We start from the raw sequence: 115343 nt of genomic DNA on the forward strand, positions 1-115343 counted from the left end.
CCCTGTAACGAGGATCCTGAAAGGGTGAACGCTCATCATCCTTTTCCAGTGGCAACGGCGGCACATCGTAGCTGCGACGCCATACCAGTACCTGTTCATCTCCATACTTGGCAGCTGTCTCAGCTTTGTTGAGTCCCTGCAACATGCCATAATGTTTTTCGTTCAGGCGCCATGTCTTCTCAACCGGGATCCAGTCGAGATCCATTTCGTCGAGCACCACGTTAAGTGTTTTTACAGCTCTCTTGAGGTAAGAGGTATATGCTTTTTCAAAACTGAAGCCCTCTTTTTTAAGGTATTGTCCTGCCTTATGAGCTTCTTCGATACCTTTCTCTGTGAGATCTACATCGGTCCAACCGGTGAAACGGTTCTCCTTGTTCCAGGCACTTTCGCCATGGCGAATCAAGACTACTTTCTTCATATCTGCTTTTTTATGTGTGAAAAATTTGTTGATCGTTTTGGTGTACAAAACTACACAATTTCGTGTTCTTTTTTAGCCTTTATGCTGAAAAAAGAACGTCATCAGGCCGGTAACTGTTCATTTCTTTCTTCTCCCCGTTCCAACATCCGCAGGTGTCGCAACTGAATCACCAGCAGGTAGAGTGACAGCAGCGCTGCCAGGGTGTCGGAGACCGGGATGGCGATCCAAAGTCCATTGAGTCCCCAGATACGGGGCAATAGAATGATGCCCGGCACCAAAAAGATGAGTTGACGACTCAGACTCTGGATGATCGATTTGGCTGCAAAGCCGATGCTCTGGAAGAAGTTGGAGCTGACAATTTGAAAGCCCACCAGCGGCAAGGCCAGCATTGCGATACGCAATCCTGTACTACTGATTTCAAGTAGTTCTTTGTCGGTGGTGAAGGCGGAAGCCAGCAATTGAGGAAAGAATTGACCCAACAGGAAGCCGACGGTGGTGAAAAGTGTCGCCATCCTGAGGGCATAGAAGAGTGTCTCCCGCACCCTCCGATAGTTACCTGCACCATAATTGTAACCGATGATCGGCTGTGTGCCCTGGTTGAGCCCCAGCACCACCATCAGGATGAGCATCAGGATGGAGTTGATGATGCCGTAAGCGCCAACGGCCAGGTCTCCGCCATGGCGTAGAAGGGAGGTGTTCATCAGAAGGGCGACCCCTGATGCAGCAACCTGCATGCTGAAGGGAGAGAGACCAATGGAAAGGATTGAAAGGATGATTGCCTTGTTGAGGCGTATGTTCCTCCACCTGAGGCGGATCACACTGCTGCGGCGGGTGAAGTGATGCATCACGAAGAGCATCCCGATAAACATGGAGATTACAGTTGCCCATGCTACCCCCTTGATACCCAGCTTGAAGATGAACAGGAAGAGTGGGCTCAGAATAAGGTTGAGCACCGCGCCAATCAACATGGTCACCATCGCTTTGGTGGGGTAGCCCGATGAACGCATCATAGCGTTGAAGTTGTAGCAGAGGCTGACGAAGACGTTGCCCAGAAGGACGATTTCCAGGTACTCCCGTGCGTAAGGGTAGGTGAGCTCACTGGCACCGAAGGCCATCAGGATTGGTTCCAGTAAGAGGTAAAAAAGAGTGATGAACACAGCGTTCAGGATCACCGTCAACAGCAGTGAGTTGCCCAGGATCTGCTCCGCCGTTTGATGGTCTCTCTTGCCCAGGCTAATGGAGATGCGGGCCGCTGCTCCCGAGCCCACCAACATTCCCAATGAGGAGACAAGTGCCATCACCGGGAAGGTGATGGCCAGCCCCGAGATGGCGATTGCTCCCTCCACCTGTCCGATGAAGATCCGGTCGACCACGTTGTAGAGTGCGGTGACCACGGTCCCTACGATGCCTGGTAAGGCATAGTCCCAGATCAGTTTGCTAATTTTCTTGGTGCGGAAAGCAAGTTCCTTTTCTGTATACAAAATAAAAAAATCTAATAACCTATTTTGTTGTCATAATATCCAACACCAGTCTGTCGGTCTCCTGCATGCCCTGATTGCCTATCAGTGCCAGGTTGCGGATGGTCTGGTCGATATCCTCATCGATGATTCCCTCCAGGGCCGTCACCCCTTCATCTTCCATGGCCATCACGGCCGAGAGGGTAGCAGTGGATACGCCACTGGCAATCTTCAGGGCACAGCTCGGCTTGGCACCATCGCAGATCATTCCGGTGATGTTGGCGATCATGTTCTTGGCGGCATATATGATCTGGGTGTAGCTGCCTCCCATCAGCCAGGTGATGCCACAGGCTGATCCCGTGGAGGCGACCACACAACCGCAGAGGGCGGAGAGTTTGCCCAGGTGCTGTTTGATATAGATGATCAGCAGGCTGCTGAGTGTCAAAGCACGGATAAGTGACTCTTCGGAGCACCCCTCCTCTTCCGCAAAGGTCATGACCGGAACAGTTGCTGCGATACCCTGGTTGCCGCTTCCTGAGTTACTCATCACCGGCATCATTGCACCATCCATCCGGACATCACAGGCTCCCGCTGTGGCAATCACCATGCGGCTGTGCAGGTTATCGCCGAAGATAGCCCGACCTTTTCTCTGCATCAGGCTCCCTGCAACGTTGTGCCCGTACGCTCCTGTCATTGCCTCTTCCCCAACCAGCCTGTTCATCCGGGCACCCTCCAGGATAAAGGAGAGTTCTTCCAGGGGCGATTCGATGGCGTATTCATAGATGGTCCGGAAAGTGAGCGTGGGTGTTGAGTCTACTTGACCATCATCCATCACCTCTTCCTTTACCTCCAACAGAGCATTTCCGTTCAGCCCGATGTGCGTGAAACGGGTGTGGGCCCCGCGGATGATGGCCCGTGAGGTTTGATCACCCGAGCTGCATCGCACCTCGATATAGAGCTTCTCCTCTGTTTCCCGGTAGTGGTGAATGGCAATACGATTCTCCCGGATAAACTGCTTTCCCAGTTCCACATCCTCGGCAGTGATCCCTTTCAACAATTCTAGTCCATCTTCTTTCCTTCCTTTTAATGCTCCCAATGCAATTGCGATGGGAAGACCGGTCATCCCGGTGCCGGGAATCCCTACCCCCATGGCGTTCTTGATTACGTTGGCACTCAGATAGGCATCGATCCGCTCCGCTTTTTGTTGCAGTACACCGCATGCTCCGGCGGTGCAGAGTGCAACGGAGATAGGTTCGGTACAGCCGATGGCAGGCACAATCTCTTGTTGCATTAGCTTCCGGATGGCTGTTCTCTTTTCTGATGTGAGCATAAACAGAATGGGGTAATTTTGAAACGATGCAAAAGTAGTCATAATTCTTCACAATCTCAATTTGAGAGAAGTATGCTTTTTCAAAAAAACGTTTGCATTTTTCGACAATTGGTTCTACCTTTGGGTGTTAATCCTTTGGGCGATGAACAGTCAGGAGCAGTTATTGCACTACGTGTGGAAATACCGGTTGTATCCCCGGGAGGCATTGGTGACCACTGATGGCTGCCGGGTTGAAGTGATTGATCCGGGAGAACAGAACCCTCATGCCGGTCCTGATTTTTTCAATGCGAAAGTAAGAATCGGAGCGGTGATGTGGGCCGGAAACGTGGAGATACATGATTCATCTGCAGATTGGTACTTGCACGGTCATCACCTCGATCCGGTTTACAATTCGGTGGTCCTGCATCTTTCAGGTCGTGTGAACAGGGAGGTGGTGAACCAAAAAGGTGAGAGTGTTCCTCAAACTCTCCTGCCTCTCACCGAGAAGGTGCGTAAAAACGCTGATTACCTGTTGCACAGTGATCATCCTCTTCCCTGTCGTGATTTCATTGCCGGAATGGATCAGCGATTGGTCCGCTCTTGGTTGGATGATCTCTCTCTGGAGCGGCTGGAACGCAAATGTGATGAGATATACAATCATCTAAAGCGTTTTAACCACTCGTGGGATGAGGTCTTTTATGTGATTCTCACCCGTAATTTCGGATTTGGTCTCAACAGTCCCCCGTTTGAGTCGCTGGCTCTATCTCTGCCGTTGAATTATATCCTGCGGCACAATGATGACCTGCAGATGGTGGAAGCACTGCTGTTCGGTCAGGCAGGTCTCCTGGAGGATCCCGAGGTAAAGGATTCTTACTACCGGCGGCTGCAGTCCGATTATCGTTTTCTCAGTAACAAGTACGGGCTACGATGCCTGGATGGCTTTCTGTTCCGTAAGATGAGAATTCGTCCCTACTCCTTCCCCCATGTGCGTATTGCCCAGCTGGCCTCTCTTCTGCAGCATGCAGGTCGTCTCTTCTCAACCGTTTTAGAGACGGAGAACCCGGTTCGATTGACTGAACTTTTTCGTTATGAACCATCTGAATATTGGTCCACACATTACACCTTCGGAAAGGAGTCACCCAAAACAACCAAATCACTCGGAGCTGCATCACTTGAGGTCTTACTCATCAATACCGTTGCTCCTATCCTTTTTGCCTATGGCAAACGAACTGATCGAGAGCAGTTTTGCGACAGAGGATTTCAGTTGCTTCACTTTTTGAAACCGGAAAGAAATGCAATTGTAGAAACTTTCCGTGAATTAGGAGTCCAACCTGCCAATGCTTCCGACAGTCAAGCACTCATCCAGCTCCGAAAAGAGTATTGTGACCGAAAAAAGTGCCTCTATTGTCGGATTGGTCATACCCTTCTCACATCTCACGAGACCGACCATTAAAACTCATTTTTACGATTTTTCTGAATTCATATGGAATAAAACGGGTAAATGATTGTATTTTTGTCCGATAATTGCCAAACTCATACGAACGCGGTACAATGTTGAATAAAATTTTCTCATTTCTCTCGTTTCTTTTCCTGACGCTGACAACAGCCGTCATATTATTTTCATGCGCCAACATTGCTGCACCCACGGGGGGGGCTTATGATGTCGATCCGCCGGTGGTTCAAGGGGCAACACCCGGGTTCAATGAGCTTAACAGCACCCCCGGAAAGATCGAAATTGAGTTTGACGAGAACATCAAAATCAAGACACCTAACGAGAAGGTGATCATTACACCTCCACAGCAGAACATGCCGGTGATACGTTCCATCGGTAGAAAAGCAGTGGTGGAGCTAAAAGATGAACTGCTGCCCAATACCACCTATACCATCGATTTCACCGATGCCATTGTGGACAACAACGAGGAGAACCCCCTGGAGAACTTTGTTTATTCTTTCTCTACCGGTGATCGGCTCGACACATTGTCAATTTCCGGAAAAGTACTCTCAGCAAACGATCTGGAACCGGTTACCGGCATGTATGTCGGCATCCATTCCAACTTCGACGATACCGTCTTCACCCGCGTACCCTTCGAACGAATCTCCCGTACCGATTCTCGTGGTCGGTTTGTTGTCCGGGGAATGGCACCGGGTGAATACAAGGTTTTTGCACTTGGTGACCTGAACAGGGACTATAAATATGACAATCCTCAGGAAGCAATCGCCTTCCTCGATTCAATCATTGTACCCTCTACTATGCCGGCAGTACGACAGGATACCATCTTTTTGGACAGCCTCACAGTCGACACAATCAAAACGGTTCATTATACCCGGTTTCTTCCTGATGACTTGCTGCTTCGTTCTTTTCAGACTGACTTCCAGCGAAAATATATGCAACAGCACGAACGGCCTGAAGCACACCGACTATTGTTGCAGTTTGCAGCTCCGACGCCGATGCCCTCCCTCACGTTGATGCGTCCGGAACCAGCCAAAGAGGATTGGTATATCCTTGAAAGGAATATCGGAAACGACTCATTGCTCTTGTGGATAACCGATTCTGTTGTTTTCCGGGAGGATTCAATCATGATGAAAGTCGATTATCTCCGTACCGACTCTCTCGATCAGGACTATATTGACACCGATACGCTCACTTTTACGGTTCGCGGTGCAGCACGTAGGCGCGCTGAAGCAGAAGAAAAAGCTTTGCAAGAAGAGAAGGAGAAAGAGGAGGAAGATGATGTTGCAGCAGACACGGTAATCACTTTCCTTGAGATGAAAACCAATGTGCAGAATACTTTTGAGCTGTTTAACCCTGTTAGGATTGAGTTTGGTGAGCCTGTGATAGCGTTCGATTCTTCCTATGTGCATCTGCTTCATCAGCAAGACACACTCTTTTATCCCGTGCCTTTTCGTTTTGAGCGGGATACAATCAATCCCCGCAAGTTCATTCTTCGTCCCTCCTGGATACCGGGAGGGAAATACAAACTGGCTGTCGATTCAGCAGCTATTATCAGTCATTACGGTCATTGGAACAACAAACTTGAACAGGCATTCACCGTGAAGGATTTGGATCAGTATGGCAACCTGGAGATGGTGATCACCGGTTTGCCTGACAGTAGCAGTTCCTTTGTGGAGTTGCTCGATAAGAGTGATAAACCTTTTCGGAAAAGTTTTGTCAAAGAGAACAGCGCCCGTTTTCAGGATCTCCCACCCGGTGAAATTTTTGCACGGCTGGTAATCGATGAGGATGGTGACGGTTTATGGACCACCGGTAACTATGAAGTGCTCCGCCAACCGGAACAGGTTTTCTACTATCCCGGAAAGCTTGTGATCAGAGCTTTCGCAGATCATCTCGAGGACTGGAACATTGAACGGGTTCCGGTAATTAGTCAAAAACCGTTAGAGATCACAAAGAACAAACCAGAGGAGAAAAAAAGGAGAGATCCCAACCTTGAAAGAGAAAGAGGGCAGCAGCAACAACAGCGGAGTTCGCCATTCTCAGGAACAGGGGGTAGTAGTAGCAGGCAGAGTGGTATGCGGCAACTGTAAATCCGCTACAAAGCAGAACAATTCAAAACCAGTTGATACAATGAACAAGAAATCCCATTACAAATTAATATTACTTCTTATCTCCTTTCTCTTTGTCTTCACGGCAACGCACGGTCAGTGCAGGGTGCCAAACAACGCATTTGCCAGTGGGGAGAAGATTGCTTACGACCTCTATTTCAACTACGGCATCATCAATGCCCGTGCAGGAAAGGGATCACTCTCTGTCACTGAGGCCAATTACCGTGGGGTCAACGCCTATAAGACGGTGATGACACTCAACACTTCGGGATTGGCAGGCAATATCTACTCCGTGAACGATACCCTTACCTCCTTCGTCGACAAGGATCTGAGACCCTTACTTTTTACAAAGGAGGCTGCGGAAGGCAAGGATTACTCGGTGGAGCGTCAGGCATTCAGCTATCAGAATAATCAGATTACAATTCGCGCCGTAAGAACCTGGAACGGAGAAGAGCGGTTCGATGAAACAGTAACTACAGATCGATGTACCTACGATTACCTATCGGTGCTCTCTTATGTGCGCAACATCGACTACACCGGCATGAATCCCGGGGACAGTCACTTTATTCAGTTTATCTCAGGGAGACGACCGGTACAGATGTATGTCAATTACCTGGGCACATCATCGGTCAAAGCAAACAACGGCAAACGTTATGAAGTGATTAATATCTCTATGACAATACAGGATGATGCTTTCACCAACCAGAAAGAGGCATTGAACGCTTCCATCACCAACGATGAGAACCGCATACCGATTGTGATAGATACCCACCTCAAGATGGGGATGGTGCGGGCAGTACTCAAAGATGTGTCAGGTCAAAGGCACTGACTCCCGGAACTGGGTCTGAACCGTTTGGGGTGGCAATTAAAGAAAAAAATCAGCAAATATGGTGCTCACTTATCCATAAATAGCCGAAAAGAACCTATCTTTGTGATTTAACAATGATTAGAGAAGGTATGGATGATCAGAATCATATTGCAAAAATACCGGAGCCGGCACTCAGAAGGTTACCCTGGTACCTTTCATATGTGAAGTTACTTAAGAATCAAGGAGAGACGATCGTATCCTCAACCCAGATCGCCAGGAAAATAGATGTCTCACCCTCACAGATTGCCAAGGATCTCTCCTATGTGGATATTCGAGGAAAGACAAGGGTCGGTTATGAGATAGACGATCTGATTCATGTCCTGGAAACCTTCCTGGGTTTCACCAAAACACACAAGGCGGTAGTGTTTGGCGTGGGTAGCCTCGGTGCTGCATTGCTCTCCGACTCAGGGCTGGAACAGTTTGGTCTGAAGATCATCGCCGGATTCGATGTGAAAGAGTCTGTGGTGAACAAAAAGATACACGCTATCCCGGTATATCACTCTGATCAGTTCATCGAAAAGAATAGTGTCATCTCAGCTGAGATCGGTATCCTGACCGTACCACCGGGTATTGCTCAGGAGGTGTCAAACTACATGATCAGTGGCGGCATAAAGGGGATATGGAACTTCACACCTTTCCGCATCCGTGTACCTGACGGTGTTGTATTGCAGAATACTTCACTCTATGCCCATCTGGCGGTCATGTTTAACCGTTTGTTGTAATGAAAATTTTCGCAGTAGGACTTAACTATGCTTCGCACAATAAAGAGATGAAGCGTACGTTTGAAAGCAGTGAACCGGTGTTGTTCATGAAACCCGATACGGCTTTGTTAAAAGATGGAAAGCCCTTTTTCCTGCCTGATTTCTCAGAAGATGTTCAGTATGAGACTGAGCTGGTAGTCAGGGTGAGCCGACTGGGTAAGAACATCGCAGAGCGCTTTGCTCATCGTTATTATGACCAGGTTACCGTGGGCATCGACTTCACTGCACGTGACCTGCAGAAAAAACAGAAAGAGCTGGGACTACCCTGGGAGATAGCCAAGGGATTTGATCACTCTGCGGCTGTTGGTACTTTTATCCCCATTGAGTCGGTGACGGCCTTACAGGATCTTAATTTCCGGCTCGACATCAATGGCGAGACCGTGCAGTCGGGCAACAGCCGTGAGATGATTTATCCGGTAGACCGGATCATTGCATTTATCAGCCGCTTATTTACCCTGAAAATCGGTGACCTGATATTTACAGGTACGCCTGCAGGTGTTGGCCCTGTGAAGATCAATGATCATCTGCAGGGATATGTTGAAGATAGAAAACTGCTGGACTTCCGGGTGAAATGAGCATCCCTGCAGCATCATACTGAACGCACATGAGAAGATTACTTCAGGCCATCATTGCCACTTTGTTGTTCTTTACCGCTATCCATGTATCCGCACAGGATTACAATCCCATACCGGTAGCCATGCCCTCACTACTCTTTGCTCCTGACGCCAGGGCTGCCGCAATGGGTGACGTTGGTGTTGCGACCATGCCCGACCTCTACTCACAGTATTGGAACGCAGCAAAGTATCCCTATATTACCGGTACCGCAGGGGTGTCGTTCTCCTACACACCATGGCTGAACAGCCTGGTGAATGACATTCATCTTCTCTATGCTTCAGGTTATTGGAAACCACGCAGTGAGGCGGCTGACGCTGTGAGTGCTTCACTCCGGTATTTCACATTGGGTAGCGTCGAGGTGGGAGACATGAGTGGTGAGTTCTGGCAAACTGTATCACCCCACGAGCTGGCTCTCGATGTCGCTTATTCACGGAAGCTTACCGAGACATTTTCCGGGTCCGTGACATTGCGTTATTTGCGGGCTGATTACTCTACAGGCAGTGATGAAACAACTCCAGGGAATGCTTTCGCCGCTGATATCGGGGGTTACAACGAGGCTTATGTCTACCTTGGCAGATCTGAGATGCTCCTCGGTCTTGGCTTTTCATTGTCTAACATCGGAACCAAGATTTCTTATGACGGGGGTAACAGTAACATGTTTCTTCCTGCCAACATGAGGGTTGGTGCATCACTGGGCATTCCCCTGAGCGAACAGCATACCCTCTCTTTCAGCACTGACCTGAACAAACTGCTGGTGCCTACGCCACTGTTGCAGGAAGATGGTGAAACATCGGAGGAGGCACAAGCACGAGTGGATCGCTACAACAGCATCTCATCCGTTGCAGGCATCTTCCGTTCGTTTGCAGATGCACCCGGCGGAATTGGGGAGGAGCTGAAAGAGGTGAGCTGGTCATTGGGGATGGAATACACCTACCTGAATCAGTTCTCATTGCGCAGCGGTTATTACAATGAAAATCCCTACAAGGGTAACCGGCGTTACATATCTTTTGGTGCAGGTTTCAGGACAGAATCATTTCAAGTGGATGCAGCCTACCTGTTATCTACAGCACAATCCAATCCACTCGATCAGACACTGCGTATCTCACTGGGATTTGACCTGGAGGGAATCAGGAATTTAATGCGATAATAATGAACATCAGAATAGGATTCGGATACGACATGCATCGCCTCAAAGAGGGGAGGCCACTCTGGATGGGTGGTATCTTGCTCGAACACAGCATGGGGCTGGATGGTCATTCCGATGCGGATGTGCTGATACATGCCATCTGTGATGCATTGCTCGGTGCTGCCAACCTGCGTGATATTGGCTATCATTTCCCTGACACCTCTGCGGCGTTTAAAGATGCAGACAGCAAGAACTTGTTGAAAGAGACCATCACGCTTCTTCAAAAAGAGGGTTACAGTGTAGGGAATATCGATGCTACTGTATGTGCGGAGCAGCCCAAGCTAAACCCTCACATCCCTGCCATGCAAATCATACTGTCAGAGTTGATGGGCATAGCTCCCAACGCCGTATCAATCAAAGCAACCACCTCCGAAAAAATGGGCTTTGTGGGCCGTGAGGAGGGGATCACTGCTTATGCCGTGGCACTGATTGAAAAAAAATAGGTTCTCATGGCACCTTTCAGCTGGTTAAAGCGTTTCAGGCAATCGCGCGGGTATGGTGTTCACTCTCCCTTTGCGTTCGAACTGATTCAAAAGGTGCTCTCATCCCGCACACATTATTATGCTTTTGATGAAATTGCAGATCATCTCTCCGCCAATCACCCGTATGTTCCCCTCAACAAAACCCCACATCATCTCTCTTTCCGGCTGGTAGACCATTTCAATGCGATGAAGATCCTTGAGATTAATTCGGGTCGCGGTGTGAATACCCTCTATCTGATCTCCCCCGATAGCCGCATCCATTGCACATGTGTGGAAACAAGAAGTGAGATGGTTGCAGAAGCAATTGAGCTTACCGCAATAAAGGGGAGCCAACGCACCATTTTGTCAGAATTGCCCCGGGAAGAGCGGTTCGATGCTATTTTTCTCCATCTGGATGTGGAGTCTCCTCCAACACTCGATTCACTGATTCAGCTCAGCCATGAAGAGACTTTCTGGGTAATTGATCCGGTCAATGCCACACGGAGCAAACAATATTGGCGCAATATCGTTAATGATGAACGCATCGGAATCACATTCGATATGAAAGATTTCGGGATCACATTCTTACGGCAAACTAACAGCAAGTTGCGTTATCTTATATAGTTTCCGGTACGAAGATCAAGGTTTACGGTTTGCTGCGTTTCGGCCGGGACATTTCTATTTCGAAAATATGGTGCTTACAACTGACAATTGAAAAAAGAATGAAAAAAAGTATTATCTATACAAAGACAGGTGACAAGGGTACCACTGCTCTGGTGGGTGGGACGAGAGTTCCCAAGACACATCTGCGACTGGAGGCTTACGGTACAGTCGATGAACTGAACAGCCATGTGGGATGGCTCAACTGCCTGATCACAGACAGTGAGGATCATGAATTCCTGCGATACCTGCAGCACAAACTGTTCACTTTGGGCTCCTATCTTGCCACTGAAACTGAAAACAAGGCACCGCATGCCGCAAGCATCATTGCTCAAAAGGATATCACCCGCATCGAGGAGCAGATCGACATCACCGACAGCCAGCTTCCGCGTCTGAATCGCTTTGTACTGCCCGGCGGAAATGAACCGGCATCCAGAGCACATATCTGCCGTACCGTGGCCCGCAGGGCGGAACGATTGGTCTACCATGTGGCTGAATCATATCCCGTGGCAGAAGAGGTATTAATCTTCCTGAACCGTCTCTCCGACTACTTTTTCGTGTTGGCCCGTAAGGAGGGGAGCAAAACTGCAGAAGAAATATATTGGGAACAGGGAGATATTTAAAAACTTTTCATACATTTGCGGAAATTTTGAAACAAACAACTAAAGAAAGGATTTTTCAATGTATTGGACACTAGAACTGGCTTCCAAATTGGAAGATGCTCCTTGGCCCGCCACAAAGGATGAGTTGATAGATTATGCCCAGCGTTCGGGTGCACCGCTGGAAGTCATCGAAAATCTGCAGGAGATTGAAGAGGATGGAGAGGTGTTTGAATCGATTGAAGACATCTGGCCGGATTATCCCAGTAAGGAGGACTTCTTTTTTAACGAAGACGAATACTGATTGGTAGACAGATATAAAAAAGGCCATCTCATAAAATTGCATGAGATGGCCTTTTTTTTAGGACGAGGCAAGACGAGACAGGGTTCTCGGAGGCTCTAGCCTTATTCTAGCCTTATTCCAGCCTTATTCCCTCCTTATACCAACGTCAAAAATTTATAAGGTTGGGATAAAGGTAAAATAACGATAGAATATCGAAATAGTTTCCAAGATTACTGGAACAGGATCACTTTTTTATGGGTATAATGCTCTTTTAGGAAGAGTCACCTTCTACAAAAAAGAGAGACTGTCTCTATCTTGAGACAGCCTCTTTTTTGATCCAATTACTGCAACTTATCTTTTAACACCCATGACGGACGAAAAGGTAAGAGATTGGCGTAGTTATCAAAGTAGCTTGTTAATCTTCTCTGTGAAAAGGGTTTTAGCACCTGCACCCACCACCTTGTCCACCACTTCGCCATTCTTGATGAAGAGTACTGTAGGGATGTTGCGTATGCCGTAACGAGAGGTTGTTTCGTCGTTGTTGTCAACGTCGAGTTTCCCTACCACCACGCGGTCTTTGTATTCTTCACTGATCTGATCGATGATTGGTCCCACCATCTTGCAGGGACCACACCACTCTGCCCAGAAGTCAATTACCACCAGTTTGTCCGATTGCAACACTTCTTCTATGTTCGCGTCTGTAATTTGAAGAGCCATATTTCTCTGTTTAGTTATGATTATGATTAATTGATTTTGAAATCGATGTCCAATTCATCTCGAAGGGTGTCAATAAGATGCTTGTTCACCCTGATTTTGGCAGGACGGGAAAACAACTGAATGTTCATGTGCCGTTCCTCCCCGATGATCTGGAAATATAACAACGAATTTCCTGAATTGTTTTTCATCAGTGCCGATAATTCGGCAACCGTGGTGTCATTCAGCTTCGTAAGTGGTATCTGGATGGTGATCTTCGAAACCAGTTTATCCTTCACCTCCGAGAGCAGACTGATAGAGGCGATCTTCACTTCCAGTTCATTTTCACGGTATCGCTTCGACTGTACTTTGCCTGCAATGTATACCGAGAGCCCGATGCGGGCGTAACGTCCGAAGTTGACACTGTCATCACTGAAGAGTGCGATCTCGTAGCTGCCAGCATAATCCTCTATCTTGAAGATGGTATATGGAGATCCTCGCTTGGTTTGTCCCTCACGTACAGCAGTGATGATGCCGCCGAAGGTGATGTCCAGGCCGTTGAGTGACTCCAGATCCTGAAGTCGCTGGGTGTCGGCATTGCAGACATATTTCAGGATGAACTCATAGTCATCAAGCGGGTGTGCCGAGAGGTAGATCCCTATCAGATCCCGCTCTTTGTTGAGCCTTTCCAGGTCACTCCAGCGGGCTGCCTGCGGAATCTCCGGACGGGCAATCTGGAAAGAGGAATCGTCTCCGAAAAGGGAGGTCATCGCCTCCAGCTTGTCCTGTTGATATTTGCTTCCGTAGCGGATCAGTGTCTCCAGGAACTCTTCGCCCTTACTGTTGGCAGCGACGAATTGCTCGCGGTGAATGCCTGGCAGCGAGTCAAAGGCGCCGGCTAGTGCCAGGGCTTCTACTGTCTTCTTGTTGCAGGAGGAGAGGTTCACCCTTTCCACAAAGTCGAAGATGTCGGCATAGGGACCGTTCTTTTCTCTCTCTGCAATGATGTCGTTTGCGGCACCCTGCCCTACGCTCTTTATGGCAGCCAGCCCGAACCGGACATCCCCCTCGCCGTTGACCGAGAACTTGAGGTAGGACTCGTTTACATCGGGACAGAGCACATTCATACCCATTGCCTTGCACTCATCCATGAACTTGGTGATCTCGGTGATGTTGTTCAGGTTGTTGGAGAGCACTGCAGCCATATATTCCGAGGGGTAGTTGGCCTTCAGCCAGGCGGTCTGGTAGGCAACCCAGGAGTAGCAGGTGGCATGCGATTTGTTGAAGGCATATGAGGCAAATTTTTCCCAGTCGGCCCATATCTTGTTGAGGATCTTCTCCTGGTATCCGTTTTGTTTGCCGCCTGCCAGGAATTTTTCCTTCAGGGCGGTCATCTTGTCGATCAGCTTCTTGCCCATCGCCTTGCGAAGCTCGTCCGACTGGCCACGGGTGAAGCCTGCCAGCAAACGTGACAGGAGCATCACCTGCTCCTGGTAGACGGTGATGCCATACGTCTCGCTCAGATACTTCTCCATTATTGGAAGGTCATAGCTGATCTCCTCCCTGCCATGCTTGCGCGCGATGAAGGAAGGGATGTAATCCATCGGTCCGGGGCGATAGAGGGCATTCATGGCAATCAGATCCTCAAACTTGCTTGGCTGGAGCTCCTTGAGGTACTTCTGCATGCCTGCCGATTCAAACTGGAAGGTGCCGGTGGTCTGCCCGTAACAGTAGAGCTTGTAGGTGACCGGATCGTTCATGTCGATGGTGTCGATGTTGATCTTAACACCCCTGGTCTGTTCAATCGTGACAAGTGCATCCTTGATGATGGAGAGGGTTTTGAGTCCCAGGAAGTCCATTTTGATCAGCCCGGTCTCTTCGATCACCGACCCCTCGTATTGGGTGACCAGCAGCTTCTCGCGGGTCTCCTTGTCTTCGGCTGTACTGATGGGTACCACGTCCGAGATATCGTTTTGACCGATGATCACACCACAGGCGTGCACCCCCGTGTTGCGTACGTTTCCCTCCAGCATGACTGCATATTTGAGGGTGTCCCTCAATAGTGGATCGCTGCTGTTGGCCGCCTCTTTGAGCTCCGGCACATTATCGATGGCTGCTCTAAGGTTCACCTTCTTCACGTTGGGAATCCTGTCGGGTACCAGTTTTGCCAGGCGGTTCGACTCCGAAAGCGGCAGCTTGTGCACCCGTGCCACATCCTTGATGGACGATTTTGTTGCCATGGTGCCATAGGTGATGATATGAGCCACCTTCTCGCTGCCATACTTCTCGGTCACCCAGCGCAGTACCTTACCACGTCCCTCATCGTCGAAATCGATGTCGATATCGGGCATTGAGATACGGTCGGGGTTCAGGAATCGCTCAAACAGCAGGTCATATTTCAATGGATCGATGTCGGTGATGCCAAGGCAGTAGGCTGCCGCCGAGCCGGCCGCCGAGCCGCGTCCCGGTCCCACGGCCACTTCCATCTCCCTGGCGGCATTGATGAAATCCTGTACAATCAGGAAGTAGCCCGGGAAGCCCATGTGCTTGATGGTCTCCAGCTCGAAGGTGAGCCGCTCACGGATCTCCTCCGTCAGCTCCTCCCCGTAACGGCGGCGTGCTCCCTGAAAGGTGAGATGTGCCAGGTAGTCCGCCTCCAGCTTTACCCTTATCACCTTGTCGTAATCACCCAGCCGGTGAAAGGTTGCTTCTCCGAACTCCTGCTTCAAAAGTTCTTCGGGATACTTTTCACGGTAAGCCTTTTCGGTGCCGAAAGCGGGATCGATGGGGTAAAAAGGCATCAGTGGTGGGTTGTCGATAGAATAAAATTCTACTTTGTCAGCCACCTCAAGTGTGTTTGTCAAAACCTCCGGCAGGTCGGCGAAGATTTGGTTCATCTCAGCGGTACTCTTCAGCCACTCCTGTTTGGTGTAGCGCATCCGGTCGGGATCATCGAAATCCTTCCCGGTGCTGAGACAGATCAGGCGGTCGTGTGCGTCGGCATCCTCTTCATTCACAAAGTGGACATCGTTGGTGGCTATCAGCTTTACGTCGTACTTGCGGGCGATGCGAATCAGTTCCTGGTTCACCCGCTCCTGCTTGGGGTAGGTGGTCTGGTCGGCATCGGGACGGTCGGTCTTGTGACGTTGCAGCTCCAGGTAGTAGTCGTCACCGAACACCCGCTTGTACCACTGCACCGCCTCCTCGGCATCGCTGATCTGACCGCTGTCCACCTTGCGGGAAATCTCACCTCCCAGGCAGGCGGAGGAGACGATCAACCCTTCGCTGTGTTTTTCCAGCAGCTCCTTGTCGATACGGGGACGGTAGTAAAATCCCTCGGTCCAGCTCTTGGAAACCAGCTTTACCAGGTTCTTGTATCCTGTAAGGTTCTTGGCCAGCAACACCAGGTGCCATCCGCTACCATCGATCTTCTCCGATTGTGAAAAACGGTCGCGCCGTGCCAGGTAACATTCGCATCCCACGATTGGCTTGAACAGCTTTTGCTCTGCCGCCTGCAACTGGTTTTGTAGGGCCTCCCTCCTGCCGGCAGCATCTTCCTCCTTCACGAGCGAGTCGATTTCTTTCCTCAGCTTGGCAATTTCCGTCTTGTGTGGACCGTTTTTCCTGTTGCAATAGTTGAGGAACTCCTTGATGCCATACATCGCTCCGTGATCGGTCAGGGCGATGGCTGGCATGCCGTCGCTCAGGGCTTTGTCTACCAGCCGTTGGATGCTGGCCTGACCGTCGAGCAGCGAATATTGGGAGTGGACGTGAAGATGAACAAATGGATGCATGTTTCTGAAATGTTGCCAATGGTTATATAGGGCAAATATACTGAAAAAGGGGGTAGTTTTTTCCGCTTATCGCAACAAGTTATCAACCATAGAATCTATCTCTCATTAGGAGAGTATCTTTGATCCTGGGATCAATTTCACGAAAAAGCCGGAGGGATACCCTCCGGCCTGATTCGTTCGGTTGAAAAGTTGTTCTTTTATTTTGCGATCCTTTCTAGCCATTTGATCATCGCCAGCATGGTGAACATGGAGATGAGACAGGCAACCACGAAGACCATCCAGGTGGCACTCATGGAGATCGATTTGTAGAAGATGGCACCGATGAAGAGCAGGCTGTTGCCCACGGCGGTGGCACCCAGCCATGCCCCCTGCATGATCCCCTGGTATTTGGGAGGAGCTACCTTCGAAACGAAAGAGATACCTAGGGGACTGATGAAGAGCTCGGCAACGGTCAGGATAAAATAGGTGCCGATCAGCAGCCAGGGAGTGACACGAGCCGCATCGGGCAGTCCGCCCATAGCATCCAGCTCTCCTTTGAGTGGAAGTCCCATTGAGCCCAGTGACATTACGGCATAAGCAATGGCGGCGATACCCATACCGATCGCGATCTTGCGTGGTGTGGAGGGTTCATTGCCTCGGGATCGAAGCCATCCGAAGAAACCCACGATGATTGGAGTGAGGAACACCACGAAGAAGGGGTTGATCGACTGGAAGATCTCGGCTCCTTCCAGTGTCGCGAAGCCCAGGTTTAGCCTGATCTGGCTCAGGTCAGTGTAATCTTTTGCGAAGAAAGTGAGGGTGAGCCCGTTCTGGTGGAACGAGAACCAGAAGAATATCACCACCGCAAAGACAGCGAAAAGGGCATAGAGGCGTTGCTTCACCTCTTTGATGTCCATCTCATCCACCACTGTACCACCTGCCGCTGCAGCATGTTTGTTCGCAGGATCGGGGAACCGGTTCTTGTTGAGCATGTAGATCACCAGCGAGATCAGCATCGCGACAATGGCTACCGCAAAGGCATAGTGGAAGCCTGTGGTGAAGACGTTGAGATATTCACCGGCAAAAGCTGTCATGTCGCTGCCGCTGTAACCCACTTCTCCGGCCAGTCGCTGAAAACGTTCGCTTCCCTCGGCCGTGATGGTGTTGCCCAGGTACTGATGCGCCAGCGTCGGCAGGTCGGCATTATAGAGGAAACCGTTCTTCTCCACCCACCAGTTGCGGACACCTACCGCCAGGAAGGGAGCGAAGATTGCACCCACATTGATGAACATGTAAAAGAGTTGAAACCCGGAGTCGCGCATCTTACTGTACTTCGGGTCATCATACATTTGCCCCACGAGTGCCTGGAGGTTCCCCTTGAAGAGTCCGTTACCAAAAGCGATCACCAGTAGGCCTAGGCAGCTGATTGCAAGGAACAGTGCGAACTTGTCAGCTGGCACCGGTGTCGGGGTAGGGATGGCGATGATCACGTAACCCACTGACATCAGCAGCAGGCCCGCCATGATGATTCCCTTGTAATTGCGGGTCTTGTCGGCCAGGAGCCCTCCCACGAGAGCCAGCAGGTAGATGGATGCATAAAATATGGAGTAGATGATACCGGTGGTGGTCTCGTCCAGTCCGAACTTGGTCATTAAGAAGAGTGTCAGGATCGCCATCATGGTATAAAAACCAAATCGCTCCCCCATGTTCGCCAGTGATGCGGCAAGCAGTCCTTTAGGATGATTTTTAAACATTCTCTGTAAATTTAGGGTGACTAATATTAGGTTACGGTATTTAAGCTGCAAATATAGAGATTTTTTCAGATAAATTTGCGCTAGATTTTCTAAAACTACCTCTATTCAGGTGCATGAAAATGATGAATCGCTTTTTTTTGTCATTTTTATTTGTGTATTCGAAAAATGTTGTACATTTGTGCCCTATCACAATGAAAAGATAACAAAGTGAACAGTTCTTCTTTTGCATATTCATTCTGGTTTTACTTTTATTTTAGCAGGTAAAGGCAGGATTTTTATGTAAAATGAGAAGAAATTAAAAGTCATATCAGATAACAAAAATCCTGTCGATTACACGATGGGATTTTTTTATGACTATGTGGCAAATTACAAAAGAAATGAAAAGAGTTGCTATTCAAGGAGGGCCGGGAGCCTATCATGAGATTGCCGCACGTGATTATTTCAAGTGCGAAGAGCTGGAGATCGTTCCCTGCCAGACATTCCGTGATATTTTCAGGGAAGCGGAGAAGGATCCGCAACTGATTGGGGTGATGGCCATCGAGAATACCATTGCCGGGAGCCTTCTGCCCAATCATGATTTGTTGAAACAACACCATCTCCGTATTGCAGGGGAGCATAAACTTCGAATCACACATACCTTGGCAGCCCTTCCCGGCACCACCCTTGATGAGATTGGAGAGGTGATGTCACACCCCATGGCGTTGATGCAGTGTGAGGAGTTTTTGGAGAGATTGCCCGGGGTGAAGATCGTGGAGCATGATGACACCGCCCTTGCAGCCAAAGAGATTCGTGAGCGGGAGATGAAAGGCACTGCCACCATCTGCAGCAGGCTGGCAGCGGAGAAGTATGGTCTGGAGATCCTGGCCCATGGAATTGAAACAAACAAACGCAATTTCACTCGTTTCTTTATCCTGGCACGTGAGGAGATGCTTCGTGAGGTGCAGAAGGATAACCATATCAACAAATCGTCGCTGGTGTTTGTCTTGCCACACAACGAAGGATCACTCTCGAAGGTGCTGTCGGTGCTCTCCTTCTATGGGATCAACCTGACCCGTATCCAGTCGCTGCCCATCATTGGCAGTGAGTGGGAGTACCAGTTTTATGTGGATCTCACCTTTACCGATTATCAGCGCTACCAACAGTCGATCGATGCCATCACTCCGCTGATCAGTAAACTGAAGTTGTTGGGCGAGTACAGGGAGGAGATGAATGCCGATGAACAGTAACTGAATGAAATGAAAACTACAATGAAGATGATTGAACCTGCAGCACATATCAAGTCAATAGAAGAATACTATTTCTCGGTGAAACTGGCTGAAGTGGCCCGTATGAATGCCGAAGGTAAAAACGTGATCAGTCTGGCGGTGGGAGCACCCGATCGGATGCCGTCGCAGGAGACCATTGAAATGCTTTGCGATACAGCCCGCCTGTCCGATGTGCATGCCTACCAGCCATATACCGGTATCCCCGAGTTGCGTAAAGCATATGCCGACTGGTACAAGCGTATCTATGACGTCACCCTGACGCCTGCTGAGGTATTGCCGTTGATAGGCTCCAAGGAGGGGATCCTGCATGTCTCGATGACCTTCCTGAACTTCGGAGATACGGTGCTGGTCCCCAATCCCGGTTATCCCACATACCGATCCGTATCGCAACTTTTGCGGGCAGAGGTGATGGAGTATGACCTGCTGGAGGAGAAGGGATGGGAGCCTGACTTCGAGGCTCTGGAAAAGATAGACTTGAGCCGGGTGAAGCTGATGTGGGTAAACTACCCGAACATGCCTACTGGTGCCAATGCATCGCAAGAGCTGTTTGAGAAGCTGGTGGCCTTTGGCAAGAAGCATCAGATCGTGATTTGTCACGACAATCCCTACAGTTTCATTTTGAACGACCACCCGATGAGCATCCTCTCTGTACCGGGAGCAAAGGAGATTTGTATCGAGCTCAACTCGCTAAGCAAGTCGCATAACATGTCGGGATGGCGCATGGGGATGCTGGCATCCAATCCTCAATTCGTTCAGTGGGTACTCAAGGCTAAGAGCAACATCGACAGCGGTCAGTTCAAACCGATGCAGCTGGCAACGGTGGCTGCTCTGTCGAACAGTGATGAGTGGCATGCCGGGATGAACCTGATCTATCGTGAACGACGCGACTGGGCCGAGAAGATCATGCATCTGCTTGGCTGTAGCTACGATTCTCGGCAGGTGGGATTGTTTGTGTGGGGCAAGCTGCCCGCAGAGGTGTCGGGTAGTGAAAAACTTGTGAATGAACTGCTTGAAAAGGCGCGTGTGTTTCTTACCCCTGGCTTTATCTTCGGCAGCAACGGTGAACGTTTTATCCGCATCTCGTTGGGAGCCTCAGTTGAGAAGCTGCAGGAGGCTTACATGCGGATTGAGGAATATATGGGGAATAGCTGATTGGTCGTTTTAAGTATTTGAGGATTAGCTTGGTGTTGATTGTAAATCATGGAGTAAATATTAATTGAGACAATAATAAAAACAATAGATATGGAATTCGAATCAATTTTATTGCCGGGCATTGACGCGAAGAGACCGCTGGTGATTGCGGGGCCCTGCAGTGCCGAGACAGAAGAACAGGTGATGACCACCGCGCGCCAGCTGGCGGCAGTGGGAGTGAAGATCTACCGCGCAGGGGTATGGAAACCCCGCACAAAGCCAGGTGGTTTTGAGGGGATCGGTAGTCCGGCGCTGAAATGGATGATGCAGGCGGAAAAGGAGACTGGCATGTACATGGCCACCGAGGTGGCTACGGAGAAACATGTCTATGAGGCATTGAAGTATGGTGTAGATATACTTTGGATAGGGGCACGCACGGCTGCCAACCCTTTTGCAGTGCAGGAAATTGCAGATACCCTCAAAGGAGTGGATATCCCCATCCTGATCAAGAATCCGGTGAATCCCGACCTGGAGCTCTGGATCGGTGCACTGGAGCGACTCTACAACGCAGGTATCCGCAAGCTGGGAGTGATACACCGTGGATTCAGCACTACCGACAAGACCATATACCGCAATCTGCCGCAATGGCACATTCCCATCGAGTTGAAACGGCGTTTTCCCACTTTGCCGATAATCTGCGACCCAAGTCATATCGGCGGCGACCGCAACCTGATCTTCAAAATCAGTCAACAGGCGATGGATCTCAACTACGCGGGATTGATCATCGAATCGCATTGTTCCCCCGACGAGGCGTGGAGCGATAAGGCTCAACAGGTCACTCCGGCTGCACTGAAGGAGATTCTCGATACCATCGTAATCCGTGATACGGTGCAGACGACTGAAGATCTCTCGGTGTTGCGCGACCAGATAGATGAACTCGACAATGACCTGTTGCAGCTTTTGGCAAAGCGTATGCGTGTGTCAAGAGAGATCGGCCAGTACAAGCTGGAGCATGACATGCCAATCCTGCAGACGCAGCGCTACGATCAGATCCTGACCGACCGTGCCTATCAGGGTGAACGTCTGGAGATGTCGGGCGACTTCGTGAAGAAGGTTCTGGAGTCGATCCATTCCGAGTCGGTCCGTCAGCAGATGGTGGTGATGGAGAGAGCGAAGAAATAACTGATGAAAGGTAAGCGATGAAAATATTAATCCTTGGAGCCGGCAAGATGGGCTCATTCTTTGCCGATGTGCTCAGTTTCGACCATGAGGTGGCGGTGCTCGACCCCGATCCGAAGAAGTTACGGTTCATCTACAACACGGAGCGGATGACCACCCCGCAAGAGGTGGAAGCATTCGCCCCTGAGTTGGTAATCAATGCCGCCACACTCAAATTTACGATCCCTGCTTTTGAATCGGTACTTCCCTATCTGCCGGAGACCTGTATCCTGAGCGATATCGCCTCGGTGAAAACCGGACTGGAGGAGTTTTACCGGGAGCGCACCCGCCCCTATGTCTCCACACACCCCATGTTCGGCCCCACCTTTGCCAGCCTGAACGACCTGAGCAGCCAGAGCGCCATCATTATTGCTGAGTCGTCACACCTGGGCAAAGTCTTTTTCCGTGATCTCTACCATCACCTGAAGCTGAATGTGTTCGAATACTCCTTCCGGGAGCATGATGAAACCATCGCCTATTCGCTTTCCATCCCCTTTGCTTCTACCCTGGTGTTTGCCTCGGTGATGAAGCACCAGGATGCGCCCGGTACCACCTTCAAAAGACACATGCAGATCGCACAGGGATTGCTTTCAGAAGATGACTTCCTGCTCACCGAGATTCTCTTCAACCCTTATACACCGGGGCAGCTGACCAATATACGGGAGAAACTGAAGGAGTTGCTGGCCATTATCGAAACCAAAGACTCTGAACGAATGAAGGCCTTCTTGACGGAGGTGCGCATAAATATTCAGTAATGAGCAACTAACACTTGATTATCCTCTCATGCTTTTTTGAGGGGATTATGAAGGGTTACACAGATTATTTTCTCACGTTACTCGGTATAGATGCGGATGATCTTCGCATCCTGGCTGGGGCGGCTGTTGCCATCCACCTCGAGGGCTGCAATCTTGTCGATCACCTCCAGACCCTCGGTCACCTCGCCAAAAACGGTATACTCCCCGTCGAGATGGTGGGCGCCGCCAATGGTTGTGTAGGCTTCTTTCAGGCTATCCGGCCAGAAGAACTTGCCGGGGGCCTCCAGGTATAGTGAATCCACCAGGGTCAACACCGAATCAAGCAGCGCGTTGAATTCCCACGGATCACTCTCTTTTAGGTGTGCCAGTTCCTCCTTGACAGGTGAATAGTGTGTGCGGATGATTTCATTCTTGATGGGGATGTTCACACTCATTTCAGTGCTGTCGAGTCGCCCCTGTGTGTAAACCTTTCCATGTACGATGTACAACTGCGAAGCATCCGATTTCTTCTGCGGATTCTCATTGTCTCCTTTTCGTGGTGCTGCCAGTGCACCTTTCTTGTGGAAATGATGTTCCCTGAACTCCGGCATCAGCTCCATGTCGGTGCGGCCGCCACCAATCTGCGCTCCGGCAGGTGCATTGCGCGAGTCCTGAGCCCCACCCTGGATGACGAAGTTCTTTACCACCCTGTGGAAGAGCGTGCCGTCGAAATATCCCTGACGGATCAACCGTATGTAATGATCCCCGTGCCGAGGTGTATCATCATACAGCATTGCCTTCATGGTGCCATAATTGGTCTCGATCACGATGGTGGGATATTTCGTTTGTGCCTGCAGTATCGCTGCACAGCCCAGGAGTAAAGCAAGAACTGTTTTTTTCATTTCCGGTTGATTTTGATGTTTTGATGATGCCCGGTTGATTGCTGAAAGCTGAAAGGTGACCCTCCTAATTTGGCGCCTTCCGATAGAGGAATATCGCAATCAGGATGAAGAAGATATTGGGTACCCATGCCGCAATGAAGGGGCTCATGCTTCCTTTGACCGCGAAGGTGGAGCTGACCGTCATGAAAAGGATGTAGGCCATACTCAGTCCCAGTCCCACACCGATGTTGAGTCCCATGCCTCCCTTCACTTTTTTTGCTGAGAGGGAAGCACCAATCAGTGTGAGGATGAAAGCTGAGAAGACATTGGCGATACGCGAGTGATACTCAATTTGGAAAGCCTGTATGTTGCCCATCCCCCGCTCCTTCTGGCTCTTCACATAGTGGCGCAATTGGGTAGATGTCATCATCTGCTGGTCGGTTTTGGCGATGATAAAGTCGTCAGGTACAATCTGAAGGGTGGTGTCAATTGATTGCCCCTTGGTAATGGTTTCCCTGGCACCGTTAAAATCCCTCACCTGGTAGTTTTGAATGCTCCACTGGTAAGCCGAGTCGTAACGGATGGATTGGGCCGTGAGGCGAGAGACCAGCTGCAGGCTGTCGAAGTGATCGATTGAGAAGTTGTAACCGGTTTGGCTCTTCATGTCGAAGTTGCCGAAGTAGACGATGGTGCCGGGGCCCACCCGAAACTGGATGTCACGATCGCCGGTTTTCTTCTTCCTTGGATCCACGTAGGTCTGTTCAAACTCGATGCGGGTGGCGTTGGCAGGGGGTATGATGTAACCACCGAATATGAAGGTGAAGATGGCGATCACCAGTGCGGCCACCATATAAGGTTTCATCATCCTCCGGAAACCGATGCCGTTGGAGAGGATGGCGATAATCTCCGAGTTGTTTGCCATCTTGGAGGTGAAGAAGATCACCGCCAGGAAGACAAAGAGGGGGCTGAAGAGGTTTGTGTAGTAGGGGATGAAGTTGAGGTAGTAGTCGAAGATGATCTGTTCCAGCGAAGCGTTGTTGGTCATAAACTTGTCAATCTTCTCGTTGATGTCGAATACCACCGCGATGGAGATGATCAACGCGATCATGAAGAGGTAGGTCCCCAGGAACTTCTTGATGATGTACCAGTCCAGACGTTTCAGGTTCAGTATGGAGAGGATCTTTTTCATAATCTTCGTGTCACCTTTTCGATCATCTGCGGTTTCCATGTGGAGAAATCGCCAGCGATGATATGTTCGCGTGCCTCCATTGCCAGCCAGACATAGAATGCCAGGTTGTGAATCGAGGCGATCTGCAGTCCCAGGATCTCGTTCGTGTTGATAAGATGTCGCAAGTATGCCTTGCTGTAGAGACGGTCCACGAACGACTCACCATCCTCCTCTATCGGTGAGAAATCATTTTTCCAGCGCTCGTTGCGCATGTTCATGACTCCCTCCTTGGTGAAAATCTGGCCGTTGCGGCCGTTGCGTGTAGGCATGATGCAGTCGAACATGTCGACTCCCCGTTCAATCGCCTCCAGGATGTTCTCCGGTTTGCCCACGCCCATCAGGTAACGGGGTTTATCCTTTGGCAGGATGCCGTTCACCAGCTCCACCATTTCATACATCTTCTCAGTGGGCTCTCCCACCGCCAGTCCACCGATGGCATTGCCGTCGGCTCCCAGGGATGCCACTTTTTCAGCGGCACGCTTCCGCAGATCAGGGTAGACACATCCCTGCACGATGGGGAAGAGCGCCTGACTATGTCCGTAGGGGCATTCTGTCTCCGACATGCGGGTGATGCAGCGGTCGAGCCAACGTTCGGTAAGCTCCAGCGACTGTTTCGCGTAGCCGTAGTCAGCGTCTCCGGGAGTGCACTCATCGAACGCCATGATGATATCTGCACCGATGATGCGTTGTATGTCGATCACTTTCTCGGGGGTGAAGAAATGTCTGGATCCGTCGATGTGCGACTGAAAAACAGCCCCTTCCTCCGTCAGCTTCCGGTTCTCGGTGAGAGAGAATACCTGGAACCCCCCGCTGTCGGTCAGTATCGGACGGTTCCAACTGTTGAAACGGTGCAATCCCCCCGCCGCCTGAATGATCTCCAGGCCGGGGCGCAGGTAGAGGTGATAAGTGTTGCCTAGGATGATTTCTGCCCCTATGTCCTCTTTCAGCTCGCTGATGTGTACCGCCTTGACACTGCCCACCGTGCCCACCGGCATGAAGACAGGAGTCTCCACTGCTCCGTGGTCGGTTGTGATGAGCCCTGCCCGTGCGTCGGACCTCGGGTCGGTATGTAGTAACTGGAAATCCAAATTGTGTCTGTTCTTCGGTTTAAGGCGCAAAGATATATTTTTTGGCTTTATAAACAGTAGTGTAACGGTTTAAAAATAGTTACGGGGTAAAAGAAGTGAATGTAGCTCTCAAATTCGTATATCCCCGAAGAAAATCCTATTTTTGTACTGTTTTGACATTTTAAACAATTACCTATAGCTTGACGCTGTCTGCCGATGCATGATGGGGTGATCCCAAAACAGCTGTAGCAGCATGCACAGATATCATCATTATGGAGAAAAAAACTGAAACAATGCAACGCAAGCCTGAATGGCTGAAAATATCTTTGCCGCAGGGCAAACAATACCTCGATGTGAAGGAGATCATCGCCAGGAAGAAACTGCACACAATCTGTGTGAGCGGAAAATGTCCCAACATGGCAGAATGCTGGGGAAGAGGTACCGCCACCTTCATGATCCTGGGAGAGGTTTGTACCCGATCCTGTCGCTTCTGTAATGTGAAGACCGGCACACCGCTGGGTGTGGACTGGGATGAACCGGCACGGCTGGCCGACACCATCGAACAGATGAACCTGCGCCATGTGGTGCTCACCAGTGTCGACCGTGATGATCTGGAGGACGGGGGGGCCGAGATCTGGTCGCGTACTGTAAGACGAATCAAGGAGCGCTGTCCTCAGGTGACCATTGAGACCCTGATACCTGATTTTAACGGTCAGGAGGATCTGATTCGCAAGGTTATCGATGCCGGTCCCAACATCGTGTCGCACAACATGGAGACGGTGCGGCGGTTGACCCCCAAGGTACGTAGCCGTGCAAAGTATGAGGTGAGCCTCAAAACCCTCGGGATCATCGCCGCCAGCGGCAAGGTGAGGGCCAAGTCGGGTGTGATGGTGGGCCTTGGAGAAACAGAAGAGGAGATTTACGAGACGATGGACGACCTGCTGGCGGTAGGGTGTAGCGTACTCACCGTGGGGCAGTATTTGCAACCCACGCGCAGGCACTTGGCGGTTAAGGAATATGTCTCACCGGAGCAGTTTGCACGTTATAGGGAGGTGGCACTCGAGAAAGGATTTCGTTTCGTGGAGAGCGGCCCGCTGGTACGCTCCTCCTATCATGCAGAAAAACATGTGTGAGAGTGATGAGCAGAAAAGTGATTTTTGAAGATCTGGGGCGCATTCGCTACAAGGAGGCCTGGGAGTACCAGGCGATGTTGTTTGAAGGGGTGATCCGCGACAAGCAGGAGCAGAAGAGGGAGAAAGAGCAGTATCTGCTCTTCTGTGAGCATGAACATGTTTACACCCTGGGCAAGAGCGGTGACCGGCAGAACCTGCTGATTACTCGGCAGGTATGCGAGAGCAGGCAAATAGACCTGCATGAGATAGACCGGGGGGGTGACATCACCTATCATGGTCCCGGTCAGTTGGTGGCATATCCGATCATCGACCTGGAAGCTTTCGGCATTGGCATCAAGCGATACATCTCCCTGCTTGAGGATGTGGTGATAGAGACGCTGAGGCCCTATGGGATACGGGGTGTGAAAGATGAAAAAGCAATGGGTGTCTGGATTGATCCGGATGATCCTCAGCGGGCACGAAAGATCTGCGCCATCGGGGTTCGTGCCAGCCGCTTTGTCACCATGCACGGCCTGGCACTCAACATCAACAGTGACCTCGCCTACTTCAACTTCATCAATCCCTGTGGATTCACCGACCGAGGGGTCACCTCCATGCAAAAGGAGCTGGGGCGGGAGGTCGACTTAAAAGAGGTCTCCGAAGGCATGAAACATGCTTTCCAGGAGTTGTTCGGCATGGAACTCACAGAACGCTGATCTGAGATGGAGAGTGTGTTGAGAATGCCCTGGCACTTAAACATTTTTAACTGCGATTCCACCGAAAACCGATTTAACATTTCTATTTTTGTATCCCATATCCTGAGAACCAATTTTTAACAATCAACAAAATGAGCCAAGTTGTCGATATCAAAGAGCTAAACGATAGAATTGAACAGAAGAGTGTTTTCGTGCAGACACTTGTCACCGGCATGAACCGGGTGATTGTGGGGCAGAAGCATCTGGTGGAATCACTGCTGATCGGACTTCTCTCCGACGGTCATATCCTGCTTGAAGGAGTGCCGGGTCTCGCCAAAACGTTGGCCATCAAAACGCTGTCGCAGCTGATCGATGCCGACTACAGCCGCATTCAGTTTACACCCGACCTCTTGCCGGCCGATGTGGTGGGCACCATGATTTACAGTCAACGCAAGGAGGAGTTCCAGGTGAAACATGGTCCCATCTTCGCCAATTTTGTGCTGGCCGATGAGATCAACAGAGCCCCCGCCAAGGTGCAGAGTGCCCTTCTGGAAGCAATGCAGGAGCGGCAGGTGACCATTGGCGAGGAGACCTACTCCCTCCCCAGTCCCTTTCTGGTGATGGCTACCCAGAACCCTATTGAGCAGGAAGGAACCTATCCGCTACCTGAAGCTCAAGTAGACCGTTTTATGTTGAAAGTAGTGATCAGTTACCCGTCACGTGAGGAAGAAAAACAGATCATCCGGCAGAACATCTTTGAGCCTGTAACCACCGACAAGCCGGTCATTACTACCCAGGAGATCCTGGAAGCTCGCAAGGTGGTGCGAGAGGTATACATTGATGAGAAGATCAGCAAATATATTGTCGACATTGTTTTTGCGACCCGTTTCCCCGATCAGTACGGTATGGCACACCTCAAAGACATGATAGGTTTCGGTGCCTCACCCCGTGCTTCAATCAACCTGGCATTGGCCGCACGTGCCTTTGCCTTTATCAAGCGTCGCGGCTACGTGATTCCCGAAGATATACGGGCTGTTTGTCACGACGTGCTGCGCCATCGAATTGGGCTCACCTATGAAGCAGAAGCCAACAACATGACCAGCGAGGAGATTGTCAGCGAGATACTCAACAAGGTGGAGGTACCCTGATCGGCAGGAAGCAGAACAGAGATGATTCACTCAACGCTGTAACATCCAGAGAAACTGCAATTCTATATGGAAGCAACCGACCTGATCAAGAAAGTACGCCACATCGAGATAAAAGCAAGGGGTCTCTCGCGAAACATCTTCGCAGGTGAGTACCATTCTGCTTTTAAGGGACGTGGTATGGCTTTTTCAGAGGTGAGGGAGTATCGTTACGGTGACGATATGCGCGACATCGACTGGAATGTGACCGCTCGTTACAACCGTCCCTACATCAAGATCTTTGAAGAGGAACGTGAGCTAACGGTGATGTTGATGATTGATATGTCAGAAAGTCTCGGCTTCGGGTCTCGGTCAATACTTAAACGTGACATGGTGGCGGAGATAGCTGCCACACTCGCCTTCTCGGCGATACAGAATAACGACAAGATAGGCGTGATCTTCTTCACCGATAAGGTGGAGAAGTTTATCCCACCACAGAAGGGAAGGAAACATATCCTCTTCATCATTCGGGAGATCCTGGGTTTCACACCCGAGAGCAACGGTACAGACCTCAACATGGCGTTGCGTTACATGACCAATGCCATCAAGAAGCGAAGCACTGCCTTTCTGATTTCTGACTTCATTGATACAGATGACTACCAGAAAGCGATGCAGATTGCCAGCCGTAAGCATGACCTGATGGCCATTCAGGTGTATGACCAATTAAGCACTGCCCTCCAACCGGTGGGACTGATGAAGGTATGGGATCCTGAGACAGGTGGTGAACAGTGGATCGACAGTTCGTCGAAACGGGTGCAAGTACAATACCGCAGCTGGTGGAACAGGCTGCAGGAGAAGATGATAACTGCCACCCGTCAAAGCGGGGTGGACAGTGTCTCAGTTTCCACCGAGAGTGATTATGTGAAGTCGTTGTTGCAACTACTCCAACAAAGAAGATAGATTTGGATACAAAGATGAGACATAACGGATGGGTGCTCAAAGTGTTACTTGCATCGCTCTCCTTCTTGCTGGGGGGAGGGCTCCAAGCCCAGCGTGCATCTGTGCATGCCACCGTGCAACCCTCCGAGATCCTGATCGGGGAGCAGGCGGTGATTAATCTGAAAGTGATCACACCCAAAGAGAAAACCATTCATTTCCCGGTGTATGAGAAAGAGATCATTCCCGGAATAGAGGTGATTGCCATGTTGCCACCGGACACCACCATCGAGAACAACGTGATGACGCTCAATTTCCGCTACCTGATCACCTCATTCGACTCTACTCTCTATCATGTTTCCCACATTCCCATCTTCGACGGGAAGGATACCATCCTCTCCAACTCGTTCGGACTGAAGGTGACTTCACCTCAGCTCTCTGACTCTACGCTGGCCTACCTGGAGCGAATAAACAAGGGTGAGACTGACTCCATAGATTTCGATCAGTTGCAGCTCAACGATATAAAGGCAGTCCGCAAAGCCCCATTCGTCTGGACCGATTATCTTTGGTTGTTGTGGATCCTTATGGGTGTAATGCTGTTGCTGGCATTGATAGGCCTGGCAATATACCTGGTGCTGCGGAAAAAGAGAAAAGGTTATTTCTTCAAGCCCCCCGAGATACTCCCTGCACACGTTCGCGCCGTGAGGGAGCTCGACAAGCTCAAACAGGAGAAGATATGGTTGCAGGGACGGGAGAAAGAGTTCTACAGCCGGCTGACTGATATCCTGAGATCCTACATTTGGGAAAGGGAAGGGATACAAGCCATGGAGATGACATCCGGGGAGATACTGCGATCTATACGCAAGGTGGCTGAAACCGACTCCATATATGACAACCTCAAGCAGATTCTCACTACCGCCGACCTGGTGAAGTTTGCCAAATACAAGCCCTATCCTGATGAGAACGATCTGAGCATGGTGAATGCCTATTTCTTCGTGAATCAGACAAAAGAAGATGAGCTCCTGCCCGATCCGAAACAGAATGGAGGAAAAGCGGGCAGTGCATATTCGGAAATCGAATAAGAGTGAATGGACATGGAATTTTTGCATCCTGAATATCTCTATCTGCTGCTGTTGCTAATACCGCTGACGGCCTGGTACGTGGTGCGCCTTTCAAAGGCGCAGGCCTCCTTCAGGCTTGCCTCGGCAAATGCTTTCAAAGGCATGAAACCCGGTTTCAGGGTCTATATGCGACACTTCCCCTTCGTTCTTCGGCTCCTCTCTATAACGCTGGTGATTGTGGTCATTGCTCGTCCCCAGTCGGTAAGCAGCTGGGAAGAGTCAGAAACACAGGGGATCGATATTGTGATGGCACTCGACGTCTCCGGCTCCATGCTGGCGCAGGATTTGCAGCCAGACCGACTGCAGGCTGCCAGGAAGGTGGCTGCCGAGTTTATCACCGATCGCAGCAACGACAACATCGGACTGGTGATCTTCGCGGGAGAGAGTTTCACACAATGTCCGCTCACCACCGACCACAAGGTGTTACTGAACCTGCTCAACGAGATTAACTTCGGCATGATCGACGACGGCACTGCCATCGGTCTCGGACTGGCCACTTCGGTGAACCGACTTAAGGAAAGCCAGTCGCAGTCGAAGGTGGTGATCCTGCTTACCGACGGCACCAATAACAGAGGTCAGATTGCACCGCTTACGGCAGCCGACCTGGCACGCTCTTACGGGATTAGGGTCTACACGGTGGGTGTCGGCACCAAGGGAATGGCCCCCACACCAGTCAACACTCCCTATGGTATCCGTATGCAGAACATGCCGGTAGACATCGATGAGGAGACGCTCACTGAGATTGCAGCCATGACCGGCGGCCAATACTTCCGAGCACAGGATACCGAAGGACTGCGTCAGGTATACAGCGAGATCGACGAGATGGAGAAGTACCTGACCAGTGTTCAGAATGTGACGAGGCGACAGGAGTTGTTCCTTCCCTGGGCACTGATTGCCCTGGCATTGATTTTGCTGGAACTACTGTTAAGACGTACCTGGTTGAGAAGCATACCGTGACCATTCAAGTGACGGCAGCAGGAATGATTGAGTATGAATGAAACAAGAGAAGTGTAAATAGAATGTTTAGATTCGGAAATCCGGAATATCTGTGGCTATTTGCTGCCATGCCTCTGTTGCTGGCTGTTTACCTCTATCTGAACATCAGGAAGCGAAAAGATGTCCAGAAGATGGGAAGTCTCAACACGCTCAGATTGATGATGCCCGAGCTCTCGCTGAAACGCTCATACCTGAAATTTTGGTTCATTTTCGCCGCCCTCTGTACCGGTATCTTACTGGTTGCCCGCCCGCAGTTCGGCACCAAGGTGGAGACCGTTGAGAAGGAGGGCATCGAGCTTGTGATCGCCATTGATGTTTCCAATTCGATGCTTGCCAAGGACCTCTCACCAGACCGGTTGAGTCGGGCACGCCAGATTCTCTCTCGCCTCATCGACGTGCGCCGGAACGACAAGGTGGCACTGATTGTCTTCGCGGGGGAGGCATATGTCCAGATGCCCCTCACTTCCGACACACAGTCGGCAAAGATCTTTCTCAATACAATCGATCCTTCGCTTGTACCGGTTCAGGGTACCGCTATCGCACAAGCCATCAGCCTGGGCATGACCTCCTTCTCTGCGGATGAAGAGGTGAGCCGTGCGATGGTGATCATCACCGACGGAGAGGATCATGAAGGTAACGCTGCTGAACAGGCTGCCAAGGCTGCCGAGGCGGGAGTGATGATCAACGTGTTGGGAGTTGGTTCTCCCGAGGGCTCTCCTCTTCCTGGCGGAGACAATAACAGCAATTATCTTGCCGACAGTGAAGGAAACGTTGTGGTCTCACGACTGAACGAGGAGATGGCGATGGAGATTGCCCGCCTTGGTGGAGGTCTTTATGTTCGCGCCGATAACTCGAACAGGGCCATCCGAGCACTGGAAGTACATTTGGATGAGTTGGAAACGACACGCACCGCTTCGCTTTCCTATTCCGAATATGACGAGCAATTCCCCTTGCTTGGGTGGGTGATGTTGATTATCCTCTTGGTGGAGGTGCTCATTTACGACAAGAAAAATAGATTGTTCAGAAACGTGAGGTTATTCAGATGAGACGAACAGTAATCATAAAAGCCCTTTTTTTTCTGATAACGGCATCTCTTCCCTTCTCGCTGTTTGCGCAGAAAGATGTCAGGAAAAACATCCGAAAAGGGAACAAGCAGTATGAACAGCAGAAGTACTCTGATGCAGCCGGCTTTTATGGGAAGGCGGCAGAGGAGAATCCGGAATCAAAGGAGGCCATCTTCAACCTGGGCAATACCTTTTATCGACAGAAGGAGTGGGACAAAGCTACAGAACAGTATCAGCATTTTGTAGGTTTGGAACAGGAGAACCCGGAAGAGGCATCAGCGGGGTGGCACAACATCGGCAATACGCTGTTACAGAAGAAAGAGCTGCAGCAATCCATGGAAGCCTATAAGATGGCACTTCGGCTCAATCCACAAGACGATGAGTCGCGTTACAACCTGGCGGTGGTGCAAAAGATGATTCAGGACCAGCAGGATCAACAGGATCAGAATCAGGATGATCAAGAACAGGAACAACAACAGGATCAGGATCAAGATCAGGAACAGGAACAGAATCAGCAGGATCAACAGGAACAGCGGGCGGAACAACCCGAGCAACCGGAACAAATGTCACGCGAAAATGCCCGTCAATTGCTTCAGGCCATCGAGCAGGATGAGCAACAGACACAGGAGAAGGTACAGCAGATCAAGGCTCAGGAGAGAGAGCAGAAAGCGGAAGATAACAGACGTAACAACAGAAACTGGTAGCGTTGCAAAACAGATGAAACAGAAGAAAAATATAGAGTTCATTCTTATCTTACTTTTTGGAATGCTTGCCTCCAACGCCCCATTGAGTGTGGCGCAGGTTACTTTCAAGGCAACTGCCCCGGCTACAGTGGTTGAAGGGGAACAGTTCAGGCTTAGTTATCACCTCAACAAGGAGGGCCGTGATCTGCGACTGCCCGAACTAAAGGGATTAGAGTTGCTTTTCGGACCCAGCACCTCCACCAGTTACAGCCAAAGCATCATTAACGGGAAAAGCACATCTGAGATGTCGGTGACCTACACCTATATCCTGATGGCGAGTAAAGCTGGCAGCTACACCATCCCGGCTGCATCTATCACCGTGGATCGCAGTAACTATCAGTCGAACAGCCTGCAAATAAAAGTGTTGCCGCCTGATGAGACTGTGGCTGATTCTTCGCCAGGTGGTGATCGCCAACCGGAGAGAGCCAGCGGAAGTGCAACAGTTTCCGAGCGCGATGCCTTTATCAGGGCGATAGTTTCTAAGAGCAATCTGTATGAACAGGAGGGTTTCACCGTAACTTTTCGGTTGTACACTACCCTGAACGTGGTCAATTTCGGAAAGATCCAGTTTCCGGAGTTTGAGGGATTTATGGTGGAGGAGATCGATCTGCCGGTGAACAAACAGTTGGAGATGGAACGATACAACGGCAGAAACTACTATACCGCCGATTTGCGCAAGACACTACTTTTTCCACAACGTCCCGGAAAGATTACCATTCCCTCAGGCAGTCTGGAGATGGTCTTCTCGGTGCCTTCCGGTAAGAAGGTGTCCTCCTTCTTTGGTCCGCAGGAGATGATGGTGGATGTGAAGAAAGCATTGAGGACCAATCCGCTTGACATTGATGTGAAACCGCTGCCGGAGCCTAAACCGGTTAACTATGCCAATGCTGTGGGCAGCTTCACCCTGAAGCCTGTGCTCAGTAAAACAGAAACCAGGGCAAATGAGGCGATCACGCTGCAACTTGAGATATCGGGTACCGGTAATCTGAAGCTGATACGAAACCCTGAGATCCCTTTCCCTGATAATTTCGAACAGTACGACCCAAAGGTGGACAACATCGTTAACGCAACCACGAACGGTCTCACGGGGATGCGTCGGATTGAGTATATGGTCATTCCACGTTACGAGGGGACATACAACATCCCCCCTGTTGAATTCACCTACTTTGATCCCCGAAGTGGCAGTTACAAAAGATTGACCACTCCTGAATATCAATTGAATATTGCAAAAGGAGAACCCGGTTCTGCTCCTGCGACAGCTTTCGTGAACCGTCAGGATGTGAAGGTAGAACAGGATATTCGCTTCCTGATTACCGGTGACCCCAACTACCAGCGGAAAGACAGCTTCTTTGTCGGTTCAACAGGCTACTGGCTATGGATCCTACTCCCGCTGCTCCTGCTTATCACGTTGTACCTGATTTATCGCAAACAGGTACGAGAGAATGCCAATGTGGTGCTGATGCGTAACCGCAAAGCCAACAAGATCGCTTTTAAGCGACTGAAAAAAGCAGAGCAGTATCTCAGGGGGCAGCAGCGTGAAAACTTCTATGAAGAATTGCTGCGTGCCCTTTGGGGCTACTTCAGTGACAAGCTCTCCATACCGGTGGCACGTCTTTCGCGTGACAATGTGGAGACTGAGTTGAGGAGTTATGGTATCTCCGGGCAGCTTACAGACCGCTTCCTGCAAATCCTGGACAGTTGTGAATTTGCACGCTACGCACCTTCAGAAGGGGATGCTGCCATGGATAAACTTTATCAGGATACACTGGATGCAATTGGAGAAATGGAAAACAGATTAAAGAAATCAAAATGATGCGGCTTAACTTATTTCATTTGATGGGCCTCAGCCTCTTGTTGATGTGTCTACCCTTGACCAAGATATCTGCCCAGGAGAACATTGCCACACCACAGCAACCGCTTGATAGCGCTGCCACAGCAATGGAACAGAGATCTGTTTCTGCGGTGGAGGAAGCAGCAGAGGCATACAGGGCAGGAGATTTCCGCAAAAGCATTCAACAGTATGAATTGCTGGTGAAAGAGGCACTTGCCCGGAACAGTGAGTCGGCAACGCTGTACTACAACCTTGGGAATGCCTATTTCAGGGATAACCAATTGGCAAAAGCCATCCTGAATTATGAGCGGGCCTACCTTCTTGAACCCGGTAATGGCGACATTCGTCACAACCTACGTTTTGCACAAAACATGACGGAAGATCGTATTGAACATGTCGGTATCTTCTTCCTGCAAGATTGGTTCAAGTCGGTGAGAGACCTTAACAGCTCCAACCGTTGGGCAGTGATAAGTCTCATCTTCTATTTGCTGTTTCTCTCTTGTGTTGCCCTCTTCCTTTTCTTACGTTTATTATGGGCAAGAAAAACCGCATTTTACAGCGGTATTCTGTTTCTCCTGCTGATAATTGTTACCACCTCCTTCGCTTTCAGCCAGAAAAGAGAGCGTACGCAACGAAACGAAGCCATCGTAATGGTGGGTGCTGCAGCTGTGAACGCTTCTCCCGATATGAACAGCAACCGTCTGTTTGAACTGCACGAGGGGACGAAGGTGAGCATCAGAAATAGTGACGGGAACTGGTATGAGGTAGAAATTGCCAACGGCAGCGTTGGCTGGACAGAGCAAAAAAATGTGGAGGTAATTTGACATTATGGCAACTGTCATCTGTCCAATACCGAATAATAGCTGACTGTATGAAAGAGGCAATCGAGAACTTAATACCCCTGGAAAGAGATCTCTTTTTTCTGTTGAACGGAAGTGACTCCTCCTTCCTGGATGACTGGATGTGGACCGTGAGCGGCCGTTTTGTCTGGATCCCGCTCTTTCTGGCAATTCTATTCCTCTTCTTTTACAGGACACCACGCAAGCAAGCGTTGCTTGTCACCCTCTTCTTCATCCTGGTGTTCGTGCTGAGTGATCAACTCTCATCTGGTTTCTGCAAGCCTTTTTTTGAGCGCTTTCGTCCCACACACCATCCCGATTTTAAAGAGCTTGTGGATATCGTCAACGGCTATCGTGGAGGCAGGTACGGATTCATCTCAGGACATGCCACCAACAGCTTCGGACTGGCCGTCTTCCTCTCACTGCTCTTTCGTCATCGTGGTGTAACGCTTGCAGCACTCAGCTGGGCGTTACTCAACAGCTACACCCGTATTTATCTGGGTGTACACTTCATCTCAGATATTGTGGCGGGTATGTTGGCCGGTTCATTGTTGGCTTTTCTGCTCTATCGGCTGATGATGCTTCTGTTAAGCCGACTGCCTGCAACTCAAGATCTGTCAGCCGGAACACTTTACAACAGAAAGCAGGGCAATTGGCTGGCTATGTTCATCCTTGCCTACATCTTTCTGTTGACTCTATTCAGCCCCCTGATGGCATCTCTGCCACACTGAAAAATTAAGCCTGGCCGTTTACTCCTCTTTTTACAAAGATTTTGAGGAAAAAGTTTGGAATCTCTTTTTTTTTCCGTAAGTTTAAGGCATCAAATAAATTTGTTACGGAATTATCAACTAAAATAAAAAGCCATGGCAAGAACAATTACCTTTAATGAGCTGAGAGAACTGAAAGACAAACTCCCTGATGGTAGTATCCACCAAATAGCCGCAGAACTGGAAATGAAACCCGAAACCGTGCGCAACTATTTTGGCGGATACAATTTTAAGGAAGGCAAAAGTGTGGGGATACATATTGAGCCGGGACCAAATGGTGGTATAGTTGTACTGGACGATACCACCATTTTCGACAAGGCCCTCAAGATCCTGGGGCTGGAAAGTTACCCCGAACCAGAACACCAACCCGAGGTGACAGAAGAGGAAGAGTAAAATATCACATAAAACCCAATGACCGTTTGATTGAAAACATGTGATTGGGTTTTTTTGTACAACTCACTGACATCTGCGGCTCTCGGCTGCACATGTCTCAATTGATTACAGTATGGATAAAGATCACAAAAATCACGAAGAGAAAATGGTCACTGTGGCCATTCATACCTATGAAAAAGCCCATATTCTGAAGACAATTCTAGAGTCGGAAGGGATCCCGGCTGTGATCCACGGTGTCAGGATGATTGAGCCGGTGATTCCCGGCAATGTGCGGGTGAGAATCAATGAGAGCGATTTGCCGCGTGCGCTGCGGATCATTGAAGAGCTCGATTTCAGCGAACAAGATGTCAAAGCGATAAAAAAGGAGACCAAAAAAGAGATTCTTGTTCCGGTCGATTTCTCCGATTATTCACTTACCACTTGTGCTTTTGCCTTTCGACTGGCCCGTGATCTCGAATGTGAGGTGAAGCTGATGCATGCCTTCTTCACTCCTTTTTATCCTGCATCTGTTCCTTTTGGTGACTCTTTCACCATACAACCGGCGGATAAAAGCATTTATCTGGATGTGAAGAGCAAAACGGAGAAAGAGATGAATCATCTGGTTGATAAGATCAAAAAGCAGGTTGAAACCGGTATTCTGCCGGATGTGCCGTTTCAGACACTCCTGGTAGAGGGTCTCCCTGAAGAGGAGATCATCTCATACTCTAAGAAGTTCAGACCTACAGCAATCGTCATGGGCACCCGGGGTCGAAATGCCAAAGAGATGGATCTGATTGGCAGTGTTACCGCTGAGGTGATGGATGGATGCCACACACCGGTATTCGCCATACCGGAAGGCACGCAGGTGCAAGGAGTGGCAGAGATGAAGCACATCGTCTTCCTGACTAATTTTCAGGAACGTGAGTTTAAGGCGTTCGATATCATGATGCAGTTTCTAAAACCCTATCAGGTGAAGATTTACCTGGCACACATCGCAAAAAAAGAGGATGTTTGGAACGAGATCAAGCTGTCAGGCATTCAGAAGCGGTTCGCTGAGCTATATCCCCACTTGGAGACAGAGTATCGCTTGATTGACCAGAACATGGGACTTGAGGAATCACTTGAGAGTTTTGTGAAAGAACATCAGATTGATTTGATTTCTCTTTCAAGCTCCCGGAGGAATATATTCGCACGAATGTTTAATCCCGGCATTGCACGTCGCATGTTGTTCCACTCCGACACTCCCTTGCTGGTGATTAAGGGGTTGTAACAACGTTTGCTACAATAAAAAAATGGGCCTCCGTTATAAGGGGCCCATTTTTTAGTGCGGTAAGCTACTACAGCTTTTACTGTATACCCAGTTTACTTTTCACCTGGGGGGTGATGTTTACTGCTGTAGGGCTCACATAAACAATGGGAGATTGCATGGTGGAGACATCAAAGACAAAGGTGTAACTGTTTTGATCACCTACTGCTTTGATTGCATCGGCAATCTTCTTGTTCACCGGTTCCAATAACTGTTGTTGCATTTGCTGCATCTCCTGCTGGCTGTTCTGCAGATAGACCTGATAGCGTTCCTGGATCTGGGCCAGTTGCTGCTGCTGATCCTGCAGTACAGCGTCGGATGTGGCCTTGTTCTTGTCAAACTCCTCCGCTTTCTTGTTGAATTCATCTACCAGAGCCTGACCGTTCTTGGAGATCTCTTCCTGTTTTGTGCTCAATTGGGTTTCGATTCCGGCCAATTCCGGCATGGCGGAGAAGATCTCCTGTGCGTTTACGTACGCGATTTTCACATCCTGTGCCACGGCCGCCAGAGGGGCCAGTGCAATCATACAGATCAATAATTTTTTCAACATGTTTTTATTTCTCATTTTTAATGAATAATGCAGTGTTCAAAGAGCCTACAAAGGTAAGCTTTTATTTTTAATAGCCTAACCGGGCGAGTACCAGATCACTGATATCGATTGAAGGCGAGGCGAAAATCACCGATGTGGCTGAGGCTCGATCCACCACAAGGGCATATCCCTGCTCAGTGGACAGTTCTTTGATTGCCTCGTAGATGTTATCCTGGATTGGCTTGATGAGTCGCTCTTGTTGCTCGAAGAGTGCTCCCTGTGGCCCGAAGTACTGGTTACGGAGTTCCTGTATGGCATTCTCTTTGGCCACGATCTCATTTTCCCGTTTGGTCTTCTCGCTGCCAGCCAGGAAAGCAATGTCGGCCTGGTATTTCTTGTACATGGCATTTACGCTTTCCACCTCTTTGTCTACTTCGGCTTGCCATTCTTCTGACATGGCTTCCAACTGCTTGTTGGCGCTTTCGTAGGTGGGAATGCGTTTGAGAATATATTCCATGTCAATCAGTGCATATTTCTGTGCAAAACTGTGTCCCATGGAGATCATCATCAATAGCCCGAAAACCAATAATACTCGTTTCATATTTTTCTTTTTTAGGTGTTTAATACAAGTGATCCTGCTAATAAAGACGGTTTTTAAGGTATAACGTTTAGACCTGCCTGTGTAAAAATTGTTAAAATAATTTCTATAGCCTTTTCAACATTGGGGTGATTTTTCTATGAGACAATTCAACTTTTGTTATCAGAATTCCTGACCAATGATGAAGTGGAACTGACTGCCACCTCGTTGCCTATTGCCGGTGCCAAAGACAGTGTCGAAACCGTAGGCCCAGTCGATCCCCATCAACCCGATCATAGGCAGGAATATTCGGGCACCCACGCCGGCCGACCGTTTCAGATCGAATGGATTGAGGTCTTTAACCTCATACCAGGCATTACCTGCTTCCAGGAAGGCTACACCGTAGATAGTAGAATTGGGCTCAAGAATGAAAGGGTAACGTAACTCAAGGCCCAGACGGGTGTAGGCACGTGCCTGTTGTGCGATGGAGTTGTTTTCATAACCCCTCAGGGCAATGTTCTCTGTAGCAAACGATGAGGTGTAACCACTCATGCCATCTCCACCCACGTCGAAGGTCTCAAAGGGTGTAAGTTTGTTCTTGTTGTAATGCCCCAGAATACCAAACTCTACCCGGGTGGCGATTACGGGTGTACGAGTGACCGTAGAGGGGGTGAGTGGGGTAAAGGTGCGTATCTTCAGTTTCCATTTGTGGTATTCGTTCCAGCGATATTTCTCCGGATTGTTATAGGCCAGTGCATCATAATCCTTCCCATCCCAGAGGGAGAAGGGTGGGGTAGCACTTACACTTAGTGTGAATTGAGACCCGGTACGTGTATAAATGGGGTTGTCGGTTGAGATACGTGAAAGGGTGAAACCAAGGGTAATGCTATTGCTGACACCTGTCTGAAAGGGGAACTGATTCCATGCCCAGTTTTTCAGTCCGTAACGCTGGAAACCCAACTCTCCCATGAACTGGAAGTAGTCGTCAGGCCAGTCTAACCGCTTGCCATAGCCCAGAGAGGCTCCCAACATGCTAAACACCTGATTGGGGTCAGAGGCATATTGGGCCATATCCTGGTATCCGCCACCATATCCTCCGTATCCTCCGTATCCACCGTATCCACCGTAACCACCATATCCACCGTATCCGCCATAGCTGCCATAGCCAGACATGTAGGGATTGTAGTAGCTGTTCTGAGAATAATAATCGCTGTTGAGACCTGTATATCGCGAGTAATATGCACTTACGGAGAGGTTGTTGGGCCTTTTACCACCGAACCAAGGCTCCATGAACTGGAATTGATAAGATTGGTAGTAGCGACCGTTAGTCTGGGCACTCAACACCAATGTCTGTCCCTCACCTTGAGGGATGATACCCCTGTGCATGGAGGGGTTGAGTAGGTTCTGAAGTGAGAAGTTGTTCAGTTTCAGGCTCAGCTTGCCTACCAGACCTGTCACACCCCAGCCGGCTGAGAACTCAATCTGGTCGTTACCCTTTGAAGTAAGGGGGTAAGTGATATCTACTGTGCCATCCTCCGGATTGGGATTAATCCCACCAGAGATGTCCGCAGAGAGAGCCTCCGGGTCGAAATGGCCTGTTTGTGCAATCTCACGAACCGAACGAAGGAGGTCCTCCTTACTGAAGACTGCTCCCGGCTTGGTGCGTAATTCACGCCGAATTACATCCTCATAGAGGCGGTCGTTGCCCTGGATGACTACACGCTTGATGGTTGCCTTGGGTCCTTCCATCACCCGCAATTCAAGATCTACGGAGTCCTTTTCAATGTTAATCTCTACAGGGTCGATGTTGGAGAAGAGGTAACCGTTGTTCTGGTATAGGTTTACCGCTGCATCTTCATCTACAATCAGTCGTTCCTGTAATTTCTTCTGGTTGTATACATCACCCGGAGCCATGTTGAGCAGCTGCTCCAACTGCGCGGACGAATATTGTGTGTTGCCCACCCAGTTTATGGAGCGGATATGATATAAGGGTCCCTCCTCAAGTGCAATCTCGATGTTGACTGTTTTCTCGTCGTGTTTAAAAACAGTGTCGCGGGTGATCTCAGCGTCACGGTACCCTTTTTCGTGGTACTTGCCAATCAGGTTCTTTTTATCTTCTTCATAGAGTTCCTCCACAAATTTCTTCGCACGGAACAGGTTGCGTAACCTCCCTTTCTCATTGGTCTTCTTCATCGCCCATTTGAGCTGGTTGTCGCTGAGAGCTTCATTGCCCTCTATCAAAATGCTGTTGACCTTCAGCTTTTCTTTCTTGTCCACATTGATCTCCAGTACCACCTGGTTCAGTTGTGTAGTATCGGGACGTTGAAAAATGCGTACTTCGGCATCACCAAACCCCTTTTCATCGTAAAAACTTTTGATGATGGTTTCAGCCCGCGCAATCTGAGGAGGGGTGATCTGGTTACCTTTCACAAAGCCGATCTTCTTCTCTATATCGTCCTGTTCACTCTTCTTCATGCCCAAGTAGCGAATGTTGGCTACTCTTGGCCGGTCGGTGAGTCGGATTTCAAGCCATACGCTGTCGCCCTCGATTTTGTTCTGCAGGATCTTGACATCGGAGAAGAGCCCTTGCCGCCAAAAACGCTTCAGTGCACCGGTGATCTCCTCGCCGGGAACCTGAACCTCCTGACCCTTTGCCAGACCAGAGAAGCCTACTAAAACAAACTTCTGATCTTCATACATGGTTCCCTCCACACCAGTAATGTCGATATCGGCAATGATGTACTTTTTTGGAGGGGCTGTGTAGTTCACATTCAGTTCTGCAGGCAGTCCTTCAGGAATGGTGTCATTCTGTTGTGCCGGCAATGTTGCCTGTGAAAGAGCTATGGCTAGTATCAATAATGGGAATGTTCTCTTCAACATTGTTGTGTGATTATTCTTTTCGATTACTCCCCGCAGGAGCAGTGTAGATTTATTATTGTTCCGGTTCAATTTGTTCACTGGTCTTACCAAACCGTCTCTCCCTTTTCTGGTAATCAAGGATCGCTTTGAAAAGCTCATCATCATTGAAATCTGGCCAGAATGTTTCGGTGAAATAGAACTCGGCGTAGGCGGACTGCCACAGAAGGAAATTGCTGATGCGCTGTTCACCACCAGTGCGAATCAACAGGTCCGGATCTGGCAGGTTGCAGGTGGTGAGGTAGTTGCTGAGGGTTTCCTCGCAGATATCCTCCTTGCGCAGTATCCCTGACGCAATGTCGTCATTGATCTTTATCACAGCCTGTGTCAACTCCCATTTCGATGAATAGCTCAGGGCAATCACAAGAGTGAGCTTTTTCCCTCCTGCTGTTTCCTGAATGCAATCTTGCAGGATCTTTCTGACATTGTCTGGCAGACGATCAAGATTCCCGATTGCGACAATCCGGACACCATTCTTTTTCAGCTCTGCCGTCTCACGTGTCAGTGCATAGACCATCAGATCCATCAATCCACTCACCTCTTCTGCAGGACGATGCCAGTTCTCAGTAGAGAACGCATATAACGTCAGGTATTGAATCGATGCGGCTGAAGCTGCTTCTACTACTCTCCTGATCGCCTCAACTCCCTCCCTGTGTCCTTCACTTCTGTCCAGACCCCTGGTTCTAGCCCATCGTCCGTTACCATCCATGATAATGGCTATATGTGCAGGAAGTCGGTTTTGATCCAGTTTATCAATCAACGACATCTCTTGTTGGTTGTTTTGTTAGTTGCCACAACAGGGATCACGACGCAAGCCGAAATCCCATGTCAGGAAAATCATTGTAATCGAATACCAGTCCTGATTCTTCAAAAGAGAACCCCGAATGCCGTAGGGATATTCCAGATCCGGCTCTGTGCCATTCCGTGTCACATCAAAGTCATCACCGAACAACTTTCTCATCGAGAATTCAATTCCGATATTCATCCTGTTTTTTATTTTATACTTCACTCCGGCACCTATTGGGATACTCATGTTTAAAAATAACCGCTCACCAGAGGCGGCTGTCAAACCTGCGCCGGCCAGCAGATAAGGTGTGTAGCGACTGGTTTGAAGATATCCCATCCCGTCACTGTATGGCAGAAAGTTAAATTCCACCTGTGCACCCGTCTCGGCAAAGGTCCTGCTGAAAGCATGATCGGCTCCGTAAGGAAAATTGTTGCCGCTACCGTCACTGTTACCGGTGACTCTGCCTGCCAGTATGTTCGCTTTCACAGCCCAGTGAAGGCTAATGTTGTAACGCATCAGCAAGCCGCCTGCAATGCCAGGATATTTGAAGAGGCTGTTCCTGTTGGCATCACCCATGTAAAACGAAGTGCCGGCAGCACCTCCAATCTCATAACGGTACTCCTGAGCTTGGAGTGTCGTGGAGAAGATGAACCAGCAGGAGAGGATGAACCAAAAGGAGCGCATTTTTACATTCCTGAAAATTTATTGAGGCGACCCCTCCATACATCGGCAATTTGTGTTTCCTGTAAAGATATTCCGCCGAATATCCATATATAGTTTTCCGCATCGGTCGATACCGATGCATTTGTCCTTGTTGTGAATTGTTCCGGAAGTGACTGGTTCTCCCCTGTTTTGACCCAATCTAATCCGTGATTGCTGGAGTGGTAGAGGCTGTTTCCTTCCGCTGTAGCTGTCATCAGGTAGGGCTTGCTGTCATAATAGAAAAGAGTGCTACCCCGCAGCACGAGTGATTCCGGCACCCTTGAAAAAATCCAACTGATCTGGTCCTCTTTTTGCTGCAGCATCCATAAGAGATTGCTGTGACTGCTGTTCGCAGGGATTCCTCCTGCGAGCAAGAGGTGCTTGATGGAGTAGGATGCAGGGTCTTCCACCTGTGTTACAGAAAAATCACTCAGCGGGAAATTATCGGGAAGAGTGTTCATCACCACCACATCCGTGAAATCGGTTGTTACTGCAAAATGGAGTTTCTCACCCTGTTCTATGGCAAGCAACATTTTGTCTCCTTCTATGGTAGGAAGTGTGCCATAAATCGCCTGCACATTCAAGTCGGGAAATAGGCTGTTCCAGATGATCCCATCCGATGAATGATAGAGAGAATTGGTCTGACTATCCAGCCCGATGACACCATTGTTTGTTGTGGTAAGGGTCGTGAGATTGATTGTGGAAGGTAATCCCACAAGGTTGAGGGTGTTCCACAAAAGATTCTCATCGGTTTCTGCCATCACAGCTTCAATTCCGTTATTTGTCTGAAGGTAGGTGATGAGCCGACCGTTCAGCAGCACTGAACTTTGTGAGATGAAAGGAGCAGGCAGATAATCATTGGCCATTTCTTGCCAGGTGAGGATGTATGGATCTTCCTGGTAAATGTTCAGTTCAAAACGATATTCTTTTTTCGAAACCGCATCAGGAGCGGTTGTAGTGATCAAACTGAGCCGGTTGATTGCCACCGAGTCAGACGCTTGCCAGAGGTAGGTGCTATCCTCATCAAGAGTCAGCATCACCTGTGAAAAAGGATTGTAGGGGCTGGAGGCGCTAATCGACAACAAAACGCTGTCTACATGAAAAAGATAGGGCAACGGCTCCTCGTTAAAGATCCTCCCATTGATCTGATCGATGGTGAATTGGGTTGCAGACAACAAATCAGTAGTGTCCGTTTTTGAGGAGAGTGAAAAGGAATAGATTTGTGCATCAGGTGAATATTCCACATTGTCAGTCGATGAATTCAGGCAAGAGGAGAGGAACAACAAGGTCATGACGAGCACCGATGCCAAGGGGAAATATTTTGATATCATTTGTTTCAAAAAATATTGTAAACCAGGTTTAAGTAAGTGCAAAAGTAGGAAGATTTTTCGCTTTAACCATATTAAAATGAATATTTAAAGAAAATTTCGAGTTATTTTACTCTTTAAATGAAACTGCAGCGATCTTGCGAAATTTTTTACCTGGATGATTTCACCTTGTATCTCAGGTGCTTTTACACCCCTGCCGAGTATTATTTCCGATCGCTCCACATAGGCTTCATCCCACAATCCGGCATCAATAAAGCTGCTCAATAATTGGGATCCACCCTCCACCAGCAGAGAGTGTATATTTTCATGATAGAGGTGATCTAATATCTGGCTGTTGACATCGCCCTGAAAGTCAATGGTTACAACTTTAACACCAGCCGAAGAGGGGAACGGCTCACGAGAAATAGCACTAAAGAGGATGGTAGGTGCTTCTCCGTTAAAGAGTGCCGCGTGGGATGGGATTTTATGATCCCGGTCAATCACTATCCGGGTGGGATTTGGTCCAAACCATTTTCTTGCGGTAAGCTGTGGGTTGTCCAGCAGTGCGGTGTTTGTCCCCACCATGATGCCTGCCACCTCTGTGCGAAACTTATGTACGATTGTTTGTGTGATTGGGTTGGAGATGATGGCGGGAGCTTTTTCCGTAAGCGATGAACGCAGGTGGTCCATATATCCGTCGCGGCTTTCTGCCCATTTGAGAATCACGTATGGCCTTTTTTGAAGCTGGTTGACGAAAAAGGATCTGTTGAGTTCACGGGCTTCCTGTTCCATCAATCCAACAGAGACTTCAACACCTCCTTCTCTCATCATGGCAATCCCCTTTCCTGCAACCATCGGATTGGGGTCTGTCACCGCCACCACCACCCGTGGGATACGACGTGAAACGATCAATGCTGCACAGGGGGGTGTCTTACCCTGATGGGCACAAGGTTCCAGTGTAACGTAGAGGGTACTTTCGCTGAGAAGTGAGGGATCCTTGACAGAGGCGATGGCGTTCACCTCGGCGTGTGGTTCACCGTATTTGCGGTGATACCCTTCGCCAATGATCTTGTTGCTGTGGACTATGACCGCTCCTACCATGGGATTGGAGCCGGTGTAACCCTTGCCCTTCCGGGCCAGCTGAAGAGATCGCTCCATGTAGATAGATTGTATGCTCATTTTTTCTATCTTTGCTTTGGTGATACCCCCGTTGTTTGACGGAGGATCAATACCTCATATAATGGACCTGTTATGCATCAGATCATTCGCTATATCCGGCAAGCACTGAGTGAACACTATTCCCCTTCCGAAACTTCCCTTTTGGCACGGATCATCCTGGAAGAGTTGAGTGGCTTTACTTATGCTTACTTAACCTCCGGCAAATTTAGCAATTTATCCGATTGCCAGGAGCGTAAACTGCAAGAGATTCTCTCCAGACTGAAAAAGGGAGAACCTTATCAATATGTGATGGGGAAAACAACTTTTTATGGCATCGACTTACAGGTGGGGCGTGAGGTGCTGATTCCCCGTCCCGAAACAGAAGAGCTGGTGGAGTGGGTCATTGCAGATTGTGGAGATGGAGCGACAGACATTCTGGACATTGGTACCGGCAGCGGTTGCATCGCTATAGCCCTGGCCGTGAAGTTGCCACAGGTGAAGGTGCATGCCTGGGACATCTCTAACACTGCTTTGCAGGTGGCTCAGAGAAATGCTCATCTCAATCATGTAGAGGTGTTCTTCAGACAACGAGACATCCTGAAACCCTTCACGGAGGAGCGGCGATATGACCTTATTGTCAGCAACCCACCCTACATCACCCAGTCGGAGAAAACAACGATGGATCGTACTGTGACTGCTTATGAACCAGGGGAAGCACTTTTTGTGCCTGACAGGGATCCTATCCTTTTCTACGAGCGCATAGCCATGCTGGGTGAGGATCTGCTCAAGGAGGGTGGACGGCTTTTCTTTGAGATTCACCGTAGCAGAGGCGACGAGGTGTGTGCGAAATTGCACGAAATGGGATACCGGGAGATCGAGCTGAGAAAGGATCTTTCCGGAAATGAGCGTATGATTAGGGCGATAAAATGTGAACAACGATGAAACAAAAAGCGAAAAATGTCACTCAGAAACAGGCATATGCCCGTATGACACGCATCTGTGCCAGAAAAGAGTATGCACCGTACGAAATCAGACAGAAGCTGTTGTTGTTGGGACTCGCTGACAACGTGGTGGATAAGCTTGTGAAACGATTGATCAAAGAGAGGTATATCGATGAGCGGCGTTACGCGGAGAGTTATATTCGCGACAAGCTTCAGTTTAACAAATGGGGTAAACGAAAAATTGAACTGCATCTCGCCCAAAAGAGAATTTCACCGGATGTGGTCGGTGATGCCTTCGCTCAATTTTCCGAAAGCCAGTTTTCCGAACTACTGTTGTTGTTGCTTCAAAAAAAGCTTAAGAGTGTTTCCGGACGATCTGTGCCTGAGCGGAGAATGAAGTTACTTCGCTATGCGTTGGGAAGAGGATTCACTGTCGATGAAATTGGTCAATGCCTGAAAATGATGGATCTCGATTCAAGCCCAGATGAGACGCAATGACTTGATGAGTATTCTCTCTTCACTTTTTTTTCCGAAGGTGTGTGCCGTATGCGGTGAAGCGTTACTCTCCGGTGAAGAGGCTCTTTGCCTGCGCTGCTTGTACAAATTACCCCGAACAAATAACTATCAGGAGAAGGACAATGCTGCCGAGAAACTGATGGCCGGCCGCATCCCTTTTGAACGGATTGCCAGCTTCTGTGTCTACACCAAAGGAGGGGTACTGCCTCCACTGATTCACCAGTTGAAGTACCATCAACGACAGGAAGTTGGTCTCCTGATGGGGCGCCTCTTCGGTGAAGATCTGTTGGGGAGCGACTTCCTTGCACCCGTTCAGCTAATCGTGCCGGTACCACTCCATCCGCGAAAGGAAAAATCCAGGGGTTACAACCAGTCGCAACTGATAGCTCAAGGACTTTCACAGGCTACCGCTCTTCCCCTTTCCGTTGGAAATCTCATCCGTGAGGTTTACAATCCCACGCAAACAGTTCGAACCCGTACACAACGCTGGGAGAATGTGCGTGACATCTTCCGTGTCTCCAACCCGGAGGAGTTTCAGGACAAACATCTGTTGCTTATAGATGATGTGATCACCACCGGTTCTACCCTGGAGGCCTGCGGCATAGCGCTTACCTGCTGCCAAGGGGTGAAGATCAGCATCGCCACCCTCGGCGAGGTGTACTGATTTTTTTTCTGAAATAAATCTCACTTACGGATGAAAAGCGTACTTTTGTGATTCATCTCAAAAAACCTGCAACAATATGCATGACGTTCAAAAGTTGACAGCTGAAAAACTGCTGCGAATAAAAGCGATCAAATTGCAGCCCTCCAATCCCTTCACCTGGGCTTCGGGCTGGAAATCACCTATATACTGCGACAACCGGAAACTGATGTCCTATCCTGCCATTCGCAACTTCATCAAAGTGGAGTTTGCCAGGCTGATACTTGAAAAGTATCCCCAGGTCGATGCCATCGCGGGTGTGGCTACAGGTGCCATCGCTCCGGGAGTGTTGGTCGCTGATCTGTTGGGACTCCCCTTTGTCTATATCCGTTCTACACCCAAGGATCATGGCCTGGAGAATTTAATCGAAGGTGACCTGAAGCCAAAACAGAAGGTTGTGGTGATCGAGGATTTGGTTTCCACCGGCGGCAGCAGCCTCAAGGCGGTGGAGGCAATCCGCCGTGACGGATCGGATGTGTTGGGGATGGTGGCAGTCTTCACTTACGGTTTCCCTCTCGCGCTACAGAGCATGCACGACGCAAGGGTGGAGCTCACCACGCTCTGCAACTATGATGCGATCCTCGACGAGGCAGTGGCCACCGATTACATCGATGAATCGGAGCTTAAAACGCTACAGGACTGGCGCAGGAATCCCGACCAGTGGGGTCAGACACCCAAAAAAGGCAAACGATGACAGAATTCGTAAGCGACGTAAAAACAATCCTGTACAGTGATGCTGATGTGTACCGCGTACTCTCTGATCCCCGCAACCTGGAGAAGGTGAAAAATGAGATCCCTGAAGATCAGATTCGGGACCTTTCTTTTGATGAGGATAGCATCTCCTTTAGTGTAAATCCGATTGGTTCGGTGCGATTCCTGCTGACTGAGCGGGAACCGAACAAGGTGGTGAAGTTGAAATCTGAAAAACTTCCTTTTGATGTCTTTCTTTGGATACAGCTGGTTGCAAAAGGAGAGAAGGATACCAGACTGCGTCTCACTCTCCGCGCCGAACTGAATCCCTTTCTCCGGGGGATGGTGGAAAAACCGATGAATGAGATGCTGGAGAAGATGTCGGAGGCATTGTCACGGTTGCCCTACGACCGTATATAGCCTTCGCAATCATTCTCTTGTCGGAGCATTGGCCGTATCTGGGTTTTTATTTCACCTTAATTCAGACCTAACTGACTCTAATCTCGTTCTAATCTATTAGAACGAGATTAGAGCCATATTAGAACCATATTAGAACGAGATTAGAACGAGTACCGAACAAATACCGAACAAAGTGAAGCGAAATGTTGAGATGGAATATGGCTTTTCCATCTCAACATAACATACATAAGAAACTTTAATTGTCTCTATTTTCGTGTCTCATCCGGATCTCTCCCTCTTCGCCTTTTTGCAGGTTGAAGGTCACAAAACCCTCTTCCATCGGCACCATTTCTCCGTTTATTTCAACTTGAGAAACATATGAGGGTACTTTGAGCGTGAACAGATTCGAATGAGTGGCGACCATGTGGACCTTGGTCAGTTTATGATCCTGCCAAACGGCATTTACCGCTGCTCCTCCCCGTACGCGTAACCCACGGAAGCTGCCCTCCGACCAGCTTTCAGGCAGTGCCGGCAACAGATGGATGTATCCGTCGTGACTCTGAATGAGCATCTCCGCAATGCCGGCTGTCCCCCCCAGGTTACCGTCAATTTGAAAGGGTGGGTGTGCACAAAAGAGGTTGGGGTAGGTGCCCGCTTTAGCCCTCATACTGACATTTTCCATCGCCGGTTCCAACAAGCTTTTCAGCAATTTGTAGGCCCTGTTGCCGTCGTGCAGGCGGGCCCAGAAGTTGATCTTCCAGGCGCGTGACCAGCCTGTACCCTCATCACCCCTGCGGTCCAGTGTCTTCCTCGCCGCATTGGCCAGCTCCGGTGTGGTGACCGGTGAGATCTGGTTGGAGGGATGCAACGCGTAGAGGTGTGACACATGTCGGTGATGGGGATCCTCTTCCTCATAATCCTCCAGCCATTCCTGCAAATAGCCCGCGGGACTGATCTGCATTGGTGGCAGTTGGGGTAGTGCCTCCCTGATCCTCTTCACTGTCTCATCCTCTATTCCGAGAATCTCGGATGCTGAAAGGAGATTGGTGAACAGTTCCCGGATGATCTGCACATCCATGGAGGGACCCATGCACACATAAACCGGTTCTTCACTGTTGCCGGGGAGATAAAAGGCGTTTTCGGGTGAGGAGGAGGGAGCAGTTACCAACCACCCATTTTTTGGTTCACGAATCATACTGCTCAGGAAAAATCGGGCAGCACCTTCAAGGACGGGATATACTGATTGAAGATAGTCCTGGTCACCGCTGAAAGCATATTGTTCCCAGAGATGCTGGCAGAGCCAGGCCCCGCCGGTATTGGTGGCTCCCCAGGAGGCATGCTCACCGGGTGCGGTGAATTGCCAGGGATTGCTCATCATATGGGCAACCCAACCCTCCGCACCATAGAAGGTGGATGCAGTCGCTTCTCCCGATTCAACCAGCGATGCGGTGTAACGGGTCAAAGGTTTGTGCAGCTCGGCAAGATTGCATACCTCTGCCGGCCAGTAGTTCATCTGCAGGTTGATGTTGAGGTGGTAATCACCGTTCCAGGGAGTCTGCAGTTGATTGGCCCACAATCCCTGCAGGTTGAGCGGCAGGCTATGCTCACGGGTGCCGCTTATCATCAGGTAGCGCCCATATTGAAAATAGAGGGCGGCGAAAGCAGGGTCATCGTTGTGCTGGAATGCCGACAGACGTTCCGGTGTTGTATTGTTGTTGTCTTGTTCACCCAAGTAGAGTTCCACACGATCGAACTTCTCCCGGTACTTTGCAATGTGATTTTCTTTCAGTTTTTTGAAGGAGTTGGAATCTGCTGCTCCAAGCAAGCTGTCAACCATGGAATGATAATCACTCTCCAGTAGATCGGTGGCGGTTGAAATAACCAACAGTACCTCATCGGCACCCTCAACCCTGAGCGACTGTCCCTCCTGCGAAGTGATTCCCCCTTTGTTGATCATCTTCAGGCGGGTGAGGTAACTCACTCCTTCGTCACCGTTGTTGCCGTCGTTCAGTTGTCCTTCCATCCGGAGTCCCTTTTCCTCGAGAGTAATAGTAGCTCTCTCGGGACGACTGAGCTCCAGATCAAAGGTGACCGCCTCTTTCTTGTCCGCTCCGATCCGAATCAGCAGCAGGTCATTGCTGTGCGATGCCAGGTATTCCCGTGTGTAGGTGGTGCTCCCCGAGCTGAAGCGTGTCGATGCTACGGCATCGTTTAAGGAGAGTTCCCGTTGGTAATCCCGGATGCTGTCCCCTTCCCGGTATTTGTGGGTGATATGTAACTCCCCAACCATTTGGAAGGAGCCGTACGGGGCATCTTTGCCACTGCCGAAAGCTGATCCCTGACCGCCGCACCTGAAATGTTCATACATTACTTTCTGAGCTTCCAGGTTGTTGCCATCCAGCAGCAGCTGTCTGATCACCGGCAGATATTCAATGGCTTCGGGATTGAGTGCTTCGGGATCCTCGCTGCCGGACCACATGGTGATGTCGTTCAACACAATCATCTCCTGCTCTACTCCCCCGTCAGGCATCATGCCGATGCGTCCATTGCCCAGAGGCAGCGTCTCTTCCCAGCTATTGGCAGGTGTGTCGTAGTGTAATGAAAGCTCCTGTCCGTTTGGTTGGTTGTTGCAACTTGTTGATAACAGCAGTAACGCCATCAGGGAAATCAAAGGAAATTTTTTCATCGGTTCTCATTTAAAAAAGTATCAGTTAGACGTATGTCGTTTGAGGCGGCACCCATCATCATTTATCTCGTTATAAAAAATCCAGTTCCGCGATTGCCAATGATTTCCCATCTCCTGCAATCCCGGTCGCTTCGATCCGGATATATCGGGTTGTTACCGGTTGTGTCAAGCGATGTGTCCGGGGTGTGGGATCATTGATCAGGTTGCCGAACAGAAATTTCTCCACCGTTTCCCACCGTTCTCCGTCCATACTGACCTGCAGGATTCCCTCTGCCATCATCCCATCACCATGAACGGTTTGCGGGGTGTAGACCATTGCATTTAACTGCTGTGTCGATCCCAGGTCAATGGCTATATAGTGCGGTTCGGCATTCTCGTCCGATTGCCAGTAGCTTTGTGGGTCGGCATCGAAAGCAAAATGAGCGGCTCGATTATGCTGCTGACTACTTGCCCTGAGCAATGTCCATTCTTTTTTCACGAGCCCGAACGCTTCCTGATGCACCGGGCCCTTCATGTCGTTCGCAAATGAAACCGCTTTCAGTTCGTTTCGTTCAACCCTTACCGGTTGGGTGTATCTGTGGGAGGCTTGAGTAGGTTCACTGCCGTCGAGCGTGTAATAAATTTCATACCCACTGTTCAGGTTGCCGGTAGCATTCTCACCATGTTGATTCCAGTTGAAGTCGGACTGCCGGGGTGCAATGGTGACCATTCCTTCTTTGTCTCGTGAAAAGGTGAGCTGTGGCGGTCGCGTTTGGTAATAATGGGCGGAAACATGGCTGATGGCCGGGTCAAGACGTGCTGCAGTCACCCGGATACGGATCTTTTTCGTGGTGACTTCCGGAAAACGGAGGATTCGCTTGTAGCCAATGTTGGTTGCCGTTGCAACCTCCACCCATCCGTCCCCGATCCAGGCATCTACAGCGTGCGCCTCTACCCGTTCACTGTGGGTGGCGATTGCCTCCTGCAGCATCAGGCGGTTGATTGTAACGGGAGCAGACAGCGTCAGCGTCAGTTCACGCGGTCTCTCATCCAACAGGAGGTATGTGTCAGGATCGCCGTCCAGCAACTCTGCAGCTCCTTCGGCACCTTGTAGCAAATCCACCTCATAGGTCTCCCTGATCCGTTTGCCTACAGCTTCCAGTACAGCCACATCTTCAGGGGAGAATATCCCGTCACGGTTGGGAGGAATGTTGAGCAGAAAAGTAGAGTTTCCACCCACAGAGCGTTCGTAGATATCAAACACATCGTCGGCACTTCGCACCTTCTGATGGGTGTCATCGCGGTAGAACCATCCTTCACGAATGGAGGTGTTGGTCTCCGCTTGCTGGTAGTGCAGGTATTTACCTTGGTAAAGCATCTTCCGTGAGCCGAGATCCGTTTCGGTACGGTCGGGGAAGAGGGAGGAGTTGCCCGGATCATCGGGATAGGTGATCACATTCCACTCGGTGTCACGGGTGGCTCCCCCTTCGTTCCCACACCAGCGGATATCTTCACGCCCGAAAATTACTGCTTTGGGAGCCAGGGTGCGGATCAGCTCCCGCCACGCAGGATAGTTGTAAGTCTGTCCCCCCTTCCTTTTGGGGTGTGCCCCGTCGAACCATACTTCATGAATCTCTCCATACTCGGTCAGGATCTCGAAGAGCTGGTTCAGGAAATATTCGTTGTAGTCATCCACCTCAAAGGTGAAGGTGGTCTTGTTCTTGAACGGTCGTCCCGGCACCTGGCGGGGGATGGTTCGTTTTGTGTATGCACTGAGATTACCGTAAAGCCCTTCCGGATGTTCAATCTGGTGGAGATCTGCCGGTGAGAGGTAAACCCCGAGCTTCAGGTCATGTTTCTTGCAGGACTCAGACAGCTCCCTGAGAATGTCTCCCTTTCCGTGACGAAAACCCGAGGACATGATGCCGTGGTCGGTATAACGGCTCTGCCAGAGGACAAAGCCATCATGATGCTTCACGGTGAGGATGACCATTTTCATGCCTGCGGCTTTCATTGCGCGGCACCATTGGTCGGTATCCAGGCTCTTCAGGTCGAAGACGCCGGGGTCCTCCATGCCGGTGCCCCACTCCTTCCGTGTGAAGGTGTTCGGACCAAAGTGGATGAACGCGATGAACTCGTTCCGGAGTGCTTCCAGCTGATTGGGCGATGGAATCACATGCGCGGCTTTTGCAATGATCAACTCTTTACTGTCCCCTTCATCTATCCTGATGGTTTGGGCTGGTGTGATGGTCTGTTGTGCCGGGAGAAAGAACGACAACAGCATAATTGAAGCACTGAGTAGGAATTTCTTTATCATTGTGGTTGTTGTTTTCGTTAGTGCAATTGAACAATTTGTATCCAATTCTTCATCTTCAGGTTCAATTTTTCAATCGTGATTAAAGCTTACCCGTGATAAACAGCAATGCTTCTCCGGTAAGCTTTCCTGCCATACCATGCTACTACCAGAAAGCTGATCAGTGGAAGAATGAAAGAGGCATTGACCGCCGGGAAGTCAGTACCGATAATTCCCATGTCGATGATACGCGCCTGCAGGGGAGGTAGCAGTGATCCGCCCAGAATGGCCATGATCAACCCCGCTGCACCAAACTTGGCATCCTCACCCATTCCTTTCAGTGCGATGCCGTAAATGGTGGGGAACATGAGTGACATACAACCTGATATAGCTACCAGGCAGTAGAGACCCCATACATCCCTGAAGAAAATCACACCCAGGGAAAGGATGGCTGCTGTGACGGCAAACGTACGCAGCATTTTTCCCGGGTTGAAGAATTTCATCAGATAGGTTGCTACGAAACGGCTCACGATAAATAGTGACATGGCCACAATGTTGTGCTTCTGCGACAATACTTCGGCAGCCTGTTCATCCATTCCCTGTGCCATGAACACACGGGTGCCGTATTGGATGATAAAGGTCCAACACATGATCTGAGCCCCCACATAGAAAAATTGGGCAATAACCCCCTCCCGGTAGTTGGGGAGGGAGAAGATCCGCCTGATCGTGCTGCCGAAATAGAATGTCTTCTCCTTGTCTCCGTTCACCGGCATGTGGGTGAAGAAAATGATCAGGAAAATCAAGACCACTACCAGCCCGATGGCCAGGTATGGTGTGATGAGGATGGAGAGATCAGATTGGCTGAGAAGCCTGAACTGCTCCTCCGGGAGGGCTGCTCGTTCTGCTGAGTTCATCGGATTGAGTCGTGCTTGTATGAACTGCATTGCCACAAACATTCCCATGAGTGATCCGAGGGGGTTGAACGACTGAGCCAGGTTGAGCCTGCGCGTGGCATTCTCCTCCGGACCCATGGTGAGGATATAGGGGTTGGCACTGGTCTCCAGGAATGACAATCCACAGGTCAAAACAAAATAGGCGAATAGAAACGGCCAATAGCTACCCATCATTTTCGCCGGGAAGAAGAGAAATGCACCGATGGCATAGAGTGCCAGTCCCATCAGGATACCCGATTTGTAGGAGAACTTCTTGATGAAGATTGCAGCCGGAAAAGCCATCGCAAAATAGCCTCCGTAGAAAGCCACTTGTACCAGTGCCCCTTGGGTGACATTCATCCGGAAAATCTTCGAGAATGCCTTCACCATCGGGTTGGTGATGTCGTTGGCAAACCCCCAGAGGGCAAAACAGGATGTGATGATGATGAAAGGAATCAGGTAGTTGACACCGTTGTGTCGCAGCAAGGGTAGTTTTGTTTTATTCATGATTCTGTTCTTATTTGACCACCCCTTTTTTCAGGATGATATTGGCATACAAAGCCTCTTCGCCCGTTGCAATTATGGCATAGGCTTCTCGGGCTCTCTCGTAGAACGGAAACCGATCGAGGAAACCAATCCTGCAGGGTTCCCCGGAACGTTGCAGGAGGTTTAAATATTCCTCCCAGATTACCGGTTTATAATCGTCGCCAGGAACCACATTCATCAGAAATAGCTGATGTTCACTATAACTGTCAAGTGGAAACAGCTCCAGCAACGCTTCCAGGATCTCCGTTCCCGAGAGACCGTCAGCCCTGATCACATTGGATGAACAGGTGTGAGAGGGGAAATTGGCATCGGCAATTACAATCTCATCGCCATGGCCCATCTCCATCAATGTTTTTACCAACAACGGCGACAGAATCTTTGGTATTTTTTTCAGCATAACAATTCCGTGTTAGTGGTTTTTATTGATAGATGGGTCCGAAATTATCGCAAGCACGGTAATCGGCCCCCTCTTTCTCCATGCCGAAAGCGTTCCACACGGAGGGCCTGAAGATCTCATCATCAGCAATGTTGTGCATGCATACCGGGATCCGAAGCATCGATGCCAGGGTGATCAGATCTTTGCCGATATGGCCGTAGCTGATGGCACCGTGATTGGCTCCCCAGTTGTTCATCACCGAATAGACATCCCGGAAGGCGGGCTTGTCGGTAAGGCGCGGCACGAACCAGGTGGTGGGCCAGGTCTTATCGGTACGCTCATTTAGAATCCTGTGCACCTCGGCTCCAATCTCCACGGTCCACCCTTCTGCGATCTGTAGCACAGGTCCCATCCCTTTCACCAGGTTCAGTCTCGACATGGTGACAGGCATGCCACCCTCCGACAGAAAGTTTGAAGAGAAACCCCCTCCACGGAAGTAGTCACGATTGGCAGGATACCAGGTGGTAGCCGCAAGGCACTCATCTACTTCCTGTTGTGTGATCTCCCAGTGAGGCTTCAGTGAGGGTTCACCGTTAAACTGTTGTTTCCCGGTACCATCGAGGGTGGTGGAGCCCGAATTGATCAGGTGAATGATGCCGTTTGCAGCCCTGCCGGTCAGTTCCTTCCCTGTTACCCGTTTCACTGCTTCCGGGCTCCAGTAGGTACGTACATCGGAGAAGAGCTGTGCTCTGTTGGTGAGAAGGTGTCCGAAAAGCATCGACACTCCGTTGAGTGCATCATTCTCGGTTGCCAGGATATAAGCCTCCCGTATGCCGTTCCAGTCAAATGAGCTGTTAAGGATTGCTTCTGAGAAATCACCGTTTGGACGGAAATCGGTCCACTGTCGCTGACCCTGAAAACCCGCAGCGATGGCATTGTGCCCGATAGCTTCCTCCTTGAAGCCCATCTCCCGCAGTTTCGGGTTGCCGGTCATCAGGTCGCGGATGATCAGGGTCATTTTCGCCACAAACTCCCAGTCGGCATCCATCACCTCGCGAGATCTCTTTTTTGTTTCACTGTTAAAGTCCTCTCCCTCATTAGGCTTGCACTTTTCTTCCGTCCAAGCCATTGCCCTCTCAAATTCAACCCGGTCGTAGATGCCCTCTTCAATCCGACGCAAAATCTCGGTAGAGTCGACCGATTCGTTACGCATTCCCAGATACTCCTGGAAGAAGTCGGGATTAACCATTGATCCGGCGATGCCCATGGAGACACTGCCGATGGAGAGGTAGGAGCGGCCGCGCATGGTGGCAACCGCTTGTGCCGCACGGGCAAAGCGGAGCAACTTTTCCTGTACATCGTCTGGAATGCTGTTGTCACTGATGTCCTGGATGTCACGGCCATAGATGCCAAAAGCGGGTAACCCTTTTTGCGCGTGTGCAGCCAACACCGCAGCAAGATATACTGCGCCGGGTCGCTCGGTACCGTTGAAACCCCATACTGCTTTCGGATAATGTGGGTTCATGTCCATGGTCTCGGTGCCGTAACACCAACAGGAGGTGACAGTGATGGTTGCACCTACTCCTGCGCGTTCAAACTTTTCTGCACAGGCGGCGCTCTCACCCACACGCCCGATGGTGCCATCTGCAATCACACACTCTACAGGGCTGCCGTCACCATTCTTCAGGTGGCTGCTTATGAGATCTGATACAGCCCTGGCCAGGTTCATTGTTTTATCTTCAAGGCTTTCTCTGACGCCTCCCTGTCGGCCGTCAATTACCGGTCGAATGCCGATTTTTGGGTAGTTATGCATAATGGATATATATTTAGGGTCTGCTTATTAAATCCTAATCAGGCACACAATTTCATTTGTGGCCCGAGTGGATAAATGTTTATATTTCTCACTTTCATCAGTTTCAATAGTAACGAGACAAAATAAGACAAGGGAATATCCCTCATATGTCGGATCAGGTTCATCACAAAAATGATAGCCCCTATCCAACTGTTTGATGTCGTGGCCAATCTGGCGCGGATATCATTTAAACCATATCCACGTTTCCCCTGACCAAACTTTCCTTCAACCTGATTGCGTTCCGCCGCCTCTCGTCGCTCTTTACGTTTTTGGTATCTGCTCTTGATCTCTTTTATCGGTTTTCGTCCCAGTGGTTCCCCGGTGTAGCGGATTCTTTTCTCTTTCAAAAACCGTCTGTTCTCCCGGGTGAGATAAATCTTATCCACCTGAACCAGCTCCGGGTATTTCCCTGTCAGTTCCCTAAAGCGTTCGACCTGTGCCTGAAGATCCTGCCCCTCGTTAAAGGCATCCCAGTCAAAATGATCCACCCTGGCATATCCATCCAGCAGGCTGATGTTGATCTTGGCGCCAAACTCCGTCTTGGCCTTGGCCTTGCCACGCACGATGGGACGTACATGCGGCTGATGAATGCTCACGATGCGATCTTCTACTTGATGGCTCTTCTTCTTGTACATTGTCTCCTGTTGTTCCAGCAGATGCTGGATAACAAAAAAATATTTCAGTTGCCGCCTGTCAAAAGGAACCGGTTCATCCTTTATGGTGTCCAGCATCTCATTGATAGTCCGTACATCCCGCTTCAGGTAGTTGATTTGCTTGCGTATCGCTTGTCTTAAAACGTTGGCAGGTTTTCTCTTCATCTTCGATACATTCAAAAAATCCTTGCGTGCAACCCTTCTGTATGTACGGGGTTTATCTTTAATACCCAGTTTTAAACACAACTCATCAATCAACTCCTCGGCCTTTTGACGACTCTCGTTCAGCAGATCCAGATCGGTGGGATACTTGATATCCGCATCACAGACCGTTGCATCCAATTGAAGCTTCCCCTTGTTCCCGGGATGTGGATCAGGGTCGTCATCATTATCATCTTCTTCATCCTTCGTAACCGTGTCAGCCTTTTCTTGTTTTGTCCCGGCTTTCAGCTTCAACCCTTTTCTTATTAAATCGTCTGTCAATGATTCAAAGACATCCAGATCAATGCGTTTCCTGATGGAAACCAGCAGCGAGGGCGTCATTACCTGTTCATAAGTGAAAGCTTCGAGTCCAAGAAAATACTGCATGTAGGGATTCTCCTGGATCATCTCTATCACACCGCGATCGTCCGTCTTCATGATGTGCTTGATGATGATCACTCCCAGCACAAGCCTGGCATCCTTGGTGGGGGCACCACGGTTGCTCTTGAAGTTCTTGTAGTAAAGCCGGGCGAACTCTTCCCAGGGAACTATTTTTGAAAGAACAACCCACCGGTTATTCTCATCCAGTTTTGCCTCAAAAGGCATCTTGAACTCGGATATTGAAAGCTGTCTGGAGCTCTTGTATCGTATCATAAAATGCAAGGTTTATGAAGTAAAAATACTCAATTTCTTGCAGTTATGCAAATTTTATATCGTTTAATTTGCTGATTTTCAGAATAAATATCTATTATTCAGCAGACCCTATTTATAATTGTTTTTGTTAATAGGAATTTCGTTCTGTAATGGTCGTTGGTAAATATGTCTGAATTGGTTCTCCCGAAGTCACAAATGCTGCTGCCAGTTCTCCCATGCGACGAAAGTCAATGCTGATGCTGGAGATGCCGACATCTATCACTTCATAAAAAGGATTTTCATTGTACGCCAGCAACCCATAATCATATTTCATGCGGAGCTTTTCTTTACGTCCCTGCTTGATGATGTTCACGATGTCCTCCTGTTTGATGACCAGATAGAAGGAATTGCTGCTGATGGTACTCTCTTCATTCACCTCATCCAGGATCTCAAAGTCGAAATCATTGTCGATACAAAACTTACTGAAGTACTCTTTGCTACTGGCGGGATGTTTGTGACTCTTGTTAAATACAAAATATAGTTTTCGGTAGTTGCAAAGACGATCCTTAATACTTTCCAGCGCTTGGTAAAGTGCTTCGTCGAAATCCTGACAGAGATAGGAGAAATCATCTTTGGCAAATTTCCCAAAATCGAGCAGGAGCAATTTCTTCTTGTCCAGTTTTCCCAATGAATCCGCAAAATTCTCATTGTGGTAGTTCATGACAATGTAATGGTTGTACATGCCAGCTGAATCGTCGATAATCTGATTGAAGAGCTGTTCGTTGTATTGGTGAAACCAGAGATCGATGTGGTAGTTGTCCGGAAGATTATTGCGAAGTGTGTTATAAAGTACCTCTTTGAATGGAGAATATTCATCCAGGAGCAATAGGATGTTCCTGTTGACAGACGAGACATAATAGTTTTTACCATGTACTGATTCTATAATCCCCCTATTTTTTAAATCAGAAAATGCCTTGAAAACTGTGTCGCGTGAAATGTGAAAATCTTTGCTCAATTGGTTGATGGAGGGAAGCTTGTCGCCATAATTCAATTCACTGGAAGCGATTAAATTTTGGATATAATCTACCAGCTGTTGTACTTTCGAGTTTCTATTGGTAAATTGCAGGTTCATCTTAATTCGGTTTATAGTACTGTGCTGTACTGTGCTAGCCGACTGTAAAAATAGAATCAAACTTGCAACAAAAAAAATGATCCGATATGTTGTGCAACACATCAGATGAAATCTTATTGATGTGGGGGGGGCGATTGCAACGCTCCAAAAAGCAACCGACCGGACGCTTCACAGTGTCCGGCCGGTTTTTGGAAAATCAAAAAGTCATATAAGAAATAGAACTATTGTCTTGTGGTTTTTTTTTATTTAATAGTATTCATCTGATGAGATTACGGGTATCGGGATCTCGGTGCGTGTGTTGACCGAAGCCTCGTTGTACCTGTAAATCACATCATATGTGACATCTTTATCCCACTCTTTCACTTTCACGGACAACAAAACCGAATCTGCAGTACTGCTTCTCAGAGGTTTCAGATCGAAGCAGACAAACCCTTCGAAAAGTTTTGTACGGTCGCTCTGGTAAGCGTTGTGACGGAATTCCAAATTGATAGGGTCATCCGATGATACTGCCGAGGCACTGTTTTTTACAAGGTTGATGGCATGTGGTTTCACTCCACCGTAATTGAACATGAAAGAGACGTTGAGGTAATCACCCCCTACCCATACCGCATTTGACTTCACCGGGTCATTGCCGATGCTATCGGCATTCTCAGCGTTCAGTTCAATTACATCTTTGGTAAGAATGTTCCATATGTCATTCACCTTCACGTAATGGTCGTAACCGCTTTGTGCATCAGAGAGGATGGTGTAGTTCAGAAATACTCTCTGGTTGAAGGTGGGATTGTAGGGTACTGCACTGGCGGCAGGCCAAAGCCTTTTGCCGTTGTCCAGCAACAGTGAATATGCATCCTCTCCTTCGGGGTTCACGGTTGCTATGTCGATTCCGAAACTTCCAAGTGAATGAGAATTGTCGTCACATGAAACCATTGCCAGTAAGATACCGGCCGACACTAAAGTAAATGTCAAAAGCGTTTTCCTCATATGAAATCACTCGATGATTACTAATTGAAAGATGCATGAATTGTATAAAACGTTGCACCGTAAAGAGAGAAAAAAGAGTGATTAACAAAGATTAACATGATCTTATGAGGCAGCAATCATACAAACTCGGACAGCGGCTTACTAACCGTTTGGGTAGAGTTTGCGTATCAGGTCCGGACGGTTCATCTTTTTAAGGGCGCGGATGATCTGTTGCTTATTACGCCGGTCATGCCAGAAGAAGAACTGTCGTTGTCCATTTTTCTCTTCCTTAGTGATGGCGGTGTAGACCGGTTTGAGCGTGTAGGGATGAAAGCCGGTATAGTAGATCTCAGTGGCAAGGGTCATGGGTGAGGGGGTGAAATCCTGTACCTGTTCCAGTTTGAAATGCAAGTTCTTGGTGATCGCGGCAAGCTCTGCCATGTCTTCTTCGCTGCATCCAGGATGGGACGAGATGAAATAGGGAATCAGTTGTTGGTTGAGTCCCTCTTTGCGGTTCACCTCGTCAAAGATTGCCTTGAACCGGTAGAAGAGTTGGAAGGAGGGCTTCCGCATCAGTGACAATGTCGCATCTGAAGTGTGCTCGGGTGCAACTTTCAGTCTCCCCGACACGTGGCGGGTGATCACTTCCCGCAGATAGCTTTGTGCGGAGTTGCGATCAGTGGTATCAGCTCCTTCTTGCAGCAACATGTCGTAACGGATTCCACTGCCGATAAACGATTTTTTTATACCGGGAATGGTGTCGACCGACCGGTAGATATCGAGCAGGGGAGCGTGGTTGGTGTTGAGGTTGAAGCATACCTTTGGAAAGATGCAGGAGGGGCGTTTGCATTTCTCGCAGATGGAGAGATCCTTTCCTTGCATCCGGTACATATTGGCCGAGGGGCCACCCAGGTCACTGATGTATCCCTTGAATCCCGGCATCCGGGTGATTTTTTTCACCTCTTCGAGCACCGATTTCTTTGATCTGGATGCGATAAACTTGCCCTGATGGGCAGAGATGGTGCAGAAAGCACAGCCGCCGAAACAGCCCCGATGCAGGTTGACCGAGAACTTGATCATCTCGTAAGCCGGGATCTGTTTTTCACGATACTTGGGATGGGGTAGGCGGGTATAGGGGAGGTCATAGGAGGCATCAATCTCCGCTTCGTTCATCGGCGGAAAGGGTGGGTTCACCACGAGCATCTCTCCCCCCACCTCTTGAAGGATGCGGGCCGCATGTAAACGGTTCGACTGCTCCTCAACCACCCGGAAGTTGCGAGCCTGGTTGATCTTCTCCTGAAGGCATTCCTCGTGGGAGAAGAGAGTCACCTCCTCCTCGAAGGGGTTTGGGGGTATGTTTGTTCCGGAACAGAGGAAAGCTGTCTGGGGTATCTCCCTGATTTCATTCATGCTTTTTCCTCTTTTCAGTTCAGCGATCAACTGACGCAGCGGTTGTTCCCCCATTCCGTAGATCAGCATATCGGCACCCGTCTCTGCCAGAATCGTTTTGTGCAGGGAGTCATCCCAGTAATCGTAGTGCGTCACCCTTCTCAGAGAAGCTTCAACGCCGCCCAGCACGACAGGTACTTCGGGAAAGAGTTGTTTCAGAATTTGGGTGTATACCGTTACTGCCCGGTCGGGACGCATGTCGGAGCGCCCGTCGGGGGTGTAGGCATCGTTCGAGCGGAGCCGTTTGTTGGCAGTATAGTGGTTGATCATCGAGTCCATCACGCCGGCGGTCACGGCAAAGAAGAGGCGGGGTCTGCCCAGTTTTTTGAAGTCACGCAGGTCATCCCGCCAATTGGGTTGCGGTACGATGACCACCCGCAATCCCTCACTCTCCAGCAGTCGTCCAATCACGGCGGTGCCGAAGGAAGGATGATCCACGTAAGCATCTCCCGAGAAGAGGATCACGTCAGCTTCCTCCCACCCGCGGAGCAGCATCTCTTTTTTGGTAGTGGGCAGCCAGTCGGTTAGCTGCAGGTTTTTCTCCTCTTTCATCTCTTTTCGTGATGTTTCTCTTTTTCCCTAAGTTCGTCGGCAAGTACCTCTGCCCTGGCTACCGCCAGGTGGATGTTGCCACAGATATTTTCCTCTCCTACGATACCGGGTATTTCTGACATGTTGAGGCTTGTGCGCAGGGTCTCGCTTACACCTGAGAGGATTACCAGTATCTTCTCCTTACGGGAGTTACGGCAGAGGTTCTCGAGGTTGTTCAACCCGGTGGAATCGATAAAGGGTACCTTGCGCATGCGGATGATGCGTATGCGGTGATGGCTTCCGGTCTCGCGCATCAATTCATCGAACTTGTTGGCTACACCGAAGAAGAAGGGGCCATCAATCTCGTACACTTCCGTGTTGTGAGGCAGGTAAAGCACCTCCTCCTCCCGGTCGGCTGCATGTGATTCCATCTCTCTGGTGATGTCTATCTTTCCGGTGGTATGTCTTATCTGCGTACTTTCGTTGGTTCGTTTCAGGAAGGCGAAGACCGCCAGCAACAAACCCACTTCGATGGCGATGGTGAGGTCGAAGATGACTGTCAGCAAGAAGGTGGTGAGCAATATGGCCATGGTCGATCGAGACTGTTTCAGGAGTGAGCGGAAGGTGCGCCACTCACTCATGTTGTAAGCTACCACCACAAGCACGCCGGCCAGGCAGGCCATTGGGATATGTCTGGTAAGATCACCCAGGAAGAGTACGATCAGCAACAATACAAGGGCATGAATAATCCCAGCCACCGGGGTGCGTCCCCCGTTGTTGATGTTGGTCATGGTGCGGGCAATGGCACCCGTGGCGGGGATTCCCCCGAAGAAGGGAGCGATGATGTTGGCAGCACCCTGTGCTACCAGCTCCATGTTTGAGTTATGCTTTTTTCCTGTCACCCCATCGGCCACCGTGGCCGAGAGGAGCGACTCGATGGCACCCAGTATGGCGATGGTGAAGGCTGCAGGGAAGAGCATCCGGACAGTCTCGAGGTTCAGCGATATCTGCTCCACAGCGGGTAGTTGCTTGTTGATCACAAACCGATCGCCGATGGTCTCTATGGCAATGCCGCCATACTGTTTCATCAACCAGGCAGCCACGGTGATCACTACAATGGCGATGAGTGATCCTGGTATCTTCTTCGATATCTTTGGAGTGAGCATGATGATGGCAATACTGGCCAGGCCGAGCAACAATGTCCAGCCATCCGTCGTGTCGAAATGCTGAAAGTAGATCACCCACTTCTCCAGAAAGCCTGAGGGTAGTTTAGGGGTGGTAAGGCCGAAGAGATCCTTGATCTGTGTGGAAAAGATGGTGAGGGCGATGCCACTGGTGAATCCCACCACAATGGGATAGGGGATGAATTTGATTACGCTGCCCAGCTTGAGGAAACCCATCATCAGAAGCATTGCACCGGCCAGTACCGTCGCGATGGCGAGCCCCTGTACGCCGTACTGCTCGACGATGCCGTAGACAATCACGATAAAGGCACCGGTGGGACCCCCTATCTGGACAGTGCTGCCCCCCAGGAAGGAGATGATGAAACCGGCGATGATGGCTGTGTAGATCCCTTTTTCTGGCGTTACTCCTGAAGCGATTCCAAAGGCAATTGCCAGAGGCAATGCCACCACACCCACAATCAGACCGGACATTAAATCGGCCATGAACTTCTCCCTGTTGTAGGTTCTCAGGGTTTGAAAAAGCACCGGTTGGAAATCAGTAAGAAAATTGAAACGCATAACCTAATCATTAATCGCTGCAAAGATAGGCAATTTTATTTTGCATTTGCTTTCAAGAGGGCTGATTTTCAGAAAAGAGGGGGAGTCAACTCGGGAAGGAGAGGAGATTTGTGCCGATTAAATGTTTCCCTGTTCCACCATGACGCAGACCCGCTCGGTCACACGATCCTCCCCATAAGGGTTGTAACGGGTCTTAAGGCTGTTGCCGAACAGGCCGGCAAAGACATTGTAGGTCCACGCTTTGAAGCTACCCATAAAGGCATCGATGATGTGGTAGGAGGAGGAGTTGGTCTCCCGGTCTACCAACTTCATGAGCAGCTGTCCCTGGGAGCGGGTCAGCTTCTTCATCTTGGGCGTATATTGATCCATCAGATATTTCTCCATCTGGTTGAGGTGATCCTGTCGGGTCTTGTCGTCGGGGAGTGTCTCCATGTATTCATAGGTCTCGGTGATGATACCGGCAATTTGCTTGGCATAAGGGAGTGTTTTCTTAACATCACGTACCAGCTTGGTGTAAGCAATCTTATCCTTGTTACTGCGGAAGCGGATCGGAGAGTATTTCACGAAATCGGTCAGCCACATGCAGGCCACCGTGTCTCCTTCTATGACTACCGCTGGGTAGACGTTCGGCATCAAGAAGATCGTAGAGACAGGGCCGTTATTCTCCGGGTTGATGTTAGCAGCATAATAATCCTGGCCGATACTGTTTAAAGGCATCAGCTGAACAACAAGACCGATGAGTATGGAGTAGCGAGCATTCATTTCACCACAAAGATATATGCATTGTTTTATTTCGTCGCTTCAAATCACGTTAAGTGTCGTTAATTAAGATCCCTATTTTTAGATTGTTAAGAAAATAGGTATGACGTAAAAATGAAATGAGCGATGCAGTTTATCAAAAAAATTAAGAATTTCGCGGTCATGTTTCAGAAAAAACGTATATTTGAGAACACCAACACATAAGGATATGACATATCATCATCTGGGAGAAGTTGTTCACCGGCAAGCCCTTAAATACAAGCATAAAACTGCGTTAAAATATCAGGATCCCGATGGGAAGTGGGTAGACATGTCTTGGAGGTTATTCTCCTCAACCATTAAAAAAGCGGCCCAGGCGATGGCTGAGATGGGGGTCAATCCTGGCGATAACCTGGGTGTCTATTCCCAGAACATGGAAAAGTACCTGGTCACCGATTACGCTGCATACGCCAACAGGGCGGTGATGGTGCCCATGTATGCCACCGCTTCACCCGCACAGGTGAGTTATATCGTCCGGGATGCAGCCATCCGCATCCTCTTCGTGGGGGAGCAGTTTCAATACAACAACGCCTGGAAGGTACAGCAGGAGAACAACCGCCTGGAGCAGTTGGTTATCTTCGACCGGAAGGTGGTAAAGAAAGCAGAAGATACCACATCGGTCTATTTTGATGATTTCATCGCCACGGGTGACAATTCTGAAACCATTACACTGGTCAACGCTCGTCTCAAACAGCTCAAAGATAATGACATGGCAACCATCATCTACACCTCGGGCACCACGGGTGAACCCAAGGGGGTGATGCTCACCCATGCCAACTACATGAAGGCGATGGTGATCCACGACCAGCGCATCACCGGCATGTCGGACAAGGATCTCTCCATGTGCTTTCTCCCGCTGACACACATCTTTGAGAAGGCGTGGACCTATTACTGTCTTCACATGGGGACGGCTGTAGCAATCAATCGCGATCCCAATGAGATACGCAAGAACCTGAAAGTGGTGCGCCCCACCCTGATGAGCAATGTGCCCCGTTTCTGGGAGAAGGTGTATGACGGGGTGCAGGAGACCATCAACAATGCATCGGGAGTGCTCAAGTGGCTCTTCCAGGATGCAGTCACCACGGGACGCCGTCACAATCTGGAGTACCGCAACGAGGGTAAGCGTCCCCCGCTGACTAACCGGCTGAAGTTTTTCTTCTATCGCTATACCATTTATTACCTGATCAAACGGGTGGTAGGCATCGACCGCGGCAACTTCTTCCCGGTGGCGGGTGCCCCTCTCTCAGATAACATCAATCGATTCATGCAGTCGATCGATGTGCACCTGATCTACGGATATGGCCTCTCCGAGACCACCGCTACCGTGAGCTGCTTCCCGGCAAAGGGTTTCAGGATTGGTACAGTAGGCAAGGTGATGCCTGACATTGAGGTGAAGATCGGTGAGAACAGCGAGATCCTGGTGAAGGGAGGGACGGTGATGAAGGGATATTACAACAAGCCGGAAGCCACGGCGGAAGTATTCACCGAAGATGGTTTCTTCAGGACCGGTGATGCCGGGTTGTTGACAGAAAACAACGAGATCATCCTCACCGAGCGGATCAAGGATCTTTACAAGACCTCCAACGGGAAGTACATTGCTCCGCAGATGATCGAAACAAGGGTCAGCGAAGACAAGTATGTCGATCAGGTCGCTGTTATCGGTGATGAGCGCAAGTTCGTCAGTGCACTGGTAGTACCCAACTTTGAGGCGCTGAAAATTTATGCCGGTGATCAGCAGATCCCCTACAGCTCAGTAGAGGAGCTGGTGCAAAAAGAGGAGATCATCGATTTTGTCTTCGGGCAGATAGAGTTGCTTCAGTCGCAGTTCACCTCCTACGAGAAGATCAAACGGATCACGCTCCTCTCTCAGCCTTTCAGCATGGAACAGGGTGAGCTGACCAACACCCTGAAACTGCGTCGCAAGGTGATCCTGGAGCACTATCACGATCTCATTGAAAAGATGTATGCTGATTAAAGTTGTTGGCTGCATACCAAATCCATGAACCTTTTTCGTGATCCAAAAGCCTTCGGCTGAATGGCTCTACTTCAGAACTTATTTGCTATCTTTGCACCGTTTTTTAAAATGGCTAGGAATGGACTACAATTTCGGAGAGATAGAAAAACGGTGGCAGCAATATTGGGCTGACCATAAGACCTACAAGGTGACGGAAGATGGCACAAAACTCAAGTTCTATGTGCTCGACATGTTTCCCTATCCGTCGGGAGCCGGACTACATGTGGGGCATCCGCTGGGTTACATCGCATCCGATATCTTTTCCCGATTCAAACGTTTGCAGGGCTTCAACGTGCTGCACCCCATGGGCTACGACGCTTACGGCCTTCCTGCCGAACAGTATGCCATCCAGACGGGACAGCACCCCGCAGTCACTACCGAGCAGAACATTGCCCGTTACCGTGAACAGCTCGACAAGATTGGCTTTTCCTACGACTGGGACCGGGAGGTGCGTACCTGCGACCCCGGCTACTACAAGTGGACCCAGTGGGCTTTCATACGCATGTTCCACTCCTACTATTGCAATCAAGCCAACCAGGCACGACCCATTGCCGAGCTGGAGCAGGTTTTTTCCCAACAGGGTACCGAAGGGCTTGACCTGGCCTGCAGTGAACCGATGAACTTCACCGCGGCAGAGTGGAACGCCATGAGTGAAAAGGAACATCAGCAGATATTGATGAACTACCGTATCGCCTACCTGGGCGACACCATGGTCAACTGGTGCTCACAGCTGGGCACGGTGCTGGCCAATGATGAGGTGAGTGAAGGTCTCTCCATTCGCGGGGGTTATCCTGTAGAACAGAAGAAGATGCGGCAGTGGTGCCTGCGGGTGTCTGCTTACGCACCCCGCCTGCTGGAGGGATTGGAGAGGGTGGCGTGGAGCGACTCACTCAAGGAGACGCAACGCAACTGGATCGGCCGCAGCGAGGGTGCCGTAATGCATTTCAATACCCCCGGCGGTGTCACCTTCGACATCTTCACCACCCGTGCCGATACCATCTTCGGCGTCACCTTCATGGTGCTGGCTCCCGAGAGTGAGCTGGTGGAACAACTGACCACCCCTGAGCAGCGCGATGCCGTTAAACAATATATTGAGAGAACAGGTAAAAAGACAGAACGGGAAAGAATTGCCGATCGGTCGGTGAGTGGTGTCTTCTCCGGTACATACGCTACCCACCCCTTCACGGGTGAACCGCTGCCCATATGGATCTCAGACTATGTGCTGGCCGGCTATGGGACCGGTGCCATCATGGCAGTTCCTGCACACGATAGTCGTGACTATACCTTTGCCAGACATTTCAACCTCCCCATCGTACCGCTCATTGAGGGGTGTGATGTCTCCCAGGAGAGTTTCGATGCGAAGGAGGGGGTGATGATCAACTCTCATTTCCTCAACGGGCTGACCGTGAAGGAGGCAATCCCCGCGGCCATCGATGCGGTGGAGGAGCAGGGCCTTGGTTACCGCAAGGTCAACTACCGCCTGCGTGATGCCATCTTCTCCCGTCAACGCTACTGGGGTGAGCCGTTCCCTATCTACTACAAAGAGGGGATGCCTTACACATTGCCGGAGGAGCAGCTGCCGCTGGAGCTGCCCGAGGTAGACAAGTTCCTGCCCACCGAGACAGGTGAGCCACCCCTGGGACGGGCAAAGAACTGGCATACCAGCGAGGGATTCCCCCTGGAGATGAACACCATGCCCGGCTTCGCCGGTTCATCGGCTTACTATCTCCGTTACATGGATCCCCACAACGAAGAAGCACTGGTGTCGGAACAGGCCAACAGCTACTGGCGGAACGTGGACCTCTACATCGGCGGTACGGAACATGCCACCGGTCACCTTGTTTACAGCCGTTTCTGGAACAAGTTCCTTTTCGATATCGGTGCAACCTGTGAGGAAGAACCCTTCAAGAAACTGGTCAACCAGGGGATGATTCAGGGACGCAGCAACTTTGTCTATCGCATCAAGGGCAGCAACCGCTTCGTCTCACTCAACCTGAAAGAATCATATGAGGTGACACCCATTCATGTGGATGTGAACATGGTACACAACGATATTCTCGACCTTGAGGCGTTCCGTAACTGGAATCCCGAGTACAAGAATGCCGAGTTCATCCTCGAGGATGGGAAGTATATCTGTGGCTGGGCCGTGGAGAAGATGTCGAAATCGATGTTCAACGTGGTGAACCCGGATGACATCGTTTCCCGTTATGGTGCCGACACGCTGCGGCTCTATGAAATGTTCCTCGGACCACTGGAGCAATCAAAACCATGGGACACCAACGGCATCGATGGCGTGCATCGTTTCCTCCGTAAGGTATGGAATCTTTTCTATCAGGGAGAGCTCTTTGCAGTAACTGATGAGGAGCCGTCGCGCGATGCACTCAAGGCACTGCACAAGCTGATCAAGAAAGTGACCTCCGACATCGAACAGTTCTCATTCAACACCTCCGTCTCAGCTTTCATGATCTGCCTCAACGAACTGACAGCCTTGAAATGCCGTAACCGAACCGTGCTGAGCGATCTGGTGGTCTGCCTGGCCCCCTTTGCACCCCATATCTCGGAGGAGCTGTGGCATGCACTGGGCAACGAGAGCACTGTTTGTGATGCTGCCTGGCCCCTTTGGAACGAGGAATACCTGAAGGAGGATACCTTCGCTTATGCCATCTCATTTAATGGCAAGTCGCGCTTTGTGATCGAGTTCGCTGCCGATGCCTCCAATGATGAGATTCAACAGGCGGTATTGGCTCATCCCTCTTCTCAGAAGTGGCTGGAAGGTAAAACGCCGAAGAAGGTGATCATCGTACCGCGGAAGATTGTCAATGTGGTGATCTGAGCATCATCCTCCATCGTCAGAAAGTTCATTCCTTAATAGATTTCCTCATGGCCAAAGAGGTTCGTTATCTCAAATCGTTCTACTGGAAGGATTACCTGGTAATCACGGTGGGATTGATGCTTTTCTCCATCGGTTTCACCGGTTTCATCATGCCCAACGAGATCGTCGTGGGCGGCCTCGGCGGTGTGGGGCTGCTTCTGAAGTACGCTTTTGGACTGCCGGTTTTCATGACCTTTCTTGTGGGGAACGGCCTCATGATGGTGGTGGCCTGGTTCATACTGGGCAAAGGGTATGTCTTCAAAGCACTCTATGGAGTGGTGGGGGTGACCTTGCTGATGGCTGTGGCTGAGAATCTGATCACCGAGGCGATCATCCATACCGACCCGCTGATTGCCAGCATCATCGGAGCTGTCTTCAGTGGTACCGGCCTGGGACTGGTCTATACACGCAACGCCAGCACCGGTGGAACGGACATCCTTGGCGCCATCATCACCAAGTATCGCTACATCAGCATGGGACGAGGTTTGCTTTACATCGACCTGGTCATCGTGGGCAGCTCCTATCTGCTGTTTCAGAGCTTTGAAAAGATCATCTACGGACTGATTGTGGTCTCGGTGATGTATTACACCGTTGACCTGGTGATCAACGGTGCCCGTCAATCGGTCCAGTTCATCATCTTCTCCACCCGCTACAACGAGATCGCCTCGCATGTCAACTCCGAACTAGACCGCGGCTGCACCGTGCTGGAAGGAACAGGTTGGTATTCCCAGCAACCGCAGAAGGTGCTGATCATCCTGGCGCGCAAGACCGAATCGACCTCCATTTTCCGACTGGTAAAACGAATCGATGAGAATGCCTTTATCTCACAAAGCAATGTGGTGGGTGTCTATGGCAAAGGATTCGATCAGATGAAGTAAACCGATCCCTCGACAGGGAAGAGACAGGGAGTTTCATGGGCTTTGGGAAGCTCTAGCCTTATTGCACCCTTATTGTACCCTTATATCCACTCCGATATTTATGGGAGTGGATATAAGGGTACAATAACTTTAGAATAAAAGAATAGCTTCCCAAAATATTGGGAATTGGGAAAGGTTCATTTTTCTGGTGTAACGTTCTTTCAGGATGGCACCCATACTACAAAAAAGAGAGGCTGCCTCTATTTGGAGACAGCCTCTGATCTGAATTTTTTACGATGGCACTTCGTTAACTCAACGAAATGAAGATCTCTTTTTCCACCTCTTCCATCGCCACCTTGCCTTCTCTGGCTAACCATCCGAGGGCAGCATAGAGATCCTTTTCGGTCAGCTTGGCTGCCTTCTTAACCTCTTTCACATTCTGGCGGCCGTTTTCATCAAGTATGGTCCATACTTTACCGGCGTTGATTCCAATTTTCTCAATCATGACTTTGTTGTTAATTTTGAATAACCTAAAATTTGAATGCTGCAAAGATAATGCTAATTGTTCAAAAAAAAAATATTTCTGATTAGCTGCGTTGGCATAAGCGGTTGTAAGATATCTCCTTATTGCTCATTCAATCGTAGAAGGTCCTCCAGGATCGTTGCCGACTGCAGGATGAGCGAGTGGCTTCCGTCGTTGCGTATCACATAATCCGATCGCTCCAATTTCTCCTCCTCCGGCAGCTGGTGCTTCATACGCTCCTCAACTGCTTCCCTGGTGGTGTGATCACGTTGGATAACCCTTGCGAGGCGGATAGTTTCAGGAGCAAGGACGGTGATCACCTTGTCGAGATAACGCACAAAACCGGCTTCGAAGAGAAGAGCTGCCTCGATCATCACGACCGGATGATCCTGGTGGCGGAGACACCAACCCATGAAGTGTTGGGCCAGGACGGGATGAACGATGGCGTTTACCGCCTCCACCTTTTGCCTGTCACCAAACATAAGGGCGGCCAGTTGTTTGCGGTTGAGTGAACCTTCTGCATAGAGATCCTTTCCGAAGAGGGCAGTGAGCTCTTTGCGGATGACCGGTGAGGTATCGTTGAGCTGTTTGGCTTCACTGTCGGCGTCAAACACCGGGATGCCATGCAGACGGAACAACTCACTGACCACCGACTTCCCACTTCCGATGCCACCGGTGATGCCTGCAGTAATCATCGATTTGGTTTGTTTTCAAAGAGAAACTCTACGCTAGAGGGTGATATGCGGACATTCTGTGCCGCTTCCGGATGCTTGCTCAGTTGCAGCTCCACCCTGCCATCTTCGTTCTGGTGAAAGTTGCGGTAATTGAGCCTGATCTCAAAATCTTCGGGAGCAATCTTGCGGTATTCCTCCAGGGTGACTGAGAAGGAGACATTGGCTCGTGAAGGAAAAAACTTCACATCCAGGCTACCGGGCAGCCCCGTTGCGGTGATCGGTACCTCGAAGGTACGTTCCGTATACTCCTCAATCGGTATGAAGATCTCCACCTGATCGGGAACGAACTTGATACCTTCCACGCGGTTGATGGGGATAGGCAATTGTGAGGTGGCTTTCAGGTTCTTGAAGACCGTGTACTCGGTGGCGGCATGCTCCAGCTTGCCAAGCGATTCACGTGATCCGTAGGCCGTGACCTTTTCAGGCAGGAAGGTGACACTGTCTGCCACAAGGTTAACCCTGCTGGTGGTAATCTCACCGTCGAAAACAACCTTGAGCTCTTTGCTTTGCAACTTCGAGGTGGTTAGGTTGATGATCATCGGATAATAACCCCTGATGTTGGTGCTGGAAAAGAGGCGAGAGCGAATCAACTGCCTGTACTGGTCGCCCTGCAGCGTGTTGTTACCCTCCTCCGTGAACTCTGCCACGTTGATCTCGAGCGAGTCTTTCTTGCTCAGGTCGAGGCGAAAGATGGCGGCGCCGTTATCGGTGATGCTCACCTCTACATAGTCGGGCAGGGGGTTGTCGAACACCACATCTTGCGGGATGTTGTGGTATTTCAGCGGAATGCGATAGGTACCCTCCACATTCTCTTTCTGGAAGAAAAGCATTAACCAGAAGATGAAAGCCAACAGGAGGAAAAGCAGAAAAAAAAGCATATTCTTCCACGGGAATGTGGAAAAAAAGGCTGCCGCTTTGGGTTTCCATTTTCCGATGATGGCTTTCACCTCCATGAGACGATGTTTAAGGGGTCGTCACATCTGATGAGGAAGCAAAGACAGAGGCTTTCTCAAACTTAATCTTCACGCCGTCGGCAACCTCAACCAGGAACCAGGTCTCACCCACCTCCTTGATTCTTCCGTGGATACCACCCGAGGTGACCACCTTGTCGCCCACTTTCATCGCTGCGCGACTTTTTTGCAACTCTTTCTGTTTCTTCTGCTGGGGACGGATCATGAAGAAATAGAATACGGCAATGATGGCAACCATCATAAAAAGGGTACTGCCCATGCCCGAGAAACCGCTGCCCTGAGCAGCCTGTAATAAAATATTCATGAGAATGATTTTTTAAGTGTGTGAATATTAGTTTTTAAAAATTGTTTTTTCTGCTTTTATCTCCTGTACAATCGCATCCAGGATGCCGTTGATAAATGTGCTGCTCTTGGGTGTGCTGTAAGACTTTGCAATCTCAATGTACTCGTTGAGTGAGACATTGGTTGGTATCGACTCAAAGGTGCAGATCTCCGAGAGAGCTACCTGCATGATGATCATATCCATGAAAGCGATGCGATCGAAATCCCACTTTTCGGTGTGCTTCTCTATCAGTGTCCTGTATTTATCCTCGTTGAGAATGGTGTCATGCAATAATTTCAGTGCAAATACCCGGTCCTCCTCGTCCTTGAACATGGGCAGTAGTGGCTGCTCTGCTCCCTCATCCTCCGAGAATCGCTTGATTGTTTTCAAGACAAAACTCTGTACGATCTCCACATCATCGTTCCAATAGATGCACTCATCCTCCAGTATCTCATCGAGCTCCTCATTGAGGTAGATGTACTGCTTGAAACATTTTCTCCAGAACTCGCGATCTTCATTGTAGGTGGGTGCTGCAAGCTCAGTGTAATTCTTATAGGTGTCCGAATCGAGAATGGTGTCGAGCAGGTTTTTCAAAAAAGAGGTGTCGGCATCCCATACCATTGGTCTTTCAGCGAAATGGTGCTGTAGTTGGCGGTTGTCGCTCAACTGCCGTATGAATTTGTTGTCGATAAGATGGGTGTTGGGGTTGAGATCCTCCCAGGAGGGGAGATGCTTGTTCTTCTTGGCCTCTATCCTGCTTTCATACGCTTTTGTCAATTCCACCATCAGCGAAAGCAAATAGAAATAGAGGTCATAAGATTTTTGCAAGCCGAAAAGAAGTTCCTTTTCTGCACCGCGCAAATCCTTATTCGTATTCTGGTACCATGAATAGACAATCTGTACGATTCGGATACGAATTAAATTTCTGTTTATCATTGTTTAAATGAGCTTTTTTATGATGTTGCAGAAACACAAACCCTTATCAAGTCGTCGATCACGAAGTGAAAAAGGCAATGCTTAGTGCAATATTTCTAACTGCAAAAGTAGTGATTTTTTTGGTATTACCTTGCAGGAATTGTGAAAAGTGAAGCGCGAATGAAGCGAGCAACTCTTTTTTTATCATTCTGATCTTACATTCGATCCCTTTTGTGGGTGGTAAAAAATGAACCCCCGAAAATAATTGCACACTAAAAAGAAAATCACTAACTTTGCGCCGCTTTTTGAGAGCTCCCAAGTGTGATGGGAAATAAAGAAAGCAGCTTTATTTTGAGTAACACAAAAACAACAATTGAAAAAATGAAAACATTTGAATTAAAAGGCGAAGTCAGGGCTGATTTCGGAAAAAAAGCGGCCAGGGCTTACCGTAGCGAAGGGCTGATACCCTGTGTGGTTTATGGTGGTCACGACGGCGAAAATCTCAACTTTGTTGTGAAGAACAGCGATGTACGCAATCTGATTTATACACCCGAAGTGTTTCTGGTGAACCTCGACCTGGGAGCAAAGAAGCTGATGGGAATCGTCAAAGATATTCAATTCCACCCGGTGAAAGACAGCATCCTGCATATCGATTTCCTCCATGTATTTGAAAATGCACCGGTGGTGATTGAGATTCCGGTACGTCTTGAAGGATTGGCTGAAGGTGTGAAGGCCGGTGGTAAGCTCTCGCTCGACAGCCGCAAGTTGAAGGTGAAGGCGTTGCCTGCTCATCTGCCGGAAGAATTGGTGGTGAATGTTGAGAAGCTGGAGCTGGGTAAATCAATTCAGGTAGGTGATCTCAACTTCGACAACCTGGATATTCTCAGTGCCAAGAATGCAGTGGTATGTAGAGTACAGCTGACGCGTGCTGCAAGAGGTGCCGCCGCCAAGGCGCAGTAACCTAACGAGGTATGTGATGAAATATTTGATTGCGGGATTGGGCAACATCGGACCTGATTATGAGCAAACCCGCCACAATATAGGTTTTATGGTGTTGGACGCTTTTGCAAAAGCGTCCAATGCTGTTTTTGAGGATCGCCGTTACGGCTTTGTGGCCGAGATGCGGTTGCGTAACAAGATGTTGCTGTTGCTCAAACCCTCCACCTTTATGAACCTGAGCGGGAATGCAATCCGTTATTGGCTGCAGAAGGAGAAAATCGACAACCAACAGCTGCTGGTGGTGGTGGACGATCTGGCTCTTCCTTTCGGGACGCTGCGTCTCAAAGCCAAAGGGAGTGATGCGGGACACAATGGATTGAAGCATATTCAGGAGTTGATAGGGCAGGATTACCCGCGACTGCGGTTCGGTATCGGGAATGATTTCCCACGTGGACGTCAGGTGGATTATGTGCTTGAACCCTTTTCCCCGGAGGAGCAGTTGCTGTTACCGGAACGCATTGAAACAGCGGTGGATATGATCAGGAATTTTTGTCTGGCCGGTATCAACACCACAATGAATCAATACAACAATAAGTAATCTGTTGAGTGATGGAAGAAGTGCGCATAGACAAATGGCTCTGGGCGGTACGTATCTTCAAGACGCGGACAGCCGCCACGGAGGCCTGCAAAAAAGGAAGGGTCCTGATTGGAGAGGCATCGATGAAGCCTTCCCGGAATGTCAGAGTGGGGGAAGTGATCAAAGTCAGGAAGCCTCCCGTGACCTATTCCTTCAAGGTCCTTGCCCTTGCGGAAAAACGAATGGGAGCGAGATTGGTGCCGGAGTATATGGAGAACGTGACTCCTCAGGAGCAGTATGAGCTGTTGGAGCTTAAAAGCATCAGCGGGTTCGTAGACCGACAACGCGGGACGGGACGTCCCACCAAGAAGGAACGGCGCGACCTGGACCAGTTTGCTGACAGCATTCCTGAAGACCTCTTCAACTGGGATGAATAAGGGATTCCTTAGCGGGAGACCCTTATTTTTTTGTCTGTGCGGTTGTAGAGTGGCACTACCTCAAGGGTGTCACTGCTCAGACAGTAGGCCGCATCTCCCTCCGCACCGTTGGCCAGGAGGCGCCCGTAGTGCTCACTGCTCTTTAGAAAACCCATCGGATCTGCTTTCGCCTGCAGCCACAACAGTTGGGCTACCCGCACCGCATCTGAACCGATGGCCACCTTTCCAGAGGCAGAGAGCCTTTCCAGAAGAGCACCCCCGAAGAGCATATCTTCCAGGTTGATCCGGTTGTTCCACCCCGCACAGAGTACCACAATTCGTTCTGCATGTTCGATGCAGTAGTGGCTTAACGCACCGATGTTTGAGAAGGATCCTATCAACAGCTCCTGTGCGTTTGCACCCTCTCTGATGGCCATTGTGCCATTGGTGGTGGTGAAGACAACCTCTCTCCCTGCTACCCTTTCAGGAGTGTAATCGAAGGGGGAGTTGCCAAAGTCAGCAAAGTCGCACTTTCGCGTATGTCGTTCTGCTCCCACCAGGTAGCCATCATTCTTGTAACGTTTCGCCTCCTCAATCTCTGCCACGGGGATGATTGCTGTGGCACCGTTGTGGAGCATGCGGCACATGGTGGTTGATGCACGAAAGATATCGACCACGATCACGGTGTCATTTTCTTTTCGGTAGTAAGGGTAGAGGGCGGGAGATGGGGCAATGTCGATGATCATACCATTGATGTTTGAATGCAAAGATAGGAACAATTTGTCTGAAAGCAAAACAACAAAGCAGGACCACTGATTCGATGTCAGTTTACAGTGTAGTGTAGTGGTGAGGACGATGCAAAATTTTTTGTATCTTTCGCCCCGAATTAAAAAAAGTGCATCACAAAAGTTTTCTTTTGAATGAAACAACAGTTGAAGATTACCAACTATAAGGTCATATTGGCTTCTGCTTCACCCAGGAGACAAGAACTCCTCTCAGGGATCGACCTGGCATATGAATTACGCACCCTGCCCGATGTTGATGAATCCTTTCCGGATGATCTGCCACATGAGGAGGTCGCGGAATACCTGGCACGCAAGAAGGCTACAGCATACACCGACGCATTGAAGGAGGATGAATTGCTGATCACTGCCGATACGATTGTACTGTTGAACGGAATGATTTTGGGTAAACCCACCGATAGAGAGGAGGCACAACGGATGCTGCGGATCCTCTCCGGTAAACGACACAGGGTGATCACCGGTGTCTGCCTCACCTCGATACGGAAATCACACTCCTTTTCTGATACAGCCTGGGTGACCTTTGGTGAGCTTACCGATGAAGAGATTGATTCTTATCTCGATCGTTATAACCCAATGGACAAGGCGGGAGCCTACGGTGTGCAGGAGTGGATTGGTTATGTGGGTGTGGAAAAGATTGAGGGTTCTTACTTCAACGTGATGGGCTTTCCCATTTACAAAGTGTACCGCGAGTTGAAGCGGTTTTGAAAAAATAAAAAATAATCTCCTATCTTTGTCACGGATTTTTAGCAATCAGATTAATTGAAAACAACCCTATGCTTACAGTAGAAAAAATCGGCGGTACCTCCATGTCGCAGTTTCAGGATGTCCTGCAAAACATCATTCGGGGAAACAGAAAGGGAGACCAACTCTATAACCGCATCTTCGTGGTGTCGGCCTATAACAACGTGACCAACTGGTTGCTGGAACACAAGAAGACCGGAGAACCGGGCATTTACAACAAATTCCTCAACGGGGAGGATTACAGCAGCGCGCTCGATTCATTCTGCCAACGTCTGTTGCTCATCAACGACGGGTTTGCGGATATTGGGCTGGACCTGAAAGAGGCACGCGACTTTATCCGCTTCCGGGTGGATCAGGCCAAGACAGTGCTTTACAGCCTGGGTAAGGTGCTGGCCTCGGGGTACGTGAATCGTACCGACATTCACCTAGCCGCTCGTGAAATACTGGCTTCCATTGGTGAAGCGCACTCCGGATGGAACTCGGTCAATATCCTCAACAACAACAACATCAATGCTCGTTTTATTGACCTCTGCGGATTCAATGATAACGAGCCGTTGACAATCGATCAGCGCATCCACAAGGAATTCAGCGGCATCGATTTCAGCAATGTGCTTTGTGTGGCTACCGGTTACACCAAAGGTACGGAGGGGATCATGCGGGCTTTCGACCGTGGGTACAGTGAGGTTACCTTCAGCAAGATTGCCGTGGAGGTAAAGGCGCAGGAAGCAGTAATCCACAAGGAGTTTCATCTCTCCAGTGCCGATCCCAAGATTGTGGGAGTGGAAAACAGCATACCCGTAGGACATACCAATTATGTGATTGCCGATCAGTTGGCCGACATCGGTATGGAGGCCATTCACCCCAAAGCGGCCAAACCATTGGAGTTGGCCGGTATCGACATCCGCATCAAGAACACCTTCGAACCTGAGCATCCCGGAACCCTCATCTCTCACGATTATGTCTCACCTGAACCGCGGGTGGAGATCGTCTCCGGCTCACGCAAGGTGATTGCCATTGAGGTACATGACCCAATGATGGTGGGTGAAGTGGGTTTCGACGGTCAGATCATGAACTACTTCGTCAAGTATGGGGTGAGCTACATTCTGAAATCGACCAATGCCAACTCAATCACCATGGTGGTGTGGGACAACGAGAAAAGCCTGGAACTGATCAAGGTGCTCAAAGAGGTGTTCTACCAGGTGGATGCAAAACCAATGGCCATTGTATGTGCCATGGGCTCCAACATTGCCCTTCCCGGTTTCCTCTATTATGCCGCCAAGGCCCTCTATGAAAAGGAGATTAATGTGGAGAGCTTTGCCCAGTCGCTGATGCAGGTGAACATGCAATTTGTAATCCGGCGTGAGCATTATGAGGATGCGGTAATTGCCCTTAATGAGGCACTCTGCAAAGAGATTGATGGTCACTCATAACGCCGACCGCCATTTCCCGGACCGCCATGATTGTTATCACTCCTCTTCGTAGGTTTGGTAGAGGAAATCGTTGTAGGGGAAACGGGTGGTATGAATCTCCTTCACTTTTTCGTACATGATCTCTTTGAGTGCATCGATGTTCTCCCGCTCCCTGGCAGAGATGAAGATGCAGTGCTCCCTGATCTTATTCAGCCAGGAGTCTTTTAGTTCATCTAGGGTATAGTGCTCACGTTTTTTTGGTGTGAGGTCGTCCTCCTCCTTCACAACGTGCGAAAATGCGTCAATTTTGTTGAATACCAGGATGACTGGCTTCTCCCTGTCGTCGATCTCAAAGAGCGTTTTCTCTACCACCTCGATCTGTTCTTCAAAGGCAGGGTGGGAGATGTCCACCACGTGGAGCAGGATGTCGGCCTCCCTCACCTCATCGAGTGTCGACTTGAACGATTCGATCAGGTGGGTGGGCAGCTTGCGGATGAAGCCTACCGTATCAGTTAGCAGGAATGGCAGATTCTCGATTGTCACCTTGCGCACCGTTGTGTCGAGCGTCGCAAAGAGCTTGTTCTCAGCAAACACATCGCTCTTACTGAGCAGTGTCATCAGTGTTGACTTGCCGACGTTCGTGTAGCCTACCAGTGCCACGCGCACCAGTTTACCCCTGTTCTTGCGCTGCACTACTTTCTGTTTGTCGATATCTTTCAATTCCTGTTTCAATCGTGAGATCTTGTCGAGGATGATGCGCCGGTCGGTCTCCAGCTGTGTCTCACCAGGGCCGCGCATGATGGTGCCGCCCCCGCCGCGCTGGCGCTCCAGGTGAGTCCACATACGGGTTAGGCGTGGCAGCAGGTACTGGTATTGCGCAAGTTCTACCTGTGCCTTTGCATGTGCTGTCTGCGCCCTCATGGCGAAGATGTCGAGAATCAGGCTGGTGCGGTCCATGATGCGGATCTTCAACTCCTTTTCGATGTTGCGTAGTTGCTTTGCAGATAGCTCATCGTCGAAGATCGCCACTCCCACTTCGTTCTCTTCGTCCTTCACATACTCCTCGATTTCCTGCAGTTTCCCCTTCCCCACGAAGGTGACCGGATTGGGCATCTCCAGTCGCTGCTGGAAGCGTTTGCCGGGTACCAGGCCGGCCGTTTCGGCCAGGAACGCCAACTCATCGAGGTATTCCTTCACCTTCTCTTCATTCTGTTCGGGTGTGATAAGGCCCACTAAAAGGGCGTTTTCATTCTTTATTTCGTTTGTGATGAAGTCTTTCATAAATTTAATCTGCTAATTGATGTAATTGGATGGTTATCGTTCTAATCCGAAAGGCTGTGGGTCTATTTTTTTCTAAAACCAAAATCCGAATCCGGCAGTGATGAGCAACTGAGAATAATCATTGATGAACTGGTATTTCAGTTCCAGGTTGGCCCTGACACGATAGCTGATGTCATGCTGATAACCCATTCCCAGACTGGCTCCCGGCCGGTGATGCGTCTCCTCCTTCCCTGTCATGTTGAATGTTGCTTCCGGATCGTAGTGCCAGTTGGAGTAGTGAATACCTGCCAGCGGATAGAGCGATGCTGTATAGCTTAGGGGCAGAATATAGTGAAGGTCGGCCTCTGCCATCCACATTTGTTCTCCCTTCACTTCGAGATAACGGGTAAAGGAGGGTGCAAACCGGAGATTGTTGGTTCGGTAGTAATGCAGATGCACTCCTGCTCCCGGACTTTTTGCCACCGATGCGTATCCTGTATGGACACCCACACCCCATGTACCCTCAAACTGTGCATGTAGAGCCGGCAGTGCACTGAGCAGCGTGATCAGCAAGAGCATCCCTTTTATGATGATTGAACGATGTTTCATCCCGCAAAGATAACGAAATCAATGAAAAGATGCTGTAATGAAGATTAAATCTGTGTGGGTCAGCTCTCTTCTCCTCCTTTCAGGATAGGGAGGTGCCAATGGTATCGTACGGCCAGCATCCGGATAAGGATCACCGAAGCCGCGGTGGTGAGCTGGGTGGCGATTTGGTGGATGCCTGCAACATGCATTAACGTAAAGACAATGCCACCGATGACGCAGGCCAATGCATAGATCTCCTTTCGGAAGATGAGTGGTATCTCATTGATCAGCACATCCCGAACCATACCACCCACTGAACCGGTGATAGTGCCCATGATCACAGCCACCCAGGGATCATACCCCAGTGCGAGGCTCTTCTCCACGCCCACCACTACGAAGAGCCCCAGCCCGATGCTGTCGAAGAGGAAAAAGGTGTTGTTGAGGCGTATCAGCTGATTGTGAAAGATGATCACGAATAAAAGTGCGAGAAATGTGGCCCAGAGATAAACCGGGTTTTCCATCCAGAAGGGGATCACATTGATGAAGAGATCGCGCAGGGTACCTCCACCAATGGCAGTCACGAAGCCCACAACAAAAGCACCGAAGAGATCGAACTTCTTTGCAGATGCCAACCTGATGCCGCTGATGGCAAAGGCAAATGTGCCAAGGAACTCGATGATGTCTACAAATTCAACTGTTATATCCATACCTGCTGTTTCATCTGGCTGTTGTCCTCTTTCGGGGATGCCGTCATCTCCACTAGGGAACAAGACTAAATAATCATACCGCTTCCCAGGCAGAGACGACTCTCATTGTCATAGACCACTCCAAACTGACCTGCGGCGATGCCTTGTACCGGTTCCGCGGACTGTATGCGGTACAGGTCGCCGATACGGCTGATTCTTCCCCGGGTGAAATCGGGTGTATGGCGTATCTTGAAGGTGATCTCCTTCTCATCAGCGAAGTCGCCCCAAATATCTTTTGTGATGAACTCGAAACCCTGAAGGTTGATCTGATCACCGTACTGGTGGCGGGTGTCATACCCTTTTGAGACGTATACAATGTTGCGGTTCACATCCTTTTTGATTACGAACCAGGGACCACCACTCAGTCCCAGTCCTTTCCGCTGGCCGATTGTGTGAAACCAGAAGCCCTGGTGCTTTCCCAGGATGTTGCCGGTCTCCAGTTCCACGATCAATCCCTCCTGTTTTCCCAGGTAACGCTCGATAAACTCGTTGTAGTTCACCTTGCCCAGGAAACAGATGCCCTGGCTGTCCTTGCGTTGTGCCGAGGGCAGCCTCTGTTCAGCTGCGATGGCGCGCACCTCAGACTTGAGCAGGTCGCCGATCGGGAACATCAACCGCGATACCTGCAAATAGCTGATTTGCCCCAGGAAATATGTCTGGTCCTTCACGCTGTCCTTCGCCGTAGAGAGCCAGGTGAGGCCTCCCTCTTCGGTGGTGGTGGCATAGTGTCCGGTGGCGATGCGATCGAACTGATGGCCCCACTTCTGTTCAAAGACGCCGAACTTAATCAGCTTGTTGCACATCATATCGGGATTGGGAGTCAGCCCCCGCTTCACGGAGTCAATGGTGTATTTCACCACGCTGTCCCAATACTCCTCATGCAGCGAGACGATCTCCATCCTGCAGCCGTACTTTTTGGCAACGTACGATACAATCTCAATGTCCTCCTCAGAAGGACAGTCAATGTATCCATCCTTATCCTCCATCCCGATCTTTATGTAATAGATCACCGGGTCATGTCCCATCTCCTTGAGGCGGTGTACCACCACCGAGCTGTCCACGCCGCCGGAAACCAAAGCTGCTATCTCCATTTTTTTTGTGGGTTTTGAACTGCAAAGGTACAAATAAGAATCGAAAAGTGTGATTTGTCAGCGTTGGGTGAATGATCATCTTTTATCTTGTAAAATAATTGAAACAAAAAAAATAGTATTACCTTTACAACTTCGGATTGGACTGCAAAGGTTGGTCTAACTACCGAGAAGAGAGGTGGCGGAATCCAAGAGCGGAGCCCCCCCCTCCACTATCCCCGAAGCAGATTCGGGCCATGAGCGCAAAAGAAAAAAACGATATAAATGACTTACAGATGGAATTATTCAACCCTATCACACGACCAAAAAAATATAACAAATGAATTAGCGAAAGAACTTGATTTACATCCCGTATTTGTTGAATTGCTGGTAAACAAGGGAATAGAGAGCGCTGAGGAGGCGGAAAAGTTTCTGTATCCTAAACTGGAGGATCTTCATGATCCGTTTCTCTTACCCGACATGGACAAAGCAATTCGGCGTATTGAAAAAGCGCTGGGCAACAAGGAGCGGATCCTTATCTACGGGGATTACGATGTAGACGGTACAACGGCTGTTTCACTGGTGTACAAATTCTTTCGGGGAATCACCAGCAATATTGATTATTATATTCCGGATCGGTACGATGAAGGGTATGGCATTTCGTTTCAGGGAATCGATTATGCCGTGAAAACGGGTGTAACGCTCATTATCTCTCTCGATTGCGGCATCAAGGCGGTGAGCAAGGTCGCCTATGCAAAGGAACAAGGCATCGATTTTATTATTTGTGACCACCATATGCCGGACGATTGTCTTCCGGAAGCGGTGGCGGTGGTCGACGCCAAACGGCTTGACTCTGTTTACCCATACGACGAGCTCTCGGGCTGTGGGGTAGGCTTTAAGTTGGTGCAGGCCTTCTCTCAACGCAATGGTTATCCATTCTCAGACATTGAACCGCTGCTCGATCTGGTAGCGGTGAGTATTGCTTCCGACATTGTTCCGCTGACGGGTGAGAACCGTATCATGATCCACTACGGACTGAAACAGCTCAACTCTAACCCTAGTTTTGGACTGAGAGGGATCATCGAGATTTGCGGACTACACCGAAAGCAGATCACCGTGAACGATATCGTCTTCAAGATTGGTCCCCGCATCAATGCCTCCGGTAGGATGATGAACGGCAAGGAAGCAGTGGATCTGATGCTGGCGGGTGACATGACCGCTGCACGTGAGAAAAGCAAGAACATTGACAAGTATAACGAAGATCGGCGTGAGTTGGATAAAAGGATTACCGATGAGGCCATCAACTACATTGACAAGCACATCGATATTGACAATCTGAAGAGCATCGTGCTCTATGATGAGAACTGGCACAAAGGGATCGTGGGGATCGTGGCTTCGCGACTCACTGAGAAGTTTTATCGTCCTGCAGTAGTTTTGACAAAGTCAAACGGAATGATCTCCGGTTCGGCTCGTTCAGTACCCGGCTATGATGTATACAAAGCGATAGAGTCTTGCCGCGATATCCTTGAGAATTTCGGAGGGCATATGTATGCTGCCGGGTTGACATTGAAGGAGGAACATCTTAAGGAATTTACTGACCGGTTCAACAGTCTCTCCTTCGACGGTATTGAGCCGGGTATGATGCTACCCCAGATTACCGTTGACGCTGAGATATCCCTGTCACAGATCACACCAAAATTCATCGCTGATCTCAAGCTATTCAGTCCTTTTGGCCCAGAGAACGAGAATCCTGTTTTCCTCTCACGAAACGTACTTGATTCTGGAAACAGCAAGTTGGTGGGCAAGGGGTTCCGACATATCAAACTGGAGTTGAAGGATCAGACCAGGGAGGCTCCCATGCCGGGTATCGCTTTTTGTCAACAGGATTTCTTCCAGAAGATCAAGGGGGGTGAGCCGGTGGACATCTGTTATACACTTGAGGAGAACACCCATGGTAGCCGATCGTTCATGCAGCTGATGATTAAAGATATACGAGGATAACAAAGAGGATAATTTGCGTATGCATTCGGAATTGTTTCGCCAGATACTTCGTGATTACTGGGGGTACGATTCTTTTCGCACTCTCCAGGAAGAGATCATACAGTCAGTATGGGAAGGTAGAGATACGCTTGGACTGATGCCCACGGGCGGTGGTAAGTCGCTCACATTTCAGGTGCCTGTGATGGCAATGCAGGGTATATGCCTGGTAGTCACTCCTCTCATCGCGTTGATGAAGGACCAGGTGGATAACCTGCGTGAGCGTGGTATCAAAGCGGCAGCAGTCTACTCGGGTATGTCGCGCGATGAAATTATCACCACACTTGAGAATTGCATTTTTGGCGGTTACAAGTTTCTATACGTCTCCCCTGAACGACTCTCTTCCGATATTTTCATCACCAAACTGCAAGCCATGGATGTTTGTCTGCTGGTGGTAGATGAATCACACTGCATTTCACAATGGGGTTACGACTTCCGCCCCTCCTACCTCAAGATTGCCGAAATACGAACATTGCTAGAGGGGGTACCGGTGCTGGCGCTTACAGCCACTGCTACACCAGAGGTGGTTGATGACATCCAAGAGAGGCTGCTTTTCCGGCAAAAGAACCTGTTTAGAACAAGCTTCCTGCGTGAAAACCTTTCTTATGTTGTGCGCACGGTCGACAACAAGGAGGGAGAGCTGTTACACATTTTGCAAACGGTGGCCGGCAGCGGTATTGTTTATGTGCGGAGTCGTAAACAGACAAAAGAGATTGCCCACAACCTTCAAAAGGCAGGTATCGCAGCCGATTATTTTCATGCCGGTCTCCCCCATGAAGAGAAGATCTTGAAACAGAACAGCTGGAAGAACGGTGAACGCCGCGTGATTGTGGCGACGAATGCTTTCGGTATGGGGATCGACAAGGCTGACGTGCGAACGGTGGTGCATATGGATCTACCCAATTCCCCCGAGGAGTATTTTCAAGAGGCCGGTCGTGCCGGTCGTGACGGAGAGCGATCGTATGCCGTAATCCTTTACGCGAAAGCTGACAGTATCAAACTGCGAAAACGCATCACTGATGCATTTCCCAAGAGAGAGTTCATTGTGCGGGTCTATGAAGCACTGGGCAATTACTACCAGGTTGCTGTGGGTGCCGGCTTTGGCAGCGCCTACGATTTCAGTCTGCACGAGTTTTGCATACCGTTCAAATTCCCTTTCTTGCAGACTCATCATGCACTGAAAATCCTGGAGCTGGCAGGTTACATCGAATACACCGAAGAGATTGACCTTCGGTCACGGGTTCGCTTCCTGATCTATCGCGATGAGATGTACACGTTGCAGCTCGAAAGGGATAAGGATGAATTATTGCATACCCTCCTACGCAACTATACCGGTCTTTTCTCCGATGATGTCTATGTCGATGAATCGTTGCTTGCGGCAAGAACTGGGAAAAGCCGTAGAGAGGTGTGTGAAATGCTGATTGCCCTCTCCCGGATGCGTTATATTCGATATATTCCACAGAAAAAAACTCCTTTCATTATTTTTACTACTTCAAGAGAGGACGCGCAGTTTGTCACAATCTCCCGCACGGTTTATGAAGAAAGGAAAAAGCGTTTCGAAAAGAGAGTTCTTTCCATGATTGATTATGTGGAAGAAGAGGGTGTTTGCCGAAGCAGGATGCTGCTCATCTATTTCGGCGAGAAAAATCCGAAAGATTGCGGATATTGCGATGTATGTCTGAGGAGGAATGAGGCAGGTGTGTCCAACTATCTTTTCAGAATGCTGCGGGAGAAGATCCTCGCTCTGCTTCAACCGGAACAGGTCCTTAGACTGAACAGCCTGGTGGAGCAGGTAGCCGACACAGAAGGTAATCCAGGGCAGGTAATTGGTGTAATACGTTTCCTGGTCGATTCAGGTGAACTGGAGCTGCACGACGACCGGATATCACTCCCTGAGGAAGTTGGGTGATTGGTGGTAAGACTCATTCTGTTTTGCCATGCTTCCCTGTGATAATAAAAAGAGGCTATCTCAATATACAAATGAGATGGCTTTTTTTCATCCCATCCACTAAGAATCGCCTTAGTTGGCTTTTTACTGCGTATCAATTCAGACGTAACTGACTCTAATCTGGTTCGAATCTATTAGAACGAGATTAGAACTATATTAGAACCATATTAGAACGAGATTAGAACCAGTAACGAAGAAAGTAGGTTGTTTCTTCCTGAAACAGGGCTACTCAAGCTGAAACGTATAAACAGAAAAAGACCGTCTCATGTAATATTATGAGACAGCCTCTTGGTGATTGTGACCCCGACAGGATTCAAACCTGTAACCTTCTGATCCGTAGTCAGATGCTCTATTCAGTTAAGCTACGGGGCCCTTATTTGTGGGTGCAAAGATACACTAATTTTGGAATCTGACAAAAAGTAAACTGAAATTTTTTTCGCACCCTGTGGCTTCTTCTTCTTTTTGCAGAGCCGAGAGTGCTGAACGGTAGTGCGGTAGCTTCCTTGATTTGGGGATGTGGAATTCACTTCGCAGGTGATAAAAAGGCTTTAAATTGTTTGTTAATAAACTGAATTATTGTAACTTTGCAGTCCGATTATTAGTTTTTATCAATTAAAAGTTTGATTTATAGCTTCTTATTTGCCTATTTATGTCCCTTAGCAAGACAAAATTTAAGCAAGATAAATCGACTTCTCAATTATTTACGAATTAAAAAACTAACAACACAGTGGACACACTAAGTTATAAAACGATTTCTGTGAATAAGGAAACAGCACAGAAAGAATGGGTTGAGATTGATGCTGCCGGGCAACCCCTGGGTCGTCTTTGTTCAAAAGTAGCCAAGCTGCTGAGAGGGAAATACAAAGCCAGCTTCACACCGCACGTCGATTGCGGAGATAATGTGATCATCCTGAATGCCGATAAGGTACAACTGTCGGGCAACAAGTGGAACGATCGCATCTACTATCGCTACTCGGGATATCCCGGTGGTCAGCGTGAGTTCACTCCAGCCGAACTGATGGCTAAGAGCCCGGAGAAGCTGTTCCGCAAAGTGGTGAAGGGTATGTTGCCAAAGAACAAGCTGGGTGATGCCATCCTGCTGAACATGCATGTATATGCCGGCACTGAGCACCCCCACCAGGCACAGAAGCCAAAGAAACTGGATATTAATACGCTAAAATAAAAGAGATGGAAGCAGTAAATGCAATAGGAAGACGCAAAGCAGCGGTAGCTCGTGTATATCTGACCGAGGGCAGCGGCAAAATTGTGATCAATAAACGCGATCTGGAAAATTATTTCCCCTCTTCTATCCTTCAGTTCGTGGTGAAGCAACCATTGAATACGTTGAATGTATTGGAAAAATACGATATCCGTATCAACCTTGATGGTGGTGGGTACAAGGGACAGTCGGAGGCAGCCCGTCTGGGTATCGCCCGTGCCCTGGTAAAGATCAACCCGGATGACAAGGCAGCACTGAGAGCAGAAGGGTTCATGACACGCGACCCACGCGTGGTGGAACGCAAGAAGCCGGGTCAGCCCAAGGCAAGGAAGAGATTCCAGTTCTCCAAACGTTAAACTTATCGGAATCGGCCCCTTCAATCACCTTGTGTGGTTGAAGAGTTCGATTACTCCAATAATGCAGCCAACAGGCAGCAACGTTTAGTATCTAAACCGCAAGGACATTTTCCGATGTGTGACTATCCTCCACCAGGATCTTTTACCTTACGGTTCGGTTAAGAAAAAGAAAGTAAACGAATCAATCAACAAACAAAACATGGCAAAATTAGAATTTGACCAATTGCTGGAGACCGGAGCGCACTTCGGTCACCTCAAAAGAAAGTGGAACCCTGCGATGGCTCCCTACATTTTCATGGAGCGAAATGGTATCCACATCATCGACCTCTACAAGACAATCGCCAAAGCCGAAGAAGCTGCTGGCGCTCTGAAACAGATCGCAAAATCGGGCAAGAAAATCTTGTTCGTGGCTACCAAGAAACAGGCAAAGCCGGTAATCGAAGAAAAAGCGCAGAGCGTGAACATGCCCTACGTGATTGAACGCTGGCCGGGTGGAATGCTGACCAACTTCCCCACTATTCGCAAGGCAGTGAAGAAGATGAGCAACATCGACAAGATGATAAAGGATGGAACCTTCGACACCCTCTCAAAACGTGAGAAATTGCAGGTGACTCGTCAACGTGCCAAATTGGAGAAGAACCTTGGTTCAATCCAGGATTTGACCCGTCTACCCTCTGCCATTTTTGTGGTGGATGTGATGAAGGAACAGATTGCCGTAAAGGAGGCTGAAAAGTTGGGTATTCCGGTCTTTGGTATCGTTGACACCAACTCCGATCCTTCAAACATTGATTTTGTGATTCCTGCCAACGATGATGCAGCGAAAGCAGTTGATATGATCATGGGTTATATCTGCAACGAGATTAAGGAAGGTCTTGATGAACGCAAGGTTGAGAAGGCTGATGCCGCAGCTGCAGAAGAGCAGGACGAGGAAGCACCACAGCGTCGCGAGCGCAAATCGAAAGCAGCCAAAAAAGAGCGGGTGAAGAAAGAAGATACCGAAGCGATGAAGGCAGCTGTTGTGAGCAAGTTTTCCAAGGATGCTGAGGTAGACGAATAATCCTAAAACAACAATAACGAAACATAAGAATATGGCAGTAACAATGGCAGATATCCAGCATTTACGCAAGATGACCGGTGCGGGAATGATGGATTGCAAGAATGCACTGAACGAAGCGGACGGTGATTTCGACAAGGCAATGGAGATTATCCGTAAGAAAGGACAAGCAGTAGCCGCTAAACGTGAGGACCGTGAGGCATCCGAAGGATGTGTGCTGGCCGCCACCGACGGCAATTTTGCAGCAGTAGTAGCACTGCAGTGCGAAACTGACTTTGTGGCGAAAAATGAGGAGTTTGTAGCCCTCACTCGTCAGATCCTTGATGCGGCAATTGCCCACAAGCCTGAAACACTCGATGAGTTGTTGGCACTGGAACTTTCCAACGGCAGCGTGTCACAGCTGATTACCGACAAGATTGGAGCTACCGGTGAAAAGATGGAACTGGGATTCTATGAGCATCTCACTGCTCCCTATGTCACTTCCTACATTCACATGGGAAATAAGCTGGCTACGATTGTTGGTTTCAACAAGGTCGTTGCCGATGAACAGGTGGCACGCGACGTTGCCATGCAAGTCGCAGCCATGAATCCCATCGCAGTGACTCCGGAAGGAATCCCTGCGGAGGTGAAGGAGAAGGAGTTGGAGATTGCCCGTGAGAAAGCACGTGAAGCCGGCAAGCCGGAAAACCTGCTTGACAGGATTGCAGAAGGTTCACTTCAGAAGTTCTATAAGGAGTCAACCCTTCTTCAGCAGGAGTATGTGAAGGATGGTAAGAAAACCATCGAACAGTTCCTGAAAGAGAATGACAAAGAGCTCTCCGTGACTATGTTCAAGCGTGTTACGCTGAACGTGTGATCTGGTAGACAAAGAATGATAATTAAAAAACGCTACGGGGTTAATCCCCTGAGCGTTTTTTTTATTCCCGATCTACGGTTCTGGAGTTGGTAGCATGCGGATGTAAACAACTTAATCTCATCCGGTAGTCCAGGTAAGAACATAGCGCGGATGCACCTCGTAGCGGATGGTGAAGGAGCGGGGAGTGGCAGACTTGGTTTCGGTGGCATGCATTTCCCCCTTTTCTGCGGGGATAAAGGGGATAATGTGGAGGTGCTCCCTGAAGTCAATCCCCTGTAAACCGATCAGTTTAAAGAGACTCTCTTTTGCCGACCAGTGGAGCAATTGGTGCACAGTTTTCTGTTTTGGATCAATGTATTCCTTTTCAGCGATGAACTTATCGGCAATACGTGCTACCCTCTCGGTATGTGTCTCGATATCTATTCCCACTGGTGCCTTGGTAGATAGTAACATCGCCGCATAATCTCGCGTGTGAGAGATGCTGATAAGCCATTTTTCATCTTCCAGGTATGGACTTCCGTTCTGTCTGTTGAAAATCATCTTCTCCTCTCCCAGAAGTTGAAAAAGCATCATCCTTGTGGAGAGCCATTCAATGGAGCGTCTCTCAGAACGAACTTTCTCCAGATAACGATCTGCTTCGTTTCGCAATGTTGCCGGGAATTGAGTCAACAGTTCTTCCCTGGACTCTGTCATTTCCCAGACGCCCAGTAATACTCCTGACTGAATATATTCCTTCCTGATTAACATCTCACTTTTCAAGTTTTGAGTGTTGCGTTGCTGCGGACTATTCTTTCTTCGTTCTGCCGGGTGGAATGTATCGCACCTTTGTGATCCGTTTCTTGCTCATCTCTTCTGCTACAAAATGATGGCCACGGTAGGATAAACTCTCCTTTCTTTTGGGAAAATCACCTTTCAGCTCCAGCAACAACCCAGCAAGTGTATCGGCTTGTTCCTGCATCAACTCAAAATCTCTTTCAGGGAGGCTGGTGATGCGGATGAACTCCTCCAATGGTGTTTTTCCTTCAAAGAGAAAGGAGCCGTCGGGACTCATGGTATAGAAGGGTTGCTCTTCATCATATTCGTCACTGATATCACCCACGATCTCTTCGAGGATGTCCTCCATGGTGACCAGTCCGGCGGTACCTCCATATTCATCCACCACGATGGCCATATGGTTCTTGTGGGCCCGAAACTCCTCCAGAAGGTCATCGATCCGTTTTGTTGTCGGCACGAAGTAGGCCGGGCGGATGAGAGACTGCCACTTGAAGTTGCCTGTCTTGCTTAGATGCGGCAACAGGTCTTTCACATACAGGATTCCTTTGATGGTGTCAGCATTTTCATCATAGACCGGGATACGTGAAAAACCGGCATCTACGATGAAATGTATCACCTCGCGGAAGGGGGTGCGCATTTCGAGAGCCACCATATTGGTGCGAGAAACAAAGATATCACCCACCATCTTGTCTCGGAAACGAATGATCCCTTCCAACAACTCTTTCTCCTGTTCCCCCCTTGCCTCGTCAGAGGTGATCCCCAATGCCTTTGAGAGCTCATCAACCGATATCTCATGTCTGTTTTGTGTGTGGGAAGGTATCAGCATAGAGCCTACTCTCACCATCACGCCCGACAGTGGAGACATCAATAGGTCGATCCATCCGATAATCTTAGCGTTCTTCTCGCTGAAGCGTAGAGGATGATATGTTGCTGTCGTCCTCGGTAGGAAATAGATGAAGATGATTATCACGGCAAAGGCGATGGCGGAACGCATCAATAACATTTCACCACTAACCAATGCAAAATAATCATTTTTCCATGGCAGGGTAATGATCAGTAGGGCCACGATGAGGTTGAGCAGGTGATTGGTGAGACTTACGGAGGTAAGAACACGCTCAGGATTGCTCAGCAGTTTTGAGAGTCGAACCTTTGAGGGTATCTGTGAGGTATGCAACTCCTGAGCATCATCTGTACTGATTCGTTGAAAAGCGCTTTCGAAGGCGGAAATGAGAGCATTGAGCAGAATCAGCAACAACAGTAGAATGAGAAAAAATAGCTTGATAGCTACCGGGTTGTTGACCAGGAGCAGGTGAGTTAATTGCGATAAAGGGTCAGGGTCCAATTGGCAAAAGTTTAAATGAACAAGGAGAATGTTTCCACCATTTTTATTGATATCTCAACAGCGCAAACATTCTCCTGCAAAAATACGATCTTTTAATTAAAACGGCAAATCATCCTCTTCCGACCCATTGTCGGGGATGTCGGGTGTTTCTACATTTTCGTGAAAATCACGCCCGTTTCCACCGTTTTCTCTTAACTGTTCTTCCGATTTACGGCTCAGCAGCTCCAGACTGTCTGCAACCACTTCGGTGACATACCTTTTGACTCCGTTCTGGTCGTCGTATGACCGTGAACGGATTTTTCCCTCCACGTAGAGCATAGTTCCCTTCTTGACAAATCTCTCGGCAATCTGGGCCAATCCTCTCCAGCAAACAATGTTGTGCCATTCGGTACGTTCCGGTACCTGTGTGCCTCCTGACGTGGTAAAGCCTCTTTCACTGGTTGCCAGTGTAAAGTTTGCCTTGGCCACATCATTGTCAAAATACTTCATCTCGGGATCGCGTCCCACATTTCCAATCAGGATAACTTTGTTTACCGACATAACTGAATTTTTTTATAGGGTTAAAGAATAGTGTTACGCTAGTGAGGCAAATTTACAGATTTTTTTGAAAACCGCAATCATTTTTGTTAATTGTTTCGAGGTACTTGTGCGTAAGTCGGGATACAGGATAGTTATGGAGCTCCTTGCAAGGGGTGATCAATAGTGTCGGGGGCGGTGAGAAGGTATGCTCCGGGGGGATCACTACCTGATAAAATTGGGTGTGGATGAGTTGATGAGTCAGTTGGTGGCGTAAAGTGAGCGAGGGTTCAAAGAAAAGCCCCCTCAATTCAGGAAACAGTTGTCTGAATGCATCTGTCTGCTTCAGCTGCATCAAATTGGAAGTTTGCATTGTCTCAATCAGCGGCAATTCATACAGGTTCCTCCATATGCCTGGCTTGTCTCTTTTTTGCAGGTAAGTGTGATTGCCATTCAGGATGTGAAAATAATGGAAGTAACGATTGCGAATCTTTGTTTTTCGTTCTTTTACCGGGTAAACCGTGACGTCTCCCTTGGCGAATGCCATGCAGATATCCCGTAGCACACAATTGTTGCAGCCAGGTTGAAGGGGGGTGCAGATCAATGCACCGAAATCCATGATTGCCTGGTTGTAGCCTCCCGGATCCGCTTTCGGTATAAGTGATTGTGCTACTTCATCAATCATCTTCATGCCGATAGGAGAGTCAATTGGCGTTTCAATGGCGAAGAGCCGTGTCAGGACCCTGAATACATTGCCATCCAACACAGCATGCGGTTGGTTAAAAGCAATCGAAGCCACAGCTGCCGCAGTATACTTTCCAATACCCTTCAAAGAGATTAACTCCTGGTAATTGGAGGGAAGGTTTCCGTTGTGAAGAGTGATGATCTGGCGGGCTGCCTGGTGGAGGTTGCGTGCCCGTGAATAATATCCGAGCCCCTGCCACATCTTCAACACCTCTTCCTCATTTGCGACGGCAAGCGTCGCAACATCAGGGAATCGATCGATGAAACGCCGGTAGTAGCCGATGCCCTGGTCAACTCGTGTCTGCTGTAGAATCACCTCCGAGATCCAGATGTGGTAGGGGTCGTTGCTCTCCCTCCAGGGCAACTCTCTTTTGTGCTCACTGTACCAGTTCATCAGGTGGATGGTGATGGGGTGAAGCATCACGCGGTCTGAATATTCTTTTTCCATCGTGCTGCAAATCTACAGTAAAAAGTGCAATTTCAGCGAAAAGAGCAAAAAAAGAGAAAAATTAGTAACAATAATTTTCGGTGTTGAAAAAAAAGCTATATATTTGCAATCCAAAATTTTACTTATTGACATACGCTATTATTATTAATATTTTAAAATATAAATAAAATGACCAAGGCAGACATTGTAAATGAAATTGCAAAAAACACCGGAGTAGACAAAGCATCGGTATTGGCAACGGTTGAATCTTTTATGGAAGTGGTGAAAGATTCATTAGCAAGCAACGAAAACGTCTATTTGAGAGGATTTGGCAGCTTTATCGTGAAGAAAAGAGCACAGAAAACTGCACGAAACATCTCAAAGAACACAACCATCATCATTCCTGAGCACAACATTCCTGCTTTTAAACCTGCAAGAACTTTTGTTACACAGGTGAAGGAAACCAAATAATTAATTTTTAAAGGAGATACGAACATGCCAAGCGGAAAAAAAAGGAAAAGGCATAAGATGTCAGTTCACAAGCGTAAAAAAAGACTCAGAAAAAACAGGCATAAGAAGAAAAAGTAAGCCGAAGATTTTTTTTACACCACATACAGGAACAAACTTAAAAAAAACCACCCGGAAATTAAGTTTGTTCTTTGTATATTTGACAGGGAAGTGGTTCAGGCGTGAACCTCCTTTCTGTTGTGAAGACAGAAGCCCGAACATTTATGTAAACATTTAAAAAAAAGAAAAATTGTGACAAGCGAACTTGTGGTGGATGTTCAACCAAAAGAGATTACCATTGCCGTTCTCGAAGACAAAAAGTTGGTAGAATTGCAACAGGAAAGCCAAGAGGGTTCTTTTGCGGTTGGTAACATCTATCTGGGCAAAGTAAAAAAACTGATGCCCGCCCTTAACGCTGCATTTGTGAACGTGGGACACAAAAAGGACGCTTTTCTTCACTATTTGGATTTAGGGGTTGAATTCAACTCTATTCTGGATTTCCAGAAGATGGTTGAAGACAAGAAAAAGATTCCACAGCTTCAGAAGATGAAGTTGAAACCCGATATCGATAAGGAAGGATCCATCTCGGACATCCTCAAGGTGGGGCAGGAGATACTGGTTCAGATAGCCAAAGAACCTATATCCACCAAAGGCCCCCGTCTGACGGCCGAGATCTCGTTCGCGGGTCGTTTTATGGTGTTGATTCCATTCATCGACCGTGTATCGGTATCGCAAAAGATCAAATCGCGCGAGGAGCGCGCCCGACTCAGACAGCTTATACAGAGCATCAAACCCAAGAACTATGGCGTCATCATTCGAACGAACGCCGAAGGCAAGAGGGTTGCTGACCTCGATGCAGAGCTGAAGGTGTTGGTGAAACGATGGGAAGAGAATGTCGGAAAGATAATGAAAGCCAAAGCCCCCTCCCTCATTTTTGAGGAGACAGGTCGTACTGTGGCATTATTGCGCGATATTTTTAGTCCCTCTTTCGAACAAATTCACGTCAACGACAAGGACGTGAGCAGACAGATCGCCGAATATGTGAGCATCATCGCACCGGAACGAAAGAACGTGGTCAAAGACTACTCCGGGGCATTGCCCATCCTAGACAATTTCGGGATCACCAAGCAGATCAAATCGCTCTTTGGAAAAACTGTTACATTCAAGAACGGTGCCTACCTCATCATTGAGCATACGGAAGCCCTGCACGTAATCGATGTGAACAGCGGTAATCGCAACAAATCGAAGCTGGGACAGGAGGAAAGTGCCTATGAAGTGAACCTGGCTGCTGCCGAGGAGATTGCCCGACAGCTGCGGCTGAGGGACATGGGTGGCATCATCGTGATTGACTTCATTGACATGAGTAAGGGTGAGCATCGTAACAAACTGCTCGCCAAGATGCAGGAACTGATGTCTAGCGACCGTGCCAGACACAACATTTTGCCATTGAGTAAGTTCGGGTTAATGCAGATCACGCGTCAGCGTGTGCGCCCCGAAATGGAAGTTACCACAAGCGAAGAGTGCCCCACTTGCTTTGGTAAAGGAAAGATTAAGGCTTCGATCTTGTTCACCGATACACTGGAGGGAAAGATCGATTACTTGGTCAACAAGCTAAAAGTGAAGAAATTCAGTCTGCACATACACCCTTATGTTGCAGCGTACGTTCAGCAAGGATTGTTTTCGTTAAAGTTCAAATGGAGAAAAAAACACAATGTAGGATTGAAAGTGATTCCCGATCAAAAGCTGGGATTCCTGCAATATGTTTTCTATGACAAAGACGGAAACGAGATTGACCTGAAGGAAGAGATTGAAATGAAATAAGAATATATCCGGTGAGCAACCGGCAGTATAACGGTAAAGAACCGGCATTGCCTCAGTGTGATGCCGGTTCTTTTGCGTTCAGATTACATTGGGTCTACATCATAACTGAATGCCATATATTTGTACTCCAATCTTTTATGAATAACTTTCTCTGCTTCTGTCAATAGGTTGCGAACCCGTTGCGGTGAGTATCCTGTTTCCAATTTCAGCAGAATCTCCCGGAGGTGTTGTTGTTTTACCCGTGCCACGTAAGGCCTACTTGGACCCAGAACGCGCTCCATCAACTCTCTTCTTAGCAGTGTGGCCAGCTCGTTCGCTGCCGATACAGCCAAGGTCTCCTTACTGTGTTTTACCGTGATGCGAAGCAACCTTGTATAGGGGGGATAACCGAATTGTTTTCGCTCGGTTAGCTCTTCATTGAAGAAGCTTTTATAGTCGTGGTACATTACGTGGTGATAAATGGCTTGCTGCGAGTCCGCACTTTGTATGAGTACGATTCCTTGTGTTTTTTTTCGTCCCGAGCGCCCTGCAGCCTGTACCATCAGCTGAAAACCGCGTTCGTGTGAACGGAAATCGGGGTGGTTGATGAGGGAATCTGCTGAAAGGATTCCCACCACCTTCACAGCTTCAAAATCAAGCCCCTTGGAGAGCATCTGTGTGCCGACCAATATATCAATCTTTTTATTCTGAAAATCATGAATGATCTTTTCATAATCATGTTTGCCGCGAGTGGTGTCGGCATCCATTCGTGCTACGATGCTTCCGGGAAAAAGATTTCGCACCTCCTCTTCCAGTTGTTCCGTGCCCAATCCGTGTGGCTCAAGCTTTTCAGCTTCACAGGCGGGACATGCTGTGGGAACAGAGTAAGTTCTGTTGCAATAGTGACATACCAGTCGTCTGGGGTGATTGTGCAGGGTGAGTGTCACGTCGCAGTGGCTGCACTTGGGAGTCCAGGCACACTCCTTACATTCCAGGACAGGAGCAAAACCCCTTCGGTTGCGGAATAGAATTATCTGTTCACCTTTCTCCAAGGCGGTTTTCATTTCATCAATCAGCACTGGACTGAGGATTGATGTCATCTTTCTCCGCTTTCGCAGTTCCCGTGTGTTCACGATCTCTATGCGTGGCATCTTCACCCCGTTGAACCGTTCTGAGAGTGTGACCAATCCATATTTACCTGTGCTGCAGTTGTAGTATGATTCCACTGATGGGGTTGCCGAACCTAGTATGGTTTTTGCGCCCGTGAAGTGGGCTAGCATGATTGCAGTGTTACGTGCATGATACCGCGGTGAGGGATCCTGCTGCTTGTAGCTAGACTCATGTTCCTCATCCACAATTACCAGTCCTAGTTTACGATAGGGAAGGAACAGAGAGGAGCGCGCTCCGATGATGACCTCATAGGGATTCTCAGATAACATCTTCTGCCAGATCTCGGTACGCTCGTTGTCTCCGATGCCTGAGTGGTAAATACCCAACTTATTGCCGAAGACATCGTGTAGTCGCTGTGTTAGCTGGGTAGTCAGAGCAATTTCGGGCAGCAGAAAGAGTGTCTGTTTCCCCTCTTTCAAAGTCTTATCGATCAGGTGGATGTAGATCTCAGTCTTGCCGCCGGAGGTAACCCCATGGAGTAGCACAGTCTCCTTTTCTGTAAGGAGCTCATTCAACTGTTTCATTGCCTGTTGCTGCGCTTCACTCAGCGAGTAGGGTTTACGCAGCGGTTCCTTAACATCGGTCAGCCGGCTTCGTTGCTGCGTTAGCACCGTTACAATACCTTTTTCGATAAGTCCTTTCAGGAGTGCAGGATTGTAGCCCGGGAGCATGGAAAGTTCATCTCTGCTAATCATCTGCCGCTTGGAGGAGGATAGCATTGAGCGCAGCGATGCGAGGAGTGCCGCCTGTTTTTTTGCTCTTTTCAGGACGTTGTCTGCAGTCGAGGCTTCGACTTCTTTGTTAAGTCGGTAGAAAAGCACCTCTTTGGGTTGATAGCGGTTGGTAAGATCCTTAGGTTTCATCAATGTGGGGAGTGCAGCTTTGCACACATCTCCCAACGGAGACATATAGTAGTATGAAACCCACTCCCAAAGCTTCAACTGCTGGGGGGTGACCACAGGTTTCTCATCAAGGAGAGAATGTATATCCCTGATGTTGAATCCCTCTGTAGGCTGATTGTGGATACGTGCGATGATGCCCGTGTAATGCTTACGTTTGCCGAAGGGAACCACTGCCCGTTGACCTACCATCGCTCCCTGCTCCATCTCGGGCGGCAGTGAATAGGTGAACATCCCGGGCAGGGGCAACGGAAGGATTACATCCACCTGCATGATTTAAAAGTAGAGAGTGGCGTTGATACTCCAAGTCTCCGTCTTGCCATTCAGGGGGTCTTGCCAATTCGGACGTTCCACTGCGTAGTTGTCGGTTAGTTGTACACCATAATTAACGCCTACCTGTAACATCTTGAAGAGTTCCAATCCCAGCCCGATGTTAGCTCCTGCCTGGAACTCCTTTGCTTTGAGATCCTGTTGCATATCTTCCAAATCGATTCCATCACCCGAAATCAGGTATCCGGCGTAAGGGCCGGCCACTGCATACATTCGCAAGGGGAGCATTCCCAGTCCGAATTTGATCTTGGCGTTGAGAGGAAGGTAGAGGTAACGGTTAGATACGTCGTTCGTTGTGGCGCTCTCCCCGTCGGTCAGGTTGGAGACAGTCATCCGGTTGTCATTGTAGAGCAGTGATGCCTCGATGCCGAAGTCGATCACAGCAAATGGAAACATCGCCTCAAGGGAGGGGCCGATGCTGTAAGAGGTCATGTTTTCCACCTGCAAAGCTTCACTGTCAAAACTAGGATTGTTTAGTCCTACGTCTGCCTTCACTCCAAATCGTATCTGGCCAAAAAGGGTTGGGGTAAGCATGAGTGTGGTTAGGATAAATAAACTTGTACGAATCATTTTCTTTGTTTTCATCATCTTTTGTGTTACATGAATTACTCATTGATTTATCTCTCGTGTCATACAAATATAGTCTTACGACACAGGTAAAACAAAAAAGATACCGAATGGGTTGTTAAATAAACTTTAAAATGGATGACTGAAAAAAGCGTTACTTCTCGCATGAAATGGAGAAGTAACGCTTTAAATGGCTGTTAAGCGGTGGTTAATCCTTGAACTTCGCCTTTAGGAACTCACGATTTAGACGGGCAATATTGCTGATGGAGATATTCTTGGGGCACTCCACCTCGCAGGCACCGGTGTTGGTGCAGTTGCCGAAGCCCAGCTCGTCCATCTTGGCCACCATCGATTTGGCACGACGGGCCGCTTCCACCCGTCCTTGTGGGAGGAGGGCGAACTGACTTACCTTGGCCGAGACAAAGAGCATTGCCGATCCGTTCTTACAGGCAGCGACACATGCACCGCAACCGATGCAGGCGGCCGCGTCCATGGCCATTTCAGCATCATCGCGCGGGATGGGTATTGCATTGGCGTCAGGTATGCCACCGGTGTTGACGGAGATGTAACCTCCCGCCTGTATGATCTTGTCGAATGCGGTGCGGTCCACCATCAGGTCCTTGATGATGGGGAAGCCAGCGGAGCGCCAAGGCTCTACCGTGATCGTATCGCCGTTGTTGAAGCGGCGCATGTGGAGTTGGCAGGTTGTGATACCGGTGTCGGGGCCATGCGGATGCCCGTTGATGTAAAGGCTGCACATGCCGCAGATGCCTTCACGGCAGTCATGGTCAAACACCACCGGTTCCTTACCCTCGTTGATCAGCTGCTCGTTGAGGATGTCGAGCATTTCCAGGAAAGAGCTTCCCTGAGAAATATTTTCCAGTGCGTAGGTTTCAAAGTGTCCCTTCTCTTTCGGTCCGTTCTGGCGCCACACTTTTACTTTTATGTTGATATCTTTATCCATGATGGTTTGTTGTTATTCGTTTACACTTATCGGATAAACCGTTACGATTTGTAGTTACGTTGCTGACGTTCAACAAACTCATACTCGAGCGGTTCCTTGAACATCACAGGAGCTTTTTCCTCACCCTGATACTCCCAGCATGAGACATAAGCAAACTGGTCGTCATGACGCAGCGCCTCTCCTTCGGGTGTCTGGTGTTCAAGACGGAAATGACCACCGCACGATTCTTCACGGTCGAGGGCATCGTGAGCCATCAACTCGCCGATTTCGATGAAGTCGGCAAGCCGCAGTGCTTTTTCCAACTCCACATTGAGCGTTTCCTTATTGCCGGGGATACGCAGGTTGGTCCAGAAGTCCTTCTTCAATGCCTGAAGTTTTTCGATAGCACCCTTCAATCCTTCGGCATCACGACCCATGCCCACGAAATCCCACATGATGTGTCCAAGCTCTTTGTGGATATGGTCGACTGAGTGTTTACCCTTGATATTCATCAGCCGTTCAATGCGGTCGTTGATCTCCTTCTCGGCCTGTGCGAACTCGGGTGCATCGGTCTTGAAGCGGGGAACGTTGATCTGGTCGGCCAAATAGTTCTGGATGGTGTAGGGGAGCACGAAATAACCGTCTGCCAACCCCTGCATCAACGCAGAGGCCCCGAGGCGGTTAGCGCCGTGGTCGGAGAAGTTGGCTTCACCAATTGCGAAGAGGCCAGGGATGGAGGTCATAAGCTCGTAATCCACCCAGATACCGCCCATGGTGTAGTGAATAGCGGGATAGATCATCATGGGTGTCTCGTAGGGGTTGTCGTCCACGATTTTCTCATACATCTGGAAAAGGTTTCCGTAGCGTGCTTCCACCACATCTCTGCCCAGACGTTCTATGGCATCGGCAAAGTCGAGGTAGACAGCCAGTCCGGTGTTTCCTACACCATAGCCGGCATCGCATCGTTCCTTGGCGGCACGTGAAGCCACATCGCGTGGCACCAGGTTCCCGAAGGCGGGATAGCGTCGTTCCAAATAGTAGTCACGGTCCTCTTCTTTGATCTGGGTTGGCTTCAGCTTTCCTTCGCGGATTGCCTGTGCATCTTCCAGCTTTTTGGGTACCCAGATTCGCCCATCGTTGCGGAGCGATTCCGACATGAGTGTCAGCTTCGACTGAAACTCACCATGCACCGGGATGCAGGTGGGGTGAATCTGTGCCATACAGGGATTGGCAAAGTAAGCGCCTTTCTTGTAGCACTGCCAGGCGGCCGATCCGTTTGAGGTCATGGCGTTGGTAGAGAGAAAGAAGGTGTTGCCATAGCCACCGGTGGCGATCACCACCGCGTGGGCTGCAAACCGTTCCAACTTACCGGTTACCAGGTTGCGGGCGATGATGCCGCGGGCACGACCATCAATGATTACCAGGTCTACCATCTCATAGCGGGTGTAAAGTTCCACCTGTTTCTTGTGGATGGCGCGGCTTAGTGCGGAGTAGGCACCTAGCAGCAGCTGCTGGCCGGTCTGACCGCGCGCATAAAAGGTGCGGGAAACCTGTGCCCCGCCGAAAGAACGGTTGTCGAGCAGGCCTCCATATTCTCGTGCAAAGGGAACCCCCTGAGCCACGCACTGGTCAATGATGCTGTTGGAGACCTCCGCCAGGCGGTAAACGTTGGCTTCACGGGCGCGGTAGTCGCCTCCCTTGATGGTATCGTAAAAGAGACGATAAACCGAGTCTCCGTCATTTGGATAGTTCTTGGCAGCGTTGATACCCCCCTGTGCGGCGATGGAGTGCGCACGACGGGGTGAGTCCTGGATGCAGAAGTTGTGCACCTTGAAGCCCATCTCACCCAGTGAGGCGGCAGCGGAAGCACCTGCAAGTCCTGTGCCTACCACGATGATATCGAGGCGGCGCTTGTTGGCCGGGTTGACCAGTTTCTGATGGTTCTTGTAGTTGGTCCATTTCTCAGCGAGAGGTCCCTTGGGTATTTTAGCGTCAAATTTGTTCATAATATTCAGTTTCTAAAGTTATCCTAACAGGTTGGAATATCCCAGGTGAACGGCAATGGCCACAACGATGAATCCGAGGGAGATCACGGATGCAACGACGTTGCTCAGCACCTTGATTCGTTTCATCCAGATGGTGTTGTTTAGTCCTGCAGTGTGGAGTGCACTCCAGAAGCCGTGTAGCAAGTGGTACCAGAGGGCTACAAAGGCGATTACGTACGCCACTACCACCCAGATATTGGAGAAGACTTCTTCCACCAGCTGTGCACCGTCGTGGCGGGCGCCTTCAATCATGAAGAGTTCCTTGAATTGCATCTGGTACCACATCTGATAGAGGTGCAGGATCAGGAACAACAGGATGAAAACTCCCAGCACGAACATATTCTGCGATGACCATGTGGTGTCTGTCTTGCTCGAGGAGGCATAGCGATCCTTACCCCTTGCTTTCATGTTTTGCAGCGTGAGGATGATTGCGTAAACGATGTGGATCACGAAGCCCAGCGCGATGACGGCTGTACCGGCAATGGCCCACCAGTTGGCACCCAACACCTCGTTGGCGAGGAAATTGTAGGTGTCGTAGCTGAAGATCAGTACCAGGTTCATCGACATGTGGAACAGCAGGAACAGGACCAGGAACAGGCCGGAAATACTTTGCACAAATTTCCGTCCGATAGATGAATCAATTAACCAACTCATAAAGTTCTGTTTTAATGTTTAGATAGATATTGTTTGTTGATATTTTTTTAAACAGGTTTTCGGCTATTTTAGCTAAAATAGCTGCTTTTTTAATATAAATACAAAAGTAATACTTTTAAAGCTCAAAAGAGAGCTATATGCGGAAATATTTCCTTAATCAGGCTATTTTAGAACCTGTATGAATATCGTTTGAAAGATACGACAAATAAGCGTGACAGAAAAATCGGTTCCGCTTTTGGTGATATTTTCCTATCTTTGTACGCTGATAATTTGAAAATGAGATCATGGATATAGTATTAAGCGGAATTCGCTCCACCGGTAAGCTGCACCTGGGTAACTATTTCGGTGCCCTGCGTAACTTCATCAGGATGCAGGAAGAGAACAACTGTTATTTTTTCATTGCCGACATTCACTCCCTTACCACCCATCCCGACCCGAAGTTGTTGCACCAGAACGTGAAGAATGTGCTGGTGGATTATTTGGCTGCCGGTATAGATCCGGAGAAGTCGGTGATTTATGTGCAGAGCGACCTGTATGAGACGGCAGAGCTCTACCTTTACCTGAACATGCACGCCTACCTGGGTGAACTCTCCAAGACTGCCTCCTTCAAGGATAAGGCGCGCAAGCAGCCGGAGAACGTGAACGCGGGACTGCTCACCTATCCCACGCTGATGGCGGCAGACATCCTGATCCACAATGCCCACAAGGTGCCGGTGGGGAAGGACCAGGAGCAGCACCTCGAGATGACCCGCAAGTTCGCCCGTCGCTTTAACAACTTCTACGGTGTTGATTACTTCAGGGAGCCGGTGGCTTACAACTTCGGTGAGGAGTTGGTGAAGATCCCCGGTCTGGACGGCAGCGGCAAGATGGGCAAGTCGGAAGGGAATGCCATCTACCTGGGCGACAGTCCGAAAGAGATTGAGAAGAAGGTGAAGAAAGCGCTCACCGATGCAGGTCCCACTGAACCAAATGCGGTGAAGCCCGATTATATCGAGAACCTGTTTACACTGTTGCGGGTTGTGTCCACACCGGAGGTAGTAAAACACTTCGATGATCAATGGAGCAGATGTGAAATCCGTTACGGTGATCTGAAGAAACAGCTGGCCGCTGACATCATCAGCGTGACCGCTCCCATCCGTGAGCGGATGCTGGAAATTGAAAACGATGATGCCTATCTGCGCAAGGTGACTCAGGAAGGAGTCGAGAAAGCGCGCGAAAATGCCGCGAAGACAATCCGAGAGGTGCGGGAGATTGTAGGCTTCAAGAAATTTTAAGATACCACAATAGCAGGGAGCGGGATGAGGAGATCATTCCGCTTTTTTGTAAACTTTTCCCATCTCTGATTGTTCACCTCAATACGCAGACAAAGAGACAATCCATTTATGCTTACATTTAAACCGATTGCCCTGCATGACAGGGATCTGATCAATAGTTATTTATGCAGACAGCACTACAGGGCTTCAGACCTCTGTTTCACCAACCTTTGCTGTTGGGGCTCCAAGTTCGATACTCAGTTTGCCGTGGAAGATGGGTGGCTTTTCATACGCTTCCACGACAACAACGGTCGAAACTCCTATCTCATGCCCATCGGGGGTGATGATATCCGGGAGGGAGTTCGCGTAATTATGGAGGACCATAAGCAGTTTGACACCCTCTTTCAGATGAGGGGGCTCACCCGTGAGATGATCGATGAGATTGAAGCTGCAATGCCGGGTATGTTCGACTATAAGCTAAACCGTTCGGTTTCCGACTATATTTATACCACCGAGAAGCTGACCCACCTGAGGGGAAAAAAGCTGCAGAGTAAACGCAATCATCTTAACCGCTTCAAGAGGGAGAACGACTGGAAGTATAAGTCGCTGACCGGTCATCCCGAGGTCGTGAAGGAGTGCAAGGCGATGCTCGACGACTGGATGGAGATGAACCGGGAAGAGAAAGATCCCACGTTGACCTATGATGATCATGCCACCACAATGATGCTCGATCACTTCGAAGAGTTGCAGCTGAGGGGTGGACTCATCTGCGTGAACAACCGGATCGCCGCTTTCACCATCGGCGAACCGCTCACCGATGACACCATCGTGGTGCATGTGGAGAAAGCCTTCACCACCATTCATGGAGCCTATACGATTATCAACCAGCAGTTCGCGGAACATGAAACCGAAGGTTACACCTATATCAACCGAGAGGAGGACATGGGCATCGAGAACCTGCGCAAGGCGAAGCTCTCCTACCAACCTGATATCCTGCTGGAGAAGTTTAACGCTCGGCTCAAACAACAGTAAATCATGATACGTTATGCCGATAAGCATTCACGTGAGGCGGTGAGGGCGATGTGGAAGAGCTGCTTCGGTGACCCGGATGATTATATGGATGTCTACTTCCGTCATAAGTACCGTGATGACCAGACACTGATTTATTTTGACAGGGAGAAGGCGGTTGCCTCGCTGCAGATGTTGCCCTACAATTTCACCTTTCATGGCATTGAGATTCCGGTGCTTTACCTCTCGGGAGTATGCACGCTGCCTGAAGCACGCAGGAAAGGAGTCATGCATCAGCTTTTGCTGCGAAGCTTTGAAGTGGCCAGGGAGAGAGAATTTCCCATGATGTTGTTGGTGCCGCAGGAGGAGTGGTTGCTGGGCTTTTATGCCAAGTATGGCTTTGCACAAACGTTTGATGCCGGCAGGGACCCGCTGCCGTCGCTCAAGAGCTTTCTTGATGCACATTCGGGCGACCTGCAAGCAGCTTACCGCTCTTTTGATTCACAGTTTCGGGGGTGTGAGATGACACTACAGAAAACTTATGACGATTTCTGTGCCATGGTTGAGGAGGCCTCACTCTATCACTTTCCCCCCAAGAAAAATCTTACTGGCATGTCCCGTATCATCGATCTGGAGCGTCTATTGCAGATATATGCCGCAGCACAGAATGGTGTTAACTTCTCACTGAAAGTGGATGATCCATTGCTAAAACGAAACAGCGGTGCCTATGCCATATCAGGGGGCATGGTCATTAAAGATGAGCAACCGCTTGATTCGATGCTGCAGCTGTCAATAACTGATCTTACGCAACACCTCATGGGGTATCATACCAGTGAAGAGGCCGGGCCGGTCACCACCCTCTTCCCGGAGAAGGCGCCGGCGATGCATTACATGTTGGAGTAGAAGGTTACCCACTCAGAGCCACTTTCGTTTCTTGAAATAATAGAGGATGAAGAGTGAGGAGAGCACCATGAAGAGGATGGCCAGAGGGTAGCCCCATTTCTTGTCGATCTCCGGCATAAAGGTGAAGTTCATCCCGTAGACGCTGGCGATAAGCGTGGGGGGCATGAAGATGACTGAAACGATGGTAAAGATCTTGATGATTTTGTTCTGTTCGATGTTCACATAACCCAGAAAGGTGTCCTGCAGGTAGTCGAGGCGGTCGAAGCTGAACTTGATGTGTTCCACCAGTGAGTTGATGTCCTTGATGATGATGGTAAGCTTTGGTTGCAGCTCATTGGGGATAAACTCACTGCGAAGCATGCCTGAGACGGTGCGCTGTTTGTCAATGATGTTCTCCCTGAGAAGCATCGTCTTTTCCTGAAGGTTCTTGATCTCGGAGAGCAGCTCCTCGTCAGCCTCTTGCAGTGTGAGCGAGTTACTGAGCTGAGTGATCTTCTGTGTCATGTTCTCGATCATGTCGGCATCGAACTCCACCCGTGTCTCCAGCAGCGCCACCAGCACGTGTGCCCCGGTGGGATAGTTCTTCGGGTTGGCTGAAATCTTCTTCACCGTCTCGTGGAAGGAACTCAGTTCCTCTCCGCGAACGGTTACCAGGATGTTGTTCTTGAGGATGAACGATACCGGATCGGTTTCGAAGTTAGAAAGCAGGAAGTTGGAGTTCACCACCAGCGTGTCGTTGGTCTCGATGTAGCGCGACGACATTTCGATCTCAATCATCTCCTCCTCCTCCTGGATGTAGATCTTCAGGAAGTCCTCCAGTTCATTTTCAACCTCCTCGTCCACGTCGTTGAGGTCAATCCACAGAAAGTTCTGTATGGGGTTTGATTTCAGGAAGTCAAGGCTGCGGCTCAGTCTTACGATGCCATCCTTGTGATAAAACAATTTTACTTCCGCCATGGTCTTTCTCTTTTAAATCGTACGTAAATCAGTCCTCTATGCCTTTTGACCTCCAGACCGTATCAACGGTTCCAGCAGGTTGGTGAGTTGCTCGAACTGCTCAATGGAGAGCTGTTCGGGTCTCATGGTGAGCATCGGGTCGTCGGGCATCGGACTCTCTTCTGACAGCAGTGACTTGATGGAGTTGCGCAGCATCTTCCGTCGCTGGTTAAAGCTGGTCTTCACTACCGTTTTGAACAATTTTTCATTACAGTCGAGCTGCTTTCGCCCGTTGCGGGTGAGCCGTACGACTGCCGATTTAACTTTGGGCGGAGGGATGAACGCCTGCTCGTTCACCGTGAAGAGGTACTCGATGTCGTACCAAGCCTGTAGCAACACACTGAGGATGCCGTAGCTCTTGTTACCGGGTGAAGCGGTCATGCGTTCCGCCACCTCCTTTTGGATCATGCCCGCGCAACAGGGTATAGACTCCTTATGGTCGAGCAATTTGAAAAAAATCTGTGAGGAGATGTTGTAAGGATAATTGCCAATCAGACAGAAGCTTCCGTTATAAAGAGTTGTGAGGTCCATCCGCAGGAAATCCTGCTCCAGGATACGGCCTTCGAGGGCAGGGTAGTGCTCTTTGAGGTAAGCTACAGACTCGCGGTCTATCTCCACCACAGTGAGATCTCTGTCCAGTTCCAGCAGTTGACGGGTGAGCATGCCGGTGCCGGGTCCCACCTCCAGCACCGGGAGAATGGGGAAGTTCTCAAGGCTCTCCGCGATGCGGCGTGCAATCGACTCATCCTTGAGAAAGTGCTGCCCTAGGTTTTTTTTTGCTCTTACCTGAAACATTGCAATCTGCCGATTATTCCTTATCTTTACCGCCGCAAAGGTAACATTTTATTATCAGAAATCTGATAAACCCATTCTAAAAAAACAAGATAGATGAGGCACACACCTTGTGCACGGAGGTGTTTGCGCCCCATTATCTCTCTTGGTGGAACAAATTAACAGTGAACAGGTGAAGATAACAGCTGAATCCCTGAAGAGCTTCCTGAAGACAGTGCTCTCCCTGCTGCTCGGATTGTTTATCATCTGGGCTATGTATCGCGACACTGATCTGGGCGAGCTGTGGGAAATCACCCGCTCGGCAAATTTCGGAATCATAGCCTTCTCCTTGATCTTCGGGTTGTTGGGCAACTTGTTGAGGGGGTTGCGCTGGGAGTTGTTTGTCAATTCACTCGGCTATCATCCTCCACGTGCCAGCCTGGTATATGCCACGCTGGGCAACTATGCGGTCAACTTTGTCCTGCCGCGCGCTGGTGATGTTTGGCGTTGTGGTGTAGTGAGCAGGTATGATCGAATTCCTTTCTCCAGAACACTGGAGACTTTTCTGATTGACAAGGTTGTCGACATCATTGCCGGTGTATCAGTGATTTTATTCAGCATGCTGTTCAGCATTGATTTTTTTGTCTCTTATTTCAGCGATAACCCGCAGTTCGGAGAAGCTCTTTCACACATGTTCTCATCTGTCTGGATTTATCTGATTCTGGTGGCGATGGTGCTGGCGGTAATTGTGATGCGAACCTTCTTCCGGCGCACCTGGCTGATGATTAAAATCAAGCGTTTTGTCAACACACTTCGCTACGACCTGCGTCTCATCTCCGGAATGAAGGAGAAAAAGAGGATAATAATCTATACGATCCTCCTTTGGTTCTCTTTTTATTTGTATTTTTACATCTGCTTCTTCGCGTTTGATTTCACTAAAGGCCTGGGACCAATGGCAGGATTGATCGTTTTCGCCATGACCAACATCGGCATCTCGGTGCCTGTACAGGGTGGCATAGGCCCCTGGCATTTCATGGTGATTTCCTCCCTGCTGATTCTGGGAGTGGCCGAGAAAGAGGCATTGGCATTCGCAGGAGCTGTCTTCACCATTCAGTCGGTCTGGCAGATTCTCTACGGCCTTGTAGGTGTCTTTGCCATGCCGCATGTGAAGCGGAAAATTGAAACAATCAACGAAAAAACCAATTAAAGATAAGTAAACATGGCTACAACAGATTTGCAAAAGCTGACGCCCCAAAGCGTTTGGAAACATTTTCATTCACTCACCCTCATACCCAGGCCCACGGGTCAGATGGAAGCGGTGACCCGTTTCGTGATGGAGTTCGGAAAAGCTTTGAACCTGGAGACACGGCAGGACGAGGTGGGCAACGTGGTGATTCACAAGCCGGCTACCAAAGGATATGAAAGTGCTAAAACGGTCATCCTGCAATCACACCTCGATATGGTGCCGCAGAAAAATGCCGATGTAGCGCATGATTTTACAAAAGATTCCATTCAGACCTTTGTCGACGGAGAGTGGGTGAAAGCCCGTTCCACCACACTGGGTGCTGACAACGGCATAGGCTGTGCCATGATGATGGCTCTCCTGGAAGATGAGACACTGGATCATCCTGCCATTGAAGCACTCTTCACCATTGATGAGGAGGTGGGCATGGATGGGGCCAACGGTCTGAAGAAAGGATTCCTGCAAGGATCACTGATGCTTAACCTCGATACAGAGGAAGATGGTGAGCTCTGCATTGGCTGTGCCGGCGGTCGGGATGTGAATGTATCCTTCCGCTACAAGCCGGATACTGAGATTGAAAAGGGAGATATTGCTTTCAAGGTGAGCCTGCGTGGGCTTAAAGGCGGCCACTCCGGGGTGCAGATTCATCTGGGAAGGGCCAATGCCAATAAGCTGATGAACCGCTTCCTGAAAGAGGTGGTCAGCAACTACGAAGCACGCATCGCCTCCATCCAGGGGGGATCGCTGCGCAACGCCATTCCCCGCGAGTCGTTCGTGGTGCTTACCATTCCCGAGCAACTCTCTGACGACTTTATGGACCTGGTGGCTGAATATGAAGAGCTGTTCCAAAACGACTTCACCGGTATTGAGGAGGGGATCTCCTTCACGGCGGAACGAACCGATTTGCCCAAGAGCCTGATACCGGAGGAGGTGCAGGATGACCTGATCAATGCGGTAGAGGGATGTCCCAACGGGGTGATCAGCTACCTGGCCGACTTTCCCGGTGTGGTCGAGAGCTCGCTCAACCTGGCACTTGTGCAGTCCTCCGACGATCGTATTGATGTGAAGCTGCTGGTGCGCAGCTCCTCCGAGAGCCGAAAGGATTGGGTCTGCTCCTCGGTGGAGAGCCTCTTCCTGCTGGCTGGTGCCCGTGTGGAATTCGACGGTGACTACCCCGGCTGGCAACCCAACGCCCAGAGCGAACTGCTGAACACCATGGAGCGTATCTATCTTGAGAAGTTCGATCAGCGGCCCAAGGTGATGGTGATCCATGCAGGCCTTGAGTGTGGCATCATCCAGTCGAACGTAGAGCAGAAACTGGACATTGTCTCTTTCGGACCTACCATCACAGGAGCTCACTCTCCCGATGAGGCGGTAAAGATTGATACCGTTGAACGTTCTTACGACTATCTGGTGTCGATTCTGAGTCAACTGAAATAGCTGTGATGCACAATACGCTGATTGTTTTTGCTTCGAATCATGGTACCGTTGAACGTTGTGCCCGCGAGCTATTCCGGCTTATGGACGGAAAGGTGGATTTGTGCAACTTGAATCGTCGTGAATCAATACCTGATCTGAATGTGTACGATTCCCTTATCGTGGGAGGATCCATTCATTATGGTAAAGTTCAGAACGTGATTGCCGGGTTTTGTAAAAACAATCAGTCGCTGCTGGCCGAGAAACGGCTGGGTCTATTTGTCAACTGTCTATACAGCGGAGAAAAAGCACAGCAACAACTCGACAAGGCTTTTCCCGAAAGCCTTGCCCGGCATGCGCTTGTGCGTGAATATTTTGGTGGTGAACTGGATGAGGAGAAAATGAACTTCTGGGAGCGTCTCATTACGAGGCAGATAGTCCGTAGTGAGGAGCTGGAGGTTTACCTCGACAAAGAAAAAATAACACGTTTTGCTAACATTATGACCTCAAACAATGAAGAGAAGGCTTGAGAAACAGCTCCTGTTACCACTGGTTCTTGTGTGCTACGCCCTCATCATGGGAGTCCTCGCTTACCCCCGTTACCGTACCTCGGGCAACTGGGGTGAGTACTTCACGATCATAGGTATCACGCTGTTGCTTGCACTCCTCCTGTATTTTCTGCTGAAGCGCAGAGAGAACATCCGCAATCGTTTCAAGGGAGAGGAATAGTTTGCCTGGGCATCAGCTGTGATGGGTTACGCCGCCAGTATGACGATCCCCAATCGATTAACCGGCTCAGGCTATTGCCTGAAAGCCGGTTTTTTTTTGAACATGTTTCACAAAATAAAAGATCTTCGTTGTCACAAAATTCCACATTCGTCGTCTTTCTTATACAAACAGATTAATTTTTGGTATGATGAAGAATAAGATTCTTGCGCTGATGGTTTTTGCGCTCCTTACAGCCGGTCTGCAGGCACAAACAAAGTTGAATGAACTGTACCGCGAATTTGCCCGTGCCGAGAATGTCACCAAGGTCAACTTGAACGGCTTTGCGCTGATGTTTGCCAAACCTTTCATGGAGGATCATGGAGATGGTAAGTTGAGCAGCATCCGTGTGCTCTCTCTCGAGGATTGTCCTCAGGAAGTGAAAGAACGATTCAGTCGTTCAGCACTGAATTTCCGTGACGATGATTTTGAACTGTTTCTCAACACCAACGATGCCAATGAGAAAGCACGGATCTTCGTGAAGATAAAAGATCAGCTCATTCGTGAGATGGTGATCATCACCACGGGCGACGATCCTGCTTTGGTACACCTGAAAGGGAAATTTCGGCCATCCGATATCGATGCGATGAGCAATGGAGGGAGGTGAATTTAAACAGCGGTTTCTCGGTTACAGCGGATTGATATACCGCTATGCCATTGCTGTTACGGGTGACCGAACAGATGCGGAGGATATTGTACAGGAGGTGTATGAGAAGCTGTGGAAGATACGTGAGACACTGGCGGTGGTGGAGAACGATGAGGCCTACGTGGTCTCGGTAGCCCGTAACTGTTCGCTCGATCGTCTCCGGAAGCAATCGAGACACCGGATCACAGCCCTCACCCCGGCAATGGAACCGGAAGACGATGGGGAGGCGTTAGCCAGCCTGGAAGCAAAAGAACAGTTGCAGCAAGTGGAGCAACTGCTTTCCACACTTCCGGTGAACCAGCAGAGAGCCATTCGCCTTCGTCATTATGCCGATCAACCGCTCCATGAAATTGCGGCGGTGATGCAACTCTCAGAGATGAACGTGCGACAACTCCTCTCGAGAGCGAGAAGAAACCTGAAAGATAAAATGAAGAAGTATGAGTATGGAGAAAGAGTTTGAGTCCTTATTGGAAAAGTTCTACCGCGGTGAAACAGACCGCCGGGAGGAGCAACTCCTTTCCGGTTATTTGAACAATGAGTCACTGCCGGCACGATTCGAAGCTGACAGGGAACTGTATAGACTGCTTTCGTCAACCGCACCGGAGATGCCGAAGGGCCTGGAGTCGAAGATGGGTCACTTGGTCGACAGAATGGAAAGAGCTGAAATAAGCGGGAAGACAACTGAGAAGGGGACCCTCATCCGGAGAAATTTAAAACTCCGGATCGCCGGGATGGTAGCCTCGCTGCTGATCGTCGCCACAATTGGATTCTGGACCTATTTCAGTGGGAGCGACAACGAATCGCTGCTTGCCGATACCTTCGAGAACCCGGAACAGGCTGAGGCAGCAACACTGGAGGCACTGCAGCTTTTCGCAAACAACTTCTCAAAGGGAACACGTACGGTAGAGCATGCCGACCGGCAGGTAGACAAAGCATTCAGCCTCTTGCGTGAAACTGTGGGACGGTGAGTGATGAGTGGGGAAGATTCTGTAAATGAGTAAAAAAGAGAACAACCATAAAGATTGAGTAAAATGAAAAAGATGATGATGGTGCTTGCGCTTGCCCTCACAGCCTCCGGGCTGTTCGCGCAGAACAATCCGTTTGAGAAATTCACGGACATGGAGGGCGTGACTTCGGTCTATATTTCAAAAAACATGCTGTCGCTAATGCCCAAAGAATCGGGCATGCGGTTTGGAGATGTGGATGTATCAAATTTCCTGGAGAAGCTCTCATCCATCCTGATCCTTACCTCTGAGAACAAGCCGGTCGCGCAGGAGATGGTTTCACTTGCCAACAAGCGGATGCGGGACGATAAGTATGAATTGCTGATGCGGGTCAAGTCGGATGACGGCGAGCTGGTTAATTTCTTCATGAAAGGCAAGCCGGAAAACATTCACGAGATGATCATGATTGTGGAAGACAGCGATGGTGAGAGCGTGATCATGCAATTCCTGGGAGCTTTTTCACTGGATGACGCGAAGAAAATCACCGATGGGTTGCAGCAGAAGAACAAGTGAGTGAGCATGTCAGTCGCACAACCTGCACCGGATGAGCATCTGCTTGTCCGGTTTTTTTATTGTTCTGTGG

At 49.4% G+C, this 115343-nt stretch carries 107 protein-coding genes and 1 tRNA gene (1 of these 108 only partly in view); 59 read left to right on the forward strand and 49 right to left on the reverse strand.

Going from position 1 to position 115343, the window contains the following annotated elements:
• From gpmA to JS578_07635, 3 genes are all read right to left on the reverse strand, one after another.
• A protein-coding gene (gene gpmA / locus JS578_07625; protein ID QRX62768.1) for a 2,3-diphosphoglycerate-dependent phosphoglycerate mutase crosses the window boundary here: on the reverse strand, positions 1-418 show its 5' portion. Its footprint begins 329 nt before the window's first position; the window shows 418 of its 747 coding nt (coding positions 1-418); it begins with the start codon at positions 416-418; its stop codon lies beyond the left edge, outside the window.
• 101 nt (positions 419-519) lie between these two features.
• Positions 520-1899, reverse strand: coding sequence for an MATE family efflux transporter (locus JS578_07630; GenBank protein QRX62769.1), 1380 nt, complete (start codon positions 1897-1899; stop codon positions 520-522).
• 19 nt (positions 1900-1918) lie between these two features.
• The gene (locus JS578_07635) at positions 1919-3205 is read right to left on the reverse strand and encodes a serine dehydratase subunit alpha family protein (protein ID QRX62770.1); all 1287 of its coding nucleotides are present in this window, start codon (positions 3203-3205) and stop codon (positions 1919-1921) included.
• Positions 3206-3347: 142 nt separating this feature from the next.
• Here JS578_07635 and JS578_07640 point away from each other — a divergent pair, with 142 nt between their 5' ends.
• From JS578_07640 to JS578_07685, 10 genes are all read left to right on the forward strand, one after another.
• Entirely contained in the window at positions 3348-4637 is a 1290-nt protein-coding gene (locus JS578_07640) for a DUF2851 family protein (protein ID QRX62771.1), read from the forward strand.
• 98 nt (positions 4638-4735) lie between these two features.
• A complete protein-coding gene (locus JS578_07645; GenBank protein QRX62772.1) occupies positions 4736-6727 on the forward strand; it encodes an Ig-like domain-containing protein in 1992 nt (663 codons plus the stop codon).
• 40 nt (positions 6728-6767) lie between these two features.
• Positions 6768-7574 carry a DUF3108 domain-containing protein gene (locus JS578_07650; protein ID QRX62773.1) on the forward strand — a complete coding sequence of 269 codons (807 nt, stop codon included), beginning with the start codon at positions 6768-6770 and terminating at the stop codon, positions 7572-7574.
• A 128-nt stretch (positions 7575-7702) separates the two neighbouring features.
• Entirely contained in the window at positions 7703-8335 is a 633-nt protein-coding gene (locus JS578_07655) for a redox-sensing transcriptional repressor Rex (GenBank protein QRX62774.1), read from the forward strand.
• The gene (locus JS578_07660) at positions 8335-8949 is read left to right on the forward strand and encodes a fumarylacetoacetate hydrolase family protein (protein ID QRX62775.1); all 615 of its coding nucleotides are present in this window, start codon (positions 8335-8337) and stop codon (positions 8947-8949) included. The genes JS578_07655 and JS578_07660 overlap by 1 nt, the downstream gene beginning before the upstream one ends.
• Positions 8950-8978: 29 nt before the next feature.
• Positions 8979-10136, forward strand: coding sequence for a type IX secretion system outer membrane channel protein PorV (porV, locus tag JS578_07665; protein QRX62776.1), 1158 nt, complete (start codon positions 8979-8981; stop codon positions 10134-10136).
• Between the two features lie 2 nt (positions 10137-10138).
• Positions 10139-10618 (forward strand): 2-C-methyl-D-erythritol 2,4-cyclodiphosphate synthase, encoded by a 480-nt coding sequence (locus JS578_07670; GenBank protein ID QRX62777.1) that lies wholly within the window; start codon positions 10139-10141, stop codon positions 10616-10618.
• Between the two features lie 6 nt (positions 10619-10624).
• On the forward strand, positions 10625-11260 hold the full coding sequence (locus JS578_07675; GenBank protein ID QRX62778.1) for a hypothetical protein: 636 nt from the start codon (positions 10625-10627) through the stop codon (positions 11258-11260).
• A gap of 98 nt (positions 11261-11358) precedes the next feature.
• On the forward strand, positions 11359-11919 hold the full coding sequence (locus JS578_07680; GenBank protein QRX62779.1) for a cob(I)yrinic acid a,c-diamide adenosyltransferase: 561 nt from the start codon (positions 11359-11361) through the stop codon (positions 11917-11919).
• 58 nt (positions 11920-11977) lie between these two features.
• Entirely contained in the window at positions 11978-12199 is a 222-nt protein-coding gene (locus JS578_07685) for a DUF2795 domain-containing protein (GenBank protein QRX62780.1), read from the forward strand.
• Positions 12200-12580: 381 nt separating this feature from the next.
• Here the strand turns inward: JS578_07685 and trxA are convergent, their stop codons facing one another.
• From trxA to JS578_07700, 3 genes are all read right to left on the reverse strand, one after another.
• Positions 12581-12895 (reverse strand): thioredoxin, encoded by a 315-nt coding sequence (gene trxA / locus JS578_07690; protein QRX62781.1) that lies wholly within the window; start codon positions 12893-12895, stop codon positions 12581-12583.
• A 26-nt stretch (positions 12896-12921) separates the two neighbouring features.
• On the reverse strand, positions 12922-16665 hold the full coding sequence (gene dnaE, locus JS578_07695) for a DNA polymerase III subunit alpha (GenBank protein ID QRX62782.1): 3744 nt from the start codon (positions 16663-16665) through the stop codon (positions 12922-12924).
• A 197-nt stretch (positions 16666-16862) separates the two neighbouring features.
• Entirely contained in the window at positions 16863-18398 is a 1536-nt protein-coding gene (locus JS578_07700; protein QRX62783.1) for a peptide MFS transporter, read from the reverse strand.
• A 377-nt stretch (positions 18399-18775) separates the two neighbouring features.
• Here JS578_07700 and JS578_07705 point away from each other — a divergent pair, with 377 nt between their 5' ends.
• The 4 genes from JS578_07705 (at position 18776) to JS578_07720 (ending at position 22767) form a co-directional block, all read left to right on the forward strand.
• Positions 18776-19624, forward strand: coding sequence for a prephenate dehydratase (locus JS578_07705; GenBank protein QRX62784.1), 849 nt, complete (start codon positions 18776-18778; stop codon positions 19622-19624).
• Positions 19625-19633: 9 nt separating this feature from the next.
• Positions 19634-20815 carry an aminotransferase class I/II-fold pyridoxal phosphate-dependent enzyme gene (locus JS578_07710; GenBank protein ID QRX62785.1) on the forward strand — a complete coding sequence of 394 codons (1182 nt, stop codon included), beginning with the start codon at positions 19634-19636 and terminating at the stop codon, positions 20813-20815.
• A 90-nt stretch (positions 20816-20905) separates the two neighbouring features.
• A complete protein-coding gene (locus JS578_07715; GenBank protein ID QRX62786.1) occupies positions 20906-21976 on the forward strand; it encodes a bifunctional 3-deoxy-7-phosphoheptulonate synthase/chorismate mutase type II in 1071 nt (356 codons plus the stop codon).
• Positions 21977-21993: 17 nt separating this feature from the next.
• The gene (locus tag JS578_07720) at positions 21994-22767 is read left to right on the forward strand and encodes a prephenate dehydrogenase (GenBank protein QRX62787.1); all 774 of its coding nucleotides are present in this window, start codon (positions 21994-21996) and stop codon (positions 22765-22767) included.
• Between the two features lie 77 nt (positions 22768-22844).
• On the opposite strand, the gene JS578_07725 is transcribed toward JS578_07720, so the two are convergent.
• The 3 genes from JS578_07725 to tgt form a co-directional block, all read right to left on the reverse strand.
• Complete coding sequence (locus tag JS578_07725) at positions 22845-23648, reverse strand: peptidylprolyl isomerase (GenBank protein QRX62788.1); 804 nt, start codon at positions 23646-23648, stop codon at positions 22845-22847.
• Between the two features lie 64 nt (positions 23649-23712).
• A complete protein-coding gene (locus tag JS578_07730; GenBank protein ID QRX62789.1) occupies positions 23713-24816 on the reverse strand; it encodes an LptF/LptG family permease in 1104 nt (367 codons plus the stop codon).
• Positions 24813-25943, reverse strand: a complete 1131-nt coding sequence (tgt, locus tag JS578_07735) for a tRNA guanosine(34) transglycosylase Tgt (protein ID QRX62790.1) — start codon at positions 25941-25943, stop codon at positions 24813-24815. Before tgt ends, JS578_07730 begins: the two co-directional genes overlap by 4 nt.
• A 251-nt stretch (positions 25944-26194) precedes the next feature.
• Between tgt and lipA the strand changes: the two genes are divergently transcribed.
• The 13 genes from lipA (at position 26195) to JS578_07800 (ending at position 38792) form a co-directional block, all read left to right on the forward strand.
• On the forward strand, positions 26195-27055 hold the full coding sequence (gene lipA / locus JS578_07740) for a lipoyl synthase (GenBank protein ID QRX62791.1): 861 nt from the start codon (positions 26195-26197) through the stop codon (positions 27053-27055).
• 5 nt (positions 27056-27060) lie between these two features.
• Positions 27061-27750 (forward strand): lipoyl(octanoyl) transferase LipB, encoded by a 690-nt coding sequence (gene lipB / locus JS578_07745; GenBank protein ID QRX62792.1) that lies wholly within the window; start codon positions 27061-27063, stop codon positions 27748-27750.
• 131 nt (positions 27751-27881) lie between these two features.
• Positions 27882-28877, forward strand: coding sequence for an AAA family ATPase (locus JS578_07750; protein ID QRX62793.1), 996 nt, complete (start codon positions 27882-27884; stop codon positions 28875-28877).
• A 66-nt stretch (positions 28878-28943) separates the two neighbouring features.
• Positions 28944-29813 (forward strand): DUF58 domain-containing protein, encoded by an 870-nt coding sequence (locus tag JS578_07755; GenBank protein QRX62794.1) that lies wholly within the window; start codon positions 28944-28946, stop codon positions 29811-29813.
• A 14-nt stretch (positions 29814-29827) separates the two neighbouring features.
• Entirely contained in the window at positions 29828-30871 is a 1044-nt protein-coding gene (locus tag JS578_07760; protein ID QRX62795.1) for a hypothetical protein, read from the forward strand.
• Positions 30872-30883: 12 nt separating this feature from the next.
• Positions 30884-31867, forward strand: coding sequence for a VWA domain-containing protein (locus JS578_07765; protein ID QRX64961.1), 984 nt, complete (start codon positions 30884-30886; stop codon positions 31865-31867).
• Between the two features lie 62 nt (positions 31868-31929).
• Complete coding sequence (locus JS578_07770) at positions 31930-32952, forward strand: VWA domain-containing protein (protein QRX62796.1); 1023 nt, start codon at positions 31930-31932, stop codon at positions 32950-32952.
• Positions 32949-33674, forward strand: a complete 726-nt coding sequence (locus JS578_07775; protein QRX62797.1) for a tetratricopeptide repeat protein — start codon at positions 32949-32951, stop codon at positions 33672-33674. The genes JS578_07770 and JS578_07775 overlap by 4 nt, the downstream gene beginning before the upstream one ends.
• 61 nt (positions 33675-33735) lie before the next feature.
• Positions 33736-35526, forward strand: coding sequence for a protein BatD (locus JS578_07780; GenBank protein ID QRX64962.1), 1791 nt, complete (start codon positions 33736-33738; stop codon positions 35524-35526).
• A gap of 44 nt (positions 35527-35570) precedes the next feature.
• Complete coding sequence (locus tag JS578_07785; protein QRX62798.1) at positions 35571-36368, forward strand: SH3 domain-containing protein; 798 nt, start codon at positions 35571-35573, stop codon at positions 36366-36368.
• A 47-nt stretch (positions 36369-36415) separates the two neighbouring features.
• On the forward strand, positions 36416-37114 hold the full coding sequence (locus JS578_07790) for a phosphatase PAP2 family protein (GenBank protein ID QRX62799.1): 699 nt from the start codon (positions 36416-36418) through the stop codon (positions 37112-37114).
• A 132-nt stretch (positions 37115-37246) separates the two neighbouring features.
• Positions 37247-37543, forward strand: coding sequence for a DNA-binding protein (locus JS578_07795; GenBank protein QRX62800.1), 297 nt, complete (start codon positions 37247-37249; stop codon positions 37541-37543).
• A gap of 112 nt (positions 37544-37655) precedes the next feature.
• Positions 37656-38792, forward strand: a complete 1137-nt coding sequence (locus JS578_07800; protein QRX62801.1) for a universal stress protein — start codon at positions 37656-37658, stop codon at positions 38790-38792.
• Positions 38793-38868: 76 nt separating this feature from the next.
• On the opposite strand, the gene JS578_07805 is transcribed toward JS578_07800, so the two are convergent.
• The 7 genes from JS578_07805 to ribD form a co-directional block, all read right to left on the reverse strand.
• The gene (locus tag JS578_07805; GenBank protein QRX62802.1) at positions 38869-39354 is read right to left on the reverse strand and encodes an OmpH family outer membrane protein; all 486 of its coding nucleotides are present in this window, start codon (positions 39352-39354) and stop codon (positions 38869-38871) included.
• 91 nt (positions 39355-39445) lie between these two features.
• Positions 39446-39958 carry an OmpH family outer membrane protein gene (locus tag JS578_07810; protein ID QRX62803.1) on the reverse strand — a complete coding sequence of 171 codons (513 nt, stop codon included), beginning with the start codon at positions 39956-39958 and terminating at the stop codon, positions 39446-39448.
• Between the two features lie 159 nt (positions 39959-40117).
• A complete protein-coding gene (locus JS578_07815) occupies positions 40118-42814 on the reverse strand; it encodes an outer membrane protein assembly factor BamA (protein QRX62804.1) in 2697 nt (898 codons plus the stop codon).
• Positions 42815-42866: 52 nt separating this feature from the next.
• Entirely contained in the window at positions 42867-43616 is a 750-nt protein-coding gene (locus tag JS578_07820; protein ID QRX62805.1) for an isoprenyl transferase, read from the reverse strand.
• Positions 43617-43634: 18 nt separating this feature from the next.
• Entirely contained in the window at positions 43635-44321 is a 687-nt protein-coding gene (locus JS578_07825; protein ID QRX62806.1) for a hypothetical protein, read from the reverse strand.
• Positions 44322-44323: 2 nt separating this feature from the next.
• Entirely contained in the window at positions 44324-45670 is a 1347-nt protein-coding gene (locus JS578_07830; GenBank protein QRX62807.1) for a hypothetical protein, read from the reverse strand.
• A gap of 84 nt (positions 45671-45754) precedes the next feature.
• Positions 45755-46825: a bifunctional diaminohydroxyphosphoribosylaminopyrimidine deaminase/5-amino-6-(5-phosphoribosylamino)uracil reductase RibD gene (ribD, locus tag JS578_07835; protein QRX62808.1), complete on the reverse strand. Its 1071-nt coding sequence runs from the start codon at positions 46823-46825 to the stop codon at positions 45755-45757.
• Positions 46826-46897: 72 nt separating this feature from the next.
• On the opposite strand from ribD, the gene prmC reads away from it, so the two are divergent.
• From prmC to JS578_07860, 5 genes are all read left to right on the forward strand, one after another.
• Positions 46898-47746, forward strand: coding sequence for a peptide chain release factor N(5)-glutamine methyltransferase (gene prmC / locus JS578_07840; GenBank protein QRX62809.1), 849 nt, complete (start codon positions 46898-46900; stop codon positions 47744-47746).
• The gene (locus JS578_07845) at positions 47743-48243 is read left to right on the forward strand and encodes a RecX family transcriptional regulator (protein ID QRX62810.1); all 501 of its coding nucleotides are present in this window, start codon (positions 47743-47745) and stop codon (positions 48241-48243) included. The genes prmC and JS578_07845 overlap by 4 nt, the downstream gene beginning before the upstream one ends.
• Entirely contained in the window at positions 48230-48925 is a 696-nt protein-coding gene (locus JS578_07850; GenBank protein QRX62811.1) for a ComF family protein, read from the forward strand. The genes JS578_07845 and JS578_07850 overlap by 14 nt, the downstream gene beginning before the upstream one ends.
• A gap of 76 nt (positions 48926-49001) precedes the next feature.
• On the forward strand, positions 49002-49655 hold the full coding sequence (locus tag JS578_07855) for an orotate phosphoribosyltransferase (GenBank protein QRX62812.1): 654 nt from the start codon (positions 49002-49004) through the stop codon (positions 49653-49655).
• Positions 49652-50071, forward strand: a complete 420-nt coding sequence (locus tag JS578_07860) for an SRPBCC family protein (protein ID QRX62813.1) — start codon at positions 49652-49654, stop codon at positions 50069-50071. Before JS578_07855 ends, JS578_07860 begins: the two co-directional genes overlap by 4 nt.
• 235 nt (positions 50072-50306) lie before the next feature.
• Here JS578_07860 and JS578_07865 read toward each other — a convergent pair whose 3' ends face one another.
• From JS578_07865 to JS578_07915, 11 genes are all read right to left on the reverse strand, one after another.
• On the reverse strand, positions 50307-52709 hold the full coding sequence (locus tag JS578_07865; protein QRX64963.1) for a glycoside hydrolase family 95 protein: 2403 nt from the start codon (positions 52707-52709) through the stop codon (positions 50307-50309).
• 97 nt (positions 52710-52806) lie between these two features.
• Positions 52807-55032: an alpha-L-fucosidase gene (locus JS578_07870; GenBank protein QRX62814.1), complete on the reverse strand. Its 2226-nt coding sequence runs from the start codon at positions 55030-55032 to the stop codon at positions 52807-52809.
• Between the two features lie 86 nt (positions 55033-55118).
• A complete protein-coding gene (gene fucP, locus JS578_07875; protein QRX62815.1) occupies positions 55119-56447 on the reverse strand; it encodes an L-fucose:H+ symporter permease in 1329 nt (442 codons plus the stop codon).
• Between the two features lie 10 nt (positions 56448-56457).
• Positions 56458-56883, reverse strand: coding sequence for an L-fucose mutarotase (fucU, locus tag JS578_07880; GenBank protein QRX62816.1), 426 nt, complete (start codon positions 56881-56883; stop codon positions 56458-56460).
• Between the two features lie 22 nt (positions 56884-56905).
• Positions 56906-58675: an L-fucose isomerase gene (gene fucI, locus JS578_07885; GenBank protein ID QRX62817.1), complete on the reverse strand. Its 1770-nt coding sequence runs from the start codon at positions 58673-58675 to the stop codon at positions 56906-56908.
• A 38-nt stretch (positions 58676-58713) separates the two neighbouring features.
• Positions 58714-60222 carry an IS5 family transposase gene (locus JS578_07890; protein ID QRX62818.1) on the reverse strand — a complete coding sequence of 503 codons (1509 nt, stop codon included), beginning with the start codon at positions 60220-60222 and terminating at the stop codon, positions 58714-58716.
• Positions 60223-60349: 127 nt separating this feature from the next.
• Positions 60350-61333: a GntR family transcriptional regulator gene (locus tag JS578_07895; protein ID QRX62819.1), complete on the reverse strand. Its 984-nt coding sequence runs from the start codon at positions 61331-61333 to the stop codon at positions 60350-60352.
• A 246-nt stretch (positions 61334-61579) separates the two neighbouring features.
• Positions 61580-62314 carry a NigD-like N-terminal domain-containing protein gene (locus JS578_07900; protein QRX62820.1) on the reverse strand — a complete coding sequence of 245 codons (735 nt, stop codon included), beginning with the start codon at positions 62312-62314 and terminating at the stop codon, positions 61580-61582.
• Between the two features lie 141 nt (positions 62315-62455).
• Entirely contained in the window at positions 62456-64294 is a 1839-nt protein-coding gene (locus JS578_07905) for a YgiQ family radical SAM protein (GenBank protein ID QRX62821.1), read from the reverse strand.
• Complete coding sequence (sulP, locus tag JS578_07910) at positions 64291-66015, reverse strand: sulfate permease (protein QRX62822.1); 1725 nt, start codon at positions 66013-66015, stop codon at positions 64291-64293. Before sulP ends, JS578_07905 begins: the two co-directional genes overlap by 4 nt.
• A 117-nt stretch (positions 66016-66132) precedes the next feature.
• Positions 66133-66777 (reverse strand): DUF4294 domain-containing protein, encoded by a 645-nt coding sequence (locus JS578_07915; GenBank protein QRX62823.1) that lies wholly within the window; start codon positions 66775-66777, stop codon positions 66133-66135.
• A 205-nt stretch (positions 66778-66982) separates the two neighbouring features.
• On the opposite strand from JS578_07915, the gene JS578_07920 reads away from it, so the two are divergent.
• From JS578_07920 to JS578_07930, 3 genes are all read left to right on the forward strand, one after another.
• Positions 66983-68788 carry a long-chain fatty acid--CoA ligase gene (locus JS578_07920; protein QRX62824.1) on the forward strand — a complete coding sequence of 602 codons (1806 nt, stop codon included), beginning with the start codon at positions 66983-66985 and terminating at the stop codon, positions 68786-68788.
• Between the two features lie 118 nt (positions 68789-68906).
• The gene (locus tag JS578_07925) at positions 68907-71660 is read left to right on the forward strand and encodes a leucine--tRNA ligase (protein ID QRX62825.1); all 2754 of its coding nucleotides are present in this window, start codon (positions 68907-68909) and stop codon (positions 71658-71660) included.
• A gap of 47 nt (positions 71661-71707) precedes the next feature.
• On the forward strand, positions 71708-72577 hold the full coding sequence (locus tag JS578_07930; GenBank protein QRX62826.1) for a YitT family protein: 870 nt from the start codon (positions 71708-71710) through the stop codon (positions 72575-72577).
• A 286-nt stretch (positions 72578-72863) separates the two neighbouring features.
• On the opposite strand, the gene JS578_07935 is transcribed toward JS578_07930, so the two are convergent.
• The 5 genes from JS578_07935 to nusB all read right to left on the reverse strand — a co-directional run bounded on the left by JS578_07935 (position 72864) and on the right by nusB (position 76042).
• Positions 72864-73061: a winged helix-turn-helix domain-containing protein gene (locus JS578_07935; protein ID QRX62827.1), complete on the reverse strand. Its 198-nt coding sequence runs from the start codon at positions 73059-73061 to the stop codon at positions 72864-72866.
• A 119-nt stretch (positions 73062-73180) separates the two neighbouring features.
• Positions 73181-73774, reverse strand: a complete 594-nt coding sequence (locus JS578_07940) for a dephospho-CoA kinase (GenBank protein ID QRX62828.1) — start codon at positions 73772-73774, stop codon at positions 73181-73183.
• Complete coding sequence (locus JS578_07945) at positions 73771-74766, reverse strand: YbbR-like domain-containing protein (protein QRX62829.1); 996 nt, start codon at positions 74764-74766, stop codon at positions 73771-73773. The genes JS578_07940 and JS578_07945 overlap by 4 nt, the downstream gene beginning before the upstream one ends.
• 10 nt (positions 74767-74776) lie before the next feature.
• Positions 74777-75097: a preprotein translocase subunit YajC gene (gene yajC / locus JS578_07950; GenBank protein ID QRX64964.1), complete on the reverse strand. Its 321-nt coding sequence runs from the start codon at positions 75095-75097 to the stop codon at positions 74777-74779.
• 18 nt (positions 75098-75115) lie between these two features.
• Positions 75116-76042 (reverse strand): transcription antitermination factor NusB, encoded by a 927-nt coding sequence (nusB, locus tag JS578_07955; protein ID QRX62830.1) that lies wholly within the window; start codon positions 76040-76042, stop codon positions 75116-75118.
• Positions 76043-76402: 360 nt separating this feature from the next.
• Between nusB and JS578_07960 the strand changes: the two genes are divergently transcribed.
• Genes JS578_07960 through JS578_07970 form a run of 3 tightly spaced genes read left to right on the forward strand, consistent with a single transcriptional unit; the run spans position 76403 to position 77974 of the window.
• Positions 76403-76981, forward strand: a complete 579-nt coding sequence (locus JS578_07960) for a 50S ribosomal protein L25/general stress protein Ctc (protein QRX62831.1) — start codon at positions 76403-76405, stop codon at positions 76979-76981.
• Positions 76982-76997: 16 nt separating this feature from the next.
• Positions 76998-77558 (forward strand): aminoacyl-tRNA hydrolase, encoded by a 561-nt coding sequence (locus JS578_07965; protein ID QRX62832.1) that lies wholly within the window; start codon positions 76998-77000, stop codon positions 77556-77558.
• An 11-nt stretch (positions 77559-77569) separates the two neighbouring features.
• Positions 77570-77974: an RNA-binding S4 domain-containing protein gene (locus JS578_07970; protein ID QRX62833.1), complete on the forward strand. Its 405-nt coding sequence runs from the start codon at positions 77570-77572 to the stop codon at positions 77972-77974.
• A gap of 8 nt (positions 77975-77982) precedes the next feature.
• Here JS578_07970 and JS578_07975 read toward each other — a convergent pair whose 3' ends face one another.
• Positions 77983-78699 carry a 2-phosphosulfolactate phosphatase gene (locus JS578_07975; GenBank protein ID QRX62834.1) on the reverse strand — a complete coding sequence of 239 codons (717 nt, stop codon included), beginning with the start codon at positions 78697-78699 and terminating at the stop codon, positions 77983-77985.
• Positions 78700-78873: 174 nt separating this feature from the next.
• Here JS578_07975 and maf point away from each other — a divergent pair, with 174 nt between their 5' ends.
• Both maf and JS578_07985 read left to right on the forward strand, forming a co-directional pair.
• On the forward strand, positions 78874-79461 hold the full coding sequence (maf, locus tag JS578_07980) for a septum formation protein Maf (GenBank protein QRX62835.1): 588 nt from the start codon (positions 78874-78876) through the stop codon (positions 79459-79461).
• A gap of 68 nt (positions 79462-79529) precedes the next feature.
• Complete coding sequence (locus tag JS578_07985; GenBank protein ID QRX62836.1) at positions 79530-80927, forward strand: aspartate kinase; 1398 nt, start codon at positions 79530-79532, stop codon at positions 80925-80927.
• Positions 80928-80963: 36 nt separating this feature from the next.
• On the opposite strand, the gene hflX is transcribed toward JS578_07985, so the two are convergent.
• The 4 genes from hflX to mnmA form a co-directional block, all read right to left on the reverse strand.
• On the reverse strand, positions 80964-82187 hold the full coding sequence (gene hflX / locus JS578_07990; GenBank protein QRX62837.1) for a GTPase HflX: 1224 nt from the start codon (positions 82185-82187) through the stop codon (positions 80964-80966).
• Positions 82188-82259: 72 nt separating this feature from the next.
• Complete coding sequence (locus JS578_07995) at positions 82260-82775, reverse strand: outer membrane beta-barrel protein (GenBank protein QRX62838.1); 516 nt, start codon at positions 82773-82775, stop codon at positions 82260-82262.
• 59 nt (positions 82776-82834) lie between these two features.
• Positions 82835-83461, reverse strand: a complete 627-nt coding sequence (locus tag JS578_08000; GenBank protein QRX62839.1) for a trimeric intracellular cation channel family protein — start codon at positions 83459-83461, stop codon at positions 82835-82837.
• Positions 83462-83526: 65 nt separating this feature from the next.
• Complete coding sequence (gene mnmA, locus JS578_08005; GenBank protein QRX62840.1) at positions 83527-84591, reverse strand: tRNA 2-thiouridine(34) synthase MnmA; 1065 nt, start codon at positions 84589-84591, stop codon at positions 83527-83529.
• Between the two features lie 261 nt (positions 84592-84852).
• Here mnmA and recJ point away from each other — a divergent pair, with 261 nt between their 5' ends.
• Both recJ and JS578_08015 read left to right on the forward strand, forming a co-directional pair.
• Positions 84853-86568, forward strand: coding sequence for a single-stranded-DNA-specific exonuclease RecJ (gene recJ, locus JS578_08010; protein QRX62841.1), 1716 nt, complete (start codon positions 84853-84855; stop codon positions 86566-86568).
• A gap of 19 nt (positions 86569-86587) precedes the next feature.
• Positions 86588-88513: a RecQ family ATP-dependent DNA helicase gene (locus tag JS578_08015; GenBank protein ID QRX62842.1), complete on the forward strand. Its 1926-nt coding sequence runs from the start codon at positions 86588-86590 to the stop codon at positions 88511-88513.
• Between the two features lie 337 nt (positions 88514-88850).
• Here JS578_08015 and JS578_08020 read toward each other — a convergent pair.
• Positions 88851-88924: transfer RNA gene (locus JS578_08020), tRNA-Arg, on the reverse strand.
• A gap of 355 nt (positions 88925-89279) precedes the next feature.
• Here JS578_08020 and rplM point away from each other — a divergent pair.
• From rplM to JS578_08040, 4 genes are all read left to right on the forward strand, one after another.
• Positions 89280-89735 (forward strand): 50S ribosomal protein L13, encoded by a 456-nt coding sequence (gene rplM, locus JS578_08025; protein ID QRX62843.1) that lies wholly within the window; start codon positions 89280-89282, stop codon positions 89733-89735.
• A gap of 5 nt (positions 89736-89740) precedes the next feature.
• Positions 89741-90127 carry a 30S ribosomal protein S9 gene (rpsI, locus tag JS578_08030; GenBank protein QRX62844.1) on the forward strand — a complete coding sequence of 129 codons (387 nt, stop codon included), beginning with the start codon at positions 89741-89743 and terminating at the stop codon, positions 90125-90127.
• A gap of 199 nt (positions 90128-90326) precedes the next feature.
• A complete protein-coding gene (rpsB, locus tag JS578_08035; GenBank protein QRX62845.1) occupies positions 90327-91184 on the forward strand; it encodes a 30S ribosomal protein S2 in 858 nt (285 codons plus the stop codon).
• 31 nt (positions 91185-91215) lie between these two features.
• The gene (locus tag JS578_08040) at positions 91216-92037 is read left to right on the forward strand and encodes an elongation factor Ts (GenBank protein ID QRX62846.1); all 822 of its coding nucleotides are present in this window, start codon (positions 91216-91218) and stop codon (positions 92035-92037) included.
• A gap of 117 nt (positions 92038-92154) precedes the next feature.
• On the opposite strand, the gene JS578_08045 is transcribed toward JS578_08040, so the two are convergent.
• From JS578_08045 to mutY, 4 genes are all read right to left on the reverse strand, one after another.
• Positions 92155-92784 (reverse strand): 4'-phosphopantetheinyl transferase superfamily protein, encoded by a 630-nt coding sequence (locus JS578_08045; protein ID QRX62847.1) that lies wholly within the window; start codon positions 92782-92784, stop codon positions 92155-92157.
• Positions 92785-92821: 37 nt separating this feature from the next.
• Complete coding sequence (gene gldE / locus JS578_08050; GenBank protein ID QRX62848.1) at positions 92822-94153, reverse strand: gliding motility-associated protein GldE; 1332 nt, start codon at positions 94151-94153, stop codon at positions 92822-92824.
• Between the two features lie 96 nt (positions 94154-94249).
• Positions 94250-94693 (reverse strand): single-stranded DNA-binding protein, encoded by a 444-nt coding sequence (gene ssb, locus JS578_08055; GenBank protein ID QRX62849.1) that lies wholly within the window; start codon positions 94691-94693, stop codon positions 94250-94252.
• Positions 94694-94745: 52 nt separating this feature from the next.
• Entirely contained in the window at positions 94746-95861 is a 1116-nt protein-coding gene (mutY, locus tag JS578_08060) for an A/G-specific adenine glycosylase (protein ID QRX62850.1), read from the reverse strand.
• Between the two features lie 168 nt (positions 95862-96029).
• On the opposite strand from mutY, the gene JS578_08065 reads away from it, so the two are divergent.
• Together JS578_08065 and JS578_08070 are read left to right on the forward strand one after the other, a co-directional pair.
• Complete coding sequence (locus tag JS578_08065) at positions 96030-96311, forward strand: integration host factor subunit beta (GenBank protein QRX62851.1); 282 nt, start codon at positions 96030-96032, stop codon at positions 96309-96311.
• Between the two features lie 288 nt (positions 96312-96599).
• Positions 96600-98168, forward strand: a complete 1569-nt coding sequence (locus tag JS578_08070; GenBank protein QRX62852.1) for an Rne/Rng family ribonuclease — start codon at positions 96600-96602, stop codon at positions 98166-98168.
• Between the two features lie 83 nt (positions 98169-98251).
• On the opposite strand, the gene priA is transcribed toward JS578_08070, so the two are convergent.
• The 5 genes from priA to JS578_08095 form a co-directional block, all read right to left on the reverse strand.
• Positions 98252-100489, reverse strand: a complete 2238-nt coding sequence (gene priA, locus JS578_08075; protein ID QRX62853.1) for a primosomal protein N' — start codon at positions 100487-100489, stop codon at positions 98252-98254.
• A 3-nt stretch (positions 100490-100492) separates the two neighbouring features.
• Entirely contained in the window at positions 100493-101134 is a 642-nt protein-coding gene (locus JS578_08080; GenBank protein ID QRX62854.1) for a PorT family protein, read from the reverse strand.
• 187 nt (positions 101135-101321) lie between these two features.
• Positions 101322-102077, reverse strand: a complete 756-nt coding sequence (locus JS578_08085) for a succinate dehydrogenase/fumarate reductase iron-sulfur subunit (protein ID QRX62855.1) — start codon at positions 102075-102077, stop codon at positions 101322-101324.
• Between the two features lie 41 nt (positions 102078-102118).
• Complete coding sequence (locus tag JS578_08090; GenBank protein ID QRX62856.1) at positions 102119-104062, reverse strand: fumarate reductase/succinate dehydrogenase flavoprotein subunit; 1944 nt, start codon at positions 104060-104062, stop codon at positions 102119-102121.
• A gap of 18 nt (positions 104063-104080) precedes the next feature.
• Positions 104081-104755, reverse strand: coding sequence for a succinate dehydrogenase/fumarate reductase cytochrome b subunit (locus JS578_08095; GenBank protein QRX62857.1), 675 nt, complete (start codon positions 104753-104755; stop codon positions 104081-104083).
• A 284-nt stretch (positions 104756-105039) separates the two neighbouring features.
• Between JS578_08095 and trpS the strand changes: the two genes are divergently transcribed.
• The 3 genes from trpS to JS578_08110 all read left to right on the forward strand — a co-directional run bounded on the left by trpS (position 105040) and on the right by JS578_08110 (position 107919).
• Positions 105040-106029, forward strand: a complete 990-nt coding sequence (gene trpS / locus JS578_08100; GenBank protein ID QRX62858.1) for a tryptophan--tRNA ligase — start codon at positions 105040-105042, stop codon at positions 106027-106029.
• 108 nt (positions 106030-106137) lie between these two features.
• Complete coding sequence (locus tag JS578_08105) at positions 106138-107040, forward strand: DUF2156 domain-containing protein (GenBank protein ID QRX62859.1); 903 nt, start codon at positions 106138-106140, stop codon at positions 107038-107040.
• A 3-nt stretch (positions 107041-107043) separates the two neighbouring features.
• Positions 107044-107919 carry a GNAT family N-acetyltransferase gene (locus tag JS578_08110; protein QRX62860.1) on the forward strand — a complete coding sequence of 292 codons (876 nt, stop codon included), beginning with the start codon at positions 107044-107046 and terminating at the stop codon, positions 107917-107919.
• A gap of 12 nt (positions 107920-107931) precedes the next feature.
• Here JS578_08110 and corA read toward each other — a convergent pair whose 3' ends face one another.
• A complete protein-coding gene (gene corA / locus JS578_08115) occupies positions 107932-108876 on the reverse strand; it encodes a magnesium/cobalt transporter CorA (GenBank protein QRX62861.1) in 945 nt (314 codons plus the stop codon).
• Between the two features lie 36 nt (positions 108877-108912).
• Positions 108913-109710, reverse strand: coding sequence for a 16S rRNA (adenine(1518)-N(6)/adenine(1519)-N(6))-dimethyltransferase RsmA (rsmA, locus tag JS578_08120; protein QRX62862.1), 798 nt, complete (start codon positions 109708-109710; stop codon positions 108913-108915).
• 169 nt (positions 109711-109879) lie between these two features.
• On the opposite strand from rsmA, the gene JS578_08125 reads away from it, so the two are divergent.
• The 8 genes from JS578_08125 to JS578_08160 all read left to right on the forward strand — a co-directional run bounded on the left by JS578_08125 (position 109880) and on the right by JS578_08160 (position 115273).
• Positions 109880-110893, forward strand: a complete 1014-nt coding sequence (locus JS578_08125; GenBank protein QRX62863.1) for a flippase-like domain-containing protein — start codon at positions 109880-109882, stop codon at positions 110891-110893.
• Positions 110894-110905: 12 nt separating this feature from the next.
• The gene (locus tag JS578_08130) at positions 110906-112369 is read left to right on the forward strand and encodes an aminoacyl-histidine dipeptidase (protein QRX62864.1); all 1464 of its coding nucleotides are present in this window, start codon (positions 110906-110908) and stop codon (positions 112367-112369) included.
• Between the two features lie 5 nt (positions 112370-112374).
• Entirely contained in the window at positions 112375-112875 is a 501-nt protein-coding gene (locus tag JS578_08135; GenBank protein QRX62865.1) for a flavodoxin domain-containing protein, read from the forward strand.
• Positions 112859-113074: an LPXTG cell wall anchor domain-containing protein gene (locus tag JS578_08140; protein QRX62866.1), complete on the forward strand. Its 216-nt coding sequence runs from the start codon at positions 112859-112861 to the stop codon at positions 113072-113074. The genes JS578_08135 and JS578_08140 overlap by 17 nt, the downstream gene beginning before the upstream one ends.
• A gap of 184 nt (positions 113075-113258) precedes the next feature.
• The gene (locus JS578_08145) at positions 113259-113717 is read left to right on the forward strand and encodes a DUF4252 domain-containing protein (GenBank protein ID QRX62867.1); all 459 of its coding nucleotides are present in this window, start codon (positions 113259-113261) and stop codon (positions 113715-113717) included.
• Positions 113704-114216: a sigma-70 family RNA polymerase sigma factor gene (locus JS578_08150; protein ID QRX62868.1), complete on the forward strand. Its 513-nt coding sequence runs from the start codon at positions 113704-113706 to the stop codon at positions 114214-114216. The genes JS578_08145 and JS578_08150 overlap by 14 nt, the downstream gene beginning before the upstream one ends.
• A complete protein-coding gene (locus tag JS578_08155) occupies positions 114194-114724 on the forward strand; it encodes a hypothetical protein (protein QRX62869.1) in 531 nt (176 codons plus the stop codon). The genes JS578_08150 and JS578_08155 overlap by 23 nt, the downstream gene beginning before the upstream one ends.
• A 63-nt stretch (positions 114725-114787) precedes the next feature.
• Complete coding sequence (locus JS578_08160) at positions 114788-115273, forward strand: DUF4252 domain-containing protein (protein ID QRX62870.1); 486 nt, start codon at positions 114788-114790, stop codon at positions 115271-115273.
• The last annotated feature ends 70 nt before the right edge of the window (positions 115274-115343 follow it).

Source organism: Dysgonomonadaceae bacterium zrk40 (assembly GCA_016916535.1).
Taxonomy (GTDB): Bacteria; Bacteroidota; Bacteroidia; order Bacteroidales; family Dysgonomonadaceae; genus Proteiniphilum.

Excerpts from the sequence above, each read along its gene's own strand:
- JS578_08160 (QRX62870.1), top strand. The coding sequence starts at position 114,788 with ATGAAAAAGATGATGATGGTGCTTGCGCTTGCCCTCACAGCCTCCGGG.
- rpsI (QRX62844.1), top strand. The coding sequence starts at position 89,741 with ATGGAAGCAGTAAATGCAATAGGAAGACGCAAAGCAGCGGTAGCTCGT.
- prmC (QRX62809.1), top strand. The coding sequence starts at position 46,898 with ATGCATCAGATCATTCGCTATATCCGGCAAGCACTGAGTGAACACTAT.
- JS578_07790 (QRX62799.1), top strand. The coding sequence starts at position 36,416 with ATGAAAGAGGCAATCGAGAACTTAATACCCCTGGAAAGAGATCTCTTT.
- JS578_07845 (QRX62810.1), top strand. The coding sequence starts at position 47,743 with ATGAAACAAAAAGCGAAAAATGTCACTCAGAAACAGGCATATGCCCGT.
- JS578_07775 (QRX62797.1), top strand. The coding sequence starts at position 32,949 with ATGAGACGAACAGTAATCATAAAAGCCCTTTTTTTTCTGATAACGGCA.
- JS578_08155 (QRX62869.1), top strand. The coding sequence starts at position 114,194 with ATGAGTATGGAGAAAGAGTTTGAGTCCTTATTGGAAAAGTTCTACCGC.
- JS578_07700 (QRX62783.1), bottom strand. The coding sequence starts at position 18,398 with ATGTTTAAAAATCATCCTAAAGGACTGCTTGCCGCATCACTGGCGAAC.
- rpsB (QRX62845.1), top strand. The coding sequence starts at position 90,327 with ATGGCAAAATTAGAATTTGACCAATTGCTGGAGACCGGAGCGCACTTC.
- JS578_07795 (QRX62800.1), top strand. The coding sequence starts at position 37,247 with ATGGCAAGAACAATTACCTTTAATGAGCTGAGAGAACTGAAAGACAAA.
- JS578_07765 (QRX64961.1), top strand. The coding sequence starts at position 30,884 with ATGGAATTTTTGCATCCTGAATATCTCTATCTGCTGCTGTTGCTAATA.
- trxA (QRX62781.1), bottom strand. The coding sequence starts at position 12,895 with ATGGCTCTTCAAATTACAGACGCGAACATAGAAGAAGTGTTGCAATCG.
- JS578_07870 (QRX62814.1), bottom strand. The coding sequence starts at position 55,032 with ATGATAAAGAAATTCCTACTCAGTGCTTCAATTATGCTGTTGTCGTTC.
- dnaE (QRX62782.1), bottom strand. The coding sequence starts at position 16,665 with ATGCATCCATTTGTTCATCTTCACGTCCACTCCCAATATTCGCTGCTC.
- JS578_08065 (QRX62851.1), top strand. The coding sequence starts at position 96,030 with ATGACCAAGGCAGACATTGTAAATGAAATTGCAAAAAACACCGGAGTA.
- JS578_07945 (QRX62829.1), bottom strand. The coding sequence starts at position 74,766 with ATGGAGGTGAAAGCCATCATCGGAAAATGGAAACCCAAAGCGGCAGCC.
- JS578_07935 (QRX62827.1), bottom strand. The coding sequence starts at position 73,061 with ATGATTGAGAAAATTGGAATCAACGCCGGTAAAGTATGGACCATACTT.
- JS578_07800 (QRX62801.1), top strand. The coding sequence starts at position 37,656 with ATGGATAAAGATCACAAAAATCACGAAGAGAAAATGGTCACTGTGGCC.
- JS578_07640 (QRX62771.1), top strand. The coding sequence starts at position 3,348 with ATGAACAGTCAGGAGCAGTTATTGCACTACGTGTGGAAATACCGGTTG.
- JS578_08130 (QRX62864.1), top strand. The coding sequence starts at position 110,906 with ATGGCTACAACAGATTTGCAAAAGCTGACGCCCCAAAGCGTTTGGAAA.
- JS578_08105 (QRX62859.1), top strand. The coding sequence starts at position 106,138 with ATGCTTACATTTAAACCGATTGCCCTGCATGACAGGGATCTGATCAAT.
- JS578_07825 (QRX62806.1), bottom strand. The coding sequence starts at position 44,321 with ATGCGCTCCTTTTGGTTCATCCTCTCCTGCTGGTTCATCTTCTCCACG.
- hflX (QRX62837.1), bottom strand. The coding sequence starts at position 82,187 with ATGAAAGACTTCATCACAAACGAAATAAAGAATGAAAACGCCCTTTTA.
- JS578_08140 (QRX62866.1), top strand. The coding sequence starts at position 112,859 with ATGAAGAGAAGGCTTGAGAAACAGCTCCTGTTACCACTGGTTCTTGTG.
- JS578_07855 (QRX62812.1), top strand. The coding sequence starts at position 49,002 with ATGCATGACGTTCAAAAGTTGACAGCTGAAAAACTGCTGCGAATAAAA.
- JS578_08040 (QRX62846.1), top strand. The coding sequence starts at position 91,216 with ATGGCAGTAACAATGGCAGATATCCAGCATTTACGCAAGATGACCGGT.
- JS578_07725 (QRX62788.1), bottom strand. The coding sequence starts at position 23,648 with ATGAAAAAAACAGTTCTTGCTTTACTCCTGGGCTGTGCAGCGATACTG.
- JS578_07770 (QRX62796.1), top strand. The coding sequence starts at position 31,930 with ATGTTTAGATTCGGAAATCCGGAATATCTGTGGCTATTTGCTGCCATG.
- porV (QRX62776.1), top strand. The coding sequence starts at position 8,979 with ATGAGAAGATTACTTCAGGCCATCATTGCCACTTTGTTGTTCTTTACC.
- priA (QRX62853.1), bottom strand. The coding sequence starts at position 100,489 with ATGCAGGTGGATGTAATCCTTCCGTTGCCCCTGCCCGGGATGTTCACC.
- maf (QRX62835.1), top strand. The coding sequence starts at position 78,874 with ATGAAACAACAGTTGAAGATTACCAACTATAAGGTCATATTGGCTTCT.
- JS578_07960 (QRX62831.1), top strand. The coding sequence starts at position 76,403 with ATGAAAACATTTGAATTAAAAGGCGAAGTCAGGGCTGATTTCGGAAAA.
- JS578_07815 (QRX62804.1), bottom strand. The coding sequence starts at position 42,814 with ATGTTGAAGAGAACATTCCCATTATTGATACTAGCCATAGCTCTTTCA.
- JS578_07915 (QRX62823.1), bottom strand. The coding sequence starts at position 66,777 with ATGAATGCTCGCTACTCCATACTCATCGGTCTTGTTGTTCAGCTGATG.
- JS578_07830 (QRX62807.1), bottom strand. The coding sequence starts at position 45,670 with ATGATATCAAAATATTTCCCCTTGGCATCGGTGCTCGTCATGACCTTG.
- JS578_07850 (QRX62811.1), top strand. The coding sequence starts at position 48,230 with ATGAGACGCAATGACTTGATGAGTATTCTCTCTTCACTTTTTTTTCCG.
- JS578_07755 (QRX62794.1), top strand. The coding sequence starts at position 28,944 with ATGGAAGCAACCGACCTGATCAAGAAAGTACGCCACATCGAGATAAAA.
- fucU (QRX62816.1), bottom strand. The coding sequence starts at position 56,883 with ATGCTGAAAAAAATACCAAAGATTCTGTCGCCGTTGTTGGTAAAAACA.
- ribD (QRX62808.1), bottom strand. The coding sequence starts at position 46,825 with ATGAGCATACAATCTATCTACATGGAGCGATCTCTTCAGCTGGCCCGG.
- JS578_08090 (QRX62856.1), bottom strand. The coding sequence starts at position 104,062 with ATGAACAAATTTGACGCTAAAATACCCAAGGGACCTCTCGCTGAGAAA.
- JS578_07720 (QRX62787.1), top strand. The coding sequence starts at position 21,994 with ATGAAAATATTAATCCTTGGAGCCGGCAAGATGGGCTCATTCTTTGCC.
- mnmA (QRX62840.1), bottom strand. The coding sequence starts at position 84,591 with ATGGAGATAGCAGCTTTGGTTTCCGGCGGCGTGGACAGCTCGGTGGTG.
- JS578_07820 (QRX62805.1), bottom strand. The coding sequence starts at position 43,616 with ATGTCGTTGATTGATAAACTGGATCAAAACCGACTTCCTGCACATATA.
- JS578_07995 (QRX62838.1), bottom strand. The coding sequence starts at position 82,775 with ATGAAACATCGTTCAATCATCATAAAAGGGATGCTCTTGCTGATCACG.
- JS578_08015 (QRX62842.1), top strand. The coding sequence starts at position 86,588 with ATGCATTCGGAATTGTTTCGCCAGATACTTCGTGATTACTGGGGGTAC.
- JS578_07645 (QRX62772.1), top strand. The coding sequence starts at position 4,736 with ATGTTGAATAAAATTTTCTCATTTCTCTCGTTTCTTTTCCTGACGCTG.
- JS578_07860 (QRX62813.1), top strand. The coding sequence starts at position 49,652 with ATGACAGAATTCGTAAGCGACGTAAAAACAATCCTGTACAGTGATGCT.
- JS578_07900 (QRX62820.1), bottom strand. The coding sequence starts at position 62,314 with ATGAGGAAAACGCTTTTGACATTTACTTTAGTGTCGGCCGGTATCTTA.
- JS578_08145 (QRX62867.1), top strand. The coding sequence starts at position 113,259 with ATGATGAAGAATAAGATTCTTGCGCTGATGGTTTTTGCGCTCCTTACA.
- sulP (QRX62822.1), bottom strand. The coding sequence starts at position 66,015 with ATGCGTTTCAATTTTCTTACTGATTTCCAACCGGTGCTTTTTCAAACC.
- JS578_07730 (QRX62789.1), bottom strand. The coding sequence starts at position 24,816 with ATGAAAAAGATCCTCTCCATACTGAACCTGAAACGTCTGGACTGGTAC.
- fucP (QRX62815.1), bottom strand. The coding sequence starts at position 56,447 with ATGAATAAAACAAAACTACCCTTGCTGCGACACAACGGTGTCAACTAC.
- JS578_07710 (QRX62785.1), top strand. The coding sequence starts at position 19,634 with ATGAAAACTACAATGAAGATGATTGAACCTGCAGCACATATCAAGTCA.
- JS578_07985 (QRX62836.1), top strand. The coding sequence starts at position 79,530 with ATGCTTACAGTAGAAAAAATCGGCGGTACCTCCATGTCGCAGTTTCAG.
- JS578_07655 (QRX62774.1), top strand. The coding sequence starts at position 7,703 with ATGGATGATCAGAATCATATTGCAAAAATACCGGAGCCGGCACTCAGA.
- JS578_07750 (QRX62793.1), top strand. The coding sequence starts at position 27,882 with ATGAGCCAAGTTGTCGATATCAAAGAGCTAAACGATAGAATTGAACAG.
- JS578_07970 (QRX62833.1), top strand. The coding sequence starts at position 77,570 with ATGGAAGAAGTGCGCATAGACAAATGGCTCTGGGCGGTACGTATCTTC.
- corA (QRX62861.1), bottom strand. The coding sequence starts at position 108,876 with ATGGCGGAAGTAAAATTGTTTTATCACAAGGATGGCATCGTAAGACTG.
- JS578_07890 (QRX62818.1), bottom strand. The coding sequence starts at position 60,222 with ATGATACGATACAAGAGCTCCAGACAGCTTTCAATATCCGAGTTCAAG.
- JS578_07940 (QRX62828.1), bottom strand. The coding sequence starts at position 73,774 with ATGATTACTGCAGGCATCACCGGTGGCATCGGAAGTGGGAAGTCGGTG.
- lipA (QRX62791.1), top strand. The coding sequence starts at position 26,195 with ATGGAGAAAAAAACTGAAACAATGCAACGCAAGCCTGAATGGCTGAAA.
- JS578_07650 (QRX62773.1), top strand. The coding sequence starts at position 6,768 with ATGAACAAGAAATCCCATTACAAATTAATATTACTTCTTATCTCCTTT.
- JS578_07715 (QRX62786.1), top strand. The coding sequence starts at position 20,906 with ATGGAATTCGAATCAATTTTATTGCCGGGCATTGACGCGAAGAGACCG.
- JS578_08110 (QRX62860.1), top strand. The coding sequence starts at position 107,044 with ATGATACGTTATGCCGATAAGCATTCACGTGAGGCGGTGAGGGCGATG.
- lipB (QRX62792.1), top strand. The coding sequence starts at position 27,061 with ATGAGCAGAAAAGTGATTTTTGAAGATCTGGGGCGCATTCGCTACAAG.
- JS578_07865 (QRX64963.1), bottom strand. The coding sequence starts at position 52,709 with ATGGCGTTACTGCTGTTATCAACAAGTTGCAACAACCAACCAAACGGA.
- JS578_08000 (QRX62839.1), bottom strand. The coding sequence starts at position 83,461 with ATGGATATAACAGTTGAATTTGTAGACATCATCGAGTTCCTTGGCACA.
- JS578_07965 (QRX62832.1), top strand. The coding sequence starts at position 76,998 with ATGAAATATTTGATTGCGGGATTGGGCAACATCGGACCTGATTATGAG.
- fucI (QRX62817.1), bottom strand. The coding sequence starts at position 58,675 with ATGCATAACTACCCAAAAATCGGCATTCGACCGGTAATTGACGGCCGA.
- JS578_07660 (QRX62775.1), top strand. The coding sequence starts at position 8,335 with ATGAAAATTTTCGCAGTAGGACTTAACTATGCTTCGCACAATAAAGAG.
- JS578_07975 (QRX62834.1), bottom strand. The coding sequence starts at position 78,699 with ATGATCATCGACATTGCCCCATCTCCCGCCCTCTACCCTTACTACCGA.
- JS578_07920 (QRX62824.1), top strand. The coding sequence starts at position 66,983 with ATGACATATCATCATCTGGGAGAAGTTGTTCACCGGCAAGCCCTTAAA.
- JS578_07805 (QRX62802.1), bottom strand. The coding sequence starts at position 39,354 with ATGATTGCACTGGCCCCTCTGGCGGCCGTGGCACAGGATGTGAAAATC.
- JS578_08080 (QRX62854.1), bottom strand. The coding sequence starts at position 101,134 with ATGATGAAAACAAAGAAAATGATTCGTACAAGTTTATTTATCCTAACC.
- JS578_08085 (QRX62855.1), bottom strand. The coding sequence starts at position 102,077 with ATGGATAAAGATATCAACATAAAAGTAAAAGTGTGGCGCCAGAACGGA.
- JS578_08135 (QRX62865.1), top strand. The coding sequence starts at position 112,375 with ATGCACAATACGCTGATTGTTTTTGCTTCGAATCATGGTACCGTTGAA.
- trpS (QRX62858.1), top strand. The coding sequence starts at position 105,040 with ATGGATATAGTATTAAGCGGAATTCGCTCCACCGGTAAGCTGCACCTG.
- JS578_07705 (QRX62784.1), top strand. The coding sequence starts at position 18,776 with ATGAAAAGAGTTGCTATTCAAGGAGGGCCGGGAGCCTATCATGAGATT.
- JS578_07670 (QRX62777.1), top strand. The coding sequence starts at position 10,139 with ATGAACATCAGAATAGGATTCGGATACGACATGCATCGCCTCAAAGAG.
- JS578_07760 (QRX62795.1), top strand. The coding sequence starts at position 29,828 with ATGAGACATAACGGATGGGTGCTCAAAGTGTTACTTGCATCGCTCTCC.
- JS578_07635 (QRX62770.1), bottom strand. The coding sequence starts at position 3,205 with ATGCTCACATCAGAAAAGAGAACAGCCATCCGGAAGCTAATGCAACAA.
- JS578_08150 (QRX62868.1), top strand. The coding sequence starts at position 113,704 with ATGGAGGGAGGTGAATTTAAACAGCGGTTTCTCGGTTACAGCGGATTG.
- JS578_07810 (QRX62803.1), bottom strand. The coding sequence starts at position 39,958 with ATGAAACGAGTATTATTGGTTTTCGGGCTATTGATGATGATCTCCATG.
- recJ (QRX62841.1), top strand. The coding sequence starts at position 84,853 with ATGACTTACAGATGGAATTATTCAACCCTATCACACGACCAAAAAAAT.
- JS578_08045 (QRX62847.1), bottom strand. The coding sequence starts at position 92,784 with ATGTTAATCAGGAAGGAATATATTCAGTCAGGAGTATTACTGGGCGTC.
- JS578_07680 (QRX62779.1), top strand. The coding sequence starts at position 11,359 with ATGAAAAAAAGTATTATCTATACAAAGACAGGTGACAAGGGTACCACT.
- JS578_08095 (QRX62857.1), bottom strand. The coding sequence starts at position 104,755 with ATGAGTTGGTTAATTGATTCATCTATCGGACGGAAATTTGTGCAAAGT.
- nusB (QRX62830.1), bottom strand. The coding sequence starts at position 76,042 with ATGATAAACAGAAATTTAATTCGTATCCGAATCGTACAGATTGTCTAT.
- JS578_07675 (QRX62778.1), top strand. The coding sequence starts at position 10,625 with ATGGCACCTTTCAGCTGGTTAAAGCGTTTCAGGCAATCGCGCGGGTAT.
- JS578_07780 (QRX64962.1), top strand. The coding sequence starts at position 33,736 with ATGCTTGCCTCCAACGCCCCATTGAGTGTGGCGCAGGTTACTTTCAAG.
- mutY (QRX62850.1), bottom strand. The coding sequence starts at position 95,861 with ATGGAAAAAGAATATTCAGACCGCGTGATGCTTCACCCCATCACCATC.
- JS578_07905 (QRX62821.1), bottom strand. The coding sequence starts at position 64,294 with ATGAAAGAGGAGAAAAACCTGCAGCTAACCGACTGGCTGCCCACTACC.
- rsmA (QRX62862.1), bottom strand. The coding sequence starts at position 109,710 with ATGTTTCAGGTAAGAGCAAAAAAAAACCTAGGGCAGCACTTTCTCAAG.
- JS578_07925 (QRX62825.1), top strand. The coding sequence starts at position 68,907 with ATGGACTACAATTTCGGAGAGATAGAAAAACGGTGGCAGCAATATTGG.
- JS578_07785 (QRX62798.1), top strand. The coding sequence starts at position 35,571 with ATGTGTCTACCCTTGACCAAGATATCTGCCCAGGAGAACATTGCCACA.
- ssb (QRX62849.1), bottom strand. The coding sequence starts at position 94,693 with ATGTCGGTAAACAAAGTTATCCTGATTGGAAATGTGGGACGCGATCCC.
- JS578_07895 (QRX62819.1), bottom strand. The coding sequence starts at position 61,333 with ATGAACCTGCAATTTACCAATAGAAACTCGAAAGTACAACAGCTGGTA.
- JS578_07685 (QRX62780.1), top strand. The coding sequence starts at position 11,978 with ATGTATTGGACACTAGAACTGGCTTCCAAATTGGAAGATGCTCCTTGG.
- JS578_07930 (QRX62826.1), top strand. The coding sequence starts at position 71,708 with ATGGCCAAAGAGGTTCGTTATCTCAAATCGTTCTACTGGAAGGATTAC.